General features: G+C 58.8%; 82 protein-coding genes and 1 riboswitch (1 of these 83 cut by a window edge). Of the genes, 24 read left to right on the forward strand and 58 right to left on the reverse strand.

From position 1 onward, the window contains the following. From G411_RS0114420 to G411_RS0114450, 7 genes are all read right to left on the reverse strand, one after another. Positions 1-2347, reverse strand: the 5' portion of a protein-coding gene (locus G411_RS0114420; RefSeq protein WP_022959924.1) for a c-type cytochrome. The gene continues 122 nt to the left of window position 1, outside the view; the window shows 2347 of its 2469 coding nt (coding positions 1-2347); the start codon lies at positions 2345-2347; the stop codon falls past the left edge of the window. Positions 2348-2486: 139 nt separating this feature from the next. Next, complete coding sequence (locus tag G411_RS0114425) at positions 2487-3410, reverse strand: FAD:protein FMN transferase (protein WP_022959925.1); 924 nt, start codon at positions 3408-3410, stop codon at positions 2487-2489. After that, complete coding sequence (locus tag G411_RS0114430; RefSeq protein WP_022959926.1) at positions 3411-4607, reverse strand: DUF3570 domain-containing protein; 1197 nt, start codon at positions 4605-4607, stop codon at positions 3411-3413. 40 nt (positions 4608-4647) lie between these two features. Further along, positions 4648-4869 carry a DUF4266 domain-containing protein gene (locus G411_RS0114435; protein WP_022959927.1) on the reverse strand — a complete coding sequence of 74 codons (222 nt, stop codon included), beginning with the start codon at positions 4867-4869 and terminating at the stop codon, positions 4648-4650. A 3-nt stretch (positions 4870-4872) separates the two neighbouring features. Further along, positions 4873-5367, reverse strand: a complete 495-nt coding sequence (locus G411_RS0114440; protein WP_022959928.1) for a TlpA family protein disulfide reductase — start codon at positions 5365-5367, stop codon at positions 4873-4875. A gap of 94 nt (positions 5368-5461) precedes the next feature. Further along, positions 5462-7573, reverse strand: a complete 2112-nt coding sequence (locus G411_RS20640) for a c-type cytochrome (RefSeq protein WP_022959929.1) — start codon at positions 7571-7573, stop codon at positions 5462-5464. 42 nt (positions 7574-7615) lie between these two features. Then, positions 7616-10042: a TonB-dependent receptor gene (locus G411_RS0114450; protein WP_022959930.1), complete on the reverse strand. Its 2427-nt coding sequence runs from the start codon at positions 10040-10042 to the stop codon at positions 7616-7618. A gap of 277 nt (positions 10043-10319) precedes the next feature. Here G411_RS0114450 and G411_RS0114455 point away from each other — a divergent pair, with 277 nt between their 5' ends. Next, positions 10320-10700 carry a rhodanese-like domain-containing protein gene (locus G411_RS0114455; protein WP_022959931.1) on the forward strand — a complete coding sequence of 127 codons (381 nt, stop codon included), beginning with the start codon at positions 10320-10322 and terminating at the stop codon, positions 10698-10700. A gap of 58 nt (positions 10701-10758) precedes the next feature. On the opposite strand, the gene G411_RS0114460 is transcribed toward G411_RS0114455, so the two are convergent. The 22 genes from G411_RS0114460 to fabV all read right to left on the reverse strand — a co-directional run bounded on the left by G411_RS0114460 (position 10759) and on the right by fabV (position 34641). Next, positions 10759-11610 carry a universal stress protein gene (locus G411_RS0114460; RefSeq protein ID WP_022959932.1) on the reverse strand — a complete coding sequence of 284 codons (852 nt, stop codon included), beginning with the start codon at positions 11608-11610 and terminating at the stop codon, positions 10759-10761. A 26-nt stretch (positions 11611-11636) separates the two neighbouring features. After that, positions 11637-13121, reverse strand: coding sequence for a SulP family inorganic anion transporter (locus G411_RS0114465; protein ID WP_022959933.1), 1485 nt, complete (start codon positions 13119-13121; stop codon positions 11637-11639). Positions 13122-13403: 282 nt separating this feature from the next. Then, positions 13404-14606, reverse strand: a complete 1203-nt coding sequence (locus tag G411_RS0114470) for an acetyl-CoA C-acyltransferase (protein ID WP_022959934.1) — start codon at positions 14604-14606, stop codon at positions 13404-13406. 54 nt (positions 14607-14660) lie between these two features. Next, positions 14661-15449 (reverse strand): SDR family oxidoreductase, encoded by a 789-nt coding sequence (locus tag G411_RS0114475; RefSeq protein WP_022959935.1) that lies wholly within the window; start codon positions 15447-15449, stop codon positions 14661-14663. 70 nt (positions 15450-15519) lie between these two features. Further along, positions 15520-16710 carry an acyl-CoA dehydrogenase family protein gene (locus G411_RS0114480; protein ID WP_022959936.1) on the reverse strand — a complete coding sequence of 397 codons (1191 nt, stop codon included), beginning with the start codon at positions 16708-16710 and terminating at the stop codon, positions 15520-15522. Positions 16711-16754: 44 nt separating this feature from the next. After that, entirely contained in the window at positions 16755-17924 is a 1170-nt protein-coding gene (locus tag G411_RS0114485; protein WP_022959937.1) for an acyl-CoA dehydrogenase family protein, read from the reverse strand. 34 nt (positions 17925-17958) lie between these two features. Continuing rightward, the gene (locus G411_RS0114490; RefSeq protein ID WP_022959938.1) at positions 17959-18498 is read right to left on the reverse strand and encodes a YfaZ family outer membrane protein; all 540 of its coding nucleotides are present in this window, start codon (positions 18496-18498) and stop codon (positions 17959-17961) included. Between the two features lie 30 nt (positions 18499-18528). Further along, a complete protein-coding gene (locus G411_RS0114495) occupies positions 18529-19413 on the reverse strand; it encodes an SDR family oxidoreductase (RefSeq protein ID WP_022959939.1) in 885 nt (294 codons plus the stop codon). Positions 19414-19616: 203 nt separating this feature from the next. Further along, the gene (locus G411_RS0114500) at positions 19617-20765 is read right to left on the reverse strand and encodes an acetyl-CoA C-acetyltransferase (protein ID WP_022959940.1); all 1149 of its coding nucleotides are present in this window, start codon (positions 20763-20765) and stop codon (positions 19617-19619) included. A gap of 18 nt (positions 20766-20783) precedes the next feature. Then, the gene (locus G411_RS0114505) at positions 20784-21833 is read right to left on the reverse strand and encodes an acyl-CoA dehydrogenase family protein (protein ID WP_022959941.1); all 1050 of its coding nucleotides are present in this window, start codon (positions 21831-21833) and stop codon (positions 20784-20786) included. A gap of 10 nt (positions 21834-21843) precedes the next feature. After that, positions 21844-23016 (reverse strand): acyl-CoA dehydrogenase, encoded by a 1173-nt coding sequence (locus tag G411_RS0114510; RefSeq protein WP_022959942.1) that lies wholly within the window; start codon positions 23014-23016, stop codon positions 21844-21846. A 48-nt stretch (positions 23017-23064) separates the two neighbouring features. After that, the gene (locus G411_RS0114515; RefSeq protein WP_022959943.1) at positions 23065-23820 is read right to left on the reverse strand and encodes an enoyl-CoA hydratase family protein; all 756 of its coding nucleotides are present in this window, start codon (positions 23818-23820) and stop codon (positions 23065-23067) included. Further along, positions 23820-24887 (reverse strand): NAD(P)H-dependent flavin oxidoreductase, encoded by a 1068-nt coding sequence (locus tag G411_RS0114520; RefSeq protein ID WP_022959944.1) that lies wholly within the window; start codon positions 24885-24887, stop codon positions 23820-23822. The genes G411_RS0114515 and G411_RS0114520 overlap by 1 nt, the downstream gene beginning before the upstream one ends. 76 nt (positions 24888-24963) lie before the next feature. After that, positions 24964-25767 carry a CoA-transferase subunit beta gene (locus G411_RS0114525; protein ID WP_022959945.1) on the reverse strand — a complete coding sequence of 268 codons (804 nt, stop codon included), beginning with the start codon at positions 25765-25767 and terminating at the stop codon, positions 24964-24966. Positions 25768-25788: 21 nt separating this feature from the next. Further along, positions 25789-26664, reverse strand: coding sequence for a CoA transferase subunit A (locus tag G411_RS0114530; RefSeq protein WP_022959946.1), 876 nt, complete (start codon positions 26662-26664; stop codon positions 25789-25791). A gap of 141 nt (positions 26665-26805) precedes the next feature. Then, positions 26806-27291 carry an Lrp/AsnC family transcriptional regulator gene (locus G411_RS0114535; RefSeq protein ID WP_022959947.1) on the reverse strand — a complete coding sequence of 162 codons (486 nt, stop codon included), beginning with the start codon at positions 27289-27291 and terminating at the stop codon, positions 26806-26808. Between the two features lie 2 nt (positions 27292-27293). Then, on the reverse strand, positions 27294-27809 hold the full coding sequence (locus G411_RS0114540) for an Lrp/AsnC family transcriptional regulator (RefSeq protein ID WP_022959948.1): 516 nt from the start codon (positions 27807-27809) through the stop codon (positions 27294-27296). Then, positions 27806-29446: a FadD3 family acyl-CoA ligase gene (locus tag G411_RS0114545; protein WP_022959949.1), complete on the reverse strand. Its 1641-nt coding sequence runs from the start codon at positions 29444-29446 to the stop codon at positions 27806-27808. The genes G411_RS0114540 and G411_RS0114545 overlap by 4 nt, the downstream gene beginning before the upstream one ends. A 183-nt stretch (positions 29447-29629) precedes the next feature. Continuing rightward, positions 29630-30799: a CehA/McbA family metallohydrolase gene (locus G411_RS0114555; RefSeq protein WP_022959950.1), complete on the reverse strand. Its 1170-nt coding sequence runs from the start codon at positions 30797-30799 to the stop codon at positions 29630-29632. 230 nt (positions 30800-31029) lie between these two features. Then, a complete protein-coding gene (locus G411_RS0114560; RefSeq protein WP_037509501.1) occupies positions 31030-31863 on the reverse strand; it encodes an MBL fold metallo-hydrolase in 834 nt (277 codons plus the stop codon). A gap of 66 nt (positions 31864-31929) precedes the next feature. Next, positions 31930-33315 carry an MATE family efflux transporter gene (locus G411_RS20645; RefSeq protein ID WP_022959952.1) on the reverse strand — a complete coding sequence of 462 codons (1386 nt, stop codon included), beginning with the start codon at positions 33313-33315 and terminating at the stop codon, positions 31930-31932. Positions 33316-33450: 135 nt separating this feature from the next. Next, entirely contained in the window at positions 33451-34641 is a 1191-nt protein-coding gene (gene fabV, locus G411_RS0114570; protein ID WP_022959953.1) for an enoyl-ACP reductase FabV, read from the reverse strand. Positions 34642-34993: 352 nt separating this feature from the next. On the opposite strand from fabV, the gene G411_RS0114575 reads away from it, so the two are divergent. After that, on the forward strand, positions 34994-37441 hold the full coding sequence (locus tag G411_RS0114575; protein WP_022959954.1) for a TonB-dependent receptor: 2448 nt from the start codon (positions 34994-34996) through the stop codon (positions 37439-37441). Between the two features lie 166 nt (positions 37442-37607). Beyond that, positions 37608-39098, forward strand: a complete 1491-nt coding sequence (locus G411_RS0114580; protein ID WP_022959955.1) for an FAD-dependent oxidoreductase — start codon at positions 37608-37610, stop codon at positions 39096-39098. A gap of 65 nt (positions 39099-39163) precedes the next feature. Here the strand turns inward: G411_RS0114580 and pbpG are convergent, their stop codons facing one another. The 5 genes from pbpG to G411_RS0114605 form a co-directional block, all read right to left on the reverse strand. Next, positions 39164-40069 carry a D-alanyl-D-alanine endopeptidase gene (gene pbpG, locus G411_RS20650; RefSeq protein WP_022959956.1) on the reverse strand — a complete coding sequence of 302 codons (906 nt, stop codon included), beginning with the start codon at positions 40067-40069 and terminating at the stop codon, positions 39164-39166. 133 nt (positions 40070-40202) lie between these two features. Then, positions 40203-40604, reverse strand: coding sequence for a hypothetical protein (locus G411_RS0114590; protein ID WP_022959957.1), 402 nt, complete (start codon positions 40602-40604; stop codon positions 40203-40205). A 4-nt stretch (positions 40605-40608) separates the two neighbouring features. Next, positions 40609-41076, reverse strand: coding sequence for a ribosomal protein S18-alanine N-acetyltransferase (gene rimI / locus G411_RS20655; protein ID WP_022959958.1), 468 nt, complete (start codon positions 41074-41076; stop codon positions 40609-40611). Further along, positions 41069-41803 (reverse strand): hypothetical protein, encoded by a 735-nt coding sequence (locus tag G411_RS22275; RefSeq protein ID WP_022959959.1) that lies wholly within the window; start codon positions 41801-41803, stop codon positions 41069-41071. The genes rimI and G411_RS22275 overlap by 8 nt, the downstream gene beginning before the upstream one ends. Then, positions 41804-43351, reverse strand: coding sequence for a 2-isopropylmalate synthase (locus G411_RS0114605; RefSeq protein ID WP_028968474.1), 1548 nt, complete (start codon positions 43349-43351; stop codon positions 41804-41806). A 235-nt stretch (positions 43352-43586) separates the two neighbouring features. Here G411_RS0114605 and G411_RS20660 point away from each other — a divergent pair, with 235 nt between their 5' ends. Further along, positions 43587-45194: a succinylglutamate desuccinylase/aspartoacylase family protein gene (locus tag G411_RS20660; protein WP_022959961.1), complete on the forward strand. Its 1608-nt coding sequence runs from the start codon at positions 43587-43589 to the stop codon at positions 45192-45194. A 3-nt stretch (positions 45195-45197) separates the two neighbouring features. On the opposite strand, the gene G411_RS0114615 is transcribed toward G411_RS20660, so the two are convergent. Beyond that, positions 45198-46673 (reverse strand): amidase, encoded by a 1476-nt coding sequence (locus tag G411_RS0114615; RefSeq protein WP_022959962.1) that lies wholly within the window; start codon positions 46671-46673, stop codon positions 45198-45200. 125 nt (positions 46674-46798) lie between these two features. On the opposite strand from G411_RS0114615, the gene G411_RS0114620 reads away from it, so the two are divergent. The 3 genes from G411_RS0114620 to G411_RS0114630 all read left to right on the forward strand — a co-directional run bounded on the left by G411_RS0114620 (position 46799) and on the right by G411_RS0114630 (position 49134). Then, a complete protein-coding gene (locus G411_RS0114620; RefSeq protein ID WP_028968475.1) occupies positions 46799-47056 on the forward strand; it encodes a TIGR02647 family protein in 258 nt (85 codons plus the stop codon). 63 nt (positions 47057-47119) lie between these two features. Beyond that, positions 47120-48145: a metal-dependent hydrolase gene (locus G411_RS0114625; protein WP_022959964.1), complete on the forward strand. Its 1026-nt coding sequence runs from the start codon at positions 47120-47122 to the stop codon at positions 48143-48145. A 5-nt stretch (positions 48146-48150) separates the two neighbouring features. Next, positions 48151-49134, forward strand: coding sequence for an LLM class flavin-dependent oxidoreductase (locus tag G411_RS0114630; protein ID WP_022959965.1), 984 nt, complete (start codon positions 48151-48153; stop codon positions 49132-49134). Between the two features lie 6 nt (positions 49135-49140). Here G411_RS0114630 and G411_RS0114635 read toward each other — a convergent pair whose 3' ends face one another. The 9 genes from G411_RS0114635 to G411_RS0114675 all read right to left on the reverse strand — a co-directional run bounded on the left by G411_RS0114635 (position 49141) and on the right by G411_RS0114675 (position 58255). Next, on the reverse strand, positions 49141-51372 hold the full coding sequence (locus G411_RS0114635; RefSeq protein ID WP_022959966.1) for a putative bifunctional diguanylate cyclase/phosphodiesterase: 2232 nt from the start codon (positions 51370-51372) through the stop codon (positions 49141-49143). A gap of 54 nt (positions 51373-51426) precedes the next feature. Next, complete coding sequence (gene chrA, locus G411_RS0114640) at positions 51427-52554, reverse strand: chromate efflux transporter (protein WP_022959967.1); 1128 nt, start codon at positions 52552-52554, stop codon at positions 51427-51429. A 53-nt stretch (positions 52555-52607) separates the two neighbouring features. Then, on the reverse strand, positions 52608-54431 hold the full coding sequence (locus G411_RS0114645) for a DEAD/DEAH box helicase (protein ID WP_022959968.1): 1824 nt from the start codon (positions 54429-54431) through the stop codon (positions 52608-52610). Positions 54432-54585: 154 nt separating this feature from the next. Continuing rightward, positions 54586-54978, reverse strand: a complete 393-nt coding sequence (locus tag G411_RS0114650; protein WP_022959969.1) for an acyl-CoA thioesterase — start codon at positions 54976-54978, stop codon at positions 54586-54588. A gap of 12 nt (positions 54979-54990) precedes the next feature. Next, on the reverse strand, positions 54991-55266 hold the full coding sequence (locus G411_RS0114655; protein WP_022959970.1) for a hypothetical protein: 276 nt from the start codon (positions 55264-55266) through the stop codon (positions 54991-54993). A 71-nt stretch (positions 55267-55337) separates the two neighbouring features. Beyond that, positions 55338-55955: a PAQR family membrane homeostasis protein TrhA gene (gene trhA, locus G411_RS0114660; RefSeq protein WP_022959971.1), complete on the reverse strand. Its 618-nt coding sequence runs from the start codon at positions 55953-55955 to the stop codon at positions 55338-55340. Positions 55956-56059: 104 nt separating this feature from the next. Next, complete coding sequence (locus G411_RS0114665; protein ID WP_022959972.1) at positions 56060-56329, reverse strand: hypothetical protein; 270 nt, start codon at positions 56327-56329, stop codon at positions 56060-56062. Between the two features lie 137 nt (positions 56330-56466). Then, a complete protein-coding gene (locus tag G411_RS0114670; protein ID WP_022959973.1) occupies positions 56467-57669 on the reverse strand; it encodes an amidohydrolase family protein in 1203 nt (400 codons plus the stop codon). A 127-nt stretch (positions 57670-57796) separates the two neighbouring features. Then, entirely contained in the window at positions 57797-58255 is a 459-nt protein-coding gene (locus tag G411_RS0114675) for a MaoC family dehydratase (protein WP_022959974.1), read from the reverse strand. 54 nt (positions 58256-58309) lie between these two features. Here G411_RS0114675 and cls point away from each other — a divergent pair, with 54 nt between their 5' ends. The 7 genes from cls (at position 58310) to glpE (ending at position 68369) form a co-directional block, all read left to right on the forward strand. Continuing rightward, entirely contained in the window at positions 58310-59872 is a 1563-nt protein-coding gene (gene cls / locus G411_RS0114680; RefSeq protein WP_211218354.1) for a cardiolipin synthase, read from the forward strand. A 19-nt stretch (positions 59873-59891) separates the two neighbouring features. After that, the gene (locus tag G411_RS0114685; RefSeq protein ID WP_157581341.1) at positions 59892-60500 is read left to right on the forward strand and encodes a paraquat-inducible protein A; all 609 of its coding nucleotides are present in this window, start codon (positions 59892-59894) and stop codon (positions 60498-60500) included. Further along, complete coding sequence (locus G411_RS0114690; RefSeq protein WP_022959977.1) at positions 60497-61114, forward strand: paraquat-inducible protein A; 618 nt, start codon at positions 60497-60499, stop codon at positions 61112-61114. The genes G411_RS0114685 and G411_RS0114690 overlap by 4 nt, the downstream gene beginning before the upstream one ends. Continuing rightward, positions 61107-63419, forward strand: a complete 2313-nt coding sequence (locus G411_RS0114695; RefSeq protein ID WP_022959978.1) for a PqiB family protein — start codon at positions 61107-61109, stop codon at positions 63417-63419. Before G411_RS0114690 ends, G411_RS0114695 begins: the two co-directional genes overlap by 8 nt. Before the next feature lie 141 nt (positions 63420-63560). After that, positions 63561-64787 carry an efflux RND transporter periplasmic adaptor subunit gene (locus G411_RS20665; RefSeq protein ID WP_022959979.1) on the forward strand — a complete coding sequence of 409 codons (1227 nt, stop codon included), beginning with the start codon at positions 63561-63563 and terminating at the stop codon, positions 64785-64787. Beyond that, complete coding sequence (locus G411_RS20670) at positions 64784-67984, forward strand: efflux RND transporter permease subunit (RefSeq protein WP_022959980.1); 3201 nt, start codon at positions 64784-64786, stop codon at positions 67982-67984. Before G411_RS20665 ends, G411_RS20670 begins: the two co-directional genes overlap by 4 nt. A 67-nt stretch (positions 67985-68051) precedes the next feature. Continuing rightward, positions 68052-68369 carry a thiosulfate sulfurtransferase GlpE gene (glpE, locus tag G411_RS0114710; protein ID WP_022959981.1) on the forward strand — a complete coding sequence of 106 codons (318 nt, stop codon included), beginning with the start codon at positions 68052-68054 and terminating at the stop codon, positions 68367-68369. A gap of 83 nt (positions 68370-68452) precedes the next feature. On the opposite strand, the gene sppA is transcribed toward glpE, so the two are convergent. From sppA to arsC, 4 genes are read right to left on the reverse strand one after another with little or no spacing between them, the layout of a single operon-like run. Then, a complete protein-coding gene (sppA, locus tag G411_RS0114715; RefSeq protein WP_022959982.1) occupies positions 68453-70267 on the reverse strand; it encodes a signal peptide peptidase SppA in 1815 nt (604 codons plus the stop codon). Between the two features lie 12 nt (positions 70268-70279). Next, complete coding sequence (locus G411_RS0114720; RefSeq protein ID WP_022959983.1) at positions 70280-70660, reverse strand: DUF2069 domain-containing protein; 381 nt, start codon at positions 70658-70660, stop codon at positions 70280-70282. Positions 70661-70670: 10 nt separating this feature from the next. Then, positions 70671-71276 carry an NAD(P)H:quinone oxidoreductase gene (wrbA, locus tag G411_RS0114725; protein ID WP_022959984.1) on the reverse strand — a complete coding sequence of 202 codons (606 nt, stop codon included), beginning with the start codon at positions 71274-71276 and terminating at the stop codon, positions 70671-70673. Between the two features lie 12 nt (positions 71277-71288). After that, a complete protein-coding gene (arsC, locus tag G411_RS0114730) occupies positions 71289-71642 on the reverse strand; it encodes an arsenate reductase (glutaredoxin) (RefSeq protein WP_022959985.1) in 354 nt (117 codons plus the stop codon). Between the two features lie 72 nt (positions 71643-71714). Between arsC and G411_RS0114735 the strand changes: the two genes are divergently transcribed. Beyond that, positions 71715-72143, forward strand: a complete 429-nt coding sequence (locus G411_RS0114735) for a TlpA family protein disulfide reductase (RefSeq protein ID WP_022959986.1) — start codon at positions 71715-71717, stop codon at positions 72141-72143. 3 nt (positions 72144-72146) lie between these two features. Here the strand turns inward: G411_RS0114735 and G411_RS0114740 are convergent, their stop codons facing one another. The 9 genes from G411_RS0114740 to G411_RS0114780 all read right to left on the reverse strand — a co-directional run bounded on the left by G411_RS0114740 (position 72147) and on the right by G411_RS0114780 (position 82509). Further along, positions 72147-72659 carry an O-acetyl-ADP-ribose deacetylase gene (locus G411_RS0114740; protein ID WP_022959987.1) on the reverse strand — a complete coding sequence of 171 codons (513 nt, stop codon included), beginning with the start codon at positions 72657-72659 and terminating at the stop codon, positions 72147-72149. 2 nt (positions 72660-72661) lie between these two features. Then, positions 72662-72901 (reverse strand): CPXCG motif-containing cysteine-rich protein, encoded by a 240-nt coding sequence (locus G411_RS22575; protein ID WP_022959988.1) that lies wholly within the window; start codon positions 72899-72901, stop codon positions 72662-72664. Between the two features lie 37 nt (positions 72902-72938). Beyond that, a complete protein-coding gene (atzF, locus tag G411_RS0114750) occupies positions 72939-74750 on the reverse strand; it encodes an allophanate hydrolase (RefSeq protein WP_022959989.1) in 1812 nt (603 codons plus the stop codon). After that, positions 74747-78385: an urea carboxylase gene (gene uca, locus G411_RS0114755; protein ID WP_022959990.1), complete on the reverse strand. Its 3639-nt coding sequence runs from the start codon at positions 78383-78385 to the stop codon at positions 74747-74749. The genes atzF and uca overlap by 4 nt, the downstream gene beginning before the upstream one ends. 75 nt (positions 78386-78460) lie before the next feature. After that, positions 78461-79102, reverse strand: a complete 642-nt coding sequence (locus G411_RS0114760) for an urea amidolyase associated protein UAAP2 (protein WP_022959991.1) — start codon at positions 79100-79102, stop codon at positions 78461-78463. A gap of 10 nt (positions 79103-79112) precedes the next feature. Next, entirely contained in the window at positions 79113-79823 is a 711-nt protein-coding gene (locus G411_RS0114765) for an urea amidolyase associated protein UAAP1 (protein ID WP_022959992.1), read from the reverse strand. Continuing rightward, the gene (locus tag G411_RS0114770; protein ID WP_022959993.1) at positions 79820-80596 is read right to left on the reverse strand and encodes an ABC transporter ATP-binding protein; all 777 of its coding nucleotides are present in this window, start codon (positions 80594-80596) and stop codon (positions 79820-79822) included. Before G411_RS0114770 ends, G411_RS0114765 begins: the two co-directional genes overlap by 4 nt. Further along, positions 80593-81408 carry an ABC transporter permease gene (locus tag G411_RS0114775; protein ID WP_022959994.1) on the reverse strand — a complete coding sequence of 272 codons (816 nt, stop codon included), beginning with the start codon at positions 81406-81408 and terminating at the stop codon, positions 80593-80595. Before G411_RS0114775 ends, G411_RS0114770 begins: the two co-directional genes overlap by 4 nt. Before the next feature lie 60 nt (positions 81409-81468). Then, positions 81469-82509, reverse strand: coding sequence for a putative urea ABC transporter substrate-binding protein (locus G411_RS0114780; RefSeq protein ID WP_022959995.1), 1041 nt, complete (start codon positions 82507-82509; stop codon positions 81469-81471). A 61-nt stretch (positions 82510-82570) separates the two neighbouring features. Beyond that, positions 82571-82697, reverse strand: a riboswitch (guanidine-I (ykkC/yxkD leader). 398 nt (positions 82698-83095) lie between these two features. Between G411_RS0114780 and G411_RS0114785 the strand changes: the two genes are divergently transcribed. From G411_RS0114785 to G411_RS0114795, 3 genes are all read left to right on the forward strand, one after another. Further along, a complete protein-coding gene (locus tag G411_RS0114785; RefSeq protein ID WP_022959996.1) occupies positions 83096-84685 on the forward strand; it encodes an alkaline phosphatase in 1590 nt (529 codons plus the stop codon). An 11-nt stretch (positions 84686-84696) separates the two neighbouring features. Continuing rightward, complete coding sequence (locus G411_RS0114790; RefSeq protein ID WP_022959997.1) at positions 84697-86550, forward strand: alkaline phosphatase family protein; 1854 nt, start codon at positions 84697-84699, stop codon at positions 86548-86550. Positions 86551-86619: 69 nt separating this feature from the next. Beyond that, positions 86620-87351 carry a hypothetical protein gene (locus tag G411_RS0114795; RefSeq protein WP_022959998.1) on the forward strand — a complete coding sequence of 244 codons (732 nt, stop codon included), beginning with the start codon at positions 86620-86622 and terminating at the stop codon, positions 87349-87351. A gap of 2 nt (positions 87352-87353) precedes the next feature. Here G411_RS0114795 and G411_RS0114800 read toward each other — a convergent pair whose 3' ends face one another. Next, on the reverse strand, positions 87354-87953 hold the full coding sequence (locus G411_RS0114800; RefSeq protein ID WP_022959999.1) for a pyridoxine 5'-phosphate oxidase C-terminal domain-containing protein: 600 nt from the start codon (positions 87951-87953) through the stop codon (positions 87354-87356). 138 nt (positions 87954-88091) lie between these two features. Between G411_RS0114800 and imuA the strand changes: the two genes are divergently transcribed. From imuA to G411_RS0114830, 6 genes are all read left to right on the forward strand, one after another. After that, positions 88092-88853, forward strand: a complete 762-nt coding sequence (imuA, locus tag G411_RS20680; protein ID WP_022960000.1) for a translesion DNA synthesis-associated protein ImuA — start codon at positions 88092-88094, stop codon at positions 88851-88853. Positions 88854-88855: 2 nt separating this feature from the next. Further along, positions 88856-90307 carry a Y-family DNA polymerase gene (locus tag G411_RS0114810; protein ID WP_022960001.1) on the forward strand — a complete coding sequence of 484 codons (1452 nt, stop codon included), beginning with the start codon at positions 88856-88858 and terminating at the stop codon, positions 90305-90307. 6 nt (positions 90308-90313) lie between these two features. Further along, positions 90314-93406 (forward strand): error-prone DNA polymerase, encoded by a 3093-nt coding sequence (locus G411_RS0114815; protein WP_022960002.1) that lies wholly within the window; start codon positions 90314-90316, stop codon positions 93404-93406. 109 nt (positions 93407-93515) lie between these two features. Beyond that, positions 93516-94655, forward strand: a complete 1140-nt coding sequence (locus G411_RS0114820) for a sensor histidine kinase (RefSeq protein ID WP_084495576.1) — start codon at positions 93516-93518, stop codon at positions 94653-94655. Continuing rightward, positions 94648-95037 (forward strand): response regulator, encoded by a 390-nt coding sequence (locus G411_RS0114825; RefSeq protein WP_028968481.1) that lies wholly within the window; start codon positions 94648-94650, stop codon positions 95035-95037. Before G411_RS0114820 ends, G411_RS0114825 begins: the two co-directional genes overlap by 8 nt. Further along, a complete protein-coding gene (locus G411_RS0114830; protein WP_022960003.1) occupies positions 95030-95392 on the forward strand; it encodes an Hpt domain-containing protein in 363 nt (120 codons plus the stop codon). The genes G411_RS0114825 and G411_RS0114830 overlap by 8 nt, the downstream gene beginning before the upstream one ends. The last annotated feature ends 180 nt before the right edge of the window (positions 95393-95572 follow it).

Raw genomic sequence — 95572 nt, forward strand, 5'->3', positions numbered from 1 at the left:
TATCGCTGTCGGTGAGCACCGGCGGGTTGGTAATATTCCAGGCCAGCAGCAAGTTGGAGAACAGCGTGTTCAGCGGAATACCGAGCACCGCGTCCAACAGCGGGTCGAGTGGCGTGCAATCCAGATAGGGAAGGCTGTGATCGCCGCCGCAGTTGAGCTCGTCATAATCCCAGCCCAACTTATCGTCGAGATACGCCCGCTCGAAGTTGTAGTCAAAGCCCATCACCACCTGCCCGGCCTGGTCGGCCCTGGCGGGTTTGGAGGTACGGCGCCAGATGGCCGGGCGCTGTGCTGAATCCAGCAGCGCTTCAACGGTGGGCACCGAGCCATTGTGCAGGTAGGGCGCGGTGGCCCAGATGCCATACAGGGGCGGTGCGGCGTAACCGCGAGGACGTCCGTTGGCCAGCTCCGGCAGGTTCTGCACGCGGCAATCCTGCTCGGTGCCTGCGGTTTCCGGATAGCCGACAAAGGTATTCGACAGCCCGCGGTTTGTCCCCTCATTGAAGGTATCGAGGCGCACCCGGTCGGTATCGATGATGTCGATCGGCGTAATATAGCTGGCGATGCCCTCAAGCTCAGGCGACGCGAGATAACGGCTGTCATTCACATAGCGAGGCGAATAGGCGCCGTGACAACTGGCGCAGCTGCCATTCCCTTCTGCAGGCGACGCCACCGGATTATCGAGCGTAGCTGCCCACAGATCCTTGGTATGAAACAGCACCGCGCCCTGCTCTGCGAGTGCGGTATCAATCTCACCCGGATAGACCGGTGACTTCTGCGCCATAATCCAGTGGTCACCGTGCTGCACATTCTCACTCATCCAGGCTTCAATGCGCTCGCTGTCGAAAATGCCGGGCAGCTCACCATCGAGCAAGGGGTTTTTATCCAGCAGCGGGTAGTAGAGGGCGAAGTCCACACGCACGGCGTCACCGGAGAACATGGCATCGACAAACTTCACCGGACGACGACCGACATTCCACCAGGCAGGCGTGTCGCCGGTGGCCGTCGAGCCATTGTTGAGAATCTCGCCGATGGTGGTGAAGTTGCTGGGATCAAAGGCGCCGACAACCGACAGAACATTGGCGAACTGCGCATTGTTGGTCCCCCGCACGCGGCCGCCAAAGCCGCCGCGGTCGATCAGCAACAGCCCCGGCACACCAGTCGCGGCAAGGTCGCGGGCAGACGTCGTCGCGTCCAGCAGACCACCGCCCGCCCCGTAGAGATATTGCAGGCCGTCAGCGGTCTGTACCGGCGTGCTGTGGCAACCCTGACAGTTGGCGGCAATATAGCCACTGTAACTGCCGTCTGCGTTGCGCGTCTGGGTCAGCCCCTGAGGCAAGGTGCCCGAGCCGCCGTCGGTCTGATTGGGGTCTTCTCCCGGCAATGGATAGGGATTGCGGGGCGCGTCGGGGCCGCGCAGCACCGGACCGAAGCCGTGACGCTCAGCCACCAGATCATCAAAATTGTCCGGTCGGCCGGGCATTCCCCAGATCATCCACAGGCGGTTGTACTGCTCCGCACTGGCGGCCGACATACCGTGCGGCTGATCTCCGGCGAAGGTTGTAGCCGCTCCGATCTGCCCATTGCCTTCCATGATGGGCCGACCTTTCTCATAACTGCTGCGCAGCTCTCCACAGGTCTCCGGATGCGGGCGTTCGCCCACCAGTTCGGGATCTATGTGGCAGTCTTTCCAGAAAGCGTTGAACGCCACTGCGCGGCCACTGTTAACACCCGGCTGGATCAATGAGCGAGGGTCGACAGGCAGCACGGCCGAATCGGGCCGAGGATTGCCATCGCCGTCGTCACCACAGTAATCAAACCAGCGATGGCCGCCACGGGCACTGCCGAGCAGGGGCTCTTCAGCGGTATCAACGGGCTCATCGCCACCGCTCAGTGAGCAGCTATCGGGATTATCCCAGCAGGCCAGCAGCGTACGCATGTTCTGATAAATCGCGCCGCCGGCGACCCAGGGTTTGCCGCCACTATGGGGTTCGCTGTCATCGCTGGCCTCGATCAGAATCAGGCTGCTGTCGACGCCGCCACCCAATGCCTGCCAGGAGGCATACAGCAGGTCGTAGTCGTTGCTGGGGTTGCTGCTCAGCATAAAACGGCGGCCCTCATCACTGTCGGCAACCGCGCCTGGAATATGACAAGTCCGGCAAAATGCCACCGCCGTTTGCAGGCGCTGCTCAAAGAAGACATCCGGCTCACCGATCGGGCTGCCACCGCCGCTGCCGCCATTGCCGCCATCGCCCTGTCCCTGAGCCCCGCCACCGGCCCCACCACCACCACAGGCGGAGACAAAACCGGCCACGACCATTGCAAGCAGGGAGTGTCGAATACGCATACCATCACCTCTCTCGGCTCCCGGCGGTGCATTCACACGCAGAGAAGCCATTTTTATTATTCAGTGATGAATATATGAGCAGTAGTGATTCGAGACTTGTTGCCTAGCGCCGGGATTTGTCCCGCCAGCCCGCAACGAATTATCCCGCAGAAACCTCGGCCTGCAGACTCCCGCCCCACTGTCCCTCGGCATCAATCCAGACGTGCGGCAGGCCCAGCGCCTGCAACCAGTCCGGGGCACCGTCCCGCCCCTGCAACATGGCAACGGTCGCCCCTGTGCCCGCCAGCAGGCACAGGGGAGCGACCACGCTAACGCTGCGCATGGGGGTTTCCACGGGCCAGCCACGGCGGGGGTCGAGAATGTGGCTGTAGCGCTGCCCGTCCACCACCATGTAGCGCTCGTAGTCACCACTGCTGGCCAGCGCACCCTGCTTGAGGGGCAATACCGCCAGAGCATGTTCGGGGTCACGCGGGTCGCGAATGCCAATCTGCCAGGGCCGACCATCGGGGTGGGGACCGATCAGGCGAATATCGCCCCCGAGATCAACCAAGCCGTGATGAATGCCCCGCTGCAGACAGCACTCCGCCGCGCGGTCTGCGGCGTATTCCTTACCAAAGCCGCCAAAGTCCAGTTGCATGCCGGCGGGCAATTGCAGCGATGGCGAAGACCATTGCAGCTTCTGCCAGCCCAGCCGGGCCAGACAGTGATTCACGGCATCGTCGCTGGGCAGGCGGCCAGACTTGAAGTCCCAGGCTTCACGCAACACGCCGGAGCTGATGTCGAACAGCCCCTCGCTCTCGCGCCAGGCGGTATCGGCATAGTCCAGCAGCGCAGCCGTTTCCGCATCAACAACGACCGGCTCGCCACCCGCCGCGCGGTTAAGACCACTGAGCGCACTGTCGTCACGGTAGCGGGAGTATTTCTGTTCGATACGCTGCACTTCGGCAATCGCCGCACCGGCGGCAATATCGGCACTGGCAGCAGACTCGGCGTAGAGCTGCAATTCGCAGGGACTGGCCATGGCCGTAAACGCGAAGCGAAACAGAGACAGCGGTTTGCTCATTTAAAGCTGCCAGTTCAGTCCCAGCGACAGTAGCTGGAAGCTGACCAGTGAAGGGTTCTCCACGTCGACGGTTTCCAGCGCATAGTCCGCACTCGCCTCATAGCCCTCCCACTCGGCATGCAAGCCTATATCGCCCCACTGCTTTTCCAATCGCAGGCGCAGGCTCCACGCACCGTAGGGCGACAGTCGGTAGTCGCTGCTGGCCAGACCGTCGGCGCGTGCAGAGAAGAAATACGGCGCATAGAAAAACGCCTGGGTCTGGCTGTAATAACGCAGTGAAGGTGTCAACTGCCAGCCGCCGGGCAAGTTCTGATACCAGGACACATCGAAGGTATGGGAGGCGATATCCCAGTCGTCTTCAAAGTAGCGATAATCCACATGCAGGGCGGCTTTGATATCCGGCAGGAAATGCCGCAGTCGCAGTTGGCCTACCCACTCTTCGCGTCGCTCGGGACGAGCGTCGGCCACGGTATTGGCAATATCGTCCTGCCACACTTTTTTGTAGGGGTCCGACAGATAGCCGCGCTGCACATTCAGCGACAGACTGCCCTGCACCACGGTCTGCGGACTCAGAATCCGGCTCAGGCCGACAAAGGCGGTCGTCGCGTCCTTGCTGGCTTCGTCAACGCGGTCCGGCAGAATGTCACCGTCGGTGGGCTCGAGTTCGTCGTCGCTATAGCCGATGCCGCCGGTCAGCGTCACCAGACCATCATTGAACTCATAGAGCCCTTCCAGGCCCGCATTCAATGCAAAATAGTCGTTTTCTTCGGAAGCTCCGGCCTTCACTGACAGCTTGGCCTTGTCGCCAATAAGCTGGTTGACGGAGGCCTGCACATCTTTGCGCTGCTCTTCAATGCTGGCACCGCTCATTACCTGTACCGGGCCTTTCTGACCGGGAAGAATAAACCACGGCGACGCGCCGCTCATGGTTTCATAGGTCAGGTCGACTGCAACGTCGGTGGTATCGCCCAGCGGGGCGGCAGCGCGAAACTGATGGCTGTCGATGTCATAACGTTTGGTCGATCCCCCCGACAGCTTCCCGCTGTCCAGATCATCTTCGCGATAGGCCGACGCCTTGTACTGCACGACGGTTTCGGTGAGCACCGTCGCCGCATCCGCGGGCAAGCTCAGGCCGGGAATAGCCAGCGCCGCGCTGGCCAATGTCGCCAGACGGTGTCGATTGCGACTCTCTGTCATTGTATTTCCTCAGTCCCTTTCACCGGCGCTCTTCAGCCGTTCAGTTACAGCCGCAGCCGCCACCGCCGACGGAGGCGCCGCCCTTGCTGGCTTCTTTACTGTAGTAAATTTGTGAACGCAGACCGGAGGATAGCGGATCGGGGTCCCAGGCCATTTCCGGCCGGGCCAGATAGCCTCGCTGCCAGGCCTCCACCGGTTCGGTCGCACAGCCCGCCAGCAGCCCCGAGAGCAAAACTGCTGTAAACACTGCCTTCAAACGCATCACTTATTCCTCCAGCAAGGCCATAATTTTGCGTCGCAAGGGTTCGATATCAGTTTTGCGAAACCCTTCGTGCACGTGCTGTACGCGGCCATCGCGATCAATCAGGAAGGCCGTCGGCATCCCTTTCACTGCAAAACGCTTGGGCAGCGTGCTGTCGGCATCGCGCAGTGTGGGGTAACTGACGGGGTGGCTTTTCAGAAAGGCGTCGGCATCTTCTTGATAGGCATCGACATTCACTGCAAGGACGACAAAGCCCTGATCCCCCAACTCGCGATACAGCGCATCGAGCGCAGGCAGAGACAGGCGGCAGGGCCCGCACCAGGAGGCCCAGAAATCGAGATACACCACCTGACCGGCATAGTCAGCCAGTGCCACCGATGATTGTCCGCCCAGAGACGGGCGCTGAAAATCCGGCACGGCGTCGCCTTTCGCCAGCGCATGCACAGGAGTCACAGGCAGCAAAAGCAGCCCGATAAGTAGCAGGGTCCGTCTGTCCATCATGGCCTCAATTATTATTATGCGACCAGCCTACTCCGGCTGACGGCTGACGCCCTGTTCAAAGGCGCCAGCAATTATCCCGTTATGACAGGGCTTACAAGGTTTTGAGGTATTCAATAATCGCACGACGTTCGGCGTCGGTCAGCACCGCCGTGAAGTCGTGGCCCTCATTGCCCTGCGAGTAGATATTGGTGTTGTAAACCTTGCGATTCTCAATCTGCTGATCCGTGAGCGGAATATTGGCCAACTCATCAATGGGCAGATTCCACAGCAGCGCGATGCGCTCGTAAATAGCGCCGAAGATATCCTGCAGCGAGCCGCCATCTTCGTCGATGGGATTGCAGTTCAACAGGGGCTGCGTGGCCGGGAAGCCCGACAGGCAATCCAACTCGGTGTATTTCCAGCCCAGTTTCTCCTGGTCATAGGCGCGATCAAAATCGGTATCAAACCCCATGACCACACGCCCCTCCATGCCCTGCGGGGCCGGAGCCGATTGCCGCAGCCAGATATTCGGCCGCTCGCTGTCGGGATCGAGAACACCCCACAGATTGGGGACCGAGGCATTGTGCAGATAGGGCGCCGACGCCCAGATGCCAAACAGCGGCGGGGCAAGCATGACCGGCGTATTATTCGGGGTATCACCAAAATCCCCTACCCCGCAGGTCAGGAACGGATTGTAGTCGATACCGATATTCGGCGAGCCGTCGGCATTTCGCAGACTCTGCTGCGCCTGTGCGTACACGGGATCAGTGCGAATCACCTCAATATCAACAAGGTTGGCGGCAATGCCCATCATGTCGGGATCAGCCAGGAAGCTGTCATCCTCGGCGTAGCGCGGTGAGTAAACCCCATGGCAACTCGCACAGCTACCGTTACCCAACTGCTCCGGTTCCGGCACGGGATTATTCAGATTCGCGGCCCACAGGTTCTTGGCGTGGAATAGAATGGCGCCCTGCTCAGCCAGTTGCGGGTCGATCGCTCCCGGATATTTTGGCGCGGTAATCGATTCGGCCCATATCTGGAAGGGATAGGATGCCTCATCCACCCAGCCAACCGGGTCGTCATTGATCAACAGCGGATAGTAAGCAGCCATATCGATGCGCGAGGCATCCATCGGCAATACCGAGCCGTGGAATTTCTGGACCCGGTGTCCCATATTCCACCACGGCGGACTTTTGATGTTACCGATGGCCTGACTGAACAGAATCTTGTCGTTGGTGAACTCTTCAATATTGCCGCCGTTGAAGACCAGAAAACCAATCTGGAACTGGTCTATTGCCCCGGTGCCACGGTTGGCGGCAATGGTAATCGGACCACCCAGCAAACCAAAGGTGGGGCTCAGTCCCGCGGCGGCAAAATCGCGGAAAGCCACCGTGAAATCGCCGATGGTACCGGCGCCACCATATACCGGCTCACCACTGATCTGGCCATCGTGGCAGAAGGAGCACAGCTTCACACCAATCTGCCCCGTCCAACTGCCATCCGGTTCACGCAACTGGGTAAAGCCAATCGGTAACTGCCCGCTGCCGCCGTTGCTGGCATTGGGGTCTTCACCTGCCAGGGGATAGGGATTGCGTTCTTCGGGCAGCGGCGAGCCATAGCGCTCTGCCACCAGCTCATCGAAATTGTCGGGGCGCGCGGGCAGCGCCGGAGCCAATAAGTAGCCGGTCCAGTTCAACCACAGTCGGTTATAGGCCTCAGCCGAGATGGTAAACAGCGAGCCCGAGCTGCTGTAGGTGGTGGGGTCGGTGAAATCGGCATAGTCGCTGGTTTCACCGCTGAACATATGCGCGGTGCCCACCTCGCCCTGCCCCCGGCCAATCAGCTCGCCTTTCGCATACAGCGAACGGTAATCACCGCAGGTCGTCGGGCGCAGGGGATCATTGGTTTCGCAGCTCCGCCAGTCCACATTGAAAACAACGGCACGGCCGTCGTTGGCGCCGTCAACAATCAGCTCTCGGGGATCTTGAGGAAGTAGCGCACTATCCGCTTGCCCGGCGCAGAATTCCGCCCAACGGTGTCCACCGCTGGGGGCACTGGCACTGCGCAGCAAGGGGGCCAGCTCTTCGCCACCCCCTCCGCTGCCGCCGTCTCCGCCGCCAACATCACCCCCGCCGGCGCTGTTGCCGGATTCAGATGAGCCACCACCACAGGCGGACAGTCCCAGACTGAGAACCGCCGCCGCTAACAGATGATATGAAAACATCCCGGTTTTCCGATCCATCGTGAACACCTCTGTTAATTATTATTAGAATTCTCCGCGTACCGTCACACCATAGGTCCGCGGGGCCGACACATAGCCGTTAAAGTCGTAGTCGTCACCCACATTCTGCAGCGGTGAGTTGAAGTGTTGTGTCACATAACGCTCGTCGCTGCAGTTCTGACACCACAGGCTCACGGACAGCCCGGTCGAGGCCGAGCTCAACGCCAGCGTGGCGGCATATTCGGTCTGCGCGTCGCGCTTCTCATTGTTGGCCGGGTTAGTGAATTGCTCGCCGGAGTAATAGGCCGCCACACGCCCGCTCAGCGACAGATCCCGGCCAATGGGCTGATCGAAGCTTAAGGCGACATTTGCGGTCAGCTCCGGCGCCTGGGCAAAGTCACGACCGGACAGGGAAACCGTGCCCAAGGCGTCGGCACTCAGCGCCTCGGACTCGCCAAAGCTCGCCTCGGGCAACCAGGTAGCGGAAATATCCAGCGTCAGGGCGTCACTGAGAACGAACTGGTTCTCGATCTCGGCGCCGTACACCTCGGCTTCCGGCGCATTGAGAATGCTGAATGCGAGACCGTCGAAGTTGGCGACCTGCAGGTCGGTAATGTCGTTGTAGAACAGTGCGATATTGCTGCGCGCCCGACCGCCGAAATAGTCAGTTTTCAAACCCAGCTCATAGCCATCGATGTATTCCGAGTCATAGCGCGGATCATTCGGCTCGCAATCACCGTTCAGGGCACAGGTGGCTTCATTCGGGTTATCCCCCACACTGCCCGCCGCCTGATTATCGAGGTTCACCCCGCCAGATTTATAGCCACGGCTAAACGAGGCATAGGCCATGCTGCTGTCGCCCAACTGGTACTGCAGTGCGAACTGGCCGCTGACGGCAGAATCGTCGTAGTCCTGATCGTATTCGGGGCCGGGCTGGGCGCCCAGCAACCGGAAGGGTTCCAGGGGATTACTGGTGAAGAAGCGGCGGCGCATGGCGCCGGTTTTTTCATCCTTGGAGTAACGCACACCGGCGGTCATGCTCAAGCGCTCGGTGATATCAAAATTCCAATGCATGAAGGCCGCGTAGGACTGGCTGCCGCCACTCATATTGATATCGCTGATCAAGCCCTCCTGCGCGAGCGGCAGCAAATCGGTGGGAATGCCAAGGCCTTGCAGAAAGCTGGTCAGATCAGCGGCGGCCAGCATCAGGTCAACCGGCACCCCCAAACCGGCCGGGGCATAGATGGTGACATACTCCGAGGCTTGATCGCCCCAGACTAACTGGTGATCGGCATTGATATCTTCATCGGCGTAATACACACCCACCACGAAGTCTGCATAGCGGAAGGGGCCGAAGTCCTGAAACTCACCCGACAGTGTAAATTCCTGCGAGAACACCTGCGTGTTCAGCGACTCATTAATCCCGAGAATATTGGCCCCCGAGAAATCGGCATCCATACCAATCTGCTCAATACGCCAATCGCGATACGCCGTCACCGATCCCAGCACGTAGTCGCCCAAGTAAGCATTGACGTTGAGCTGCATGCCTTTGTCTTCAACATCCTGATCGGTTTTATTGCTGAGCACCTGCTCGTAGTCTTCAAGCTTGTCAGAAGCGGTTTTCAAGCCGCGCTGCTGGGTAAGTTGATCGATATAGCCCTGCATCGGGCCGTCGACCGCATCCACCTGACCGTAACAGCAGTTCACCTGCTCTTTCGACCAGTCAGTAATAAAGCGAACGCTGAGTGCATCACTGGGTTCAAACAGCCATTGCAGCTTCAGTGCGCGCGGTGCACTGTCGTTGTACTGCCCGCCATTGGGGTCTTCAATAAAGCCATCGCGCTCCGCCCACAAACCGGCAACACGCACCGCCAAAGCGTCGTTGAGCGGCTGGTTGTAGGCGCCTCGAATCAGACGTTTATTGTAGTTGCCGGCGGTCAGTTCAATATTGCCCTCTGCCTGCTCCAGGCTGGGCGAGACCGAATTAATGATCAGTGCCCCTGCCGAGGTATTCTTGCCGAACAGCGTGCCCTGCGGGCCGCGCAGTATCTGTAAGCCGTCGATATCCAGCCAGTTCTGCATGGCCTGACCTGCGCGAGTGCGGTATACACCGTCAAAGAATACGCCGACGGCGCCTTCAAAAGACCGGTTGTTGCCCACCGTACCAATACCGCGAATAAAAATATTCGCGCTGTTGGCGGCGGAATTGGTGACATCGAATTTGATACTGGGAGAAATCGCCTGAATATTGCCGATGCTATCCACTTGCGCCAGCGCCATGTCTTCTGACGAGGCGGCGGTCACGGCAACCGGCACATCCTGCATACTCTCACTGCGGCGCTGTGCGGTTACGATCACTTCTTCAATCTGGCGGGATGCCGCCGGTGCGGAATCGGCCTCCTGGCCGATAACAGGAAATGATGTCAGCGTTGCCGCCAATAAAACGGGCGACCATACTACTTTGCCAGCCATGTCTGCTTTCTCCTGATTATTTTTATCTCCGACACCCTCATGAAGTCGGAAAGCTGACAGTATTCTGGAACATTGGCAGACACACCGATTGGCTGGTACTGCCAGAAATTGTTGGTAGAGACAGCACCGGCCGGAACGATCGTTTATTCCATATGGCTATTTATTTATTCCTTAATGCCATTTATAACTGGCAGGATATGTCTGAAGAAACACGACGATGCGAGCCTGTTCCCGCATCCGCTCGCAGCAACCAACGAGGTAAAAGACGAGGTATAAAATGAAAACCGTTCACGACATGGTTGATGCCGCCAAGGCCGAAATACATGAGGTTTCCGTTGGCGAAGCCGAGGCCGCCATCAACGGGGCCGATTACCTGATAGATGTGCGCGAAGATGACGAATTCCACGACGGCCATATCGCCGGGGCGATCAATATTCCCCGAGGCCTGCTGGAATTTAAAATGAGTAATGACGAGGAACTCTGCCAGCGCGACAAACAGATCCTGCTGTACTGCAAAACCAGCGGCCGCGCCGCGCTGTCGGCCAAGGCGCTGAAAGAATTAGGCTACAGCCAGGTCAGTTCGATCGCCGGAGGGTTCGACGCCTGGGTGGCGGCGGGAAAAGCAGTGGTCACTCCCAAGCTTCCCGATTTCGACTGACTGCTGCTGCAGTCAGACACCGTAACGCCCTGCGTTATGGTGTCTGCTTCGCGATGACTCAGCGCAGCACAATCATCGGCTTGGTCGCACTTTCAATCATCCGCAGCGTATTGCTGCCAAGGAAGAACTGGCGGATTTTGGAGTGGGCAAAGGCGCCGATCAACATCAGATCAATATCGTGCTGTTGTTTGTAGCCCAGCAGCGAGTCATAGATATCCCCCTCAAGGTAGCGGGCCGTAACCTCGAAACCTTCTGACTCCAGCAAGGCCTTGGTCCGCTCAAAGCGGCCCATCTGATCGTCGACCTTGTTTCTGACCGTCACCAGATGGCAGGGTAATCCTTTCAGCAAGTCGCTGCGAATAATGCGCTGCACCGCTTTGTCTGCAGTATCGCGGCCATCGTAAGCGAGCATAAAATTCTTCGGCGTGGAAAAGTGCTTGGGCACAATCAGCAGCGGCGTATGCAACTGGCGAATTAACTGCTCTACATGCGAACCCAGCGCACTGAAACTGCCCTGATGACCTTCACCGGAGCGGCCCAGCACAACAAGTCGTGCCTCTTCTTCCAGATCGGTCAGCGACTCCAGTAAATCACCGTGACGCTGCTTTTGTTCCACCGCCGACACGCCGTACTCGCCAGCACGTTCCGCCGCTGCCGACAGCATGTTTTTGCCAAGCTGCAAGGCCAGCTCGGCACGCTTCTGATCCAACGCGGCCATCTCTTCCAATAACGCGGCACTGGCCCCGAGACCAATAGCACCGCTTAAGTCGTCGGCGCCGTGTTGCTGCTCTTTTTCGATGGTGTGCAGAAACAGCACGGTTTTTTCCAGTTTCCGCGAGGCCCATATAGCCGCGTCGCACACCGACTGCGCCATGGCGGAACCGTCGATACAAGCAATGATTTTCTGCATAGTCGTCTCCTTGAGATCGGCCGGCGTCAGTGTCCGCCCATCAGCTTCTCGACCTCTTTAGGGTCGTTGTGTACGCCGAATTTGTCCACCACTGTTTCGGTGGCGGCGTTCATGCCCACGATATCGACCTTGGCACCCTCGCGGCGGAATTTGATGACCACCTTATCCAGCGCGCCGACGGCGGTGATATCCCAGAAGTGGGCCTGAGACAGGTCGATGCACACGCTTTCCACCGCTTCCTTGAAATCAAAGGATTCAATGAATTGCTCCGACGAGGCAAAGAACACCTGCCCGACCACGCGGTAGTGACGATGCGCGTCATCGCCCTCGGTTTTCACCACCATGAAACGACCGATCTTGTTGGCGAAGAACAGCGTTGCCAGCAGCACACCCACGAGGACACCCAAGGCCAGATTGTGCGTCGCCACCACCACCGCGACCGTGGCGATCATCACGATATTGCTGGATAGCGGGTTCTTGCGCAGATCCCGGACGGAGGCCCAGGAGAACGTACCGATCGACACCATAATCATCACCGCAACGAGCGCCGCCATGGGAATCTGCGAAATCCACTCGTCGAGGAACACCACCATGATGATCAGCAGCAGGCCGGCCGTGAAGGTAGACAGCCGCCCGCGACCGCCGGATTTCACGTTGATAATCGACTGACCGATCATCGCGCAACCGGCCATGCCACCCAGCAGCCCGGAGCCGATATTGGCAATGCCCTGTCCCTTACACTCGCGATTGCGGTCGGACTTGGTATCTGTCAGATCGTCGACAATCGTCGCGGTCATCATCGACTCCAGCAGGCCGACCACGGCCAGGCCGATGGAGTAAGGCAGAATAATCTGCAGGGTTTCGAGGTTCAGCGGCACATCCGGCCACAGGAAAATCGGCAGGGTATCGGGCAGCTCGCCCATATCGCCCACGGTGCGAATATCCAGCCCCATCACCATCGCGACAATGGTCATCAGCACAATACAGACCAGTGGCGACGGCACGGTTTTACCGATCACCGGCAGATAGGGAAAGAGATAGATAATCCCCAAGCCTGTGGCGGTCATCGCATACACGTGCCAGGTGACGTTGGTCAGCTCCGGCAGTTGGGCCATGAATATCAGAATCGCCAGCGCGTTGACAAAGCCGGTGACCACCGAGCGCGATACGAAGCGCATCAGGCTGCCCAACTTCAGATAGCCCGCCAGAATCTGGAACACCCCGGTCAACAGCGTGGCCGCCAACAGGTATTGCAGGCCGTGCTCCTTAACGAGCGTGACCATCAATAGCGCCATGGCCCCGGTAGCGGCGGAGATCATCCCCGGACGACCGCCAACCACGGCGATAATCACCGCAATACAGAAGGACGCATAGAGCCCCACCTTGGGGTCTACACCGGCAATAATGGAGAAGGCGATGGCTTCGGGAATCAGCGCCAGCGCCACCACCGTGCCCGCCAATAAATCTGCGCGGATATTGGAAAACCACTCCGCTTTTGCTTTTTCTAACATGGAAAACCTTTTCCGCTTTTCGATAGCGGTCTCAATCGTGGCGATACACCGACAGTGGGCATCACACTACTACGCAGGATGCTTTACAGGAAAAGCGTGAAACGTATCCGGTAAAGGCGAAGGCTTGCCCGGCGATGGCGGGCGCAGAGAGCATCCAGTCTCTCTGGGAGATGTACGCGGCGGATTCTATCGGCTCCACCCATCATGTCAACGCAACAAAGTCGGACATAAAAAAACCGCTGCCAGCATGCTGGCAGCGGTTTTGCGTCAGAGCCGCCCGATTTAGAAGGCTTCGAACAGCGCCGCCGCGCCCATGCCGCCGCCGATACACATGGTAACCACTGCGTATTTTTCACCGCGACGACGGGCTTCCAGCAGGGCGTGCCCCACCAGACGGGCACCCGACATGCCGAAGGGGTGGCCGATGGAAATGCCGCCGCCGTTAATGTTCAGCTTGTTGTTGTCGATGCCCAACTGGTCGCGGCAGTAAATCACCTGACAGGCGAAGGCTTCGTTCAGCTCCCACACGCCGATGTCATCGACACTCAGGCCGTGACGCTTGAGCAGCTTGGGAATGGCAAAGACCGGGCCGATGCCCATCTCGTCAGCCTTACAACCGGCAACCGCCAGACCGCGATAGGCACCCAGCGGCGCCAGACCCAGTTGCTCGGCGCGCTTGGCTTCCATCAGCACACTGGCAGAGGCACCGTCAGAAAGCTGTGAGGCGTTGCCTGCTGTGATGAATTTGCCTTCTTTCACCCACTGGCCATCTTTCCAGACCGGCGCCAGCCCTTGCAGGCTTTCCAGCGTAGTGGACGGACGGTTGCACTCGTCGCGATCCAGTACCACGTCTTGATAGCTGGTCTCTTTGGTTTCTTTGTTAAACACCGCCATGCGCGTGGCAAAAGGCACAATCTCGTCGTTGAACAGACCGGCTTCCTGAGCGGCGGCCACGCGCATTTGGCTTTGCAGGGCGTATTCGTCCTGGGCTTCACGGCTGATGCCATAGCGCTCAGAAACGATTTCTGCCGTTTCGATCATCGGGATATAGGCCGTGGGATCGATGTCGGTAACGGTCTGCGACACATTGCGATAGCTGTTCTTGTGCTTGGTTTGCACCAGCGAGATAGACTCCAGACCACCGGCAACCGCCACGTCCATTTCGTCACACATAATGGATTTCGCGGCCCAGGCAATCGACATCAGGCCAGAGCTGCACTGGCGGTCCATGGTCATACCCGCCGTGGTGTCGGGCAGGCCCGCTGCCACGCTGCACAGGCGTCCCAGGTTATAGCTCTGTGTGCCCTGCTGGGCCGCCGCGCCCATGATCACGTCTTCCACCGAGGCGGGGTCGATACCCGCGCGCTCAACGGCCGCTTTCACAGCATGACCGCCCATCGCCGGGGCTTCGGTGTCGTTCAGCGCACCGCGGAAGGATTTGCCCATACCGGTACGGGCGGTAGAAACGATAACGGCTTCTTTCATGTCTAACCTCGTTCTGTGTAGGCGCCACGCAGACGCCGTGAATAAGTCGGTGGATCAGGCGCGCTGCGAGGAGCAGCTGATAATTTCGCCGGTCAGGTAACTGGAATAATCCGAGGCCAGGAACATCATGACATTGGCCACTTCCCAGACTTCCGCACCGCGACCAAAGGCCTCGCGGCTTTCCAGCTCAGCCAGCAGCTCTTCGGGGGCCGATTTTTTCAGCATCGGGTGCACCGCCAGCGACGGCGATACCGCGTTGATCCGCACACCGAAGTCGGCCGCTTCCAGGGCCGCGCAGCGGGTCAGCGCCATCACACCGGCTTTGGCCGCTGCGTAGTGTGACTGTTCTTTCTGTGCGCGCCAACCCAGCACGGACGCATTGTTGACGATCACCCCGGCGCCGCGGGCCTTCATGGTACGCATCATCTGGCGAGTCATGCGCATGGTGCCGTTCAGGGTCACATCGATCACCCGGTCCCACTCGGCGTCTTCCATGTCGATCAGCGACTTGGTGGTGCCCAGGCCGGCGTTGTTAATCAGCACGTCCACACCGCCGCAGAAGTCTTCGGCAAAGGCGATGAGCGCCTGTACGTCCTCTTCCACCGCGACATTGCAGACTTTACCGTCGACCTTATCCAAGCCGGTTTCCGCTTTCAGGCGCTCTACGGCGTCATTCAGGCGACCTTCGTGAATATCGCTGATCACAATGCTGCGACAGCCCTCTTCCACTGCGCGCTTGGCGGCGGCAAAGCCAATGCCTGCGCCTGCGGCGGCGGTAATCAGTACCGACTTACCCTTCAGCAGGCCGTGGCCCGCAACGTATTCCGGAATCTTCACACTCATCATTATCTCCTGGCGGCAGGCGTCTGCTGCGCCCGCTCGTGTTTTTGATTGGCTGCTGCGCGTGCTCAGGCTACCACTTGGGCTCTTTGGGCATACCCAAGCCGCGCTCGGCAATAATATTGCGCTGGATCTGATTGGTACCGCCGTAAATGGTATCGGAGCGGGTAAACAGGAACAGCGACTGCAGGCGATTCAGTTCATAGGGCGCTTCAGGCAGGATATTGGCCTCGGGGCCCATAATATCCACCGCCAGCTCACCCAGATCACGGTGCCAGCTCGCCCAGTACAGTTTGTAGATCAGCGCCTCTTTCTGCAGGCTGCCGTCGCCCTTGTCGCCAGACAGCATGCGCATGCTGTTATAGCGCATCAGTTTCAGGCCGATGTGGGCCTGTGCGAGGCGTTGGCGGATCTGCGGGTCTTCCGCGGCGCCGTTTTCCCTGGCCAGCTTCACCACTTCATCCAACTCGTTCTGGAAGGCCATCTGCTGGCCCAAGGTGGACACGCCACGCTCAAAGCCCAACAGGCCCATGGCCACTTTCCAGCCGTCGCCGGGCTCACCGACGATGTCGCCGGCGTCGCACTCGGCATCGTCAAAGAACACTTCGTTGAATTCAGAGGTGCCGGTGATCTGCTCGATGGGGCGCACGGTCACGCCGGGCTGATCCATTTTCACCAGAAAGAAGCCCAGACCTTTGTGGGCCACCGAATCGGGATCGGTACGCGCCACAACAAAGCAGTATTCCGACTCGTGGGCCAGTGAGGTCCACACTTTCTGGCCGTTGATAATCCACTTGCCACTGGCCTCATCGAAACGCGCCTTGGTTTTCACGTTGGCGAGGTCGGAACCGGCCCCCGGCTCAGAGTAGCCCTGACACCAGAACTCAGTGCCCGCCAGAATGCCCGGCAGGTATTTGGCTTTCTGCTCTTCGCTGCCGAAGGCAATAATAGTCGGCCCGGCCAGACCGTCGCCGATATGCCCCATGCGCCCCGGCGCACCGGCACGGGCGTATTCCTCGTAAAAAATCACCTGCTGTTCAATCGACAGGCCGCGACCGCCGTACTGTTCCGGCCAGCCCACACAAGTCCAGCGGCCTTCCGCCAGTTTCTGCTCCCAGCGCTTGCGCTCCTCGGGGAACATATGCTCGTCGCCGGGGCCACCGCGAAATTTCAACTGGGCAAATTCACCGGTGAGATTGTCTTTCAGCCACCCGGCAATCTCGGCGCGGAAGGCTTCGTCTTTTTCACTGAATTGTAACTTCATGCTCGTTCTCGCTTAGCCTGTTTCAGTTCTGCGGCTCTGGACGCTTACAGCGCCGCAACGTCGCCATCCAGCAGCAGCTTGGCCACGCGCTCGCGGTGCTCATCGCTGTTGCCCAGCAGGTGTTCACTGGCTTTGGCTCGCTTGAAGTACAGGTGAACATCGTATTCCCAAGTGAAACCCACACCGCCATGCATCTGCAGCGCCTCACCGGCATTGTTGAAATAGGCCTCGGAACACCAGGCCTTGGCGATGCTGGCGGCTTCCGCCAGTTCGCCCGCCAGCGGGCCGCCGGTCAGGGCTTCATCCGCCACACAGGCAGCGTAGTAAATCGCCGAGCGCGCCACTTCGTTGCGCATCATCATGTCGGCGGCTTTGTGTTTGATGGACTGGAAGCTGGCGATGGGGCGGTTGAACTGCTTGCGCTCAAGGGTGTAATCCACAGTACTGTCCAGCAGTTGCTGCATCCCCCCGGTCTGCTCGGCAGCCAGTGCCACCGTCGCCAGTTGCAGGGTTTTCTCCAGTGCCGCGCCGCTTTGACCCGCCTCGCCCAGCAAGGCGGACGCAGGCAAACGCAGACCGTCCACGTTCAGGCTGGCCTGACGGCGGGTTTGATCCAAGGTGGTCAGCAGTTCGCGGCTCAGACCAGCACTGCTGGCGTCTACCGCAAACAGGCTGATGCCACTCAGACCTTCAGAGCCGGCTTCGCGAGCGGCCAGGATCAGCAGCTCTGCGCTGTGGCCGTCGACCACATAGCGGTAATGGCCGTCGAGAATGTAATCGTCGCCGTCTTTGCGGTAAGCGGCACTCACACCGGCGGCACTGCCGTCGCGGCCGGACTGCCAGGCCAGTGTCGCACTGCGGCCTTCGCAGATCGCGCCGAGGTGTTCGGCCTTCTGCTCTTCAGATGCCGCACACAGCAGGGCATTGGTGGCGAGACAGACCGTGGAAAAGTAAGGGGCACAGAGCAGATAACGCCCCATCTGCTCCATGATGGCCACCAGCTCGACGTAGGACAGGCCGAGACCACCGTAGGCTTCGGGAATATGAATCGCCTGCCAGTACATTTCGCCGCACAGGCGCTGCCACAGCTCGGCGTCATAACCCAGTTCGGTGACCATCGCGGCGCGTACCGCCTCGCTGGTCGAGGTATCTTTCAGAAAGGCCTCCGCCGTATCGCGGATCATTTGCTGTTCGTCAGTAAACGCAAATTCCATACAGACTCCAGTTCACGACGGCGGCCTTGCAGGATTACAGCCGGAGCTGCAAGCGTACAAAGAGGCCGTCTTCAAAATCGAATTCGCCGCCGTCTTTGGCATCAAATTCGATGTCGGCATAGCCCAGTTCCAGGGCCGAGTTTTGAAAAATGGCGAATTCCGCGCTGATCGACCACTCCTGATAGCCGTCGATGTCGCTGGCAGACGTCGCTTCGGGGCCGTAGTACAAGCCACCGCGCAGGCGCACCACATCGCTCAGCGGCATGCTCAAGTCGCCACCAAAGGCCGCTACCGCGCCGTCAAAACCGCTGTCATCGGCACTCAGGGCAATAGCCTTGGCGCCCACACGGCCAGTCAGAGCACCGCGCTGACCATTGGCATACAGGCCCAGCGAGACCAGATCGGCATCGTCTTCGTGGTGCATCCAGTCGAGCTGCGCACTGCTGTCCGCGCTCAGGTCACCGGCCACCGACGCGCCGAAGGTTTCATCACCGAAGCGAAAAGCCACCCCGCCAGCCAGGGCAGAATTGGCCGTGGCGGCGAGCAGCAGCGCAGCAATAAGCGGTGATTTCATGGTTGGATTCTCCGTGTCGAGTTTGGAAAATCAGCTACCATACACTTTTTGCGCGGGCACTGCCTCAGCCAGAATTTTCTCTACCGCCTGCCCGACTTCGGCCGGTTCCCAGCGCGCGCCCTTGTCCACTTCAGGCCCTTTGCGCCAGCCATCGGCCACCGAAATTTTGCCGCCTTCCGCTTCAAATACGCGGCCAGTCACACTGGCGGATTCTGCACTGCCCAGCCACGTCAGCAGCGAGGACACATTTTCCGGTGCCCAGTAGTCAAAGCTGCCGTCGTCGGGCTTGGCCATGCGCTGCGCCATGGATTCAACCGCGGTGGTCATGCCGGTACGTGCCGCCGGTGCAATCGCATTAGCGGTAATACCGTAGCGCGCCAGCTCAGCGGCCTGGTTCAGCGTCAGTGCCGCAATACCGGCTTTGGCGGCGGCGTAGTTGGACTGTCCCACAGAACCCTGCAGGCCCGCGCCAGAGGTGGTGTTGATAATGCGTGCATCCACCGCCTTGCCCTCTTTGGACTGACCGCGCCAGTAATGAACGGCGTGAGAGGTAATGCAGAAATGGCCTTTCAGATGCACAGCCATGATCGCGTCCCAGTCTGCTTCGGTCATCGACGCAAACATACGGTCGCGGTTAATACCGGCATTGTTCAGCACCACATGCAGATCGCCATAGGTGTCAATCGCCTGCTTCACCGCATTCAAGCTGTCGTCGTAGTTGGTGATATCGGACGTGTTGACCACCGCATCGCCACCGGCGGCTTTAATGTCGTCAACAACCTTCTGTGCAGCCTCTTGGTTGATATCGTTTACGATGACCTTCGCCCCTTCGGCGGCAAAGACTTTTGCGTGCGCGGCACCCAAACCACCGCCAGCGCCGGTAATGATGACAACGCGATCCTGACAAACACCCATTGCAGATCCTCTTAATTTTCTCAGTGCGGGCCAAAGCCCGTTTTCAAATTTTCCAAGCGCGTGCTTGCACCTAAACGTGAGAACGTCAGCTGCGTGTGACTGGCAAGGCGCAGGACGTTTTTAGCGAGGGAGTTTACAAACCCGTAAATGACCGAGTTGAAAACGTCCTGCAACGCCGCCAGCCGCTCGCAGATGGCGTTCCGCTACAGACGCTCGATGATGGTGACGTTGGCCTGCCCACCACCTTCACACATGGTCTGCAGACCGTAACGACCACCAGTACGCTCCAGCTCATGCAGCAAGGTCGTCATCAGCTTGGTGCCGGTCGCACCCAGCGGGTGACCCAGTGCAATCGCGCCGCCGTTGACGTTGGTCTTGGCGTGGTCGTAACCGGTTTCCTTCAACCAGGCCATCACCACGGACGCAAAGGCCTCGTTGATCTCCACCAGGTCGATGTCATTGAGTGTCATACCGGCTTTCTTCAGCGCGTACTGGGTGGCCGGGATCGGTGCGGTCAGCATCCAGATCGGATCGTCGGCACGCACGCTCATATGATGAATGCGGGCGCGTGGAGTGAGGTTGTAGCGCTTGAGAGCATCTTCGCTGACCACCAGCACGGCGCTTGAAGCGTCACAGGTCTGGCTGGACACCGCCGCGGTGACTTTGTCGCAGCCAAACAGGAAGTCCAGCTCGGCCATTTTTTCAATGTTGGTATTGCGCGGCGTTTCATCCATGCTGACACCCGCCAACGGCACAATTTCGCGGTCAAAGCGGCCTTCCTCAATCGCCTTCAGGGCGCGGCGATGCGACTCCAGCGAGTACTCTTCGAGATCGCGGCGGCTCAGTTCCCACTTGTCGGCAATCATCTGTGCCGAGTTGAACTGGGTCGGCGGCTGAGCACCGTAGCGAGCCACCCAACCTTCAGAGCCGGAGAACGGGTCTTTGAAGCCCATTGGCTCGGCGGCGATCATCGCCGAGGAAATAGGAATCTGGGTCATGGTCTGCACGCCGCCGGCAACCACCACATCCATGGTGCCTGACATTACCGCCTGCGCCGCGAAGTGCACCGCCTGCTGAGAGGAACCGCACTGGCGATCGATCGTCGTGCCGGGCACTTCCTGTGACAGGCCGGCGGCCAGCCAGGCGCTGCGGGCAATATCCCCCGCCAGCGGCCCGATGGTATCGACACAGCCGAAAATCACATCGTCGTATTCGTTGTCGGGAATGCCGTTGCGCTCAACAATTGCCTTGAGCACATGGCCACCCAGATCAGCGCCGTGAACATGGGCCAGGCCGCCTTTGCGGCGACCGGTGGGGCTTCTTACTGCGTCGACAATATAGGCTTCAGCCATCGTTCTATCCTCGTATTCTTAGAAGGTCGCACCGGCGCCCAGTGGGGCGTCGTCAGCCAGAATGGCGGCGGCTACACGCTGCTTGTGGAAACCGGCAGTGCCGAAGCTGCTGTTAAAGGCCCAGGCGCGCTTCATGAAAATATGCAGGTCCACTTCCCAGGTGTAACCCATTGCACCGTGTACCTGAATGCTGTTTTTCGCCGCCAGATCGGCCACTTCGCAGGCAGCCAGCTTGGCGTGACTGACCGACAGCGTCGCTCGGGGCAGCTTGTTGGCGATGTCGTAGGCCGCGCGGTAAACCGGCGTTTTGGCGTATTCCAGTTTGTAGGCGATATTCGCCATGTGGTGTTTCACTGCCTGGAAGCTGCCGATGGCCACACCGAACTGCTTGCGCTCGCTGGTGTACTGGACGGAAAGGTCGATCATTCGCTGAGCCAGCCCCAGTGCCTGTGCCGCCACACCGAGGGCGCCGCGATTCAAGGCATTGGCAATTAGCGACTGCGCGGTATCACCGTCGGCAATCACGGTGGCGTCGGCGCTGTTGAATTCAACGCCGAACAGTTTGCGACCGGGGTCGACAGACTGATTCGCACGCAGCGTGGCCTTGGCGGGATCGACAGCGTAGATCGCCCCGTCCTGCTCGAGTAACAGCAGATCCGCGCAGTGCGCGTCTTCCACCAGTTTGTTAATACCCAAGCCGACCACTACGCGGGCGTCACCCGAGGCCATCTTCGGCAGCCACTCAGCCGCCAGCTCGGCGTTGCCGCACTCGGCCAGCAGCGGCGCAGCAACCAGCACGCTGTTCACCAGCGGCTCAGACAGCGCCACGTAACCGGCTTCCTGCGCCAGCAGCACAAAGTCCAGCTCGCTCATACCCAGGCCGCCGTGCTCTTCCGGCACGGTCATTCCCGTCAGCCCCATTTCCGCCAGTTGCGCCCACAGCGCGTCGCTGCGACCCGACTCGGTTTCCCATAGCTGGCGAATGGCTTCAGGGGTGTTTTCGTTCACCAGAAAGCTGCGCACGGATTCCTGAAACAGGAGCTGATCTTCGCTGAAAGTAAAGTCCATACCCGTCTCCTTATTTGCGCGGCATACCGAGCATGCGCTCGGCAATGATATTGCGTTGAATTTCGTTGGTGCCCGCGTAAATCGGCCCGGACTGCGCAAACAGCCAACCGTCCAGCCAGCGGCCTACATCACCCGCATCCGGCGAATCCGGCTCCAGCTCACCACGGGTGGCGAGGATTTTCAGGCCGGTGGCGTGCATGCGCTGGTCCAGCTCTGACCAGAAGATCTTGTTGGTTGAGGCTTCAGCGCCAATCTTGCCGCCCTGCATCAGGCGGCAGGCGGTTTGATAGGTGGTCAGGCAGTAGGCTTCGGCATCCATATACGCGCTGAGTACCTCATCGCGGATGCTGGGATCTTCGTCAGCACTTTGCTGATTGGCCTTGTACAGGGCCACCAGGCGGCGCGCGGTTTCCTGAAAGCGGGCGGGGGAACGCAGCATCAGGCCACGCTCGAAACCGGCAGTGGCCATCGCCACTTTCCAGCCCTCGCCCTCGCCGCCCAGACGGCAGTCCACCGGGACTTTGACGTTGTCAAAGAAGATTTCGGCAAAACCGGGCAGCCCATCGAGCTGTGGAATCGGGCGCACGGTAATACCTTCGCTGTCCAGCGGCACCAGAATAAAGGTCAGACCGTGGTGACGCTCCGACTCAGGGTCAGTGCGGAACATGCCAAAACACCAGTCGGCCCACACGGCGCGAGTCGACCAGGTTTTCTGGCCATTGATTACGTAATGCATGCCATCTTCACTGAGGTCGGCGCGGGAACGAATCGCCGCCATATCAGAGCCGGCATTGGGTTCGGACCAGCCCTGACACCAGATATCCTTGCCGGTGGCCATGCCGTTCAGGAAGCGCTTCTTCTGCTCCTCAGTGCCGTATTCCATCAGCGTGGGGCCAAGCAGGAAGATGCCGTTCTGGTTCACCCGCAGCGGTGCCGATGCCGCGTAATACTCTTCTTCAAAAATCAGCCATTGCATCAGGTCGGCGCCGCGGCCGCCCATTTCTTCCGGCCAGGTGATCATGCCCCAGCGGCCTTCGTAGAGTTTGGCTTCCCACTCGCGGTGTTGCTGGAAACCCGCTTCCGTGTCGAAGGATTGCAGCGGCTCTGCGGGAACATTGGCCTTTAACCAGGCGCGCACTTCCTCGCGAAATGCCTGATGCTCAGCGGTGTATTCGAGTTTCATCGGTGATTCTCGTCTCGTTACTCAGCGGCGGGACAGGCCCGCCTGTCATCAGAATTGGGCGTCGCGCTTCTGCACGAAAGCGTCTTTGGCTTCCTGGGAGTCCGGCTCGGCGTAGGCTTCCTGGGTGAAGCCCTGCTCCCAGCGATATTTGTCTTCCAGATTGCCATCTTCCACGCCGTTCAATGCTTCTTTGGCAAGCTCGATCATACGCGGCGATTTGTCGGCAATTTTATCGGCGATCTCGCGGGCGGTATCCATCAGTTGCTCACGGGGCACGACTTTCTCGACGGCGCCCAGGCGGTAAGCTTCCTGTGCATCGATGGCTTCGCCGGTGAAGTACATGTAGCGCACTTTCTGTACCGGGAACATGCGCTGCAGGTGAGCACCGCCACCCATCGCGCCACGATCCACTTCGGGAACCGCGAAGGTCGCACACTCGGAGGCAACAATGATGTCGGCCGCGCCGCTGATACCAATGCCCCCACCCAGTACGAAGCCGTGCAAGGCGACGATCACCGGTTTGCGGTTGCGGTGAATGGCTTTGAAGGTTTCGTAATTACCCTTGTTCACACGGGTAATCATGGCCGGGTTAGCCGCCAGCTCCTTGATATCAACGCCCGCGCAAAAACCGCGTCCTTCGGCGCCGATGATGATCGCGCGCACGGCATCATTGTCGCTCATCGCGTTGATTTCGGCAGCAATCGCCAACCAGCCATCGCTGTTAAAGGCATTAACCGGCGGGTGATTGAAGATCATTTCAGCAACACCGCTGTCGCTGATGGTCAGGGTATATGGCTTAGTCATTATGCGTTCCCCATGTTTGCGAAGCGCGCCTCGGCTTCGTCCACGATGCTGCGAATCAGGTCTTCACAGCTCAGTAATTCATCGATCACGCCCGCCACCTGACCGGAGGGCAATACACCCTCGTCGGGGCGGCCATCAACCATCGCTTTCTGGATAATCATCGGCGCGTTGGCGGCCATAATGGCCTGCGCCTTGGTAATGTCACCGCTGCTGGTCATCGCCATCGCCGAGCGCAACAGCGACGTCAGGCTGGCGCCGGTAAACTTGCGAAATGCCAAGCCATTACGCAGGGCTATCAGCAGTTTTTTCAGCGGACCGGCTTTCTCCAGTTCGGTGAGAAAATCGTTGAGAATCATCCGCTGCGGCAGGCCATCCAGCGCTTCACTGCGAATAATCGCGCCGGGGTCCTTGCAGCTCAGGTAGCGCTGTTTGGTGGCCTCGGGCACCGGACTTTCCTTGGTGAGCAGGAAGCGGGTCCCCATGGCAATCCCGTCGGCACCGAACGCCATTGCGGCCAGCAGACCGCGACCGTCTTTAAAGCCACCTGCGCCCAGTACCGGCACCTTGTCACCCACAGCATCAACAACTTGCGGCAATAACAGCGTGGTCGGCACGGCACCGGTGTGGCCGCCGCCTTCACCGCCCTGCACCGTAACGGCATCAGCCCCCATTTCCACGGCTTTAATCGCGTGTTTGGGCAGACCCACCGTGGGCATGCACACCACCCCCGCGTCTTTCAGGCGCGCCACCATGTCCTTGCCCGGTGAGCGCGAATAGCTCACCGCCTTGACGCCGTGCTTGATCACCAGATCGATAATCTCGGCGGCATTGGGCTGGTACATGTGGAAATTGACACCGAAATTGGCGTCAGTGAGGGATTTCACTTCGAGGATATTGGCTTCCATCTGCTCGGGGGGAATGGTCGCCCCGGCTAAAAAACCAAAACCGCCGGCATTGCCGGTTGCGGCGACCAGTTTGGGGTCAGCAACCCAGCCCATCGCCGTCTGGATGACCGGGTATTTGCAGCCCAGCAGTTCAGTGATGCGGGTGTTGAGTAACGTCGACATTGCTCGTTAAGCCCTGTGGTGAATCGACAAAACACCGGCAGTCTGCACTGCCGGTGTTGTAGTTGGCTGCCGCGTCTTAGCCGCGAACACCTGGAGGATTATCCTTGAGCTGCTTGGCCCGCAGATTGTGCGGATCGATGCGGCGGATAATCTCCAGTTGCTCTTCAGTCGGCGCTGTCGTGGTCGGAATCGTGTCGGGAACATGTACCGGGAATCCAGTATTTTCCTGAACTTCTTCCACGGTCACACCGGGGTGCAGGCTGACAATCTGCATCTGGCGGTTCGGGCCGCGGAAATCAAACACGCCGAGGTTGGTGTAAACCTGACGCACGTCGATTTCGTCAAAGCTGTAGCCCTTGGGCAGACGGTCGGGGTTGTAGCCGATAGTGCAGACCACATCGCACTCACCGTCGACAAACACCCGCGTGCTGTGAGCAGGCACCAGGTAGCTGTTGGCGTGACTGATGGAGTTGCCGGGAAAACCGCGCACACCCAGCATCTGTACTTTGGGTTTGCTGTAGTCACTACCCAGCGCTGAGATATTGGCCTGGGCAAAACGGTCGATCTGAGTCGGGCCACCGGTCAGGTGACGACGTCCGCTCCAGACGTTGTCAAAGATGCGGCTGAAGCCCATCCAGGTTTCATTTTTCTGTTTGAAATCTGCCGGGCGCTTACCGACCGGATTCGGCTCCGACAGCAACCAGGCCTCGGAGTCCGTCATCAGAATATCGGTGTTGCTGCTCAGCATCGCCAGACTCGCGGCAATACGCGGCAGTACGCCGATACCGGTCACCAGCACTTCGCCATCGTTGTCGTAGGCACTGGCATTGGCACAAATCATCAGCTCGGCCAGGCTGTATTCAGTTGCGGGAGTACTCATAAAAAATTCCTCAGACCGATCTCAGTAAACAGGCATTGGCAGTTGGCGAATGGCATCCAGTCCGCCCACGGCGTCCTGGTATTCCGCCTCGCTGCGGCCCTTGATGTACTTGTCGAAGTAGGCCTCGAAGCCGCCTTCTTTGGCTGAGCTGTTGTACTCCTGGAAGTGCGGCACATCGAAACCGTAGAGCGGCGCACAGGAACTGGGGTGAGCGCCACCGGCAACGGGGATCACCGCCGACGTCATGGTGCGCTCCCAGAATACGTAGCGGGCTTCATCGCCCTCGGCAAAGTAATCGGTGTCGACCAGTTCTTCGCAGCTGACAAAGGTTTTGTCGGCGGCGCGGGCCATCCAGTCATCCATGTAAATGTCCGGGCCTTTGATCTGGCAGACGCCACGGCGGTCGGCACGGTCGACATGAATCAGCGCGGCATCCAGCTTCAGCGCGGGCATGGCCAGCCACTCTTTATCGTCGTAGGGGCTGTCGATCAATTTGATCTCGGGGTTATGCTTGACAACATCGGTGCCCAAACCCAGCTTGCTGGGGATAAACGGACACCCCCAGGCAGCGGCGCGCAGGCCCAGCAACATCATGCCTTCGTCAATTTCCATGACCTCGATGTCGCCGTTCTGGCGAGCTTGACGGAAATACGGCTCCAGGGGGATGAAATCCAGTGACACGAAGGCGAACACCACTTTTTTCACCTTACCGGCGGCGCACAGCATGCCGACATCGGCACCACCGTAGGCCACGACCGTCAGATCTTTCAGGTCTGACTTGAGAATTTCACGGATCAGCGCCATGGGCTTACGGCGGGGACCCCAGCCACCAATACCGATGGTCATGCCATCGCGCAGCTCGCCAACGAGCTCCTGCAAAGCCATTTCTTTATTCACGTCCACTCCTTAATTGAAAGTGAGTTTGCCGCCCGAAAAGTGGTTTCAGGCTCAGCATCTGCTACGCATAACAGCAGAGCGGAAAGCTTACCAACGAAAAAATCCGAAGCTATAAGCCAAACAGATTACGCAAAACCGTTTTTAGTTCTTATCGGATTCTGCGCGAACAATCCGGCTCATACGGTAATCGTGCTTGACGAAATTGACCCCGAGAGAACACTCGGTTCGCAGCACACCGGGCAAGCCGCTGATACGACGGTGCAGAAACGCCGCCAGCTCGGCGTGATCCTGCACTAAAGTAATGGCGAGAAGGTCGAAGCGACCCAGCATTTTTCCCACAAAACCAATTTCCGGCACCTCGGCCAGACGCTGCGCCAGCTCTTCGCACTGGGCGCTGCGTTCCGCCTCCACCCAAATGTAGGCGAGAATCGGGTTTCGCAGCCGGGCGATGTTGGTCATCGCGGTGATACGCACCAGACCTTCGGCTTCCATGCGCTTGATCCGCGAACGCACGGTACCCTCGGTCACCCCCAACTCCGCCGCAATCTTGCGATTGCTGGTGCGGGCGTCATGGGCGAGGCCATCGAGAATTTTCAGGTCCAGTTCGTCGAGCTGTTTCTTTTGCACTGTTATACCCCGTGACCGAACGGCACCCAATTGGATTGATTTTTGAGCACGTCCAGCGCCACCGAGGGCTCCAGCTTGCGCACCCCCGGCACCGCCGCCAGCTTGGCCAGCAAGGCATTCAGGTCTTCCTGATCGCGAGCGACCGCCAGAGCTTCTATGTCCAGTGTGCCCACGACCTGACAAACAGAAAATACCTGGGAAAACCCGGCCAGGTCCTCGGCCACCGCGTCTGCCGGCCGGCCTTCTACCTGAATACCTACGGCCAGCATCATGCTGTAACCCACCGCTTCATAATCGGTGACCGCCACCACACGCAGGCTGTCTGACTCTTCCATGCGGCGCACACGCGATCGCACGGTTGCCTCGGTCAGGCCCAGTTCGGCAGCAATGGTTTTGAAGGGCATACGACCATCACGGCGCAGCAGCGCCACGATGCGAAAGTCGACCTCGTCCATACCGTGATGCGTGTTGTCACCGGCCAGCGATGGCAGCGCCCCTTCACCACTGCCAATATTCACGCGCCACCGCCCAGCAACGCGGTCGCCTGTTTGGCCAGCTCAGTCTTCAGCACTTTGCCGGAGGCATTCATCGGCAAGCTCTCCACAAACTCCACGTAATAGGGTTGTTTGTAACGAGCCAATTTGTCAGCGCAGAAAGCCTTGACCTGCTCGGCGGTCAATTCGGCATCGGGACGGCACACCACAAAGGCCATGCCGACCTCCCCCTGAGGCGCCTTCGGTACGCCAATCACCGCCACCTGCGCGACGCCATCCAGGTTGTAAAGCAGCTTTTCCACCTCCGCCGGATAGACGTTCTCGCCGTTCATGATGTACATATCCTTCAGGCGGTCGGTGATGCGCAAATAGCCACGCTCGTCCATGACGCCGATATCGCCAGTGCGCAGCCAGCCGTCGGCGGTAATCGCCTCAGCGGTAGCCTCGGGCATATCGAAGTAACCCTGCATGACGTTGTAGCCGCGCAGCCACACCTCGCCCTCCTCACCCGGCGCGCGGGCCTCGCCAGTTTGCGGGTCGGCGCATTTCAGCTCCACACCCGGCATGGCGCGACCGCAGGTGCTGGCAATGGTTTGCGGCTCGTCGTCAGGACGACAGATGGTGACTACGCCGGTGGATTCGGTAAGGCCGTATGCAGTGACCACGGTTTCAAAGCCCAGCACATCACGCATGTCCTCAACCAGCTTGACCGGCACGGATGCCGCGCCGGTCACGCCGAGGCGCAGGCTCGACAGGTCATAGTTATCGCGCTCGGGATCAGCCAGCAGCATTTCATACAGCGAGGGGGCGCCGGGCAACATACTCACCCGCTCAGCCGTGATGGTCTCCATCACGGCCCGGCGATCAAACTGCGCCATGGGCACGATGGTGCAGCCGGTAATCAGCGCCGCCAACCAACCCGCTTTGTAACCAAAGGAGTGAAAGAAGGGGTTAATAATCAGATAAATATCGTCGCCGCTCAGGCCGACCGTGTCGCTCCAGGTCGCAAACACGCGAATGTTCTGCTCGTGACTGCACAACACCCCCTTGGCCTTGCCGGTGGTGCCGGAGGTAAACAGCATATCGACGCTGTCGGAAGGTTCTATGGCACGCTCCAGCGCAATAAAGGCCGCATCGTCGGCCTCGGCGGATTTGGCCATAAACGTCATCCAGCCCAGTTGCTCAGCGATATCGCTGTCGGCATCCAGGCGGATACTGGCTGTCAGGTCCGGCAGCGACTCTGCCGTGACCATCTCAGCGGGATCAGCGGCCTCCAGCTTGGCAACGGTCAGCAGCACGCTCACCCCCGCGCGACGAAGAATATCCGCCGCTTCCGAGGCATTCAGCCGGGTATTCAGCGGCACCAATACCGCGCCTACCGACTGCAAACCCAAGGCGGCGACAATCCAGCGGGCACTGTTGGGCGCCCAGATCGCCACGCGGTCACCGCGCTTCACCCCCATGCTCAGAAAGGCCCGCCCGGCCTGACGGCGCAGATCGTTGAGCTGTCGATAGCTGGTGTTCTCACCCGCCTCGCGGATCGCTGTTTTATCGCCATATTGCTGAGCCGCCCAGCCCAGCAGGCGCGGCATGGTCAGCGGCGGCAAAGTCAGATTACTCAGAACGTCGCTGGTGTTGGTAGGCGTGGAAGGTGAGGACATGGCGAAAACCCTGAAAATAGACGGACAGTTTTTTGCCCTAGAGTCTAGAATCAGAATCGTGCAACAACAAGGCTATGCGTAGTGATTCCGGTCATCAGCTACGCATAACAGCGCCAACTACTCCTTTCGGATGAGATTTTGGTAGGCTGCCTCCCGTATTTCAGCGGGCGAGTCACAGCGTGCTTAATAGTTGAAGTACACTGGATTCGACAGTGCGAGCATGGCGGTACTGAGCACTGGTGACAGCGGCGAAATCAGGTACGCCGACGGCCAGCCCTGCACTTCAACGCGGTAGTAGCTGCGATCCCCGGCAGCGGGCGTATCTTCAAACTCAAAATGCGATTCGGTCACGGTGAATGTACCGAACTCTTCACCGTTCTTAATCACCGTCACCGTATAGAGGCGGGAAATATCGGCGAAGTCACCGCCCACCATCTCCAGCATAAACGTGACCGGCTGTCCGGTGGCTGGCAGGTTGTCGCCCATCATGCCGTCGGCCTGACCGTCACCATCAGTGTCGACATACAGCGCCAGCCGCTCGGCGTTGGGATTCACACTGATCGAGGCGCGCCCGGCATCCAATGCCTCCACCACTGCTTCGGGGCTTCGCTCACGTGCAAACACCCAGGTGGTGGGCGTACCCAACACATTGGCGATACTCTGCCAGGCGCTGGGGCTAGTCATATCGCCCTCGCCCAACGGGCCGTGGTGGGCATCGCTGCCGCCGCGACCGGTTATCCGCCGTCCTGACTTGAGCAGGTCATCCCAGATTTGCGTAGCCCCGGAATGCAGCAGCCAGATGGATGAATTCCAAACCTCTATGCCGCGGGCGAAGTCGTAACTGAAATTCCATGCATCGCTGCCGGCGGGGTGACAGGCCGACATGTGGACGCCGAGGCTGTCGATCACATCGCCGATCACCACATCGAGATCATCGCGTACCTGATACAGCAATTCATGCTCGTAGGGCTGGGCAGCAATGACATTGCCGTGACCTCGGTGATTGGTCCATTCGGCGCCATACAGCATGACCATCGAGTCAGAGCGGTAATCCGGATCAGCCCAGGTATGCTCCGCTATGCGGCCTTCAACATGGTTGTCGTGATCGGTGATAATGAAATAATCCATCCCCACCTCTTCTGCCAGAGCCACCAGGCCCGCCAGCGGACTGGTAGCATCGCTGCTGTGGTGAGAGTGCAAGTGCAGGTCGCCCTTCATCCAGACTCCATCGCTGACACTGGCTGCCGCAAAGCGATCAGCATCGCTATCTCCAGCACCGCCACCCGAGTCACCGCCACAAGCAGACAATCCCAACAGCAACCACAGCCCCATGCTCACCCGAAAGTGCTTCATTGCCCTTAAGCTCCGACTTTAACGACAGATCACGCCCGCACCGGAGACACCGCTCTGGCGGCTAGCGAAAAAGATAGATGGGCAGGAGTGGATACAAGATATCCACCTGCGCCGATGGTAACGGCAAAGCCGTTAAAGGCGCGCACTGTCGCAGAATTTTATGACAACTTAATTAAGCCCCGACACCGAACAGCGGGGCACAAAAGAAGATAGGAATAACGCCAGCAGACCTACTTAACAGGGTGCCAGACACCATCCTGCTCGTGGGCCTCACCCTGCTTTTTCAGCTTAAGCAGATGCGCCCAGAGCGACAGTTGCGCAATGCTGTGGATGTCGACAGGGACATCGTCGTAGGCCACCTTGACCAGTGCTTCGAGGTCACCCGCACCGTGTTGCTGCAGGGCCTTGCGAACTTTGCTCTCGCGACCGAGGCGGTGGGCAATCAGGCCGCGAATCTCGGCCCCGGCGTCCTCAATCACGCTGCCATGTCCGGGAGCCAGGGCACGCAGCGGATAGCCCAACATGGTTTCCAGCGAGGCGATATAGTCAGCCATATCGCCAGCGGGCGGAATAATCACCACGGTCGAGCCCTGCATAATATGGTCGCCGGTAAACATCAGCCCCGTGGCTTCGTGCAGGAAGCAGAAGTGGTTATCGACATGGCCCGGCGTGTATATCGCCCTGAGGATCTCGCCTTCAACGTCAATGGCCTGATCGTGCTGCAATTCAATATGGGGCTGAAAGCTGGTGTCCTGATAGCCATCATTGGCAATGGCACGCCCCAGCAAGGGCACGCCGTGCTGCTCAGCCAGAATGGCCGCCGCGGGCGAGTGGTCGGGATGGGTATGGGTCACCACAATCTGCTCCAGCTCGCCGCCGAGATCACGAATCGCCGCATTGATAGCATCAATGTGCTCATCGATGGCGGGACCGGGATCAAGCACGGTGATCCGCTGATTTCCCAGCAGATAGGCATTGGTGCCCGGCCCGGTCATCACGCTGGGATTTGGCGCGATCAACCGGTGAACATTCGGAGCCAGATTTTGAAGAACGCCAGCCTGCATAGCTATTACCCTCTGTGTACTCACCGCAATGGCACAACGCCCAGCATGTCGGAAAGCGGTGGGAAATTAAAGCGCGCGCTGGGCGCGATGCTGTTCAGTCAGCAGGGGCTGACCCATACGCCAGCGCAATCTGGCCCCCAGCAATAACGCCGCACTACTCAAGCCGGCGAACAAGCCCAACCAATAGCCACTCGGGCCCATCGCGGTCGTTCCAAAAGCCTCGGTGGCGAGAACATAGCCAGCCGGCAGACCAACACCCCAGTAGGAAAACAGGGTCAGATACATCGGCACCTGGGTATCTTCAAAGCCGCGCAGACAACCGTTGGCGGTCACCTGCAAGGCATCGGAGATCTGATACAGCGCCGCGAATAGCAGCAGATAACTGGCCAGCGACAGCACTTCGGGGTTGTCGGTATAAATGCGCGGAATCCACTCGCGGCTCACCACCAGCAACGCTGCCGCCGTCACGCCAATGACGGCCGTAATCCGGAAGGCAATACGAATAGCCAGACGCAGCCCTTCTTCGTCTTCACGACCCCGGGCATGTCCTATTCGCGAGGTGGCCGCCAGAGCAAAACTGAGTGGCAGCATGAATACCAGCGATGTGAAATTCAGCGTCAATTGATGACCGGCAACAACAATGGCGCCAGACTGGCTCAACAACAGTGCAATCACCGCAAAAATGCTGACTTCAAAGAAGATCGCCAATGCCACCGGCAAGCCCAATACAAACAGGTAGCGCAGCGTCGGTGGCTCAAATTGCCAGGGGCGCAGCTCCAGCTTACACCCTCGCTGGGCGTAGCTGTCGTTGAATTTCACGTAGAGCACCATCAACACAGCCATCAGATTCATCACCACCGCAGTGGCCCAGCCGCAGCCCACGCCCCCCAGGGCCGGGAAGCCCAGCTTGCCGTAAATCAGCACGTAGTTGACGGGAATATTGACCAGCAGGCCAATCACACTGATCCACAGCACCGGGCGGGTATCGCCCAGCGCTTCAGTATAACTGCGCAGCGACAGCACTACGGCGATGGCAGGCAGGCCCCAGCTCAGGCCAAAGAGGTAATCCTCCACCATCGGCTGAATCTGCGCATCAACATCCATCCGGCTCAGAATGAATCCGGTATTCTGCAGCAACAGCGCGCCGGCAATCCCGGCCAGCAGCGCCAGCATCATCGACTGATGCATGGTGGGGTTTATTCGCCCAAGCTGCCCGGCACCCAGGTGGCGGGCCAATACCGAGGTGGTGGCCATCAGCAGGCCGGTCAGGAATAAAAAGACCGGCACCCAGATGCTGGCCCCGACCGCAACGGCGGCCAGATCGACCGCAGAGACCCGCCCCGCCATGACCGTATCGACAAAGCCATTGGCGGATTGCGCCAACTGACCGCCAACAATAGGCAGGGCAATCGTTAACTGACGACGCAATTCCTCTCTGGCGCTGACAGGCATGAAAAACTCTCGGGCGGGCGTGAACGGGGCTGCACTCTAACGCAGCAATGGCGGCGCCGCAAACGCGTTAACGGCAGCGTGAGAGGAAACGAAAACGGGGGCCTCAGCCCCCGTCCTTGTTATTGCCTCACTGGTTCACACCAGCTCGGCGATGGGTACGACCGGATCGACATCCGCTTCGTAGTCCACGCCGTCGACACCAAAGCCAAACAGCTTGAGGAATTCCTGTTTGTAACCGGCAAAATCGGTGACGTCATGCAGGTTTTCCGTGGTGACTTTGTCCCAGGCGTCCGAAACCGCCTGCTGAATTTCCGGTCGCAGTTCGAGACCGTCGGCCCGCAAGCGGCCCTCCTCGTCGCAGGTCGGTTGATCCCCGTACAAGCTTTTGCGGAATAAACCGTAGACCTGCTCAATACAGCCTTCGTGGCTGCCGTCCGCCTTCATTACTTTAAACAGCAACGACAGATACAGCGGCATAATCGGAATGGCAGAACTGGCCTGAGTCACCACAGCTTTCAGCACCGACACACGGGCATCGCCGCCCTTCGCCGCCAGTCGCTCACGGATATCAATCACCCGCTTGTCCAGATCCTGCTTGGCGCGGCCAATCGTGCCATGCCAATAGATATCCCAGGTAATACGCTCACCGAGATAGGTGTAGGCCGTGGTCTTCGCACCGTCAGCCAGCACGCCCGCCTCATCCAGCGCCTCAATCCACATCTGCCAGTCTTCACCGCCCATCACGGCGACGGTACTGTCGATGTCATCCTGAGTCGCCGCCGGGAGCGTGACGGTTTCGATGGTTTCCTTGTCGGTATTCACCCCACGCTGACTGACATCCTTACCGATGGGCTTCAGGGTGGAGTTGAACACCTCGCCACTCTTTGGATGCTGGCGGCGTGGCGCCGCCAGGCTGTATACCACGAGATCGACTTGCCCGAGATCCGCCTTGATCTGCGCAATGGTTTTTTCCTTGATCTCATCAGAAAAGGCGTCACCGTTGATGCTTTTGGCATACAGCCCTTCCGCATCGGCAAATTTGTGAAAGGCTGCCGAGTTGTACCAGCCAGCCGTGCCCGGCTTTTTCTCAGTACCTTCTTTCTCGAAAAAAATGCCCAGCGTGGCGGCACCACTGCCAAACGCGGCACTGATCCGGGACGCCAGACCGTAGCCGGTAGAGGCGCCGATCACCAATACCTTCTTGGGACCATTGGGAATCTCGCCCTGGGCTTTCACATAGTCGATCTGCTGACGGACATTGGCCTCGCAGCCCACAGGGTGAGTGGTCACACACATGAAGCCGCGCACACGGGGTTTAATGATCATTCGCTTCTCTACTCCATCGTTGAAAGCCTTTATTGGCGGGCATTATAAGGCGTTCGGGCAGCCCCGACTAATACTCACTGTCAACTTTGAATTCTGCACAAAATACCGATTCGAGAAATTGCAGCTTAACTGTGTCGGTGAGAATCGCCTCTTCATCTAATCGCTTCAGACTAGCTTGGCGCAGTTTTCGCTGTGCTATGATCCGCCGAATAAAAGTAACAACACTGTAACCTTGTGCACAAATCGAGATTTATGCGCAATTAGCTCATTCCAAAACTTCGAATAACTATTAAAAAACAAACTTACATAAACACATTGCGTGCTAACAATTTATATAAGTAAAGGGTGATGTATGAAACTTAGCAAGCTTAAGCCACTCGCGGTGCTCGGCGGCTTTAGTCTGGCGGTAGCCAGCCCGATGGCACTGGCGCAGCTGGAAGAAGTTATCGTTACAGCGCAGAAGCGCGCCGAGTCGCTGCAAGACACACCAATCTCGCTGACGGCGTTCGGGGAAGATCAACTGGAAACCGACGGCATCAACAACCTTGGCGACATTGGCTCCAAAGTCCCCAGCCTGACGATTGAACCGTTTCCGATCAACAACGCCACCCTGCGTATCTTTATTCGCGGCATCGGTATTTCCGACGCCCAGATCACCCAGGATCCCCCGGTCGGCATTTATGTAGATGGCGTATACATCGCCCGCTCAACCGGCACCGCACTGGACGTTGCCGATCTGCAGCGCATCGAAATTCTTCGCGGTCCACAGGGCACACTCTATGGACGCAACACCACCGGCGGCGCCATCAACCTGATCACCAAGAAGCCCACCACCGAAGCCTTGGAGTTCAAACAGAAATTCACCGTCGGCAACCGTAACTTGCTGACCTCGAAAAGCACCTTGAATGTGCCACTGAACGACCGTATGGCAGCCAAGTTTGCCGTGATGCGCACGCAGCAGGACGGCCATATTGAAAACACCGGCCCCGGCGGCGACTTTGGCGACCGCGATGTCGAGGGTTATCGTCTGGATTTCCGCTGGGATATCACCGACAGCCTCGCGTTTGACTACGCCTACGACAAGTCGGACTTCGACTACTACAACACCCAGTATCAGCACGTTATTCCGCGTTCACCGTCGGGCAGCCAAGCCGATCTGGTTTCTGCGCAGGAAAGAAGCGTCTACTCCGATACTCGCCAGAAATCGGTTGGTACCGTGACGCCCTATGAGCAGTCATCGACCGATATCGAAGGGCATGCCTGGACGCTGACACAGGATTTCGACAGCTTCCAAATCAAGTATATCGGCGCCTATCGTGAGCTGAATGACAAATCCTATGCCGACCTCGGTGGCGGCGTCCCGCTTGCCGACGGCGAAACCGCCGACAGTGGTCTGACATTCCGTGTCGATTCCAACGAGTACTGCGGACAAGCCGCCGAGTTCGTGATGGGAAGAGGCAACTGCCTCCCCCTGACCTACCCCAAAATCAGTCAGGAACAGACATCTCACGAGCTGCAAATCTCTGGCGATCTGTTTGAAAGCCGCATCAACTACATCGTGGGCGCCTATTACTTCACTGAGGAAGCTCAGGAAGACAATGGACCGATGCACCATCAGCTCAGCGGCCCCATCAACATTGATATCCCGCTGCTTGGCGATATTCTCAAGAGCAGCATCCGCGCCGTAAATATGCTGGAGCAGGTGTACGATATCGAAAACGATGCCAAAGCCTTCTTCGGCCAGTTCACCTGGACACCACCGATTCTGGAAGACCGCCTGCAACTGACCTTCGGTGCACGGCGCTCGGAAGACACGCGTTATACCAAGAAATTCCAGCGTGACCAGACCATTGCGGAAACACCACTCGGCCCGATCGACGTGTCGTTCGCGCAGTGCAACAGCATTCTGGACGGCGACTGCAGAAACTTCGACGACATTGAAGCTAAACAGGAGTTCACTAACGACTCATTCAGCTTCGTTGCCGAATACGACCTGACCGACAGCACGAACATTTATGCCAAGCGTGTCGAGGCCTACAAGTCGGGCGGCTTTAACACCCGCGACCCGCAACAGGATGGCAACCAGGGCCCGGCAACCGATGGCGTGGATTACGGCTTCGGCTATGCCGACGGCTTTGACGCCGAGTACGTAACCTCGTATGAGCTGGGCGTGAAAAGCGAGCTGATGGACCGCCGCCTGCGGGTCAACGCGAACGTGTTCTACAGTGAATACGAAGACATGCAGCTCAACTTCATTCTGACCGGGACGGTGGCCGACACCAAAGTCACTAACGCCGGTGAGGCGGAGATGTACGGCCTGGAAACTGACATCACCTTTATGGCTACCGAACGCCTGCTGATGATGCTGAACTACGCCTACCTGCACTCCGAGGTCACCAAGGCAACCGACGTTAGCGGTAACGATGTGGCCGACCAGTTTGTGTTTTTCTCCGCTCCCGAGCACAGCTTCACTCTGTCTGCTGATTACACCCTGTTCGTTGCAGACTGGGGGCGCGGCAGCGTCAACCTCAGTGTGAACTACATGGATGAGCGCAACGGTGGCTCTCGCGCAGAGAACGTGAAAAACACCCAGCTTCGCCAGTACGAACTGGTGAATGCCCGCTTCAGTCTGGCAGATGTCCCCCTCGCGGGCGGTCGCCTGGGCGCGGGTCTCTGGGCCAAGAACTTGCTGGATGAAGAATACGAGCTGACCGCCGTCGACAACCTGCCCTCAGCAGACCGCTCGGTGATCTGGGGCGAACCCCGCACCTACGGTATCGACGTCTTCTACGAGTACTGATAACGGATTTGTTTGGTCTTGCTTGGGCTGCCATTGTGCAGCCCTTTTTTTGTCTGTCGGAATTAACGGAAAGGTCAACAAAATGAACCCAGATGTTCTTGATAGCCCCCGGCAAAACCAGTAAATTTGATCTTTTAATACGAACATATTAATCGAGCCTTCCGTAATGAATAATAGCGATAAAACCAGCCCCAGCAAGCCCCTGCGCGCCAGCGCTATACCCCATTGGGACATCGAAACGGATATTGCCATTGTCGGTTTTGGCGGTGCGGGTGCCTGCGCAGCCATTGAAGCCGCCGACGCGGGCGCCACTGTCCAGTTGTTCGAACTGGCCAGCGCCAGCGGCGGCTCCACCGCACTGTCCAGCGCCGAGATTTACATGGGCGGCAATGGCGGCACGCCGGTTCAGCAAGCCTGTGGCTACAGCGACGACACCGAAAACATGCTGAACTATCTTCGCGCCTGCTTCGGCAATCAAGCCGACGAAGACAAGCTCCGTTATTATTGCGAAAACAGCATCGCGCACTACCAATGGCTCACTGGTATGGGCGTGCCGTTCAAAATGAGCGAGCTGAAAGAACGCGCGATCATGGCGCTGACCGACGACTGTCTGCTGTATACCGGCAACGAAAAAGCCTACCCCTTCCCGGAGCACGCGAAACCCATTCCTCGCGGTCACAATCTCGAAATTGAAGGTGACAACGGCGGGCCGCTGCTGATGAAGCTGCTGACCGAGGCCGTTGAAGCGAGAGAGAACGTGACTGTTCACTACGAGAGCCGGGCCCTGACGCTGGTTCAGGACGACAACGATGTCGTGGTGGGCATTGTCGTGCGGATCAATCAGAAAGAGCACTACGTCAAAGCGAGCAAGGGTGTCATCCTCTGCGCGGGCGGCTTCTGTATGAATGAGGAAATGGTTCGTAAATACGCGCCTCAGTTCGACTGCGGTCTGACCCCCATCGGCAACCCCGGCGACACCGGCAGCGGTATTTTGATGGGAATGGGCGCCGGCGGGGCGACGATCAACATGCACGAATGCTTTGTCAGCCTGCCCTACTATCCCCCGTCGTCACTCACCTACGGTATTCTGGTGAATGATAAAGGACAGCGTTTTATCAACGAAGATTGCTACCATGGCCGTGTCGGCTACAACGCCCTGCTGCAGCAACGCAATTCCAAACGCATCTACATGATCACCGATGTGGAAGGCTACGGCGACTACGAGCGCATGAGTTATCTGGGCGCCCAGGTGGCAGGCACGGGCGACACGATTGCCGAACTTGAAGGCGAACTCGAATTGCCGTCAGGCAGCCTGCAGCAGACGCTGGAGTCCTACAACCGCAATGCGGCAGAAGGTAATGACCCGCTCTACCACAAGTCGGATGCCTGGCTGCGACCGATTGAGCCGCCCTTTGTCGCACTTGACTGCACCCTGGGGCGCGGTCCTTTCTATCCGTTCTTCACACTGGGTGGACTGGACAGCCTGCCTACCGGCGAAGTGTTGAATGCAGACCGCGAAGTCATTCCCGGACTTTACGCGGCGGGCCGCACTACCGCGGGCATTCCACGCACCGCTGCAGGCTACGCCAGCGGCATGTCGGTCGGCGATGCCACCTTCTTTGGACGCATGGCGGGCAAGGCCGCGGCAGCTCGCTAGCACCGGAAGATGGACATAAAAAAAGCGGCGTTAACGCCGCTTTTTTTATGGGTGATGAATGTCCGTCAATTCAGGCGCGCGGTGCTCTGCAAGGCCATGTAACCCGACAGTTTGTTACGCTGGTACTCCATTGCCGATGAGGCAACACGACCAACCTTCCCGTCTTCCAGCCAGCGTTTAATCCGTCCCGCATCACCAATGGGGCTGCTCTTGCCGAAGGAATCCAGCATTACCAGCACAACGGGGCGACCGTCGACATCGGTCTGCATCACCAGACAACGCCCGGCAAGATCAAGGTAACCCGTCTTGCTCAACGCGGCTTCCCAACGCTCATAACGAAGCAGCGGATTGGTATTCACATAGGCAAGCTTATAACGGGGTCGACTGAAATTCGCCGTGTGCACGGCCGTGGTCGAGTAGGTTTTAATCTCGGGGTAACGGGCAGCCGCAGCGACCAGCTTCGCCAAATCGCGTGCGGTCGACACATTTTTCGGCGACAGGCCGCTGCTGTCGACAAAATGACTGTTGCTCATTCCAAGCGCGGCAGCCTTGGCATTCATCGCCGCGACAAAGCGCTTGGCGCCACCCGGATAGTTATTGGCCAGGGCGGCCGCAGCCAGGTTCTCAGAGGACATCAGTGCCAGTTGCAGCACTTCACCGCGAGGCAGCTCTGATCCTACCCGGATACGTGAAAAATAATGGTTGATGGCATCGCGATCCTTTTCCGTAAAGCGGATTTTCTCACGCAGTGACTGCCCGCCATCCAACACGACCATCGCCGTCATCACCTTAGTGATAGAAGCAATGGGCATGCGCAGATTGGCATGTTTCTCGAACAGTAACTCACCGGATTCGGCATCCATCGCCAAGGCACTGACGGAGGCTAATTTGAGTTGTTCATTGAGGCTGTCTGCCCAGCTAACGGAGATACCGCAGCACAGCAACACAAAAACAGAGACCAAGCGCTTCATTACGACCACGACCTAACGATTTTATTTAGACTTGACGTTAGCACAGCTGAATACGTTCTCACTGTGCGCGAATTCGCCTTTCATAACACGAACACAAAGGCACATCAATGGATCAGAGATATTTAGCTGCGTATTACTCTGCCTTGCTGCGGAGGCTATCGAGGATTTCGTCGACCGCACTGCGGTCCATTTCCCGGTCTTCTTCCGCACAGGAATAGGTAATCAACAGGAGATGATCAGCGCCGAGGAGGTACCACTCGCGAATATAATCCCCCTCTTCCTCAGTTTCGAATTCCCATCCCTGCCAGCCTTCGCCAAGCTCGCAACGGCGCCCATCTTCCAGACGCTGCCCCACTTCCGCAATGAGGTTTTCCAGCGCCTTTCGGTCGGGTTTACCGCCGTCACTTTCCAGATTAGTCAGGCAGATACAGCCCAATTGGTCTTCGTCGTAAATCAGGATGCTTTCGTCTTCCTGCTCCGTCTGCCATTGCTCCGGCAAGGCGATAAACCAGAAGTCGCTTTCTATTTCCTGCATGATGTTATTCCGTTGTTAAAGGCAAGTCCGCCGACATCAACACCGCATCTTCGCGGCCATCGCCCAGCGGATAGTAATTCTTGCGAATACCGTCTTCCACAAAACCCAGTCGCTGATAGAGTGCGCGCGCAGAGGCATTGCCACGACGCACCTCTAACAGACAGCGTTGAGCGCCAATCTGTTGCATCCAGTTCAGCCCTTCCGACAGCAGGTGCCGCCCCAGCCCCTTTCCCCTCAAGTCCTGGCCGACCACGATATTCAGCAGGCTGGCCTCGTCCATTACGAGCGAAAAAGCGGCGACGGCCAGCAGGCATCGATCGTCGAACAGACCAAAACAGAACTCATCGCGCAGACTGCGCCGCCAGGTATCGTCTCGCCACGGGTGGGGGTCGCTGTTCCGGCTCAGTGCCAGACAGGGCTCAATATCATTGTGATCCAGCGCCGCGAAGCGCAGCATGTTCTGTTCAGCCACCGACGTGAATCGCTCGCAACTCAGCCCACAACGCGGCCTTGTGATCGGCATTGCCGAGCATCTGTTCAACCTCAACAGTGCGCAGCAAGCGGGCATTGTGTGCGGAGAGGTAATCGTCGCTGATGAAGTTCTGCAAGCTGTCACCAAACAGCAGCACGAGGTGAATCGCCGCATCGGCCTCGGTCGACAACAGGCGGGCACTCAATGCGTCCCGGGCCTCTTCCGCCCCCTGAGAAATACCGGGCACCTTGACCAGTGGCCATTCAAAATTGCTGGCGGAAAACGCTAGTTGCTCCGTGCGCTGCCAATGCGCCGCCACTGCTCGAGCGATGTTGGCCATCAATTTTCTCGCCTCAGGCGTCAGCGGTCCCTTACTGACATCAGCCACCATCCGCAGGCCGATACCGGTATCGATCAACGACGCGTGAAAACGCAGGGCTTCAGTGTGACTTTCAACGCGAGGTGTTTCCGGCTTTTCACGCGGCGCCTGTGTTGCCACCGGTTCCGTTAATGCGCCCAGTGCCTGTCGGGCGGCATTGCCGGATTCGGCAACGGGCTGCTGCGCAGGCAGCGTCTTTTCCAGAGACGGCTGAGGAGCAGGCGAATTGACGTCAGGCTGATCAATCTCAGCCGCCGGGCTGGGCGCCGCCCCCGGCAGAATAAAGCGAGGGACGTACAGTGGCAGGCCCATCGCCCTGAGGTAAGACTGGCGCAGCGCAGCGCTCACTTACACGCCCTCACGCTGAGGATGAGCTCGCTGTTCATCCAACTCCAACAGATTCAGAGCATCGAGGTAGGCCTTCACTGAGGCGACAATAATATCGGTGTCGGCACCATTGCCGTTGACGATGCGCCCATTGCGTTCCAACCGCACCTGAACCTCGCCCTGAGAGTCTGTACCACTGGTGATCGCATTCACCGAATACAACTCCAGTTTGGCGCCACTGTTCACTGCGGACTCCACCGCCTTGAAAGCGGCATCAACAGGCCCGTCACCCTCGGCACTGACCTGCTGCGCCGCGCCGTCGATCGTTAGCACAATTTCCGAACGCGGCTTGCTGCCACTGCGCGATACCGCCTCCAGCGACTGCAGCTGGTATCGCTGCGGCTTATCGCTGGGCTGCACATCGCTCATCAATGCCTGCAGATCTTCATCGAAGATCTCGTGCTTTTTATCAGCCAGCTCTTTGAAACGCGTAAACGCCAGGTCCAGTGCGCCCTGATGGGCAATTTCAATACCGAGTTCTTCAAGCCGCGCTTTGAACGCCGCGCGTCCCGAGTGCTTGCCCAGTACCAACTTGTTGTTGTGCCAGCCGACATCCTGAGCGCGCATGATTTCGTAGGTTTCGCGGTGCTTCAGTACCCCGTCCTGATGGATCCCCGATTCATGGGCAAAGGCGTTCGCCCCCACGATGGCCTTGTTGGGTTGCACCGGGAAGCCGGTGATAGACGACACCAGGCGTGAGGTCGGCACGATCTGCGTGGTATCCAGCGCGACATCCACCGGGAAGACATCCTTGCGAGTGCGTACAGCCATCGCGATTTCTTCCAGCGAGGCATTGCCCGCCCGCTCGCCCAAACCGTTGATGGTGCACTCCACCTGCCGGGCACCATTGAGTACCGCCGACAGCGAGTTAGCCACGGCCAGACCGAGGTCGTTGTGGCAATGCACCGAGAACACCGCTTTATCCGCGTTGGGAATATTCTCGATCAGACGGCGGATCATTGCCCCGTACTCGCCGGGCTCGCCGTAGCCGACAGTATCAGGCAAGTTAATAGTTGAAGCGCCCGCGTCGATGACCTGCTCGATAATCCGGCACAGGAAATCAAACTCCGAGCGCGACGCATCCTCGCAGGAGAACTCCACATCATCGATTAAATTGCGGGCGTGTTTAACGGCCGCCACCGCGCGTTCAACGACGGCATCGGGCTGCATACGCAGCTTGTATTCCATATGAATCGGTGACGTGGCGATAAAGGTATGAATACGTCCACGGCGGGCGGGCTTCAATGCTTCAGCCGCGCGGTCAATATCCTGTGCCCCGGCGCGCGACAAACTACACACCGTACTTTCACTCACCGCCTCAGCCACAGCGCGCACTGACTCAAAGTCGCCGACGCTGGCAATCGCAAAACCGGCCTCGATAACATCGACGCCCATTTTCTCCAGCATCTTGGCTATGCGGACCTTCTCATCCCGCGTCATCGACGCACCCGGGCTCTGCTCTCCATCGCGCAGGGTCGTATCAAAAATTATCAGGCGATCTTTGCTCACTCTGGCTTCTCCGCTGCCACTCACCACATTGCCCACCATTATAGCGATTAGTGCGCGCTACCGCGCCCCCAAGTCGCAAGGGAAGAAGCAAGGTATTAATTCTCTGCACCATGCTTACATCGGAACTTATATCACCGTTTCCGTCAAAGCAGGGAAACCGTAACATCACGAGAAACTTGACCGAATACGCCGGTATTGGCTAAGTAACAGCCAGAACCCAAAGGAGTTTTCTTACATGCGCCGACCTTTTCGCGCCTTGTTCACCCTGCTACTGGGCAGCGTCATCGCCGCTGCCAATATGGCTCACGCCGACGAACAGATTGTGAATTCACTCAGTGAATCCCAGCACAGCAACGGCCTGAAAACCCCGACGCGGCGCTCGGTTCCCACACTGATCAGCGCTGTAGAACAGGATGAAAACAGCGACGCGGAAAGCCTCGGTGCCGCATTGAGCATATTGGGCCACGATGTCCCACCCGGCAGTTTCCAGCGCCTGTACTGGACAGCGGGGCAAGCAGTTGCCGGGCTCTCGATGCCAACACCGGTACTGGTCGCAGCAGGCACACAGCCGGGGCCGACTCTCTGCCTGACCGCCGCTGTGCACGGCGACGAACTCAACGGCGTGGAAACCATCCGCCGCGTCATGTTCAGTCTGGAGAGCGACCGACTCAAAGGCGTGGTTATCGGTGTCCCGATCGTCAATATGCACGGCTTTCTGCGCAACTCCCGCTATCTGCCAGACCGTCGTGACCTCAACCGCTTTTTCCCGGGCGATGAACAGGGCAGCTCCGCCGCGCGCATTGCCCACAGCCTGTTCAATGAAATTATCATGCACTGTGATCGTCTGATCGACATTCACACGGGCTCCTTCCACCGTACCAACCTCACTCAACTGCGCAGTGATCTGGGCAAAGAAAGCGTGATGCAATTCAGTAAAATGTTTCACGATGTCACGGTACTCGATGGCGCGGGCACCAGCGGCACCTTGCGCCGCGCCGCAGTCGAAGCCGGCATCCCCGCAGTCACCCTGGAAGCGGGAGAACCCCTCCGCCTGCAATTGAAGGAAGTGGAGCAGAGCGTCAACGGCGTTCGCGCCGTAATGCATCATCTGGACATGATCCACGACAAGCCGGTGCGCGCACCCAAGCAAACCGTGTTCTACAAATCCCTGTGGCTGCGTGCCGATCAAAGTGGCGTGCTGCTCTCTGAAGTCAAACTCGGCCAGAAAGTGAAAACCGGCGATATTCTAGGCACCGTGACCGACCCGATCACCAATCGCAGCAGCGTTATTCGCAGCAGCGTTGATGGCCAGGTGATCGGCATGGCGGTCAACCAGATGGTGATGCCCGGCTTTGCCGGCTACCACGTCGGTATTACGACGGACGAAAAACAGATGGCGGCCGAGAAAGTGGCCGACTCGGTAGTCGCCGAGGCACTGGAGCCGGTCGCGGAAAATATGAAGGAAGCCGCCCGTGAAGCCGCCCAGTCTGCCGCACAGCAGAGCGACGACCCGAATGCGGTCAGCGCCGCTGCTCGCGAGGCCGTGAAAGAAGCAGCTCGAGAAGCGCCCCGCCTGCTTGAGGAAGCGGAAACACAAACCAAGCCCGAGCCCAAACCTGCCAAGAGCAACCGGGCCGGGAAGGAGCAGCCCGGCGCTTCGCGAGTTGAGCCCGAGACGCCTCCCACTGAGGGGCGGGGCACCCCTGAGGCTGCGCCGGTGAAACCGGCGGAGCCGATGGAGCCTGCAACGGAGCCCCAGACAGAGACTGAGCCGGATATTCCGGCGCCCAGTGACAAAGCCGCTCCGGCCCAACCACCAGAACCCGACGATCACCCGGATTAATCGTCAGGTGTTCAGGGGCAAGTCCGTGAAACCGAGTTCGCGCTCCAACTGTCCAGCCAGACAGAACAGGCGCTCTTCCTGGCACATACCCGCAATAAACTGCATGCCGAAGGGCATGCCATCTGCTGTTTTGCACAGTGGCACCGACATGCAGGGCAAGCCTGCAATATTACCCAGCAGTGTGTAGGCCATTTTGCCCAGTACCGGCAGGGCCATCTGCGCCACCAGCGGCGTGCGCATCAGCAAACGTCCAATATTGAGCCGGTGGCTGGCAAGCATTTGCAGCTCCTCCCAGCGGCTGGGCGGTAAACTCCCGTGGGGAACGGCCGCGGTGGGTGTTGTCGGACACAACACCATGTCGTGCTCACGGAACATGTCGCCAGCAGCGCGCTGTATCTGATGCCAGCCATACCTCGCGGCAACCAGATCGGCGGCGCTGAATGAACGCCCGAGCATGGCGAGGTTTTTGGTCGCGGGCTCTACCTGATGAATGTCGCAGCCGTAGTCCCGCTGCAAACGTCGCAGCAGGCCGGCGACCTCTGCACTCACCACCACAATAAAATCCCGCCAAAGTTGATCACTGTCGATGGCGGGCTCCACTTCATCAATATGATGCCCGAGTGCCGCGAGCCTCTCCGCCGTTTTGTCCAAACCCGCCAGTACCTCGGGATCAACGTCGGTCGGTACCAGCGGTTTGCGGCTCAGCGCAATGCGAAGCGGTTTCGGGTCGCGGGCAGCGGCATCAACAAAACGCCCACCCGGCTGTCGGATATCGTAGGGGGCGCCCAGTTCGGCGCCACTGCTGCAGTCCAGCATGGCGGCACTGTCTCGCACGCTGCGGCTGAGAACGTGCTCCGCCACTGCCCCCTGCCAATCCTCGCCCAGATCTGGCCCCATGGGGTTGCGCCCCCGCGAGGGCTTCAAGCCGAACACACCACACCAACTGGCAGGAAAACGAATAGAGCCACCGCCATCACCGCCGTGAGCCACCGGCACGATGCCCGAGGCAACCGCTGCCGCGCTGCCACCGGACGAGCCACCAGTGCTGTATCCAGCGCGGTGGGGGTTGTGAGCCGGGCCGAAACGTTTCGGCTCCGTGGTAATGATCAGGCCAAATTCGGGGGTATTGGTCTTGGCAAAAATATTCAGCCCGGCAGCCTTGTAGCGCTTGACGATCTCACTGTCGTAATTCGGGCGGAGATTCACCGCGCGGCTGCCCATGCAGATAGGCTCGTCGGCGAACATGGCCATCAAGTCCTTCAAGACGAAGGGCACACCCTGGAACGGTCCATCGGGCAGCCCGGCACGCGCTTGCTTTGCCGCCCGTTCCACAAAACTGTGTACCACCGCGTTAATGCGGGGGTTCACCTCGGTCATTCGGGCGGCAGCCGCCGCCAGCAGTTCTTCAGCGCTGACATCACCTGCGCGGTGAAGCGCGGCCAAGCCAGTGGCATCGTAGCGGGAGTACTCGCGAAACATCGAACTTCCTTATTGTTTTGTGATCGATAGAACAGCTTAAACAACAGGCTTGCGTGGCAAACCCCGCCATTGCTGTCTACATTGCAATAAGCCTGCGAGTGTTTTCCGAATCGGAGCCTGTCACCATGAGAATAACGGACAATATCCTGCAAGAAATCCGGGTACTTTCCCAGTTTAATCCGGGCTCCTGCCTGGAGGGCATCAAGGTGCACCACGATGCCGATCCGGACCTGATTGCCGCCACCGAGCGCCTGTTCAATAAAGGGCTGATCACACAGCTGGATGGCGGTTACCTGACCGATGCCGGGATCGAATTACTTCGCCACCTCGACAGCCTAACCACCGTCCTTACCACACCCTCCGGCCCGCGGGCACTGCACTAAACCACAGTAGGCAAGCGCTGAGTGATCCCCTAGACTAGGCGGCCCGAATGACAGAGCCGCATTATGGATCCGCTTACCCAAGGTCTGCTCGGCGCGACTGCCGCCCAAAATATCAACCGTCAGCAACGCTGCGCAGGCGCGGCGGCGGTATTGGGCTTTCTGTCCGGGATGGCGGCAGATCTTGATGTACTGATCCGCTCGCAAAGCGATGCCCTGCTATTCCTCGAGTACCACCGCCAGTTTACCCATTCGCTGATCTTCATTCCCATCGGTGCCCTGCTCTGCGCCACCGTACTCAGTGCGGCGCTGCGGCGCTACTGGACATTGCCATTCTGGCGCACGGTACTGTTCTGTGGGGCGGGCTATGCGACCCATGCGCTGCTGGATGCCTGCACGACCTATGGTACCCAGCTGCTGTGGCCATTCAGCAATGAGCGCATCGCCTGGAATGTACTGTCGATTATCGACCCGGCCTACACCCTACCTATTGGTCTGGGCGTTTGGCTTGCGCGTAAAGGGCAGCGTCCCTGGGCGGCGCGGCTGGCACTTTTTTGGGTACTGGCCTATCCCGGCATCGGACTGTTGCAGCGCGAACGCGCCGAAGCAGCGGGACTGGAATTGGCCTCGACGCGTGGACACAAGGTTGAGCAAGTCAGCGCCAAACCTTCATTTGCCAACCTGCTGCTCTGGAAGACCGTGTATCGCCACGACGGGCGGTTTTACGTCGATGCGGTGAGAGTCGGGCAGACCGTAAAATATTACCCCGGCAATTCGATTGCCGTGTTAGAGCCTGAACGCGACCTGCCCTGGCTGGATCCAACATCCCAGCAGGGTCTCGACGTCGGCCGCTTTGACTGGTTCTCACAACACTACACCGCGCTATCACCGGATGATCCCTTGCGCATTATCGACGTCCGTTACTCGCTACTCCCCAATGAACTGGACGCCCTGTGGAGTATCAAGCTGAACCCCTCGGCACCCGATCTCGGTGTCGATTATCAGGTCCACCGGGACCGTCAGGGTAAAACCCAACGTTTCTGGCAAATGCTACTCGGTCGCGACCTGACAACAGCGAAAGACCAAGGCTGAACTCCATGAGCACATTTTCCATTCTAGACCTCGCCCCCGTTCCCGAGGGCAGCACCGTCGGGCAAGCACTGTGCAACAGTATCGACCTGGCCCAGTGGGCCGAACAACTGGGGTATCACCGTTACTGGGTCGCGGAACACCACAATATGCCCGGCGTGGCCTCAGCAGCCACTGCGGTGCTGCTCGGTCAGATTGCCGCCGCTACCCGCAGCCTGCGGTTGGGCGCAGGTGGCATTATGCTGCCCAACCACGCCCCGCTGATTGTCGCCGAGCAGTTCGGCACGCTGGCAGCACTGTACCCAGGCCGTATCGAACTCGGCCTGGGCCGCGCGCCCGGTACCGACGGGCACACCGCCCATGCCTTACGGCGCAATCTGCACAGCAGCGCGGAACAGTTCCCCCAGGATGTGCAGGAGTTGCTCGGCTATTTCCATGACAGCGAGCTGCGTGCGCCGGTGCGGGCCATTCCCGGCGCCGGGGAGCAGGTGCCAGTATGGATTCTTGGCTCCAGCCTCTTTGGCGCCCAGCTCGCCGCCAAGCTCGGTCTGCCCTTCGCGTTTGCCTCGCACTTTGCGCCCGCACAACTGCTCGATGCTCTGCGCATTTATCGCCAGCAGTTTATCCCTTCGCCCCAGCTCGAAGCGCCGTATACCATGGCGGGATTCAACATCTACGCGGCCGATACGGATGAGGAAGCACACTTGCTCGCCAGCTCTATGCAGCAGGGGTTTATTCGTCTTCGCCGTGGGATGCCCGGTACGCTGGCACCGCCGATCGCCAACTATCTCGAATCGCTCAGCCCACCCGAGCAACAGCTCCTGCAGGGGATAATGCGTTGCTCAGCCATTGGCGCACCGGAAACCGTGGCAGCACAAACCCAGGCCTTTGTGGAAGAAAGCGGTGTGGATGAGGTGATGATTGCCTGTCAGATTCACGACCATCAGGCCCGCCGACGGAGCCTGGAGATTGCAGCCAGCGTTCTGCTGTAAGCCGACTTAGAGCGTCGGCACCTCGGAAGCGAAAAGACGGCTCAGGGCATCGGTTTGCTGGCCGTGGCGGGCGTGGAATTCATCCACCCAGTCGACGACCTCCACTCCCGGCATCGCCGGAGAAATGTAGTAGCCCTGCGCCCAACCGCAGCCCCAGCGCACCAGTAACTCAAGGGTATCCAGATCCTCGACACCCTCTGCGACCGCCTCCAGTCCAAAGTTATGCGCCAGCGCCAACGTGGTCCGCACAATCTTCTGATCATCACCATCACGGGGCAGGTGTCGCACAAATTCCTGGTCAATTTTGATCTCATTCACCGGCATATGCTTGACCTGAGCCAGTGAGGAATAGCCAGTGCCAAAGTCATCGATGGCAAGACAATATCCCTGTTCCCTGAACGTTTTCAGAAGCCGAATCGCCTCCTGCGGATTTTCCATCAACTCGCTCTCGGTGATTTCGAACGCGAGACATTTCGCGGGCAACTCGTACTTACGACGGTGTTTTTCAATCACATCGACCAGCTCGGGGTGGGACATGTCCTGCACCGACAGATTGACCGCAACCTGAATATCCAGGCCACGCTCCCGCCAGCCGGCAATCTGTTCGCAAACCCGCGTAATCACCCAGCTACTGAGACTGCTGATCAAGCCCGCCTGCTCCGCCAGAGGGATAAATTCGCTGGGCAGGATATTGCCGTACTTGGGATGATTCCAGCGTACCAGCGCTTCCATGCGGTCGACCTGCCCCGCGCGCAGATTCAGCTTGGGCTGATAGAACACCTGCAAACCGGAGTGCCAGTCGAGCATGGCCTGACGCAGCTCTTCAACCATATTCAGGCGTTTGACGTAGTTCTCTTCCTGGCCGTGTTTGTAGCGCTGAAAGCGATAGGGAGCACGGCGCGCACCGTCCAGCGCAATCTCCAGACGCCGCAGCAGTACCGGGGCATCGCTGGCATCATCAGGAAAACCGACAATAGCGGTACAGACATTCAGTTCGATATCGACATTCTTGATACCGTGATGGCGAGTGAGTTGCATCGCCAGCACCACCGCCGCAACCTCGTCCGGCGGGCCATCTTTTACCACCACAATACCGCCGCGATAAAAGCGCGCCGCAACCAGATGCTCCTGCTCCAGAAAGGCGCCGATATTGACCAGACAGCTATCGGCGATGTCCGGACCGAACATATCGTTGATTTCTCTGAAATTCAGAATATTGATGCCAATAAGGTGAAAAATCCGGTTGTGAGCACGGGCGTCACTGATGCGCTGACCGACAATACGCAGCAGCTCATTCTGGTTTTTCATGCCGGTCAACAGGTCATGGGTTGCCCGGTAGCGCAAATTTTTCTCACGCCGCCGCAATACTCCGAACACCGCGTCCAGCGCATATTGCAGACTGAGAATGTCCACCACGCGACTGTCCACCGTCAGGGGCGCCATCTGTTCGCCATCCGCGTATCGCTGCAACTGGGATGACAACTGCCGTAACGGGCGGGAAAGCTGCTCACTGAGCAGACGAGCTAACAGCGCAGCGATCAACAGCAACAGGATTAAACCCGCCAGGATCGCCGCCAGCACCCGACTGGGCAGTTTCGGGGATGCGTAAAGCATCAGACGGATATCAGGGCCGTCGGCTGCCTGCAGCGTCAATGACTGGGAGTCAGACAGCCAACGCCGCAGCGGGCCAACGCCGCCCGCATCGATCAACTGAAAGTGCTGACGATCGATCTCCAGGCGCCCCCACAGGGAGCCCTGACGCAGAATCGGCCGCAGAGACTCGGCAAGGGGAAAAGCCAGCAGCGCGGCCAAGCCAGAGCGACGCTGCTCCAGCACCCCGTAAATGTCGCCCTGGTGTATTTGATAACGAAAGCTGCGCGATGTGCTGCCGGCATCGGGCGCCAAGGTCAGCCACTCTGCAGAGCGCCACTGCCGGGAAGGGTTCTGCGGCAACATCGCCACCATCGCGGGCAAGTCGTTCTGCGAAGACAAGGCGCCGACAGCATCAACATAGCGGCCGGAAAATGTTGCGGCCGCCAGCAGTTCCCGCAGAGACTGTTCGCGCTCTGCAACCGCCTCACTGAGCTGGTCTGCGGCAAGGCGCAGCTTCGCGCGCCGATCGGAACGATCCTGCATCCAACTGACGGCCAGAAACAGTACAAGCAACAACACCGCCACCACGGCCATAACCGCTAAATACGGGTACACCTGGCGGCGCATGCCATATACGCGGTTCATAACGCTCTCCGCATTTCTACCAGCCTGTCTCCGGGGCAATGCATCCCATTCCACCTAAACCGAAAGCCGCCAGGCACCAAACACAAGCGCCCCGGCGATTAGGATAATGATTGGCAAGCGGCCACTGCGCAATAGCACAAACAGCAACACGCCAACGAGCAGGGCATCAAAACGCTGGGGGGCATGACGCAGTACCGGATCAATCCAGGCCGCGGCCAACATGCCCACAGCGACCGCGTTGACAGCCGCGATGGCCGCCATCACGCGGGATTGTTGCGCGAGCTGCTGCCACGTGCCACTCAGCCCGAGATAGAGCAGAAAACCCGGCAGGAATACCGCGGCGGTGCTCAACAGTGCCCCCAACACCGGCGTTGAGGGAACAGCCACCGCCCCCAGATACGTCACCAGCGAAAACATCGGCCCCGGTACCGCCTGCGCGGCCGCGTAGCCCAGCAGAAACGATTCGCTGTCAATCAACGGCCCTAAAAACGACTCCAGCAACGGCAGCACCACATGACCGCCCCCGAAGACCATGCTGCCCACAACATAGAACTGAGCATAGACGGATGTCGTCACACTGAAAGCAAGAATCAATAACACGGCGAAGGTCATCAGGAACCGTCGTCCGGCTGACAACGCCTGCCGAGATAGCTGGACCGTGCCGCTACCGCCCGCATAGCCAGCCAGAGCTGCCAAGGCCATGAGACTCAACTGCAGCAACGGCGCCATCCACAGCGACAGCAAAATCAGACTGAGCAGCGCAATCCCCTGCTGACGGCGCGAGCGACAGAACTGTCGCCCCATATTCATCACGGCGTCGAGCACAACCACGGCGGCCAGTAGTTTCATTCCCTCTATGGCGCCAGTGACCCAGCCACTGCCGGGCATATTCTGCGCCCACAGCGCCAAAGCCAGCATCAGCAGAAACGACGGCAGGGTAAATCCGAGAAAGGCCGCTACCGCTGAGGGCAGCCCGCCCCGTGAGTAAGCAATGGCAAAGCCGAGCTGGCTGGATGCGGGACCGGGAAGAAACTGGCAAAGCGCTAACTGGGCGGCAAACTGCTGTTCGCTCACCCAGCCCAGCTGCTCAACAAAAACCTTGCGGAAATACGCGATATGGGCGGCAGGCCCGCCAAAGGCAATGCATCCCAGATAGAGAAAACGTAAAAACACCGCCGCCACATCGGCTCTCCCACGCTGATCGTCAGCGGCAGTGTACGACAGAACCCCGCGCTTTAGATGCCCTTGGTACTACCGATCGCCCGTTTCCGAGGCGTGCGCGTCTTGTCGGTTTTGCTTTTAGCCGCGGCCTTAGTCGCCTTCTTTTTCACCGGCCCCTTGCCTGCCGGCACCGGCTTTTTACGACCCTTTTTTGGGCCCGCGTTGAAAGGCATGTCGCCGTCAAAGCGGGACATTTTCAGCGGCTGACCGGCAACGCGGGGCGACTGCAGCAGCTCCAGCACGTCGTCGGGCATGCCTGCGGGGAGGTCGACGGTACTGAAGTCATCAAACAGTTGAATGCGGCCGATGTAATCACTGTCGATACCTGCTTCATTCGCAATGGCCCCGACGATATTACCGACCCCGACTTTGTGCTGACGTCCCACTTCGATACGGAAGCGCTCCATGCCTACTTCATCACCCGCTTTGCGGCGGGGTTTGCGCTCCGCTTTCTCGGCCTTCTCGCCAGGCGCCTCGCTGCGCTTTTTGCTGACACGCGGCAGGTCTTTGATCAGCAGGTCTTTGCCCCCTTGGGCCATACGGGCCAATGTCGCCGCAATATCCAGCATGTCGACACCTTGCTCTTCGCAAAAGTCGGCCAGCAACTCGCGGTAGAGATCCCGGTCACGGCTGTCTTCCAGCCCCTGCTGAAGTCGCTTGTTGAAACGGCTGATACGCAGCGCGTTGATTTCCTCGGCGCCGGGCAGCGTCATTTCTTCAATACGCTGACGCGTGGCGCGCTCGATGGATTGCAGCATACGCCGTTCGCGAGGCGCGACAAACAAAATCGCATCGCCACTGCGGCCCGCCCGGCCAGTGCGGCCAATGCGGTGAACGTAGGCTTCGGTATCGTAGGGAATATCGTAGTTAATCACGTGACTGATGCGGTCCACATCCAGCCCGCGGGCAACCACATCAGTGGCAACCAGAATATCCAGGCGACCGCGCTTGAGCATGTCGACCGTGCGCTCACGCTGGGCCTGCGCAATATCACCGTGCAGCTCTGCCGCCGCATAACCGAGGGCCTGCAGTTTTTCGGCAAGCTCGGTCGTCGCCAGCTTGGTGCGCACAAAGATAATCATGCCGTCGAAATCTTCGGCTTCCAGCACCCGGCTCAACGCTTCCTGCTTGCTCGCCCCTCTCACCAGCCAGTAACGCTGACGAATCGCCACCGCGGTGGTGGTCGCCGTTTTAATGGTGATGTGCTCTGGATCTTGCAGATAGGTGTTAGCAATACGTCGCACGGCGGCGGGCATGGTCGCGGAAAACAGGGCAATCTGGCGCCCTTCCGGCGTCTGGGACATGATCCATTCGACGTCGTCGATAAAGCCCATGCGCAGCATTTCGTCGGCTTCATCCAGCACCAGATGGGTCAGGCCATCCAGTTTAAGGGTGCCACGACGAATATGGTCCATGACCCGCCCCGGCGTGCCCACCACCACCTGCGCGCCGCGCTTGAGCGCATCGAGCTGTTCCCGGTATCCCTGACCGCCGTAAATCGGTAGTACTTTCAGGCCCCGCAGATGACGGGCGTAATTCTGGATGGCCTCAGCTACCTGAATTGCCAGCTCACGGGTGGGCGCCAGAATCAGCGCCTGAGTCTGACGCGAGTCCGCATCGAGCATCGACAGCAGCGGCAGGGAGAACGCCGCCGTTTTACCGGTGCCGGTCTGGGCCTGCCCCAGCACGTCCCGCCCTTCCAGAATCAGCGGAATCGTCGCCGCCTGAATGGCTGAGGGGCGCTCATAGCCAAGCTCTTCAACCGCTGACTGAACAGCAGGCGCAAGGCCAAGTTCGCTAAAAAGGGGCTGCGCCGAAGCGGCGTCGGAGTTACTCATAGATGTGGGCCTGAATTGAATGTGCTGGTGTGACGCGGGGCGAATGCGGCGTCAAGCGAACACAGTCCCGGCGGGACGCAGAGTATACGCGGCTTTTGCCCGAAATACCCGCGCTCCGAGCGCGGGGATAACGGTATTTATACGCAGCCGTCGCTTATTCTGCAGTAATCGCCGCCAGTGCTTCGCGACAGTGATCGGGAATCAGCTGCTTTTCCTGTGCCTGATAGTCGAAATACACCATCACGGCGCTGCCGGTCGCGGTCAGAGTATCGCGCTGCCAGAGTTCGTGACTGACCACAAACGAGCTGCTGCCGACATGACTGATCCAGCTGCGGACTTCCACGGGATACTCAAGGTAGGTCTGCGCCAGAAATTCCACGTCGATTTTGCGCAGAATCAGGTTCCAGCTATCCAGGCGTAGACTGGGATTAAAAATGGCGAAAATGGGCGTGCGCGCCGTCTCAAACCATTTGGGGATCACCGTATTATTGATGTGCCCAAGGCCATCAGTTTCATAAAAACGCGGCATCAGTTCGCAGCGCAGCATCTTCTACCTCTCTCAGGCTCGCAGCCAGTACAACACCATACACACCCACAACAGCAACGCCATGATCACTGCGGGATAAGCCTTCTCAGCAATATCACTGCCGCGCTGACGCTGGTCCGCCACGTAAAGCAGCAGTACTGACAACAGTAGCTGCAGCCCCAGCAGCAGTCCCGATGCTGACCAGGAATACACCAGCTCTCCGATCACGAACGGCCGGACAGTAGCCAGCGCGGCCAAGGCCAGCCCCAGCACACCCAGCAGTTTTGCAATGACGACAGACAGCTTCATATTCTCTCCCTACGCGGCAGCGGATGCCCACATCCGGACGCAGGGCAGTATACGCGAAAGTGAACAGCGACTCAGGCAACGTAAAGATAGATACTCAGGAAATGACAGACGCTGCCCGCCAGCACGAACAAATGCCAGATGCCGTGGAAGTGTGTCACTTTTTTATCGAAGACATAGAACACAATACCGGCTGAATACGCCACCCCGCCCGCGACAAGCAGACTGATCGCCGGCGTCGGCAGGGCCGCCGACAGCGGGCGGATAACCAGCAGCGACAACCACCCCATCAGCAGATACACAACAATCGACCAGAGGCGGCGACGCCCCTTGGGAATGACTTCCAGCACCATGCCAAATACCGCCAGCCCCCAGATCAGAGCCGACATCCACAGGCCGTCACCATCGCGGAGCGTCACCAGCAAAAAAGGGGTATAGGTACCGGCAATCAGCAGGTAGATGGCGAGGTGATCAAGCTGGCGAAAGCGCGCCTTCCACGGCCCGCGACTGCTGTGATAGAGCGTGGAAAACAGATAGAGCGCAAACAGACTGAAGCCATACACAGCAAAGCTCAGCAGTTTTAAATTGGCGCCCTGGGGAATCGCGGACCACAGCAACAGCCCCGTGCCCAATAGGGCAGCCACCACCCCTGCCAGGTGACTAAAGCCGTTAAAACGCTCTCCGTGGTACATAAATCGCTGCTCTCCCTAATCGTGAGATATTCACTCAGCTAGCGATTAAAGGGAGAGGGACATGACAATGCAAGTGTGACGGAGGACATTAGGCTCAGAGGCAGCTAGTCGGACAAGCGTCCCAGACCCTCGAAGAGGACTTCGACGTGATGGGCACCGTTAGTACTGATGATTTTGCGAATCCGTATTGCACCGAGGCGTCCGTCGCGTAAGCGAATACGATAGTCGCGCCGGTCGAGCTTGTCGCCTTTATCGCGCTGCAGGTGTAAGCAGCCACTCCAGGGCGCATAGTGCTTGTCGGCGTTGATATACATCGGCACATCGCTGAGAAGCGCTTGGTCTTCGTCCAGAATGTCACCGTGGGTCAAGTCCATTGACGGGCTCCGAGGCAGTATTGCAAAGAAGGTAACCGTTCAATACGAACTTATACCATGCAAATACCCCGTTTCAGGGCCCGGCAATAGAATAAATCATTGTAAACATAGCCGTTTTTATAAACGAAGCGCCTGGACTAATGGCCGAGTCCCAGCAGCTTCGCCGCGTTGTCGCGCATGATTTTACGCACCTCTCCAGCGGAAAAACCCGACAGCTCGTCAACCATTTCCTCCGGCCACTCCAGGCCCTCGGGATGCGGAAAATCGGAACCGTTCACCACGGCATCCACCCCTGCGGCTTTGACCACCTCGGCAAAGCTGTCCTCATAGAAGGGAACGATCTTGAAGTGCTCGCGGAACTGCTCGCTGGGCATTGCCGGTTTTCCAAAGGGCCAGCGGCTCTTGTGGTCACCCAGACGGTAGATTTTATCCAGCGTTTTCAAGGTGTGAGGCAGCCATGACGCACCGAACTCAACAATCAGGAAACGCAGGCCCGGGAAACGACCGGTGAGGTTGTGGAACAGCACCGCCGCAAGGTGATCGACAATGGTTCGCTCCCCCATGCCGACAAAGGTGTTGAACGCGGTATAGCGGTGCGACGGCGGATTCGCTGGCTCGCCCCAGGGACTGGCGTACATCTCGTTGAACGGCCCGCTGCCGATATGGTGAACAATCACCACCCCTGCTTCCTGCACTCGCGCCCAGAACGGGTCGAAATGGGGATCAGCCGGCGAACGCCCCTCTACCGGCCCCGTGTTCAGGTGGATCAGGCGGCAACCTTCAACAATAAGTCGCTCCAGCTCCTTGAGGGCTTCAGGCAGGTCGCAGAGACTGATCATCGCCGACGAGAATACCCGGCCATCCTGTCCCCAACCCCAATCCTCGGCTACCCAGCGGTTAAAAGCACGAATGCTGGGGTAGGCAATATCCCGGTGCTTGGGCTGTCGCAGCTGATACTCCACCCCGCAACCCAGTGTCGGAATCATCACGCTGGCTTCAATATTTTGCTCATCCATCAGCGCCAGCCGCGACTGGCGATCGGTAAACGCCGGACGCTCGGAGGCGCGAATAGCGTTGGCGTTCACCGCACCGTCACTGTCGCTCTCACCTTTGAAGAAGGCTTTGAGAGCACCCGGTGCGCCCACGTAATCGCCGACACCTACGCTGAAGAAATTAAGGCGTTCGTCGCCCAACATCATGGTGCCGAAACCATCAGTGCGCGAGCGATCCACCCACACGGTGCGGTCGCGGTAGCGCGACTCGATATGACGACGGAAGCAATCGTCAGGTTCGTAGTAGTGGTTGTCGCAGTCAATAATCCGATAGCCGAGTTCTTTCATGATCAGCTTCTCCAGCGAATAACGAAAAACCGTACTCTACGTCGGAGATGAAACTTTAGCAGTGACAGCGACTGGCGCCCGTGGTGACATTTCCAATCACCGGGCGCCGCGCAAAGAGAAAGGAAAGTCAGGCGGGGAAGTAGCGACTAATCGTGTCGACAACACAGGCGGGACGATCGCCGCCCTCAATTTCCACGGTAATGCGTACCACAGACTGGACACCGCCTTTCAGTTCTTCTGCCGACAGCAGCTCGCCCACGCCGCGCACACGTGATCCCACGGGCACCGGCGCCGGAAAGCGGATACGCTCACAGCCCACATTCACGCCCATGGAAATGCCCTGCACATCGATGATTTGCGGCAGGAACATATTGACCAGCGATAGGGTCAGGTAGCCGTGGGCAATACACTTGCCGAAGGGGCCATCTTTCGCCCGCTCGGGATCGGTGTGAATCCACTGGTGATCCCCTGTCGCATCAGCAAATTGATTGATACGCTCCTGGTCAATTTCCAGCCATTCGCTGGCACCCAGGTGTTCGCCCACTGCATCCAACAACTCGGCAGGGGTGGAAAAAACTCTGCTCATTCCTAATGGTCCTTATTCTGACAGCGGCCCACAAAAAGCCGCAGTCGTATTTTCATGACAATCACTTTACCATCAGCCGCACACCACCCGGCATCGTCTATGCGGGTGAAGCCGGGGCGCTGGGGGGGTCACAGAACATCGACCATGAGCATCGACGAGTTAGGCACAAGTATTCTGATGTGGCTGCAAGGCAACTTGCCGGGTATCGCCGCGCTGATCGCGGCCACCTTTGCGGTGCTCGGCATTCTGTCTGCGCTTGAGGCCATCCTCAAAACCCGTACCGCTCAGGGCGCCGTCGCCTGGAGCATCGTGCTCGTCGGCCTGCCGATTGTCTTTGTGCCCCTCTACTGGATTTTCGGACGGCGTAAATTCCGCGGCTATGCCATTGCCAAGCGCGGCGACACCGGCGCCATCGATGCCCTCGTGCGGGAACTCGGCCCCCATTACGCCGAACTGGAAACCTTTCCCTGCCGGGAGGATCACCGGCTAAGCGCCCTGAGCCGCCTGAGCAATTTGCCCTTCTGCCGCGGCAACAGCGCAACACTGCTGGTTGACGGCGAGCAGGCCTTCGCCGAAATTTTTGATCGCATCCGCGCAGCCAAACGCTATGTATTGCTCGAATTCTACATCGTCCGCGACGACGCGATCGGCCGTGAACTGGCCGCCCTGCTCACCGAAAAAGTCCGCCAGGGCGTGGCGGTGTATTTCATTTACGATGAAATCGGCAGCCTGAAATTGCCCCGCCTATATTTACAAAAGCTTCGGGACGTGGGCGTGCAGATTGTCCCTTTCAACAGCACCAAAGGCACCGGCAACCGCCTGCAACTCAACTTCCGCAATCACCGGAAAATCGTAGTCTGCGATGGCGATTACGCAATGATTGGCGGTATGAATATCGGCGACGAGTATCGCCATATGCACCCCGTCCTCACGCCGTGGCGGGACACCGGTCTGGCGATGCGCGGCCCGGTGGTCCAGGCCGTGCAATTGAGTTTTGCCGAGGACTGGTACTGGGCAACGGAGTCGCTGCCGCCCTTGAACTGGACGCCGACCGTCAGCAGCGATGCCGACATGCAAATGCTGATGGTCGGCACCGGGCCCGCCGACAATGTGGAAAGCTGCGCCCTGTTTTTCGAATCGCTGATCCATCAGGCCAGGGAGCGGCTGTGGATCGTCAGTCCCTATTTCGTACCGGATGTCGCCATTATTCATGCCCTTCAACTGGCGGCCATGCGCGGCGTGGATGTGCGCATTATGCTGCCCGAGCTGGCCGACAAACACAGCATTAAGCTGTCGTCCTTCACCGCCATTCGCGAAACCCTGCCCCAGGGCGTGCAGTTCTATTACTACCAACGCGGCTTCTTGCATCAAAAAGTGCTGTTAGTGGATGATGATATTGCGTCGGTCGGTACGGCAAATCTGGACAACCGTTCATTCCGCCTCAACTTTGAGATCAGCGCTGTCATCTACGATCAGGACTTCGCACAGGAATTGGCCGATATGCTCCAACAGGATTTTCAGCTCTGCCGCCAACTGCTGCCCGCCGAGGTAGCCAAGTGGTCACTGCTCAGGCGCTTGCTCAGCCGCTGTGCCTACCTTTTTGCCCCGCTGCAGTAATGCCATTCACCGCCTGCCCATGACGACTCAGACTGCCATGCTCGCCTGCCCCGACTGCGACCTGTTGGTGGAAGCGGCGCCCAAGCCGGGGCTGCGGGCGCACTGCCCGCGATGCAATGCCGTGGTCGCGCAGCCGGCGTCACGCTTTCCCCAACTGAGCCTGGCGGCAGGTCTGACGGGCCTGATTCTATTTATCCCCGCCACCGCCCTGCCGATTATGCAGTTCACACTGGCAGGACAAACCGGCAGCAATACCCTGGCGGAAGGCGTACTGCGACTCTGGCAAGAGGGTTTTCCGCTGCTGTCACTGCTGGTGTTGCTCTGCTCTCTCCTCGCCCCACTCATGCACCTCTTGCTGAACAGCTACATCGGTCTCTGCCAGTATCGGCGCCGAATTCCCGGTAACTTTGCCAGCAGCATCAAACTCGCCCACTTCATGCAACATTGGAGCATGCTGGAGGTCTATGCGATCGGCATTCTGGTGGCCTACGTGAAAATGATGGACGATGGCGATGTGGAAATCCTCAGCGGGAGCTATTGCCTGGCAGGCTTGATGCTCAGTCTGATTATCTGCGCTCAGAGCTTCGACAGCGAGCGCGCCTGGCGCGACTGGGAGCAGCGCGCATGACCCGCATCGCCCGTCGACAGGGGCTGGCACGCTGCGATCAGTGCGGTCTGCTCAGCCGTCTGGCTCCCGAGGCCAAACATGCCCGTTGCCCCCGGTGTCACAGCCACCTGTTTTACCGGCGCCACCATAGCCTGCAGCGTTCGCTGGCCCTGTGCATCGCCTCGGCGCTGCTGCTGGTGCCCGCCAATGCCCTGACCATCATGACTGTCGTCAACCTCGGTCACGGCGAACCCGACACCATCATGTCGGGCATCGTCCGCCTCTGGCAGAATGAGCTTCACGCCATTGCCGCGGTGGTGTTTATCGCCAGCATATTGGTACCGATTGCCAAAATCGTCGCACTGCTCTTGCTGATGATGGTGGTACAGTTTCGTCTACCATTGAGCAAAACCCAGTGCACGGTGCTGTATCGCTTTGTGCACCTGATTGGCCGCTGGTCCATGCTTGATTTGTTTATGATTTCCATTCTGGTCACAGTGGTCAGCCTGGGAAATATCGCCACGGTTCATACCGGACCGGGCGCCACGGCCTTTGCCAGTGTAGTCGTATTAACGATGCTGGCGGCCACCAGTTTTGACCCTCGCCTGATCTGGGACCTCGAACACGATGACTGACACCGATACCCATTATCCCGAGGCTAACTATCAGCCCCCTAAACGCCTCTCTGCAGTGTGGTTACTGCCTGTTGTCGCGGCGGCCATCGCACTGTGGCTACTCTATCAGAACGTTACCGAGACCGGCCTGCAGATCACGGTGCACTTTGACGACGGCAGCGGGATTTCCGCCGGCAAAACCCCGGTGATCTATCAGGGCATTACCGTGGGCACGGTGAAACAATTGCGCCTGAACGACAAACTGGATGGCGTCAGTGCCACGCTGGAACTGGAAACCCAGATCGAACCGCTGATTCGCAGCAACACCCAGTTCTGGCTGGTTAAACCGCAAATTTCCCTGTCCGGCGTCTCCGGGCTGGATACACTGGTAGGCGGTAACTACATCAGCTTTCAACCCGGTGACGGCCAGACCAGCCTTGAATTCACCGCGCTGCCGGAAGCACCGCCATTCACCGACAACAGTCCGGGGCTCAAGCTCAGCCTGCGCGCCGCGCAACTGGGATCACTCACCGTCGGCGCGCCGGTGTTGTACCAGCAGATTGATGTGGGCGATATCGAGGGCTACCAGTTGGTCGACGACGGCGTCGAAATCGCGCTGCGCATCGACCCACGCTATGCCCATCTGGTCAACGACCGCAGCCGTTTCTGGAATGCCAGCGGCGTGCGCATCAACGCCGGACTGCAAGGCGTGAACATCGACACCGGCTCGCTGGCCAGCGTACTCGCCGGCGGCGTCGCTTTCGACAGCCCCAAGGGCGGTAACACCGTAGAGGATGGCGAGCAGTTCAAGCTGTTTGAGAACCGTGAGCGCGCCCGAGGCGGACGTAAAATTCTGGTTCACTTCCCCGATGCCGAAGGCTTGAGTGAAGGCGCAGATGTGCGCCTGCAGGGCCTGCGTATTGGCCGTATCGAAGCGCTGCGATTTCGCAGTGGCGGCCCCAAAGAGGGCGCCGAAGCCGAGCTGCGCATCAATGCGCCGTATTTCAGTTACCTCAACGCCGACAGCGACTTCTGGTTGGTCAAACCCCAGGTTTCCAGCGCAGGCATTGAAGGCTTGGATACCTTGATTGGTGGCCCCTATATATCGGTGCGCGTCGATGGCGAACCGGGTAAGGCGGCCTCCCAATACACCGCGCTGCGCGAACCACCGGAACAGCGCATAGAAGCCCCCGGACTGCGGGTTGTGCTCAAGGCTGAAGAATTAAACTCGGTTTCGGTTGGCAGCAAGGTTTACTACCGCAAGGTTGCCGTTGGTCAGGTCGAAACGGTGAAGCTGGTCGCCGACGGTGTCGAGATTGGCATCTTTATCCACCAGCGTTATGCCTCGCTGCTGCACCGGGAGTCACTGTTCTGGAATGCCAGTGGCATCAGCGTCAGCGGAGGGCTGAGTGGTCTGAATGTGAAAGCCGAATCCCTGGCCACCATCGTGGCGGGAGGCATCGCGTTCCACACACCCGAGGTGAAAAAGCCGCAAGCCGCCTGGGAAGGACTGACATACACCCTTCACGATGACTACGAAAGCAGCTTTGCGGATAAAGGCCGCGAAATTCGTATCTACTTTGCCAGTGGCAACAACCTGAGCAAAGGCACGGAGCTCAAGTACGAAGGCATCAAAGTGGGCGAAGTCACCGCCGTTGAGCTCGACAGCAATATGCAAGGCGTGGTCGTCAGCGCCCGCCTCGCCCCCACGGCCAAAGCACTGGCGAGACAAGGCAGTCGTTTTTGGCTGATCAAACCCGAACTGGGTCTGGTCGGCACCCGCAATATTGAAACGCTGCTGACCGGTGCCTACATCAGCGTCCTGCCGGGGAGCGGCGAGACCCAGACCAGCTTTGTCGGCCTCGAAAGGCCACCGCGCCAACCCGCGCCTGCCAAGGGCCTGAATCTGGTGCTCAGTGCTGAGCAACGCGGCTCGATAAAAGAAGGGGTCAAAGTCTATTACCGGGATATCCCCGTAGGAGAGGTATTCGGGGTGGAGCTGTCGACAGACGCCCGCAATGCGTTGATCCACATTAATATCGAGCCGCGCTATGCGACCCTGGTCAGGGCCAACAGCCGTTTCTGGAATGCCAGCGGAGTCTCCGTGGAATTCGGTCTGTTCAGCGGCGCGGCCGTGCGCAGCAGCTCGGTGGAGTCGCTCATTGCCGGAGGCATCGCCTTCGCCACGCCTCCGGGCAGCAGCGAGGAACAACCTCTTGCCGCCCAGGCGACATCTGGGCAGCACTATCACCTTCACAAACGTGCACGCGATGAGTGGCAGGAATGGTCGCCAACAATCCCCATCGGTGCAACCACAGCCAATTAGCGCAGAATAAACATAGCGTTACCAAGTTTTCACACAGATTGATGGTAGATAAGGCTAGAATGACGCTCTCACTGTGGGGTGCGTCATTAGAGGCCTCACAACAGCTATTGCGCTAAGCAAACCCATAAAGAGATTGCCGTTTTGCAAAAACCGCCCAAACAGGCCCTCGCGGTCGTAATCATTACTGTTGTCGCGATTGTCATCGCCCTTATCCTGTTTGCCCTGCGTCCCGCTCCTCAGCAGAGCGAGATCGTGCCCCACACCTTGATTATTGATGTGGCCGTGGCCGAGAAGCAGCCGCTGACCATCAATGTTCAGAGCCAGGGCACGGTGCAGCCCCACACTGAAACGAATCTGGTCGCTGAAGTTTCGGGGCAGGTCATGCGGGTATCGCCGAACTTCGAAAACGGCGGTCTGGTGGACAAAGGGGAGATCCTGCTGGCGATCGATGACCGCAACTACCGCGCCGAGCTTAAACGGGCAGAGGCCTCTGTCGCCACGGCACACAGCAACCTCGTACAGGAAAAAGGCCGCGCCGCCGTCGCCAAGGAAGATCTGCGAAAGTACCCCCGTAAGCATGTCAGCGAAGAAGCGAAAGCGCTGTCTCTTCGCCTGCCCCAGCTAAATGAAGCCAAGGCCCGACTGAACTCGGCGCTGGCCGATCGCCGACAGGCAGGTATCAATCTGGCTCGCACGCAAATCCGGGCGCCCTACCACGGCATGATCAAAGCAAGACAGGTCGACCTGGGGCAATTCGTCAGCGCCGGCTCCGTTATCGGCCAGATGTTCTCAGTCAATACTGCCGAGGTGCGCCTGCCTATTCCCACAGATCGCCTGCCCTATCTGGAGCTGCCCGGCACCCACGACGGTGACGTACAGCCTCGGGTCGTGCTGGAGGACGATGTGGGGAACCGCTGGCCGGCACGCATTGTGCGCAGCGAGGGTGTGCTGGATGAGCGCAGCCGCGTGTTGTTCGTGGTCGCCGCGGTGGAAGACCCCTACCGCTTGAACAGTGAGGGCGAAGTGCTGCGCAACGGCACCTTCGTAAAAGCCAATATCGAAGGCCGCGAAATCCCGGATCTGGTTCCCGTCCCCCGCCACATTCTTCGCACCGGCAATCAACTCTGGGTAGTGGATGAAAATGAGCGCCTGCGCAACCGCGATATCAAAGCGCTGCGTACGGAAGGCAAAATGGTCTACGTCTATGAAGGTCTCGAAAACGGCGATCGCATCTGCCTGTCATCGGTGCCAAACGCCATCAGTGGCACGTTGGTGAAAGTGAATACCGAAGTGTCCACCCGCGAATTGCTGGACGGCAGCCGTCCGGACGGTCTCAGCGCACTGGCCGAGGAGTCTGAAGCGCGATGAGCCAGGAAGAAATCATCGACACGAACAAAGGGATTATCCCCTGGTTTGCCCGCAACAGCGTCGCCGCCAACCTGTTAATGGTGGTGATTCTCTTTGTCGGTATCGGCTCAGCGCTGGCCATACAGCGCACCCTGCAACCCGAGTTCGAAATCAACATTATCACCATCACTGTCCCCTATCCCGGCGCGACGCCGGAGGAAGTGGAAGACGGTGTGGTACTCAAGATCGAAGAAGCGCTGCAGGACGTCGAAGCGATTGAAGATTTTGAGTCTACCTCAGATGAGTCCCTGGCCACGATCAAGCTGGATATCTACAAGGACTACGACATCCTCGCCGTGATGGACGAAGTCAAAAGTGCGGTAGACGGTATTGTCAGCTTCCCTGAGCAGGCTGAGCGCCCTGTCATTAAACGCATGGAGATCCAGAATCACACCGTTAACGTCGAGCTGTATGGCGACCTTGACGAGCGCAGCCTGAAAGCCCTCGCCGAGCAGGTGAAGCTGGAGATGCTGCAGGACCCGGATATCGCCTATGTACAAATTAACGGTGCCCGGGATTTTGAAATCAGCATAGAAATTCCCGAGCACCGGCTGCTGGAATACGGCCTGACACTCAACGATGTCGCCGACGCCATTCGCGCCTCGTCGCGGGACCTGCCCGGCGGCACCATCAAAACCAACAATGGCAATATCTCCCTGCGCACGCAGGGGCAGGCGCGTCGGCAGCACGAGTTCGAGCGACTGGTGCTGCGCAGCTTCCCCGACGGCACCCGCGTAACGCTTGGCGATATCGCCAATATTAACGACGGCTTCGAGGAAGTGGATGGCTTTGCCTATTTCGACGGCAAACCCAGCCTGGGCCTGCAAGTGTTCTCAGTGGGCAGTCAGGACCTGATTCAGGTTGCCGATGCCGTGTCCCGCTATGTAGAGAACAAGCGCCCCACACTGCCTGAAGGTGTACAGATGTCGCAGTTCGCCGACATCAGTTACTACCTGAAAGGCCGTATGAACATGATGATCGACAACCTCGGCATGGGTGCGCTGCTGGTGTTCGTCGTGCTGAGCCTGTTCCTGAACATCAAGCTCGCATTCTGGGTGATGGTGGGGCTGCCCATCTGCTTTCTGGGCACCTTTGCCCTGATGCCGATTGTCGATATCAGCCTGAACATGCTCAGCCTGTTCGGTTTTATTCTGGTGCTCGGGATCGTGGTCGACGACGCCATTATCATCGGTGAAAGCGCCTATGCTGAAGCCGAGGAGCGCGGGCACTCACTCGATACTGTGATCCGGGGCGCCCTGAAAGTAGCCACCCCCGCCACCTTTGGCGTGCTGACCACCATTGTGGCCTTTGCCCCCACCCTGTTCGCTACCGGCGTTTTCGCCACCTTCCCGGAAGCGGTTGGCTGGGTCGTCATTCTCTGTCTGACGTTCTCATTGATCGAATCCAAATGGATTCTGCCAGCGCATCTCGCCCACAGTAAGCCGGGCACCGGACCGGTATGGCAGAAACTCGACCGCATTCCGGCAAAAACCAATGAATTGCTGACGCGCTTTGTAGAAGGCCTGTATCGCCCCTTTATCGAAAAAGCGATCCGGCAGCGCTACATTACGGCGGCTAGCTTTCTCGCCATGCTGATTATCACCGTTGGTCTGGTGGCTGGCGGCGTTGTCCGTTTTGTGATGATTCCTGAAGTCCCGGGCGACTTCGTTCAGGCCAGCCTGGAAATGGTCGAGGGCACGCCGGAAGCGGAAACCCGGCGCGCCTTTGAGCATATGGACGAAAGCCTGCGCATCGTTGATGAGGCCTACGCGGCCGAACACGAGGGCGATGAAAACCGTCGACTGGTCAGCCATGTCGCTGCATTCGGCAACGGCGGCCGCCACGTGACCTTTATGGCCGAACTCACCAAAAACGAAATGCGCGACATCGACGGGGCCGAAATTGCCCGGCGCTGGCGCGAGCAGATCGGTGAAATTCCCGGCGCCAAAATTCTCGCGGTCAGTATCGCCGACCAGCAGATGGGCGCCGCGATTTCACTGAAACTGAGCAGCAGCCATGCGGAAGATCTTGCGGCCGCGGCAAGTGAAGTGGAAAACGCCCTGCGCCAGTACGACGGCGTTTACGACATCCGCAACGGGGCCAGTGCGCTGCGAGACGAGATCGTCCTGCAAATCAAACCGGAAGCCGAAACCTTGGGCCTGAGCGCCGCGGCGCTGGGACAGCAGGTGCGCAATGCTTTCTACGGGGCAGAGGCCCAGCGAGTGCAGCGCGGCAATGACGAAGTGAAAGTAATGGTGCGCTTCCCTCGCGAGGAACGCTCTGCCATTTCCGACCTGCAGAACATGTATATCCGCTCAAACGATGGCGCCTTCGTGCCACTGAGCAGCGTCGCCAAGCTGAGCATCGAACCCGCCTACACCAGCATGACCCGTATTGACGGCGAGCGCTCTATTACTGTCAGCGCGCAGGCCGACAAGGCGAGGGTTGAACCCAATAAAGTCACTTCAGCCATTCTCACCACGCTGCTGCCGGAAATGCAGAAACGCTATCCGGGGCTGGATATCAAACTCAGCGGGGAAAGCGAGGAAACCATCACGCTGATGAACAGCCTGATGGTTGGCTTTGCACTGGCATTGTTCGGCATCTATGCGCTCCTGGCGGTGCCGCTGCGCTCGTATATGCAGCCCCTGATTATTATGGGGGTGATTCCCTTTGGCATTATCGGCGCCGTGTTTGGCCATATTGTGACTGACCTGGCGTTCAGCATGCTGTCGTTCTTCGGCGTTATCGCCCTGTCCGGGGTGGTGGTCAATGACAGTCTGATTATGGTCGACTTCGTCAATGCGGCGGTGAAACGCGGCACGCCGATTATGCAAGCAGTGGTCGATGCGGGCTGCAAACGCTTCCGGGCCATTCTGTTAACGTCGCTGACCACCTTCTTCGGTCTGCTGCCGATGTTGATGGAAGACAGCCTTCAGGCGCAGTTTGTTATTCCGATGGCGGTATCACTCGGCTTCGGTATTATCTTCGCCACGGTCATCACCCTGGTGCTGATTCCCTGTATGTACATTGTGCTGGAAGACTTCCATGCCCTGATCGGCAAAGGCAGAGATCTGGAGGCGAGTCATACGCCGGACGGTAAGCCTGAGGACGAGGAGCAACAGCAGGCCCACGCCCTGCCCGCTAACCCATCCTGATGACAATCTCAGTGGCAGCGCGGTCAACACCGCGCTACCCTACGCTTTTTTCCCGAGCCCCGAGACCATGAACTTCAAACGTATTTCCATCGACGAAGCCCAGCAATTGCTGACAGAGGGCGCACAGCTGGCCGATATTCGCGACGAGCAGTCCTACCAGTTGGGTCATATCGAAGGTGCCAGCCATCTTCGCAATGACAATCTCCAGGCGTTTATCGAGGCCGCCGATCCCGACCAGGCTCTGATTATCTATTGCTACCACGGCAACAGCAGTCAAAGCGCAGCGCAGTTTTTTGTCGAGAAAGACTTCACCGAGGTTTACAGCATGGACGGCGGCTTTGAGGCCTGGCGCCAGCACTATCCGCAAGTCAGCGGGACCGAGTAAGTCTCAACCCCACTTCAAGAAAATCCATGTGATAAGCGGGCGCATTCGGCAGTAAGAACGATGGGGCGATTGCCCCATCGTGGTCAGGGCGCTGCGCAGAGCAGGCATTGCGCGTAGACACCGCGCGGATCGTTGAGCACCGGCATCGCCTTCACACTGGGCAGCCACTGCTGCAGCAACGTCGATACAGAAGCGGGCAGCCACTGACTGCTGACAACGCCGGCCTCCATAATCCAACGCAGCAACTCTTCCTCTGGACTCAGGGGCAAGCGAAGCACGCGGTGGCTGTCATCAGACAAACCCGCCAACTGTGCAGCCGAGGTGATCGCGCCATCCAAGCCGCCAAGGCGATCGACCAGCCCCAGTTCGTGGGCATCCATACCGCTCCAGACCCGGCCCTCCGCGATAGGCTTCACCTGCTCAGGTAACTTGCCGCGCCCTTCCGCCACCACGTTGATGAAACGCTGATAACCGTGTTCAATGCCGCGCTGAATGGCTCGGGCGACAATCGGGTCGAGAGGCCGGTCGACACGCAGTTTGCCCGCTACCGCAGTCGTGCCGATTCCGTCAGTGTGAACACCCAGGTCTTCCAGCAGTCTCTCTGCCGTGGGGAAAGCACCGAAAATGCCGATCGACCCGGTCAGGGTAGCCGGACTGGCCCAGATTTCATCGGCCCCCGCCGCAATCCAATAGCCACCGGATGCCGCCATGCTGCTCATCGACACCACCAGCGGCTTACCGGCCTGTTGCAGGGCTTCCAGCTCCGCGCGAATCACTTCCGATGCAAATGCGGAACCGCCGCCACTGTCGACACGCAGTACCAAGGCTTTCAGCTTATTATCCAGACGTGCCTGACGCACCAGTCTTGCCAGACTGTCGCCGCCGATGGTTCCCGGCGGCTGATCGCCATCAACAATATTCCCACTGGCGATAATGACGCCCACACCGGCATCATTATTCGGCAGGTTCACCGCACGTTTGAAGCGCAGATAGTTGCGGTAGTAAACCTGATTGAAGTAACCGTCTTCGTCCCAGCCAACCTGCTCCGCCATCATATTGCTCAGCGTGGGGCGGCTGACAATGCCATCCACCAGACCATAATCCAGCGCGGCCTGCGCGGCGTCGCCACCGCTGCCCGCCAGCACGCGGTCGATATTATTGACGTAATAATCAAAGTCGTTAACGGTGATATTGCGCGCCGCCACAATGCGGTCGCGATACAGATCCCACAGCGGCTCCAGCCAACCGCGGTTGGCCTCGCGGGCCTCCTCCGACATATCGTTGCGCAGCAGCGGTTCAACAGCCGACTTGTAGCTGCCGACCTTGAATACGTGCATCGTCACTTTCAGCTTTTCCAAGGCATCACGCAGGTAGTTGCGCACCACGGAAAAGCCTTCAATCGAGACACCGCCCATATTGTGGACCAGCACGCGGTCGGCATTCGCCGCCAGCAGATAGCTGTCCTGATCGTAGCTGCCGGACATGGCGACAATCTCTTTGCCTGATTCGCGAAAACGTTGCAACGCCTCACCGAGCTCCAGTCCCTTGGCCATCCCGATATGCTGTAGATCGTCCAGCAGCAACAGCATGACCTTGATGCTGCTGTCTTCCCTTGCGTAATCCACCGCATCAATCAGGTCCTGCAACAGGGTCTCCTGGGGGCGGCCATCTGCGCTGAGTTGCGTCAGTGCATCAACCGCGGTGTATTCCTCGACCACGTTTCCTTCGGGCATCAGCACCAGCGCGCCGCCGCCGGGAACATCGATGCGAAAAGCGTTGTACAGACTGAACAGCATGAAGCCGAAAAAGAACAGAAACAGCAGGTTCACGATCCAGCGACGCATCGCATCGATCACCGCCAACATGCGGGAAAAGAAACCGCGGTTTTTCTGACTCATACCTACTCCTGTTTACGCGGCATCCTGGCCGTGACTGCGTTGCGCTTGAGCGTGCCAGCGAATAAACGCCATAGTGCTGCAAAACAGCAGTACCACCAGCGCCAGCTCAATGTAGTTAAACCATATGGCAAAGGGCGACATGGCTTCTGTTACCGCCATTGCAAAATACAACAGGCTGAGAAAACACAGCCAGGCCAGGCCCTTCAATTGCTCGCGGAATACCGCGCTGATGAACAGCAGCATGGGCAGTTCACGTACCACCCAGATGGTAATACTGGGCTGACGCCCTTCCTGCACCCAAACCCAGGTGCTGAGGGTAAGGGAAATCAACAACCCCACATACACTACTTTCATCACAGCGCCACTGATTGCGGCGCGCTGTTGAACAGACATATCGACTTCCTTAACGGGCCCTTGAGCCCAGTTGTTGCGCCAGCGTCGCCAGGCGTTTGCCCTGCGCCCGCGCCAGGGCTAATTCAGTTTCATCTACATCGCGACCACTGGCGCCGGCAACATGGCTGGCACCGTAGGGTGTGCCGCCTGTTTCCGTACTGTTCAGCGCAGACTCGCTATAGGGCAAGCCGGCGATCACCATGCCGTGATGCAGCAACGGAATCATCATGGTTAACAGCGTACTTTCCTGCCCACCGTGCAAACTCGCAGACGAGGTAAATACCGCCGCCGGCTTATTGATCAAGGCACCGCTCATCCACAGCGATGAAGTGCCATCGAGGAAATATTTCATCGCGGCGGCCATGTTGCCGAAACGGGTCGGGCTGCCCAGCGCCAGCCCGGCGCAATCGCGCAGATCCTCTTCCGTGGCATAGAGGTGGCCACTGTCGGGAATATCCGGCGCTACCGCCTCGCAGTCCGTCGACACCGACGGCACGGTGCGCAGCCGCGCCTCCATCCCCGCCTGCTCCACCCCGCGGGCAATGTGCTCGGCAAGACATCGCGTCGCGCCGTGGCGACTGTAGTACAACACCAGAATATACGGCTGCTCTGCCATATCGGCTCTCCGTCAATCGATCAGTTCAAGAGCATTTTCCGGCGGGCGGCCCAGTACAGCTCGATCGCCGCGAACCACGATCGGGCGCTCAATCAACTTCGGCGCGTCGACCATTGCCTGAATCAACGCCGCCTCACTCAGCGACTCATCTGCCAGCCCCCGCTCCTTGTATTCTGCCTCGCCCTTGCGCAACAATTGCCGCGCTGAGATGCCGAGCTTGCTCAACAGGCCGCGCAGAGTCTCGGCGTCGGGGCTGTTTTCAAGATACAGCACAATCTCCGGCGCAATGCCGCGCTCTTCCAACAACTGCAGCGTTTGACGCGACTTGGAACAGCGGGGATTGTGGTAGAGGGTGTAAACAGACATGGCTCATCCTGCGTAATAAAAGATGAGCGACATTATACACAGCGCACTGCTGGCAACCATTTGGAATCGGAAATGATAAAACTGCGTTCACTTGTGCTCATTCTCAGCTGCGCCGTTCTGCTGGCCTGTGGTCGCAGCGAGACCGCACCGGAGGGTTTGCCGAACACCGGGAACTGGGTGCTGATCAATTACTGGGCGACCTGGTGCGGCCCCTGCCGCGATGAAATCCCGGAGCTCAACACACTCAATGCAGAACATGCAGACATCGATGTTTTCGGGGCCAATTACGACCGTCTGCAAGGTCAGGAACTGCAGGACGCCATCGCCGAGCTGGATATTCAGTTCGCCAGCATGATGGCTGATCCTGCAGAACTGTTGGCACAGGAACGCCCCCGTGTATTGCCAACTACGTATGTGCTCTCCCCCAACGGCGAGTTGCACGCGGTGCTGACCGGCCCACAAACCGAAGAGAGTTTGCTGAAAGCCATGGGACGCGACTAACAGCTAACCGCACGCCAGTGCCTGCTGCCACTGCGACAGCATCTCGGCACTGAAAGCAACGAGGTATATCTCTCTAAGACTGCCCGGCTCACCCAGCGCATTGCGCAGGGCCGACACCGCAATTCGGCAGGCCTGATCGTGCGGGTAAGCGTAAACGCCACAACTAATGGCGGGAAACGCCAGCGTGGCAAGGTCCAGCGCCTTGGCTTCGTCAACACAGCGCCGGTAGCAACTCGCCAGCAGCGCTGCCTCACCCTGATCACCGCCGTGCCACACCGGCCCCACCGTGTGAATGATATATCTGGCGGCTAATGCAAAACCCGGACTGACCTTGGCATCGCCGGTCGCGCAGCCCTGCAAGCCGCGACAAAAGTTCAACAGTTCTGGGCCCGCCGCCCGGTGAATCGCCCCGTCGACACCGCCTCCGCCCAGCAGGCTGTTATTGGCGGCATTAACAATGGCATCGACCTCAAGCTGGCAGATATCGGCCTGTATGGCGTGCAGTTCAGCCGGCATGTTTACACCTCATCTTCGCGCTGGAGCTGAACCTGCAAACCGGATTCGGACGCTGACGCGGGCAGCTCGTCTATCGCCTGTGCCCAGCTATCGGCAGTATCGCCATCGCTCACGCTGACGCGTATGGGACGGCAACATACCTCGCAGTCTTCAACGTACGGTTCCCCTGCCAGGCTCGGGTCGATCAGCAGCTCGATGCGCTCGCCACAGTAGGGGCAGTAATCTTTCCAGCTTTCCAACATGGTTCAGCCATGATGACAAAAACGCCATGCTGCCACGTTACAGGCTACGGAGGTAGGCCCGCCAGCCGCCAAAATGGCTGATGTCCGTCGCGCCGTGAATCCCCGACTGCTCGCAGATAAAGCCGGGACAGAGCCGTCCGTCGGCCAGCCGTACTTTGCCGATGCCCAGCGGCGAAGGAATACCCGCTACAAAGCTGCCAAACTCAGCCATCGGCATGGACCACACCTCCACCTCAATGGCCTGTCCCTTTCCGGGCTCGGCCAACACCATAGCCGGGCGCAACGGCGGCCCACCGGGCAAGGCATAGAGTTGGTAATCAGGGGCTGACTGCGTGCAAAGCTGTAAGGTGGCACCACGCTCACGAAGCTGCCAGTTCAGGGGCTGGCCGTCCAGATGGGCGCCGCAAACCACCACGTCCACCCGCTCGGCCGCTGTCGAAGCATTCTCGGAAAGCGGTTCAAACGCGCGCTTTTCCGCGCCCAGCGGCAGGGCAAAGCGCTGCTGCAGACGGTTACCAATCGACAGCAGCTTGCGGTCACCAAAGGCCTCGGCCACCAGCGTCAGGCCAAAGGGGAAACCCTCGTCGGTAAACGCCGTAGGCAGTGCCAAACCGCAGAGGTTAAACAGGTTCATATAGTTGGTGTAGTAGCCGGTATTGCTGTTCAGGGCGATGGGATCAGCGTCCAGCTCGGCAATCGTATAGGGCCGCGGCGCGGTGGGTGTGAGCAGTGCATCCACCGAATCCAGCGCGGCCTGCGCCAGTTTGCGCAAGGCTTTTAAACGATACTGAAAAGAGAAGGCATCCCGCGCTGACGGCATTGCACCACCGCTGATAATCGTTCGGGTGACCGGCAGCAGTGCGTCGGGCTGCTCCTCAATCAGCGGTGAGCAGGCCAGATAACGCTCCGCCACCCAGGGGCCTTCATAGAGGAGTTTGGCTGCATCGAGAAAGGCCGACATATCCACCTCGATCAGCTCAACCTCGTCATCCTCGGCAATCGCCGCAAGGCTCTGCTGATAGGCCTGCTCGTAGCCCGCGTGACCGAAAAAGGCAAGTTGTTCCGCTGGCATCACGCCCAGGCGCAATTTGCCGGCGTGTCGTCCGTAATGGCGGGAACGGTTGGCGAAGGGGTTGGTGCGGCTGTAGGCATCACTGGCGTCCTCGCCCTCAGCCACCGACAGCACCGCGTGGGCATCGTCGACGTTCAACGCAAACACCGTCATGCAGTCCAGCGAGCGGCAGGCGGGCACCATCCCCGTGGCCGACAACAGGCCGATACTGGGCTTGAGGCCCACCAGATTATTAAAGCAGGCGGGCACACGACCCGACCCCGCCGTGTCGGTGCCCAGGCTGAAACAGGCCAGCCCCTTGGCCACGGCCACCGCCGAGCCAGAGCTGGAACCGCCACTGATCATGTCGGGGTCGACACTGTTTTTACAGGCACCCCAGGGCGAGCGGGTACCCACCAGACCGGTGGCAAACTGGTCGAGGTTACTCTTGCCCACCGGAATCGCCCCGGCGGCAATCAGTGCTTGCACCACCGTCGCCGATTGCGAGGGGGTATAGCTGAAGGCGTCGCAGGCCGCCGTGGTCGGCACCCCCGCCAGATCGATATTGTCTTTAATGGCAAAGGGCAGGCCGAACAGCGGCAGGCTGTCGGGGCTATGCCCATCCAGCGCTTGTAAATACGGCTCCTGCTCCGCCGCGCTGAGGCGGTAAATCCAGATATTGTGGTCGTTGAGCGCGTCGCAGCGCGCGGCAATCTCGGCCATCAGCTTGCGCGGTGTCAGGCTGCCATCGCGGTAAGCCTGATGCAGGCTGCGGCGACTCAGTGTGGGCAATGTCATTGGGCCTCCTCCCCGTCCAGAATTAACAGTGGCTGACCGGCACTGACACGGCCACCCGCTTTCACCACCACCGTTTTCACTCGCCCTGGCTGGCTGGCCAGCACGGCCACTTCCATCTTCATCGACTCCAGCAGCATCACGCACTGCCCGGCTTCAACGGTATCGCCCTCGGCCACATTAAGCTGCCAAACGCTGCCCGCCACTGAGCTGTCCACCACAATATCGTCGTCGCCAATCACCAGCGTATCGTCGCTGACCTCGACCTCCGGTGTCTCGTAGTGGAACTGGCCCTCGGCATGCCAGCGCGCCAGCTCGTCGTCGAAGGCCTGCTCTCGGCGGCGAGTATGGGTGTCGATTTCCGCCGCGTGCTGGGTAGTAAACGCCTCGTACTCCGCCAGCGAAAATTCGCCCTCCTCGGTGCGCAGCGGATAGTCGCCCAGCGGGAAATCACGACGGATTTTCGCGAGTTCATCGTGGCTGACTTCGTAGAAGCGAATCTGATCAAAAAAGCGCAGCAGATAGGGCTCGGTAAACGCGGCCGTACGGCGGTAGCGATTCCACATTTGCAGGGTGCGACCGACAAACTGGTAACCGCCCGGCCCTTCCATGCCGTACACGCAAAGATAAGAGCCGCCGATACCCACCGAGTTTTCTGCGGTCCAGGTACGCGCCGGATTGTATTTGGTGGTCACCAAGCGGTGACGCGGATCGACCGGCGTCGCGACCGGCGCCCCCAGATACACATCGCCCAGGCCCATCACCAGATAGGCGGCGTCGAAGACGATATCCTTGACCTCGGCAATGCTGTCGAGACCGTTGATGCGGCGGATAAATTCCAGATTGCTCGGGCACCAGGGCGCATTGGCACGCACTGACTGGTGATATTTATCCACTGCCAACTGGCAGGCCTCGTCGTCCCAGCTCAGCGGTAGCCACACCGTGCGCGATGGCACGTGCAGGGAATCCAAGCGCTGCGATAAACGCCGTTCGCGGCGCGCCAGCTCGTCCAGTAGCTCACGCAGCGGTAATTGCTGCGCGTCATAATGCAGTTGCAGTGAGCGAATGCCCGGCGTGAGTTCACGCAGCCCCGGCAATGGTGTCTGCTGCAAATCCTGCATCAGCGCATGGGCGCGAAAGCGCAGGCGAATATCCAGCTCCAGCGGGCCGTATTCCACCAGCAGGAAGTGATCGCCCGCCAGGCGATAAACCACCTCATCGCCTACCTCGTCCGCACTGAGGCGTTGCACGATGGGCGACGGCAGGGCCTCGACAGAGACCGGCGCCGCGGATTCGGCAGCAGCGGTGTTATCGCCAAGCTCATCACCGGCTAAAAAGGCCTGCTGGTAACGCTCAGCCGCCACCGCCGCGTCAACGCTGACCGGCACAAAGCGCAGCGTATCCCCGGCGCGCAACTGGCCGAGTTTCCACAGGTCGGCGGTAATCACCGTAGCCGGACAGACAAAGCCGCCTAGTGAAGGGCCGTCCGGGCCGAGGATCACCGGCATATCGCCGGTAAAATCCACCGTGCCAAAGGCGTAGGCGTTGTCGTGAATATTGGACGGATGCATGCCCGCTTCGCCGCCACTCTGGCGTGCCCACTGCGGTTTGGGGCCGATCAGGCGCACGCCGGTGCGGCTGGAGTTGTAATGCACTTCCCAGTCGGTGCTGAAAAACTGCTGGATATCAGCGTCGGTAAAAAAGTCTGGCGCGCCGTGGGGGCCATAAATCACCCGTAGCGACCACTGCGAGCCGATGTCCGGCAGAGCGGCCTGATCCGGGCTCAGCGCCAGCCCAGCGGATGCGCTCTGCGCCAGCGCCAATACATCGCCGGTGCGCAGCGCGCGGCCGTTATGGCCGCCGAACTGGCCGAGGGTAAAGGTGGAGCGCGAGCCGAGGTACTCGGGGCAATCTAGGCCACCTGCAACGGCCAGATACGCCCGCGCGCCGCGCTCGATACGCCCCATGATCAGAGTCTGCCCAGCGGCCACCTCCACCGGCGTGTGCATCGCCACGGGCTCGCCATCCAGACTCAGTGGAATGGCCGCCCCCGCCACCACAATGCGGGTCGGCGCACTGAATTGCAGGGTCGGCCCCTGCAGGGTGACTTCCAGTGCCGCCGCATCAGGCGTGTTGCCCAGCATCGCATTGGCGAGGCGGAAGGAATAATTGTCGAAGGGCCCCGAGGGCGGCACGCCCACATCCCAGTAACCGCTGCGACCGGGGAAATCCTGGATGGTGGTCTGAGTACCGCCCTGCAGCACATCGATACGCGCAGGCTGCCAAGTTACCTGTGCAAGATAGCGGGTTGTGACGTCGCCCTTCGCCACCACGGCGTCATCCAGCAAGTAACGCAGATAGGCACAGTTGCTTTCAATGCCGTACAACTGCGTCTGATCCAGCGTCTCCCGTAAACCCTGGATCGCGGCGTCACGGTCCTCGCCCCGATAAAGAATTTTCGCCAGCATCGGATCGAAGTACGGTGACACCTCAATACCGCTTTCCAGCCAGTGTTCAATACGCAGGCCCGGCAGCGCTTCATCAGGCTGGGGAAATGCCACATGACTGAGCAGCCCCGCGCAGGGCTGAAAATCCCGGTAGGGATCTTCGGCATACACTCGCAACTGAATCGCGTGCCCGCTGGCAGACAGCCCCTGACGCAGCGCATCCAGTGACGGCAGTTCCCCCGCCGCCTGTTGCAACATCCACTGCACCAGGTCCACCGACCAGACCATCTCTGTGACGCCGTGCTCCACCTGTAAGCGGGTATTCACTTCGAGGAAATAGCACTCCTCGGTATCGGCATCAAAAATGTACTCCACCGTCGCGGCATTGCGGTAGTTCACACTGGACAGCAGCGCCTCGGCCAGCGTGTAAAGCCGCTGACGCACTGGCTCGGGCAAATTCGGCGCCGGGCACTCTTCAATGACTTTCTGGTTGCGGCGCTGGGCGCTGCAGTCGCGCTCGCCGATGGCCAGCACACCGCCCTTGCCGTCGCCAAAGGCTTGCACTTCAATATGCCGGGCGCGGGCAATGTACTTCTCCAGAAACACGCCGTCGTCGGCAAAGTTGTTCTTACCCAGTTGCTTGACCTTGTTAAAGGCCTCGCGCAGCACCGCTTCAGAGTCGCAAACCTGCATGCCGATACCGCCGCCCCCGGCGGTACTTTTGAGCATCACCGGGTAGCCAATATCGGCCGCTTCCGCGCAGGCGGCGTCCACATCCGCCAGCAGACCCGAACCCGGCGGCAAGGGCACACCCGCGGCGGCGGCAATCTCCCGCGCGCGGTGTTTCAAACCAAAGCTTTGCATCTGCTCCGGGGTGGGGCCGATAAAGACGATTCCTGCCGCCTCACAGGCAGTGACGAAAGCCGCATTTTCACTGAGAAAACCGTAGCCGGGGTGGATCGCCTCGGCGCCACAGGCGCGGGCAATTTCCAAGACTTTGTCGCTGTTGAGATAGGTGTCGGCTGCACCGCCCTCGCCGAGGCTGTAGGCTTCATCGGCCTGACGCACATGCAGACTACGGGCGTCGACGTCGGCGTAGACCACCACGGAAGTGATGCCCATTTCGCGCAAGGTACGAATAATTCGGGTCGCGATGGCACCGCGGTTGGCAATCAATACTTTCTTGAACATGCTGGTCCGTTGCGGGCCGTCCCGCTTGTGTCTACGACAGTGGCCGTCCACTGAAGTCGTTGGATCGCTTGTTAATCAGGCCGCCCAGATCAGGCACTCGACCGGGGTCGGGTTGTAGGCATTGCAGGGGTTGTTGAGCTGCGGGCAATTGGAAATGAGCACAATGGTGTCGACCAGCGCTTTCAGTTCTACATATTTCCCTGCGCCGGAAATACCATCGGCAAAGCTCAGCTCACCGTCTGCCGTGACCGGTACATTCATAAAAAAGTTGATGTTATGACCGATATCCCGCTTGCTCAGCCCGTACTCGGGGTGCTCGGCAATAGCGAGCATCCAACTGTCGCGACAGGCGTGCATGCAGCGTTTTTCCAGGTCGTAACGCACGGTATTGCTTTCGGTGGCGCAGGCACCACCCAGGGTGTCGTGACGACCGCAGGTGTCGGCCACAATTTCCAGCATCGGGCGATTCAGGGTACTGCGCAGCACAGAGCCAGCGGTCAGGTAGACATTGCCCTGTTCGCGGATGGTGTCGGTGGCGCTGTAGCGCTCAGCGGGATCGTCGGCGCAGAAGAACAGCGTATCCGCCGCCTGATTCCCCTCTAAATCGAGGATGCGCAGCACTTCTCCGGCGCCCAGTTTCGCAATGTAGTAATCCCCGGCGTCGATCTGCTCGCGGCGCAGCGCGGTATCGGCGAGGCGTTCACTGTGTTTAATCATGTTTCTCTCCTCAGGCGCCCAGGTAATACAGTGCGTTGTTGGCAAAGCCACGACGGTTTTCGTCGCAGTGATTGAGGCAGATATCGTCCTCGGTCATCGGCTCGGCCACGCTCACCTCCACGCCAATGCGGCAGCGCGGGTAGTCGGCAGCGGTGTTCAGCGGGTGAGGACAGGCGTGAATCAGCACCAGGCAATCCATCTCAATCCGCAGGGTCAGCGTGCTGCCCGGCGCACTGTGCCCGTCGGCCAAATGCAGATTGCCGTCGTCGTCGGTTTCCACCTTGCTGAAGACATTGATGTTGGCGGCCATGTCCGCGGCGCCAAGACCGTATTTCGCCAGCTCAACCAGAAAGGCGTCATGACCATTCTGATGCCAGTCGTTGCGGTCGTGCTGATAGTCGCGACGGCCCCAGCGCGCATCAATATGGCTGGCGTGGCTATTGCCACACACCGTGTCATGCCAGCCCAGATCATCGTCGAAAATCGAGGCAAAAATGCGCCCCATATCCGAGTACAGGCAATTGCCACGGGTGAGTTTGAAAGTGTGTTGACACTTGAGGGTGTCCGGCGCGTTGTAGCGCTCGAGCAGGTTGCGCGGGTTATAAAACAGCAGCCCGGCATTGCCGTTGCCGTCGATATCCTGCAGCCGCAGCAAGGTGCCGCGACGCAGCTCCAGCGACCAGTGGCCGCCCGGCGCGATGGTGGTTTGATAGTGATTCATGAGGCTAACTCCTGACCCGAACTGCTCAGGCCACTGTCAATTTCTTGCAATAACTCCGGTTCGCAGGCGCCCACCGGCAGGTCGTAGGTAATGCCTGCGCCGTAGGTGTTCGGCGCCTGGGGATCAACCCGCAGTTTGTCGAACACCCACAGACGGGTGCCCAGATGAAAGCCCTCGGCCAGATCGTGGGTCACCATAAACACCGTGAGCTTGTGCTTGCGCCACAGCGACAGCACAAGCTCATGCATATCGGCGCGAATGCCGGGATCGAGCGCCCCGAAGGGCTCATCCAGCAACAGAATGCGGGGCTTGAGAATCAGAGCCTGAGCGATAGCCAGGCGCTGGCGCATGCCGCCGGAGAGTTCATCCGGATAGCGATCCGCCATATGCGACAGCCCCACGGTATCCAGCATCGCCATGGCTTCCTCGCGGGCGGCACGCTTGCGCTTGCCCCAGAGAAAACCCAGCGCAGAGCCTTCAAAGGCGCGGGCAATGGTGACGTTTTCCAACACCGTCATGTGGGGAAATACCGAGTACTGCTGAAAGACCACGCCGCGCTCGGCATCGGGCTCGTCGGCAATGGGTTTGCCGTCCAGCAGAATCTCGCCCTGACTGGGCACATCGGTACCCAGCAACATCCGCAGGAAAGTACTTTTACCGCAGCCTGAGGCCCCCACCAGGGTGATGAACTCCCCCTCTTTCACGGTAGAGGAGATGTTTTCCAGAATGACGTTGTCGCCGTAGCGCTTCCATACATTGCGAATCTCGATCATGAGCGACTCTCCTGCCAGGGGTAGGCCCATAGGCTGAGCTTGCGCAGTACCAGGTCGATGACAAAGGCCAGCAGGGCAATCCAGGCGACATAGGGCAGGATCACATCCATCGACAGGTAGCGGCGCACCAGAAACACGCGGTAGCCCAGACCGTCGGTGGAGGCGATGGCCTCGGCAGCAATCAGGAATAGCCAGGCACTGCCCAGCGACAGGCGCACAGCGTCAATCAGTCGTGGCATCAATTGAGGAATCAGCACCCGCAGCAGGATCTGCCCGCTGTTCGCCCCCAGCGTTTGTGCCTTGACCAGTTGCTCGCGGGGAATTTCCAGACAGCGTTTCTGAATATCCCTGGCGATAAAGGGCGTCACGCCGATGGCAATCAGCGCCACCTTGGAGACTTCACCCAAGCCGAACACAATAAACAGGATCGGCAGGATCGCCATCGGGGGAATCAGCGACACCACCGTCAGCAGCGGTGCCACTCCCGAGTACGCCAGCGGGAAGGCCCCCGTACCCAAACCGAACAACATACCCAGCGAGGCCGCGATCAGCATGCCCAGTCCAAGGCGGGTCAGGCTGCTGAGCGTGTCCTGCCAGAAAAGGTATTCCCCCGTGCGCTTGCTGGGCTCGAACGCCAGGCGATGTATGGCATCGCCCATCTGCTCAAAACTGGGCAGCAATTTGTCCTGGGGGTTTTCCGCCAGCCGCGCATCCGAGGCCAGTACGTAGATCAGCAGCAATAAAGCAAAGGGCAGTAGCGACAGGGCAATGCCCCATACCCGCGACGGTTGCTGATTGATAAGTCGTCTCATAAAAGCTTCCAGGCTAAAGAGAGGTGTTGGGCGATGCCTGGCACCGCCCGCGGAACCGGCTTACAGTTTGCCGTCAGCCGCCATCTGCATGTAGCTGGGGTTGAAGCGCAGCTTGATATTGCCTTTATTGCCGTACACACCGGCGGGGGTTTCGATACCGATAAACCCGGCATCCGGCGCACTGTCACCCAGCAGACCGTGAGCGAAAGAGAACTCTGCCACGCTCTGCATCGTCGTTTTCAGGTCTTTGCTGCGCGTGAAGCTGACCGCGTCGGCGGGCTTGTAAAACATCTGTGTGCTGGCGAGCTGGGCGTCATACCCGGCCAGATCCGTGCCGGATGCAGTTGCCATTGCGGTGCGCGCTGCCACTCCTTTCTCATCGGCAGCACTCATGGTTGCCATGATTTCATACCAGGCACCGGTCAGTGCCTTACCCAACGCAGGGTTTTGCTCAAGCACCTCGGTATTCACTACCAGCATGTCGATGATCTCGCCGGGGATTTGCGAAGAGTCGAACACTTTGTTGGCGCCGGGCATGCCCATAATTTCGCTGAGCAGCGGATTCCAGGTCACCACTGACGTGACGCCCGCCGTGGGATAGACCGCCACCATGTCAGCGTCGGAGGTATTTACCACGGTCACATCCGCCTCGCTCAGACCCACGCTGTCCAGCGCCCGAGCAAGCAGATAATGCGAGACGCTCAATTCCACCAGATTCACCTGCTGCCCCTTAATGGCCGCCAGTGAATCTTCCGCTTTGAGCACAATGCCGTCGTTGCCATTGGAGAAATCGCCCACGATCAACGCGGTGCTGTCGACGCCACCTGCAGCGGGAATCGTCAGCGCGTCCATATTGGTCATGGCGCAGGCGTCAAAAGCGCCAGTGGTGTATTGGTTAATCGATTCGATGTAATCGTTGATCTGCACCACATCAATTTCAATGCCGTATTTCTCGGCCCATTTATCGACGATCTTCTGTTCGTCGCCATAGCCCCATGGCATCCAGCCCACATAGATAGACCAGCAGACTTTAAAGCTGTCTGCGGCCAGACTGAAAGAAGAAAAGCTGAGTGTCAGTAACAGTGTCGCTAGTCGTTTCATCGCCTGCCTCCGGCATAGGTTACGCGGTAAATAGAGCACTCCTGGCAGTCTGCTGCCGATCGTCTCCCGGGCTTTTGTCCCGCCGTGTAACCTGTTCCAAAGCAGCGTTGACCGCGTTTCAGAAGAGGTCGAAAGCTCTCGGACCAGCCGTTGCAATAGCTGCAACCGGAACCCTAGCTTTCCATTGCCAAATTGTGATGCCTGAACGGCATGTCCTGCCTTACCAAGAGTGCGGACGCAAAGGCTGATACAGATTTCGTGCCAAAACCCCTGCAGCCTTTACAAACAACCGTTTACTGACCTTGCAGCATTTCGCCCACCGCCAAGACGCCCTCTAACAGGGCGGCACTGCCCCGCCACGCACAAAAATAAAGCAGGAAATACCACTAAAGCACAGCCTGCATCGCGCGCGACGCAATCCCTCCCCTTTCATGGCACGCGACATAAAAACGCCATCAAACTGTAAACATGCCTCCCTAGGATCACTCGCGGTAAGTCATTAAGCATTGCCCAATATTCATCCACTAAGGATGGCGCGCCAAGGCGCGTTAATGAGAAAAGTCCTTTCGAGACCAGGAGCTTCCACATGCGACTTAAAACCGCCTTATTGTCAGGGGTGCTGCCCTTAGCAATAGCTGCATACAGCCATGCAGAGATACTGCCCGCCAGCCAGACCAGTAACAGCTGGTTCAGCGACGGCAAAGCGCTGACTGAAAACAAAGCCGGCAACACGGCAAATAACAGCAGCGCCAAAAACGTGATTCTGTTTGTGGGTGACGGCATGGGTATCTCGACCCTCACCGCCGCTCGTATTTTGCAGGGCCAGCAAAACGGCCAGACTGGCGAAGAAAACTTTCTGAGTTTTGAAAGCTTCCCCTATAGCGCACTGGTGAAAACCTACAACGTGGATGCGCAGACCCCCGACTCAGCGGGCACGATGACGGCCATGATCAGCGGTGTTAAAACCGATGCCGGCGTTATCGGCGTGAGTGAAGCAGTTGAGCGCGGCGATTGCGAATCGGCCCAGCAGAACCCGCTGATTACCGCCATTGAGCTGGCCGAACTGAAAGGCATGGCAACTGGCATCATCTCTACCGCACGGATTACCCATGCCACCCCCGCTGCCGCCTACGCCAAATCCGCGGACCGCAACTGGGAAGACATCAGCGATATGCCCGCTGCGGCGATTGACGCAGGCTGCGAAGATATTGCCTCGCAGCTGATCAACTTCGAAAGCAATTTGGAAGCCCGCATCGACGGTGCCGACGTAGACGGCATTGACGTGGTCATGGGCGGCGGCCGTCGCCACTTTCTGCCCAAGGACGCCAGTGCCAACAGCCCCGATGCTCTCAGCAGTGTTGAAGGCGACCGCACAGATAGCCGCAATCTGGTGACCGAGTGGCAAAGCCAGTACAGCGATGGCGTTTATGTGTATGACGAGGACGGCTTCAATGCGGTCGATGCTGCCAGCACCAACCGCCTGTTCGGTCTGTTCAATGAGTCCCACATGCAGTACGAAGCTGACCGCGCCAATGATGTGGCCGGCGAGCCCTCACTGTCGGCCATGACCGGCAAGGCCATTGATATTCTGGCTAAAAACAACAACGGCTACATGATGGTGGTGGAATCCGGTCGCATCGACCACGGCCATCACGCAGGCAGTGCCTACAGCGCCCTGACCGATGCCATTGAATTTGCGAATGCGGTACAAACCGCCATCGACAACACCAACCCCGATGAAACACTGATTCTGGTCACTGCTGACCACAGCCATGTGTTCACCATCGCCGGCTATCCCAAACGCGGCAACCCGATTCTGGGTAAAGTCGTATCGGTCGGTAAAACCACCCCCGAACTGGCCGCCGATGGCATGCCCTACACCACGCTGGGCTATACCAATGGTCTGGGCTTCCGCGCACTGGGCAGCGAAACCGATAGCGACGCCAGTTACAGTGCTGGTCCGGATACTGGTCGCAAAGATCTGAGCAGTGTCGACACCACCAGCACCGGCTACCATCAAGAGGCACTGGTACCACTGGGCTCAGAAACCCACGCGGGTGAAGATATCAGCCTGCATGCCATGGGTCCCGGCGCCAGCAAGGTACAAGGGGTCATCGAACAGAACGTCGTCTTCCACGTGATTAATCAGGCGCTGGGTCTGATCGACGCCGAATAAGGAGAACCACCATGAACAAGTTTACACTCGCCCTTATGACTGCAGCGATCGTCGGCCTGACTGCCTGTGGTGACGATGGCAAGAATGGCCGCAATGGACTGGATGGCCAGGACGGACAAAATGGTCAAAACGGCCAGGATGGTCAAAATGGCCTGAACAGCCTGATTACCCAAACGGCGCTGGCCATGGGTGACAGTAACTGTCCCGGCGGCGGCACACGTATCGACAGTGGCCTGGACAGCAACGCCAACGGCGAGCTGGACAGCAGCGAAATCACCGCGACCAAGTACCTTTGTGACCCCCACACTCCGGACGAGTCCGTTGACCTGATGGCCAACACCCGCAACAACGCCTGGTTCCAGGCGGCGGCGACTCGTGTCAGCAACCCGGAAGCGCCGGTGCTGACCCGCGGCGCGGCCAAGAATGTGATTCTATTTGTCGGCGACGGCATGGGTATCTCGACGGTAACTGCCGCGCGCATTCTGGAAGGCCAGCTAAAAGGGAAACTGGGCGAAGAACATAATCTGAGTTTTGACCTGTTCCCCTTCTCAGGCCTGGCAAAAACCTACAACACTGATGCGCAGACGCCTGACTCCGCCGGCACCATGACGGCGATGATGAGCGGCGTTAAAACCGATGCCGGCGTCATTGGCGTCAGCGAAGCCATTGAGCGCGGCGACTGCAGCACCGTTGCCGGCAACGAACTGGTGACCGCACTGGAGCTGGCAGAAATCGCCGGCAAATCTACCGGCATTCTGTCTACTGCCCGCATCACGCACGCGACCCCGGCAGCGACCTATGCCAAATCGGCTGACCGCAACTGGGAAGACATCAGCGATATGCCGGCCGCTGCCGTCACTGCGGGCTGTGAGGATATCGCCTCGCAGCTGGTGAATTTCGAAAGCAATCTGGAAGCGCGCATCAGCGGCATCGATGTCGATGGCATCGACGTGGTGATGGGCGGCGGCCGCCGTCACTTCCTGCCGAAAGACGCCAGCGCCAACAGCCCCGATGCCCTCAGCAGTGTTGAAGGTGACCGCACAGATGGCCGCAACCTGGTTACCGAGTGGCAGACCCAGTACGCCGATGGCAAATATGTCTTTGATGAAACGGGCTTCCTTGCGATTGATCCGGAGAACACCACGCGCCTGTTTGGTTTGTTCAACGAGTCACACATGCAGTACGAAGCCGACCGCAATAATGATATTGCCGGCGAGCCTTCACTGCGCGACATGACGGCTAAAGCCATCCAGATTCTGGACAACAACCCGGAAGGCTTTTTCATGATGGTGGAATCTGGCCGCATCGACCACGCTCACCACGCTGGTAATGCCTACGGCGCGCTGACCGATGCCATTGAGCTGTCAGAGGCCGTTGCCAAGGCGGTGGAGCTGACCAATCCAGAGGAAACCCTGATTATCGTCACCGCTGACCACAGCCACGTGTTCACCATTGCGGGCTACCCCAAGCGCGGCAACCCGATTCTGGGCAAGGTCGTGTCTGTGGGTAAAACCTCACCGGAGCTGGCCGCCGATGGTATGCCGTACACCACATTGGGCTACACCAACGGTAACGGCTTCCGCGACCTGGGTGACGAAACAGACGCGGATGCCGGTTACGATCTGCCGATCAAGACCGGCCGTCAGGACCTGTTGTTTGTGGATACCGAGTCTCCCGGCTATCACCAGGAAGCGCTGGTACCGCTCGGCTCTGAAACCCATGCAGGTGAAGATGTGGGCGTCTATGCCAAGGGCCCTGGTGCATCACTGGTCAGCGGCACCAACGAGCAGAACCTGATCTTCCACGTGATGGACTATGCCGCCGATCTGGTCAACGCGGCAAACGCCAAGCAAGTGGCACCGTAACACCGCCGTTCAGCGGGCCGTTCGCGGCCCGCTTTTCTGTTTTTTTGGATATTGATACCGAGTTTCACCATGCCAATTCCTCATTTTTACACGCTGCTTCTCAGCCTGACCTTACTGGCCAACCCGGCCATTGCCGAGCGCTGTAACAGCGATGCGGCGATTGCCGCCCACTACCGCATTACCGAGAAGCAGGGCCCCCAGACCCGCCAGCGCGATCTGGTACTTTGGCGCCATGATGGTCGCATCGCCCATCAATACCCCCAGCGCGACATCACCGAGCTGTGGGAATACAACACGGCGGGACACCCCCGGCTGCTGCGCAGCTTCGACGCCTATCAGCGCAGCATTGAATATGCCCCCAATGAGATTCCCAATGCGGCCAGCGCCGACGACTGGTCGCGCAAACAGCAGTTGATCGCCAATTCACAGATTGCGGCTATGCAGCAGCAGGCAAGCCGCGGTGAGGGTTGCGAGCAACGCAGCGACTACACACTGGATGAAAACGGCGCCCACAGCGACTTGCAGTGGCTGCCCCAGCAACGCCTGATTGCCGAGCTGCACTACCAGCGCGGCAATTACGAAGAGCATTGGACACTGATGTCGGTCAATCGCGATGCCAAAGCCGTAGCGGCTTTCTTTGCCGAACGAGACGCCTTCCAGAGCACCGACTACAGCGATATTGGCGATAACGAGAGCGATCCCTTTTTGAGCAAAATGATCAATCTCGGTTTTATCTCCCACGGCGCTTCAGGCATCTACAACAGTCAGGGCCAGGATATCGGTCACGGCCATAATCATTGACGTCAGGGCACCAGACACTGGTGCCGCCACTGCCCGGCGCGATCGCGCTGATAGCGGTAACGCCGGTGCAGACCATCAGGGCTGGCGGACCAGTGCTCCAGCCAGTCGATCTGCAATCGAAGCCCCCGGGCATTGGGGCTGAAGGGAATATCGTCAGCGGTATGAGCGCGACGCAAGTCGGCAATGCCGGCCGCTAAATCGCCCTCGTCAGCCAGCTCGCTGCTTTGCGGCTGGCACTGCGCATAATAGTGATCCAGCCATTTGCTGCCGTCGGGCTTATGCTGCCAGTGACGGCGCATTTCGTCCTCTTCAAGCAACTGCCAAGCCCCACGCAGTCGGTACTGACGCATCTGCGACGGCCAGAACAACAGTAGCTCACTGTGACCACCGGTCATCAGCGCTCGCCACTTTGGCGAACTGTCGTTGATGAAGATAACCGGCCCACGCTCAGCCAGTTCACGCAACACCAATGTCCGTAGGCTAAGCTCGCCATTTTCAACCGTTGCCAACGTGCAGGTTTTGGCGGCGGCGTCCCCTTCCGTCATCGCCTGTTGATAGTGTTCACGCAATGCCTGCAAAGGCTTGTCGTGTTGAGCGATCATTGCCGTTCTCCCCGTCTTTTGGCGGGCAGTATGGCCCATCGTTGATTCCTCACCAAGGCGTCCGCTCCACAGATGCTTGACTTTTTCCCTCGACAATATACTGTACATTTATACAGTTATTTTGACGAAGCGTGTGTTATGTCGCAATCACCCAGCCTCAACGAGCTACTCACCCAGCAGCCACTCTGGCGTGCAGGCCGCGCGCCGCTGAACAGCGCGCGCGCGGGAGAAGGTATAGACAGTGGCTGGCCGACGCTGAATGAAGCCTTACACCATGGCGGCTGGCCTCGCAGTGGCTCCTGCGAATTACTGCACAGCGCCGTGGGTATTGGCGAGCTGAGCCTGGTACTACCGGCACTGAGCGCCCTCAGTCAACGCAAGGGCATTGCCTGGGTATCGCCGCCTTTCTTGCCCTATGCTCCCGGCTTGCACCAGCAAGGCCTGATACTGGAGCAGCAGTTTCTCTTGCAGGCACCGCCCGCGCAGCAGCTCTGGTGCACCGAAGAAGCACTGCGTAGCGGCGCCTTTGCCGCGGTACTCAGCTGGTCAAGGGATGATCTTCCCCACCGGCAGCTACGGCGCCTGCATCTCGCCGCTCGTGACGGACACTGTTGGCACCTGCACTTTCGGCCCGGCCATTGTGAACAACAGGCTTCGCCCGCCCCACTCCGGCTGCGCCTCACCGCTGAAACAGCCGCGCTGGGTGTCACCGTACTCAAACAACCCGGTGGCCATGCCGGGCAATCTCTCAGCCTGCCTCGCCCCACAGCGCTGCTGCACCGCCAGCGCCCGGCCCGGCAGTGGCCCGTATCTCTACCTCCGCGACGCCGACTGGCCTTGCATTCCACAGCGGGGCAGAGAGCAGAGAAAGCAACGTCTCCGGCACGAGCATCGGTCTGAGTATGCTGTATCTGTGTTTGCGTTTTCCCCAACTGGGGCTGGAAGCACTGGGCAATAGTGTCGACCGGGAGCAGCCCTCTGCACTGCTTGAAAACGGCCGACTGCGACTGTGCAACCGTATTGCAGAGCAACGGGGGCTCTCTCCCGGCATCAGCACCGGACAGGCGCAGGCACTGTGCCCGGAACTGCATTGTCATCCACGTGACGCCCTGCGTGAGCAGCACTACCTGCAGCGGCTGGCACTTTGGGCCTATCGCTTCAGCGACGATGTCTGCCTGAGTGGAGAAGACGCGCTAATCATCGAGATCAGCCGCTCGAGGCGCCTGTTTGGCTCCATACAACGCCTGCATCGGCGTCTCCTCGCGGCTTACCAGCGCCACAACATCACTGTGCAGGAAGGCCTTGGCCCGACTCCGCTCTGCGCAGAGTTACTCAGCTTGAAAGGCATTACCGTTGCCGCATTACTGGCCGATGACGGCAGCTTGCAGCGCCCTGCCATGAAGCGTCAGCTCGCCAGACTGCCCTGTCAGGTACTACCCACCTCCAGCAAGACCCACAAAGCCTTACACAGCATGGGGCTGCGACGCTTGGGCGAGGTATTGGCCCTGCCGCGTAAAACGCTGCTCAGTGGTTTTGAGCCAGCATTCTGCGATGCCATCGACCGACTGACCGGTCGCAGTGAGGATGTTCGCCCACGCTTCCTGCCCGGCGAGCGTTTTGTCGGAGAGCGCACACTGCACGGAGGCGTGCAACACAGCGAGCAGCTGCGCCCCGCCATCGACGAATTATTACAGGAACTGGCAATCTATCTCCGTCTTCGACAGACGCTGCCCCAGTCACTGAACTGGCGATTTCACTATCTGGACGGCCAGCATGAGGACTGGCAAACGCCGCTGTCACTGTCACATTTCGAGCGCCCGGCCCTGCTGGCACTGGTGATGCTGCAACTCGATGGGCGGCGACTGCCGGGAGCGGTCGAGTCTATTGAACTGCACTGCCATCAACTGACAGCACTGCAACCTCGTTGCGAGCAACTGTTCAGCGATGCCGAGCAGGAACAGCGAAACGCCCAACAAATGCTGTTCAACAAGCTCCGCTTGCGCGTGGGTGAACACGGCATTCGCCGCCTTCAACAGCGCGAAGACTGGTTGCCAGAGTACCAGGGTGTCGCTTGCCCACAGTCCGCCTATCGGCACAGTAAAATAGCGGCAACCGTTGCATTGCGCCCCGCCGTGCTATTGGCTGAGCTGCAGCCACTGCCCGTGCAGGAAGGGCTGCCCCTGTGGCAAGGGCGACTGGAGCTGCTCCAGGGGCCAGAGCGTATCGACAGCCACTGGTGGCAGCAGCGCCAGGCCCGTGACTACTACATTGCCCGCCACGAACAACAGGGCTTGTGCTGGGTCTTCAAAGATTGTCTCAGCCAGCAGTGGTACCTCCACGGCTTTTTTTCGTGAACAGCCATGCCTGCTCTGCTGAACTGTCAAAGCAATTTCAGCTTTCTATCCGCCGCCTCTCACCCGGAGGAACTGGTAATACAGGCGGATGAACTGGGCTATTCGGCGATCGCCTTGTGCGATGAACTGTCACTGGCGGGCATCGTCCGCGCCTGGCGAGCAGCAAGGGAGCGCTCTATTCGGTTGATCTGTGGCAGCCGGATAAGTCTTGATGACGGCATACAGCTGCTACTGTTGGCCCCAAATCGGCGGGGCTACAATCAGCTTTGTGCACTGATTAGCCACGCCCGCCTGAATAGTCCCAAAGGCGAATACCACTTGGACCGGCAGACACTCGCACGCTTCTGCAGAGACTGTCTGGCTATTTGGTTGCCAGCAATACCCGGCCATGACGAGGCCTCAGGGCACTTCTTACGCGAGTGCTTTGGCGAGCGACTCTGGCTGGGGATCAGCCTGGATTGCCACGCTCAACAGGAACTGCACTATCTGGCCAATTACGAGCTGGCAAAACGTCTTCACTTACCCATGGTCGCAGCCCCCCATATCCGTATGCACAGCCGTAAGCGCCATGCACTGCTGGATGTGCTGACCGCAACCCGCCTGCACTGCAGCGTCGACCAACTCGGACAGCAGCGCCCCAGCAACAGTGAACACCATATCAAGCCACTATCCCTGCTAAGCCGCGACTATCCCCCCGCATTGCTTGAGGAAAGCGACCACCTGGCCAAACGCTGTGAGTTCCGCCTTGATGAACTGCGTTACCAATACCCTACCGAGCTGGTGCCCCGCGGCCAGGCGGCCTGTGACTTTCTGCGCAGTCTGACGGAAGCGGGCGCCAAACAACGCTGGCCGTCGGGCGTTCCCGACACGGTACAGAATCAGCTGGAGCGCGAGCTATCCCTGATCGCCGAACTGAAGTATGAGCATTACTTCCTCACGGTATACGACATTGTTCAGTTCGCGCGAAGCCAGCAGATCCTCTGTCAGGGCCGCGGCTCAGCCGCCAACTCTGCGGTTTGTTACTGTCTGTATATTACCGAGGTGGATCCCAGTCGGGCGCAACTGCTGTTTGAACGCTTCATTTCCAAGGAGCGTAATGAACCCCCTGATATCGACGTAGACTTTGAGCACGAACGTCGAGAGGAGGTCATTCAGTACATTTACAGAAAATATGGCCGCAATCATGCCGCGCTGGCGGCAACGGTGATCAGCTACCGGCGACGCAGTGCTGTACGGGATGTCGGCCGCGCACTGGGATTTGATGAAGCGCTGATCAGCGCGCTTAGCCAGAACATGGCTTGGTGGGATGACAGCGCCAGCCTGCCCGAACGCTTGCGGGAAGTCGGCATCGACAGCAGTCAATCCCGAGGCCAATTGTTTGTCCAGCTTATTGAGGAAATTCTGGGCTTTCCCCGCCACCTTTCACAGCATGTAGGCGGCTTTGTCATCAGTCGCGCTCCTATCGCCACACTGGTGCCTCAAGAAAACGCCAGTATGCCGGACCGAACTGTAATCCAGTGGGATAAAGAAGACCTTGAGAGTCTGGGCATGATGAAAATCGATATCCTGGCCCTCGGCATGCTCAGCGCACTTCGACGCAGCCTCCACTATCTCAGTGAGCGCTTGGGCAAGCCTATGCAACTGATGGACATTCCCGCCAACGACGACGCCACGTTCGAGATGCTTTGCAACGCAGACAGTATTGGTGTCTTTCAGATCGAATCGCGCGCCCAAATGAGTATGCTGCCCCGACTGCAGCCGCGCAGCTTTTACGACTTGGTGATTCAGATTGCGATTGTCCGACCCGGCCCGATTCAGGGGGGCATGGTGCACCCCTTTTTACGACGTCGGCAGGGTATTGAAGAGGAGGTGTATGCCAATGCAGCCATCCAGTCGGTACTCGGGCGTACAATGGGCGTACCCATCTTCCAGGAACAAGTCATTCAGCTGGCAATGGTCGCCGCCGGATTCAGCGGCGGTGAGGCGGATGCACTTCGGCGGGCCATGGCCAGCTGGGGGCGCAACGGCCACTTGGAACGTTTTAAGCAAAAACTGATTTCCGGCATGCTGGAGCGAGGTTATGAGGAGGAGTTTGCCGAACGGCTGTTCAGCCAAATGAAGGGGTTTGGCGCCTATGGCTTTCCGGAATCACACTCTGCCAGCTTTGCCTTGCTCGCCTATGCCTCCGCCTGGATAAAACGCCACCACCCCGCGGCATTCTTTTGCGGCTTGCTCAACAGCCAGCCGATGGGGTTCTATTCACCATCTCAGCTCTGCCAGGATGCCCAACGCCACGGCGTCGAACTACTCCCGCCGTGCATTAATCACAGCCACTGGGAGCATAAGATTGATTACCAGACCAAGCAGCCGCGACTGCGCCTTGGGCTGTGTTTAGTCAAAGGGCTGAGCGAATCCCTTGTCAGCCAACTGGTCAGCTGTCGGCAGCAAGACGGCCCGTTTCAGAGTATTGGCAACTGCCTCGACAGGCTGACACAACAAATCCATTACGGTGAGCAACTTGAACAAGCCCTGAAGCGACTGGCCGCCAGTGACAGCTTCCACAGCCTGGAAAAAAATCGTTACCAAAGCTATTGGCAGATTCAGCAGTACCGCCCCAGTGCGGTTCTTAAGGGCAATAGCGCACACCGGCTGGACCTTGCAGAACCCTCGGAAGTAGCGCATGTTGAACAGGACTATCGGCATACCGGCTTGAGCCTTCGACGCCACCCCATCGCCTTATTGCGGGAGCAGCAGCTTTTGGGTAATTGCTTGAGCGCAGAGCAAATTAAAGGCAGTGCCGATCGGCGCTGGGTCAGTCTCGTCGGATTGGTCACCTGTCGCCAACGGCCGGGCAGTGCGTCAGGCACACTCTTCATCACCCTCGAAGATGAAACCGGCAACAGCAATATTATTGTCTGGCCAGACCTGCAGCAGCGCTACCGCCGCGAGATATTGCAAAGTCGCCTACTGAAAGTGAGCGGAACAGTTCAAAAGAGTGAATGCAAGAGCGGAACGGGTGTGATCCATATTCTTGCTCAATACTTGCAGGACTACAGCACACTACTAGATATTCGCGCCAATTCTCATGATTTCCATTAGCCACCCTGTCGTAGGTACTATCCCGAGTTAATGCGGTTTTCGATTATCGATAGGCTCAAAAGGCTAGGATTGCAGGCGTGACAACAACGACATCAAGACGCGGAGCATCATGACGAAACCGAGCGCTGTTTCAGATTTGCTCAATAGAACTCGCGCAATTGTGGAGACAATTGTGGACGGAGTCATCACCATTGATCAACATGGATTGATCGATACGGTGAACCCTGCCACAGAAAAAATATTTGGCTACAGCAGTGAAGAGATGATTGGGCAAAATGTCAGCATGCTAATGCCCAATCCTTATCGCCGTGAGCACGACGGGTACATCAACAACTATCTGTCGACAGGAAACAAAAAAATTATCGGAATTGGCCGGGAGGTTCGTGGGCAGCGCAAAGATGGAACGCTGTTCCCGCTGGAGCTGGCAATCAGTGAAATGTTCATTAATGGCCAGCGGATGTTCACCGGCATCGTTCGCGATATTTCCGAACGAAAGGAAACCGAAGAAAAGCTTCGCGAAGCAGAGCATCGCGTCCACGAACAACGTGTGAAAGACGAGTTCATCGCCACTGTCAGCCACGAGCTGCGCACACCGCTGACCTCTATTAAAGCCTCTCTGGAAATTCTGAAATCCAATGCCTGTGACGGTGTAGAAGGTCAGGCTGACGCTCTAATTGAAATCGCGCACAAGAACAGCGAACGCCTGTTGCTGCTGATCAATGACATTCTTGATATCTCAAAAATTGAATCCGAAAAAATGGGCTATCGCATGACGTCCATTCCCTTACAGGAATTCCTTGAGTCAGCCATTCGTGACAACAAAAGCTACGGCGAAAAATACCAAGTTGAATTCACACTCGGCGAAGTGCCCGACGGCATCGAGATTTATGCTGACCCAGACCGCATGATGCAAGTCATGAGCAACCTCATGTCCAATGCCGCGAAATTTTCTCCGCCAAAATCCAAAGTAGAGATCTACGCGCTGCGAGACGGCAATCGAACACGCATCTGTATTAAAGACTACGGCTACGGCATTCCACAGGAATTCCACGCCCGGATATTCGATAAGTTCACACAAGCCGACAGTTCTGACCGACGCCAAATGAGCGGTACCGGCTTAGGCCTTAATATCTCCAAGGGCATTGTAGAGCAGCATAACGGCAAGCTTAGCTTTACCTCACATCAAGACAAAGGTAGCGAATTCTTTATCGACCTATTTGATCACTCACAGGGAGAAAACTATGAGTGAGCTCAAAAAGGTGCTGTATATTGAAGATGAACCCGATATTCGGGCGGTAGCTGAAATCGCGCTGCAACAGATCGGCGGTTTAGTCTTGAAATGTTGTGCCAGCGGCCCCGAGGGGCTCGAATCCATCAGCGATTTCGATCCCCAACTGATTCTTCTCGACGTGATGATGCCAGGCATGGATGGGCCAACCGTATTGGCGCACATCAGGGAGAACACAGACTACCAGCATATTCCCGTCGTGTTTATTACAGCCAAGGTCCAAGCTGCAGAAGTCGAAGACTTGATGAAGCTCGGTGCCTTCGCCGTTATCAGCAAGCCCTTTTCTCCCATGGAGATTGCCGGGCAGCTCCGGGACATCTGGAAGGACTTCTGTCGTGCCTGAGCCGCCAACCACCGATGTTAAAGCCGAACTCAAAAAGTTACAGGATAGCTATATCGAAAAGCTCCCTACGCTCGGCAAGCAAATTCAAACGTCCTGGCAGCAATATCAGCAAACACCGGACAAAAAAGGTCTGGATAACCTCTATCGGCAAATACACGCCATTGCGGGAACATCTGCTGTATTGGCGATTACAGGGGTCAGTGATATTGCGCTACGCATGGAGCAACTGCTCTGCCGTCGATGTACGCCCGACAGGCTCAACCCAGAAGAACATGCAAGCCTGAACGGCTCACTCGAACATTTCTTTGCACTCATAGAAGAAGAGCGTTTTGAGGTCGGCAGCATTTTCCACTAGCTACTACACATAGCCTTCTCTGTGAACGGCTGTCCCCAGATTGCGCATAACCGCAGCGAGTGCTATGGCCATGACCATAGGTCAGAGCCTGGCGGAAGCCACTTCCAGAGCCCCATAAAAAACCCGAGGCTCAACTGAACCTCGGGTTTTTAATTAAAGCCTGGCGATGACCTACTCTCA

Source organism: Spongiibacter tropicus DSM 19543, assembly GCF_000420325.1.
GTDB classification, from domain to species: domain Bacteria; phylum Pseudomonadota; class Gammaproteobacteria; order Pseudomonadales; family Spongiibacteraceae; genus Spongiibacter; species Spongiibacter tropicus.

What these genes read in the sequence shown, in the direction of transcription:
- G411_RS0114525 (WP_022959945.1), bottom strand. Translation starts at nt 25,767, where the DNA reads ATGAGTACTCCCGCAACTGAATACAGCCTGGCCGAGCTGATGATTTGT.
- G411_RS0114490 (WP_022959938.1), bottom strand. Translation starts at nt 18,498, where the DNA reads ATGAAATCACCGCTTATTGCTGCGCTGCTGCTCGCCGCCACGGCCAAT.
- G411_RS0114675 (WP_022959974.1), bottom strand. Translation starts at nt 58,255, where the DNA reads ATGAGCAGAGTTTTTTCCACCCCTGCCGAGTTGTTGGATGCAGTGGGC.
- G411_RS0114785 (WP_022959996.1), top strand. Translation starts at nt 83,096, where the DNA reads ATGCGACTTAAAACCGCCTTATTGTCAGGGGTGCTGCCCTTAGCAATA.
- cls (WP_211218354.1), top strand. Translation starts at nt 58,310, where the DNA reads ATGACAATCACTTTACCATCAGCCGCACACCACCCGGCATCGTCTATG.
- G411_RS20660 (WP_022959961.1), top strand. Translation starts at nt 43,587, where the DNA reads ATGCGCCGACCTTTTCGCGCCTTGTTCACCCTGCTACTGGGCAGCGTC.
- G411_RS0114590 (WP_022959957.1), bottom strand. Translation starts at nt 40,604, where the DNA reads ATGCAGGAAATAGAAAGCGACTTCTGGTTTATCGCCTTGCCGGAGCAA.
- wrbA (WP_022959984.1), bottom strand. Translation starts at nt 71,276, where the DNA reads ATGGCAGAGCAGCCGTATATTCTGGTGTTGTACTACAGTCGCCACGGC.
- G411_RS0114545 (WP_022959949.1), bottom strand. Translation starts at nt 29,446, where the DNA reads ATGTCCTCACCTTCCACGCCTACCAACACCAGCGACGTTCTGAGTAAT.
- glpE (WP_022959981.1), top strand. Translation starts at nt 68,052, where the DNA reads ATGAACTTCAAACGTATTTCCATCGACGAAGCCCAGCAATTGCTGACA.
- G411_RS0114500 (WP_022959940.1), bottom strand. Translation starts at nt 20,765, where the DNA reads ATGGCTGAAGCCTATATTGTCGACGCAGTAAGAAGCCCCACCGGTCGC.
- G411_RS0114485 (WP_022959937.1), bottom strand. Translation starts at nt 17,924, where the DNA reads ATGGAATTTGCGTTTACTGACGAACAGCAAATGATCCGCGATACGGCG.
- G411_RS0114690 (WP_022959977.1), top strand. Translation starts at nt 60,497, where the DNA reads ATGACCCGCATCGCCCGTCGACAGGGGCTGGCACGCTGCGATCAGTGC.
- G411_RS0114820 (WP_084495576.1), top strand. Translation starts at nt 93,516, where the DNA reads ATGACGAAACCGAGCGCTGTTTCAGATTTGCTCAATAGAACTCGCGCA.
- G411_RS0114460 (WP_022959932.1), bottom strand. Translation starts at nt 11,610, where the DNA reads ATGCAGAAAATCATTGCTTGTATCGACGGTTCCGCCATGGCGCAGTCG.
- G411_RS0114630 (WP_022959965.1), top strand. Translation starts at nt 48,151, where the DNA reads ATGAGCACATTTTCCATTCTAGACCTCGCCCCCGTTCCCGAGGGCAGC.
- G411_RS0114775 (WP_022959994.1), bottom strand. Translation starts at nt 81,408, where the DNA reads ATGAGACGACTTATCAATCAGCAACCGTCGCGGGTATGGGGCATTGCC.
- G411_RS0114425 (WP_022959925.1), bottom strand. Translation starts at nt 3,410, where the DNA reads ATGAGCAAACCGCTGTCTCTGTTTCGCTTCGCGTTTACGGCCATGGCC.
- G411_RS20645 (WP_022959952.1), bottom strand. Translation starts at nt 33,315, where the DNA reads ATGCCTGTCAGCGCCAGAGAGGAATTGCGTCGTCAGTTAACGATTGCC.
- G411_RS0114765 (WP_022959992.1), bottom strand. Translation starts at nt 79,823, where the DNA reads ATGAATCACTATCAAACCACCATCGCGCCGGGCGGCCACTGGTCGCTG.
- G411_RS0114740 (WP_022959987.1), bottom strand. Translation starts at nt 72,659, where the DNA reads ATGCCGGCTGAACTGCACGCCATACAGGCCGATATCTGCCAGCTTGAG.
- G411_RS0114495 (WP_022959939.1), bottom strand. Translation starts at nt 19,413, where the DNA reads ATGGGTGTTTGTCAGGATCGCGTTGTCATCATTACCGGCGCTGGCGGT.
- G411_RS0114790 (WP_022959997.1), top strand. Translation starts at nt 84,697, where the DNA reads ATGAACAAGTTTACACTCGCCCTTATGACTGCAGCGATCGTCGGCCTG.
- G411_RS0114440 (WP_022959928.1), bottom strand. Translation starts at nt 5,367, where the DNA reads ATGGACAGACGGACCCTGCTACTTATCGGGCTGCTTTTGCTGCCTGTG.
- trhA (WP_022959971.1), bottom strand. Translation starts at nt 55,955, where the DNA reads ATGTACCACGGAGAGCGTTTTAACGGCTTTAGTCACCTGGCAGGGGTG.
- pbpG (WP_022959956.1), bottom strand. Translation starts at nt 40,069, where the DNA reads ATGAAGCGCTTGGTCTCTGTTTTTGTGTTGCTGTGCTGCGGTATCTCC.
- G411_RS22575 (WP_022959988.1), bottom strand. Translation starts at nt 72,901, where the DNA reads ATGTTGGAAAGCTGGAAAGATTACTGCCCCTACTGTGGCGAGCGCATC.
- G411_RS0114780 (WP_022959995.1), bottom strand. Translation starts at nt 82,509, where the DNA reads ATGAAACGACTAGCGACACTGTTACTGACACTCAGCTTTTCTTCTTTC.
- G411_RS0114665 (WP_022959972.1), bottom strand. Translation starts at nt 56,329, where the DNA reads ATGGACTTGACCCACGGTGACATTCTGGACGAAGACCAAGCGCTTCTC.
- G411_RS0114645 (WP_022959968.1), bottom strand. Translation starts at nt 54,431, where the DNA reads ATGAGTAACTCCGACGCCGCTTCGGCGCAGCCCCTTTTTAGCGAACTT.
- G411_RS0114810 (WP_022960001.1), top strand. Translation starts at nt 88,856, where the DNA reads ATGCTGTATCTGTGTTTGCGTTTTCCCCAACTGGGGCTGGAAGCACTG.
- fabV (WP_022959953.1), bottom strand. Translation starts at nt 34,641, where the DNA reads ATGATCATTAAACCCCGTGTGCGCGGCTTCATGTGTGTGACCACTCAC.
- G411_RS0114625 (WP_022959964.1), top strand. Translation starts at nt 47,120, where the DNA reads ATGGATCCGCTTACCCAAGGTCTGCTCGGCGCGACTGCCGCCCAAAAT.
- G411_RS0114430 (WP_022959926.1), bottom strand. Translation starts at nt 4,607, where the DNA reads ATGACAGAGAGTCGCAATCGACACCGTCTGGCGACATTGGCCAGCGCG.
- G411_RS0114685 (WP_157581341.1), top strand. Translation starts at nt 59,892, where the DNA reads ATGACGACTCAGACTGCCATGCTCGCCTGCCCCGACTGCGACCTGTTG.
- atzF (WP_022959989.1), bottom strand. Translation starts at nt 74,750, where the DNA reads ATGACATTGCCCACACTGAGTCGCCGCAGCCTGCATCAGGCTTACCGC.
- G411_RS0114695 (WP_022959978.1), top strand. Translation starts at nt 61,107, where the DNA reads ATGACTGACACCGATACCCATTATCCCGAGGCTAACTATCAGCCCCCT.
- G411_RS0114795 (WP_022959998.1), top strand. Translation starts at nt 86,620, where the DNA reads ATGCCAATTCCTCATTTTTACACGCTGCTTCTCAGCCTGACCTTACTG.
- sppA (WP_022959982.1), bottom strand. Translation starts at nt 70,267, where the DNA reads ATGAGTCAGAAAAACCGCGGTTTCTTTTCCCGCATGTTGGCGGTGATC.
- G411_RS0114635 (WP_022959966.1), bottom strand. Translation starts at nt 51,372, where the DNA reads ATGAACCGCGTATATGGCATGCGCCGCCAGGTGTACCCGTATTTAGCG.
- G411_RS0114575 (WP_022959954.1), top strand. Translation starts at nt 34,994, where the DNA reads ATGAAACTTAGCAAGCTTAAGCCACTCGCGGTGCTCGGCGGCTTTAGT.
- G411_RS0114480 (WP_022959936.1), bottom strand. Translation starts at nt 16,710, where the DNA reads ATGAAGTTACAATTCAGTGAAAAAGACGAAGCCTTCCGCGCCGAGATT.
- G411_RS0114615 (WP_022959962.1), bottom strand. Translation starts at nt 46,673, where the DNA reads ATGTTTCGCGAGTACTCCCGCTACGATGCCACTGGCTTGGCCGCGCTT.
- arsC (WP_022959985.1), bottom strand. Translation starts at nt 71,642, where the DNA reads ATGTCTGTTTACACCCTCTACCACAATCCCCGCTGTTCCAAGTCGCGT.
- G411_RS0114800 (WP_022959999.1), bottom strand. Translation starts at nt 87,953, where the DNA reads ATGATCGCTCAACACGACAAGCCTTTGCAGGCATTGCGTGAACACTAT.
- G411_RS0114470 (WP_022959934.1), bottom strand. Translation starts at nt 14,606, where the DNA reads ATGAAAGAAGCCGTTATCGTTTCTACCGCCCGTACCGGTATGGGCAAA.
- G411_RS0114520 (WP_022959944.1), bottom strand. Translation starts at nt 24,887, where the DNA reads ATGTCGACGTTACTCAACACCCGCATCACTGAACTGCTGGGCTGCAAA.
- G411_RS0114475 (WP_022959935.1), bottom strand. Translation starts at nt 15,449, where the DNA reads ATGAGTGTGAAGATTCCGGAATACGTTGCGGGCCACGGCCTGCTGAAG.
- G411_RS0114735 (WP_022959986.1), top strand. Translation starts at nt 71,715, where the DNA reads ATGATAAAACTGCGTTCACTTGTGCTCATTCTCAGCTGCGCCGTTCTG.
- G411_RS0114670 (WP_022959973.1), bottom strand. Translation starts at nt 57,669, where the DNA reads ATGAAAGAACTCGGCTATCGGATTATTGACTGCGACAACCACTACTAC.
- G411_RS0114815 (WP_022960002.1), top strand. Translation starts at nt 90,314, where the DNA reads ATGCCTGCTCTGCTGAACTGTCAAAGCAATTTCAGCTTTCTATCCGCC.
- G411_RS20670 (WP_022959980.1), top strand. Translation starts at nt 64,784, where the DNA reads ATGAGCCAGGAAGAAATCATCGACACGAACAAAGGGATTATCCCCTGG.
- G411_RS0114465 (WP_022959933.1), bottom strand. Translation starts at nt 13,121, where the DNA reads ATGTTAGAAAAAGCAAAAGCGGAGTGGTTTTCCAATATCCGCGCAGAT.
- G411_RS0114435 (WP_022959927.1), bottom strand. Translation starts at nt 4,869, where the DNA reads ATGCGTTTGAAGGCAGTGTTTACAGCAGTTTTGCTCTCGGGGCTGCTG.
- G411_RS20640 (WP_022959929.1), bottom strand. Translation starts at nt 7,573, where the DNA reads ATGTTTTCATATCATCTGTTAGCGGCGGCGGTTCTCAGTCTGGGACTG.
- G411_RS0114825 (WP_028968481.1), top strand. Translation starts at nt 94,648, where the DNA reads ATGAGTGAGCTCAAAAAGGTGCTGTATATTGAAGATGAACCCGATATT.
- G411_RS0114770 (WP_022959993.1), bottom strand. Translation starts at nt 80,596, where the DNA reads ATGATCGAGATTCGCAATGTATGGAAGCGCTACGGCGACAACGTCATT.
- uca (WP_022959990.1), bottom strand. Translation starts at nt 78,385, where the DNA reads ATGTTCAAGAAAGTATTGATTGCCAACCGCGGTGCCATCGCGACCCGA.
- G411_RS0114720 (WP_022959983.1), bottom strand. Translation starts at nt 70,660, where the DNA reads ATGTCTGTTCAACAGCGCGCCGCAATCAGTGGCGCTGTGATGAAAGTA.
- G411_RS0114455 (WP_022959931.1), top strand. Translation starts at nt 10,320, where the DNA reads ATGAAAACCGTTCACGACATGGTTGATGCCGCCAAGGCCGAAATACAT.
- G411_RS0114620 (WP_028968475.1), top strand. Translation starts at nt 46,799, where the DNA reads ATGAGAATAACGGACAATATCCTGCAAGAAATCCGGGTACTTTCCCAG.
- G411_RS0114655 (WP_022959970.1), bottom strand. Translation starts at nt 55,266, where the DNA reads ATGAAGCTGTCTGTCGTCATTGCAAAACTGCTGGGTGTGCTGGGGCTG.
- imuA (WP_022960000.1), top strand. Translation starts at nt 88,092, where the DNA reads ATGTCGCAATCACCCAGCCTCAACGAGCTACTCACCCAGCAGCCACTC.
- G411_RS0114515 (WP_022959943.1), bottom strand. Translation starts at nt 23,820, where the DNA reads ATGACTAAGCCATATACCCTGACCATCAGCGACAGCGGTGTTGCTGAA.
- G411_RS0114555 (WP_022959950.1), bottom strand. Translation starts at nt 30,799, where the DNA reads ATGAAGCACTTTCGGGTGAGCATGGGGCTGTGGTTGCTGTTGGGATTG.
- G411_RS0114760 (WP_022959991.1), bottom strand. Translation starts at nt 79,102, where the DNA reads ATGATTAAACACAGTGAACGCCTCGCCGATACCGCGCTGCGCCGCGAG.
- G411_RS0114510 (WP_022959942.1), bottom strand. Translation starts at nt 23,016, where the DNA reads ATGAAACTCGAATACACCGCTGAGCATCAGGCATTTCGCGAGGAAGTG.
- G411_RS0114650 (WP_022959969.1), bottom strand. Translation starts at nt 54,978, where the DNA reads ATGCTGCGCTGCGAACTGATGCCGCGTTTTTATGAAACTGATGGCCTT.
- G411_RS0114505 (WP_022959941.1), bottom strand. Translation starts at nt 21,833, where the DNA reads ATGGACTTTACTTTCAGCGAAGATCAGCTCCTGTTTCAGGAATCCGTG.
- G411_RS0114450 (WP_022959930.1), bottom strand. Translation starts at nt 10,042, where the DNA reads ATGGCTGGCAAAGTAGTATGGTCGCCCGTTTTATTGGCGGCAACGCTG.
- G411_RS0114580 (WP_022959955.1), top strand. Translation starts at nt 37,608, where the DNA reads ATGAATAATAGCGATAAAACCAGCCCCAGCAAGCCCCTGCGCGCCAGC.
- G411_RS0114560 (WP_037509501.1), bottom strand. Translation starts at nt 31,863, where the DNA reads ATGCAGGCTGGCGTTCTTCAAAATCTGGCTCCGAATGTTCACCGGTTG.